This window comes from Hoeflea sp. 108 (genome assembly GCF_000372965.1).
In the GTDB taxonomy this organism is placed as follows: Bacteria; Pseudomonadota; Alphaproteobacteria; order Rhizobiales; family Rhizobiaceae; genus Aminobacter.
Genome location: NZ_KB890025.1, coordinates 57,672 through 173,014, shown reverse-complemented (window position 1 = coordinate 173,014; position 115,343 = coordinate 57,672). Strand labels below are relative to the sequence as shown.

General features: G+C 63.0%; 92 protein-coding genes (2 of these 92 cut by a window edge). 49 read left to right on the top strand and 43 right to left on the bottom strand.

What is annotated here, in order from left to right:
- Positions 1 to 60 carry the 5' portion of a MurR/RpiR family transcriptional regulator gene (locus tag B015_RS0126775; RefSeq protein ID WP_018430840.1) on the bottom strand. The gene continues 783 nt to the left of window position 1, outside the view, so only the first 60 of its 843 coding nucleotides appear in the window; it begins with the start codon at positions 58 to 60; its stop codon lies beyond the left edge, outside the window.
- 253 nt (positions 61 to 313) lie between these two features.
- On the opposite strand from B015_RS0126775, the gene B015_RS0126770 reads away from it, so the two are divergent.
- Both B015_RS0126770 and B015_RS0126765 read left to right on the top strand, forming a co-directional pair.
- Positions 314 to 1,765, top strand: a complete 1,452-nt coding sequence (locus B015_RS0126770; protein WP_018430839.1) for an MFS transporter — start codon at positions 314 to 316, stop codon at positions 1,763 to 1,765.
- A 2-nt stretch (positions 1,766 to 1,767) separates the two neighbouring features.
- Positions 1,768 to 2,421 (top strand): aspartate/glutamate racemase family protein, encoded by a 654-nt coding sequence (locus B015_RS0126765; RefSeq protein WP_026227772.1) that lies wholly within the window; start codon positions 1,768 to 1,770, stop codon positions 2,419 to 2,421.
- 154 nt (positions 2,422 to 2,575) lie between these two features.
- Here B015_RS0126765 and B015_RS0126760 read toward each other — a convergent pair whose 3' ends face one another.
- Together B015_RS0126760 and rocF are read right to left on the bottom strand one after the other, a co-directional pair.
- Entirely contained in the window at positions 2,576 to 3,634 is a 1,059-nt protein-coding gene (locus B015_RS0126760) for an ornithine cyclodeaminase (RefSeq protein WP_018430837.1), read from the bottom strand.
- Positions 3,634 to 4,554: an arginase gene (gene rocF, locus B015_RS0126755; RefSeq protein WP_026227771.1), complete on the bottom strand. Its 921-nt coding sequence runs from the start codon at positions 4,552 to 4,554 to the stop codon at positions 3,634 to 3,636. Before rocF ends, B015_RS0126760 begins: the two co-directional genes overlap by 1 nt.
- 345 nt (positions 4,555 to 4,899) lie before the next feature.
- Between rocF and B015_RS0126750 the strand changes: the two genes are divergently transcribed.
- Together B015_RS0126750 and B015_RS0126745 are read left to right on the top strand one after the other, a co-directional pair.
- Positions 4,900 to 5,337, top strand: a complete 438-nt coding sequence (locus B015_RS0126750; protein WP_018430835.1) for an Lrp/AsnC family transcriptional regulator — start codon at positions 4,900 to 4,902, stop codon at positions 5,335 to 5,337.
- 421 nt (positions 5,338 to 5,758) lie between these two features.
- The gene (locus B015_RS0126745) at positions 5,759 to 7,018 is read left to right on the top strand and encodes a glycosyltransferase (RefSeq protein WP_018430834.1); all 1,260 of its coding nucleotides are present in this window, start codon (positions 5,759 to 5,761) and stop codon (positions 7,016 to 7,018) included.
- A 67-nt stretch (positions 7,019 to 7,085) separates the two neighbouring features.
- Here B015_RS0126745 and B015_RS31665 read toward each other — a convergent pair whose 3' ends face one another.
- A complete protein-coding gene (locus B015_RS31665; protein ID WP_245262423.1) occupies positions 7,086 to 7,886 on the bottom strand; it encodes a WecB/TagA/CpsF family glycosyltransferase in 801 nt (266 codons plus the stop codon).
- 318 nt (positions 7,887 to 8,204) lie between these two features.
- On the opposite strand from B015_RS31665, the gene rfbA reads away from it, so the two are divergent.
- Both rfbA and B015_RS31660 read left to right on the top strand, forming a co-directional pair.
- Entirely contained in the window at positions 8,205 to 9,080 is an 876-nt protein-coding gene (gene rfbA / locus B015_RS0126735) for a glucose-1-phosphate thymidylyltransferase RfbA (RefSeq protein ID WP_018430832.1), read from the top strand.
- Between the two features lie 466 nt (positions 9,081 to 9,546).
- Entirely contained in the window at positions 9,547 to 10,971 is a 1,425-nt protein-coding gene (locus B015_RS31660; RefSeq protein WP_018430831.1) for an undecaprenyl-phosphate glucose phosphotransferase, read from the top strand.
- Between the two features lie 22 nt (positions 10,972 to 10,993).
- On the opposite strand, the gene B015_RS0126725 is transcribed toward B015_RS31660, so the two are convergent.
- Positions 10,994 to 11,590: a 4'-phosphopantetheinyl transferase superfamily protein gene (locus B015_RS0126725; protein WP_157632929.1), complete on the bottom strand. Its 597-nt coding sequence runs from the start codon at positions 11,588 to 11,590 to the stop codon at positions 10,994 to 10,996.
- Positions 11,591 to 11,649: 59 nt separating this feature from the next.
- Positions 11,650 to 16,230: a MupA/Atu3671 family FMN-dependent luciferase-like monooxygenase gene (locus B015_RS0126720; RefSeq protein ID WP_018430829.1), complete on the bottom strand. Its 4,581-nt coding sequence runs from the start codon at positions 16,228 to 16,230 to the stop codon at positions 11,650 to 11,652.
- Positions 16,231 to 16,616: 386 nt separating this feature from the next.
- Between B015_RS0126720 and B015_RS0126715 the strand changes: the two genes are divergently transcribed.
- A complete protein-coding gene (locus B015_RS0126715) occupies positions 16,617 to 23,108 on the top strand; it encodes a type I polyketide synthase (protein ID WP_026227767.1) in 6,492 nt (2,163 codons plus the stop codon).
- Positions 23,109 to 23,272: 164 nt separating this feature from the next.
- On the top strand, positions 23,273 to 23,500 hold the full coding sequence (locus B015_RS0126710) for a hypothetical protein (RefSeq protein WP_018430827.1): 228 nt from the start codon (positions 23,273 to 23,275) through the stop codon (positions 23,498 to 23,500).
- Between the two features lie 459 nt (positions 23,501 to 23,959).
- Here the strand turns inward: B015_RS0126710 and B015_RS0126705 are convergent, their stop codons facing one another.
- From B015_RS0126705 to B015_RS0126675, 6 genes are all read right to left on the bottom strand, one after another.
- Positions 23,960 to 25,162 (bottom strand): glycosyltransferase, encoded by a 1,203-nt coding sequence (locus tag B015_RS0126705; RefSeq protein ID WP_026227766.1) that lies wholly within the window; start codon positions 25,160 to 25,162, stop codon positions 23,960 to 23,962.
- Entirely contained in the window at positions 25,159 to 26,145 is a 987-nt protein-coding gene (locus B015_RS0126700; RefSeq protein ID WP_018430825.1) for a polysaccharide deacetylase family protein, read from the bottom strand. The genes B015_RS0126705 and B015_RS0126700 overlap by 4 nt, the downstream gene beginning before the upstream one ends.
- 16 nt (positions 26,146 to 26,161) lie before the next feature.
- Complete coding sequence (locus B015_RS33455) at positions 26,162 to 26,623, bottom strand: hypothetical protein (RefSeq protein WP_157632928.1); 462 nt, start codon at positions 26,621 to 26,623, stop codon at positions 26,162 to 26,164.
- Between the two features lie 179 nt (positions 26,624 to 26,802).
- A complete protein-coding gene (locus B015_RS0126690) occupies positions 26,803 to 27,804 on the bottom strand; it encodes a glycosyltransferase (protein ID WP_198292917.1) in 1,002 nt (333 codons plus the stop codon).
- Positions 27,805 to 28,228: 424 nt separating this feature from the next.
- On the bottom strand, positions 28,229 to 29,755 hold the full coding sequence (locus B015_RS0126680; protein ID WP_157632927.1) for a hypothetical protein: 1,527 nt from the start codon (positions 29,753 to 29,755) through the stop codon (positions 28,229 to 28,231).
- Positions 29,756 to 30,039: 284 nt separating this feature from the next.
- Positions 30,040 to 30,996, bottom strand: a complete 957-nt coding sequence (locus B015_RS0126675) for a glycosyltransferase family 2 protein (protein WP_018430820.1) — start codon at positions 30,994 to 30,996, stop codon at positions 30,040 to 30,042.
- 581 nt (positions 30,997 to 31,577) lie between these two features.
- On the opposite strand from B015_RS0126675, the gene B015_RS0126670 reads away from it, so the two are divergent.
- The 4 genes from B015_RS0126670 (at position 31,578) to B015_RS0126655 (ending at position 37,420) form a co-directional block, all read left to right on the top strand.
- Complete coding sequence (locus B015_RS0126670; RefSeq protein ID WP_018430819.1) at positions 31,578 to 33,143, top strand: GMC family oxidoreductase; 1,566 nt, start codon at positions 31,578 to 31,580, stop codon at positions 33,141 to 33,143.
- A gap of 16 nt (positions 33,144 to 33,159) precedes the next feature.
- Positions 33,160 to 34,023, top strand: a complete 864-nt coding sequence (locus tag B015_RS0126665) for an SDR family NAD(P)-dependent oxidoreductase (RefSeq protein ID WP_081623578.1) — start codon at positions 33,160 to 33,162, stop codon at positions 34,021 to 34,023.
- A 344-nt stretch (positions 34,024 to 34,367) separates the two neighbouring features.
- Positions 34,368 to 35,654, top strand: coding sequence for a glycosyltransferase family 2 protein (locus B015_RS0126660; RefSeq protein WP_245262422.1), 1,287 nt, complete (start codon positions 34,368 to 34,370; stop codon positions 35,652 to 35,654).
- A 422-nt stretch (positions 35,655 to 36,076) separates the two neighbouring features.
- Positions 36,077 to 37,420 (top strand): oligosaccharide flippase family protein, encoded by a 1,344-nt coding sequence (locus B015_RS0126655; RefSeq protein WP_018430816.1) that lies wholly within the window; start codon positions 36,077 to 36,079, stop codon positions 37,418 to 37,420.
- 115 nt (positions 37,421 to 37,535) lie between these two features.
- Here the strand turns inward: B015_RS0126655 and B015_RS31650 are convergent, their stop codons facing one another.
- From B015_RS31650 to B015_RS0126625, 5 genes are all read right to left on the bottom strand, one after another.
- Positions 37,536 to 39,056, bottom strand: a complete 1,521-nt coding sequence (locus tag B015_RS31650) for an O-antigen ligase family protein (RefSeq protein WP_018430815.1) — start codon at positions 39,054 to 39,056, stop codon at positions 37,536 to 37,538.
- Positions 39,057 to 39,173: 117 nt separating this feature from the next.
- A complete protein-coding gene (locus B015_RS0126645; RefSeq protein WP_018430814.1) occupies positions 39,174 to 40,010 on the bottom strand; it encodes an AAA family ATPase in 837 nt (278 codons plus the stop codon).
- 122 nt (positions 40,011 to 40,132) lie between these two features.
- The gene (locus tag B015_RS32300) at positions 40,133 to 40,795 is read right to left on the bottom strand and encodes a hypothetical protein (RefSeq protein WP_157632925.1); all 663 of its coding nucleotides are present in this window, start codon (positions 40,793 to 40,795) and stop codon (positions 40,133 to 40,135) included.
- 174 nt (positions 40,796 to 40,969) lie between these two features.
- Entirely contained in the window at positions 40,970 to 42,559 is a 1,590-nt protein-coding gene (locus B015_RS0126635) for a hypothetical protein (protein ID WP_018430812.1), read from the bottom strand.
- An 82-nt stretch (positions 42,560 to 42,641) separates the two neighbouring features.
- On the bottom strand, positions 42,642 to 43,892 hold the full coding sequence (locus B015_RS0126625; protein ID WP_018430811.1) for a polysaccharide biosynthesis/export family protein: 1,251 nt from the start codon (positions 43,890 to 43,892) through the stop codon (positions 42,642 to 42,644).
- Between the two features lie 185 nt (positions 43,893 to 44,077).
- Here B015_RS0126625 and B015_RS31635 point away from each other — a divergent pair, with 185 nt between their 5' ends.
- The 4 genes from B015_RS31635 (at position 44,078) to rfbD (ending at position 47,871) form a co-directional block, all read left to right on the top strand.
- Complete coding sequence (locus B015_RS31635; RefSeq protein WP_157632924.1) at positions 44,078 to 45,259, top strand: glycosyltransferase; 1,182 nt, start codon at positions 44,078 to 44,080, stop codon at positions 45,257 to 45,259.
- Between the two features lie 91 nt (positions 45,260 to 45,350).
- Positions 45,351 to 45,914 carry a dTDP-4-dehydrorhamnose 3,5-epimerase gene (gene rfbC, locus B015_RS33120; protein ID WP_026227763.1) on the top strand — a complete coding sequence of 188 codons (564 nt, stop codon included), beginning with the start codon at positions 45,351 to 45,353 and terminating at the stop codon, positions 45,912 to 45,914.
- Positions 45,911 to 46,990 carry a dTDP-glucose 4,6-dehydratase gene (rfbB, locus tag B015_RS0126610; protein WP_157632923.1) on the top strand — a complete coding sequence of 360 codons (1,080 nt, stop codon included), beginning with the start codon at positions 45,911 to 45,913 and terminating at the stop codon, positions 46,988 to 46,990. Before rfbC ends, rfbB begins: the two co-directional genes overlap by 4 nt.
- On the top strand, positions 46,924 to 47,871 hold the full coding sequence (gene rfbD / locus B015_RS0126605; protein WP_245262421.1) for a dTDP-4-dehydrorhamnose reductase: 948 nt from the start codon (positions 46,924 to 46,926) through the stop codon (positions 47,869 to 47,871). The genes rfbB and rfbD overlap by 67 nt, the downstream gene beginning before the upstream one ends.
- 37 nt (positions 47,872 to 47,908) lie before the next feature.
- On the opposite strand, the gene B015_RS0126600 is transcribed toward rfbD, so the two are convergent.
- From B015_RS0126600 to pdxA, 4 genes are all read right to left on the bottom strand, one after another.
- A complete protein-coding gene (locus B015_RS0126600; RefSeq protein ID WP_018430806.1) occupies positions 47,909 to 49,039 on the bottom strand; it encodes an iron-containing alcohol dehydrogenase in 1,131 nt (376 codons plus the stop codon).
- Positions 49,040 to 49,079: 40 nt separating this feature from the next.
- Positions 49,080 to 50,216 (bottom strand): exo-alpha-sialidase, encoded by a 1,137-nt coding sequence (locus B015_RS0126595; RefSeq protein ID WP_018430805.1) that lies wholly within the window; start codon positions 50,214 to 50,216, stop codon positions 49,080 to 49,082.
- A 71-nt stretch (positions 50,217 to 50,287) separates the two neighbouring features.
- Positions 50,288 to 51,193 carry a dihydrodipicolinate synthase family protein gene (locus tag B015_RS0126590; protein WP_018430804.1) on the bottom strand — a complete coding sequence of 302 codons (906 nt, stop codon included), beginning with the start codon at positions 51,191 to 51,193 and terminating at the stop codon, positions 50,288 to 50,290.
- Positions 51,190 to 52,179 carry a 4-hydroxythreonine-4-phosphate dehydrogenase PdxA gene (pdxA, locus tag B015_RS0126585; protein WP_040457322.1) on the bottom strand — a complete coding sequence of 330 codons (990 nt, stop codon included), beginning with the start codon at positions 52,177 to 52,179 and terminating at the stop codon, positions 51,190 to 51,192. Before pdxA ends, B015_RS0126590 begins: the two co-directional genes overlap by 4 nt.
- A 380-nt stretch (positions 52,180 to 52,559) precedes the next feature.
- Here pdxA and B015_RS0126580 point away from each other — a divergent pair, with 380 nt between their 5' ends.
- From B015_RS0126580 to B015_RS0126490, 18 genes are all read left to right on the top strand, one after another.
- Positions 52,560 to 54,209 (top strand): ABC transporter substrate-binding protein, encoded by a 1,650-nt coding sequence (locus B015_RS0126580; protein WP_018430802.1) that lies wholly within the window; start codon positions 52,560 to 52,562, stop codon positions 54,207 to 54,209.
- 80 nt (positions 54,210 to 54,289) lie between these two features.
- Complete coding sequence (locus B015_RS0126575; protein ID WP_018430801.1) at positions 54,290 to 55,246, top strand: ABC transporter permease; 957 nt, start codon at positions 54,290 to 54,292, stop codon at positions 55,244 to 55,246.
- A gap of 7 nt (positions 55,247 to 55,253) precedes the next feature.
- Positions 55,254 to 56,213, top strand: a complete 960-nt coding sequence (locus B015_RS0126570; protein ID WP_026227761.1) for an ABC transporter permease — start codon at positions 55,254 to 55,256, stop codon at positions 56,211 to 56,213.
- On the top strand, positions 56,210 to 57,220 hold the full coding sequence (locus B015_RS0126565) for an ABC transporter ATP-binding protein (protein ID WP_018430799.1): 1,011 nt from the start codon (positions 56,210 to 56,212) through the stop codon (positions 57,218 to 57,220). Before B015_RS0126570 ends, B015_RS0126565 begins: the two co-directional genes overlap by 4 nt.
- Positions 57,220 to 58,212 (top strand): ABC transporter ATP-binding protein, encoded by a 993-nt coding sequence (locus tag B015_RS0126560; protein ID WP_018430798.1) that lies wholly within the window; start codon positions 57,220 to 57,222, stop codon positions 58,210 to 58,212. The genes B015_RS0126565 and B015_RS0126560 overlap by 1 nt, the downstream gene beginning before the upstream one ends.
- Positions 58,209 to 59,288 (top strand): four-carbon acid sugar kinase family protein, encoded by a 1,080-nt coding sequence (locus tag B015_RS0126555; RefSeq protein WP_018430797.1) that lies wholly within the window; start codon positions 58,209 to 58,211, stop codon positions 59,286 to 59,288. Before B015_RS0126560 ends, B015_RS0126555 begins: the two co-directional genes overlap by 4 nt.
- Positions 59,285 to 60,070, top strand: a complete 786-nt coding sequence (locus tag B015_RS0126550; RefSeq protein WP_018430796.1) for a FadR/GntR family transcriptional regulator — start codon at positions 59,285 to 59,287, stop codon at positions 60,068 to 60,070. The genes B015_RS0126555 and B015_RS0126550 overlap by 4 nt, the downstream gene beginning before the upstream one ends.
- A 52-nt stretch (positions 60,071 to 60,122) precedes the next feature.
- A complete protein-coding gene (locus tag B015_RS34165; protein ID WP_018430795.1) occupies positions 60,123 to 62,144 on the top strand; it encodes an Ldh family oxidoreductase in 2,022 nt (673 codons plus the stop codon).
- Positions 62,145 to 62,412: 268 nt separating this feature from the next.
- Positions 62,413 to 64,395: an NAD(P)-binding protein gene (locus tag B015_RS0126535; protein ID WP_018430794.1), complete on the top strand. Its 1,983-nt coding sequence runs from the start codon at positions 62,413 to 62,415 to the stop codon at positions 64,393 to 64,395.
- 269 nt (positions 64,396 to 64,664) lie between these two features.
- Entirely contained in the window at positions 64,665 to 65,708 is a 1,044-nt protein-coding gene (locus B015_RS0126530) for a LacI family DNA-binding transcriptional regulator (protein ID WP_018430793.1), read from the top strand.
- Positions 65,709 to 65,714: 6 nt separating this feature from the next.
- The gene (locus B015_RS0126525; protein ID WP_018430792.1) at positions 65,715 to 66,689 is read left to right on the top strand and encodes an ABC transporter permease subunit; all 975 of its coding nucleotides are present in this window, start codon (positions 65,715 to 65,717) and stop codon (positions 66,687 to 66,689) included.
- Positions 66,689 to 67,585, top strand: coding sequence for a carbohydrate ABC transporter permease (locus B015_RS0126520; RefSeq protein WP_018430791.1), 897 nt, complete (start codon positions 66,689 to 66,691; stop codon positions 67,583 to 67,585). Before B015_RS0126525 ends, B015_RS0126520 begins: the two co-directional genes overlap by 1 nt.
- 46 nt (positions 67,586 to 67,631) lie before the next feature.
- A complete protein-coding gene (locus tag B015_RS0126515) occupies positions 67,632 to 69,056 on the top strand; it encodes an extracellular solute-binding protein (protein ID WP_157632921.1) in 1,425 nt (474 codons plus the stop codon).
- Positions 69,043 to 70,227, top strand: a complete 1,185-nt coding sequence (locus B015_RS0126510; protein ID WP_018430789.1) for an ADP-ribosylglycohydrolase family protein — start codon at positions 69,043 to 69,045, stop codon at positions 70,225 to 70,227. Before B015_RS0126515 ends, B015_RS0126510 begins: the two co-directional genes overlap by 14 nt.
- Positions 70,228 to 70,248: 21 nt before the next feature.
- Positions 70,249 to 72,354, top strand: coding sequence for an ADP-ribosylglycohydrolase family protein (locus B015_RS0126505; RefSeq protein WP_018430788.1), 2,106 nt, complete (start codon positions 70,249 to 70,251; stop codon positions 72,352 to 72,354).
- Positions 72,355 to 72,424: 70 nt separating this feature from the next.
- Positions 72,425 to 73,480, top strand: coding sequence for a sn-glycerol-3-phosphate ABC transporter ATP-binding protein UgpC (ugpC, locus tag B015_RS0126500; protein WP_018430787.1), 1,056 nt, complete (start codon positions 72,425 to 72,427; stop codon positions 73,478 to 73,480).
- Positions 73,477 to 74,694: a CoA transferase gene (locus B015_RS0126495; RefSeq protein WP_018430786.1), complete on the top strand. Its 1,218-nt coding sequence runs from the start codon at positions 73,477 to 73,479 to the stop codon at positions 74,692 to 74,694. Before ugpC ends, B015_RS0126495 begins: the two co-directional genes overlap by 4 nt.
- Positions 74,691 to 75,518, top strand: a complete 828-nt coding sequence (locus B015_RS0126490; protein ID WP_018430785.1) for a CoA ester lyase — start codon at positions 74,691 to 74,693, stop codon at positions 75,516 to 75,518. Before B015_RS0126495 ends, B015_RS0126490 begins: the two co-directional genes overlap by 4 nt.
- Before the next feature lie 39 nt (positions 75,519 to 75,557).
- Here the strand turns inward: B015_RS0126490 and B015_RS0126485 are convergent, their stop codons facing one another.
- The 9 genes from B015_RS0126485 to B015_RS0126445 all read right to left on the bottom strand — a co-directional run bounded on the left by B015_RS0126485 (position 75,558) and on the right by B015_RS0126445 (position 87,015).
- Positions 75,558 to 77,168, bottom strand: coding sequence for a GMC family oxidoreductase (locus B015_RS0126485; protein WP_018430784.1), 1,611 nt, complete (start codon positions 77,166 to 77,168; stop codon positions 75,558 to 75,560).
- Positions 77,165 to 78,679, bottom strand: coding sequence for an FGGY-family carbohydrate kinase (locus B015_RS0126480; protein WP_018430783.1), 1,515 nt, complete (start codon positions 78,677 to 78,679; stop codon positions 77,165 to 77,167). The genes B015_RS0126485 and B015_RS0126480 overlap by 4 nt, the downstream gene beginning before the upstream one ends.
- A gap of 127 nt (positions 78,680 to 78,806) precedes the next feature.
- The gene (locus tag B015_RS0126475) at positions 78,807 to 79,652 is read right to left on the bottom strand and encodes a class I fructose-bisphosphate aldolase (RefSeq protein WP_040457352.1); all 846 of its coding nucleotides are present in this window, start codon (positions 79,650 to 79,652) and stop codon (positions 78,807 to 78,809) included.
- Positions 79,625 to 81,352: a glycerol-3-phosphate dehydrogenase/oxidase gene (locus B015_RS0126470; protein WP_018430781.1), complete on the bottom strand. Its 1,728-nt coding sequence runs from the start codon at positions 81,350 to 81,352 to the stop codon at positions 79,625 to 79,627. The genes B015_RS0126475 and B015_RS0126470 overlap by 28 nt, the downstream gene beginning before the upstream one ends.
- A 21-nt stretch (positions 81,353 to 81,373) precedes the next feature.
- Positions 81,374 to 82,363 (bottom strand): aldo/keto reductase, encoded by a 990-nt coding sequence (locus tag B015_RS0126465; RefSeq protein WP_018430780.1) that lies wholly within the window; start codon positions 82,361 to 82,363, stop codon positions 81,374 to 81,376.
- A complete protein-coding gene (locus tag B015_RS0126460) occupies positions 82,360 to 83,358 on the bottom strand; it encodes a sugar-binding transcriptional regulator (RefSeq protein ID WP_040457321.1) in 999 nt (332 codons plus the stop codon). The genes B015_RS0126465 and B015_RS0126460 overlap by 4 nt, the downstream gene beginning before the upstream one ends.
- Positions 83,355 to 84,341, bottom strand: a complete 987-nt coding sequence (locus tag B015_RS0126455; protein WP_018430778.1) for an ABC transporter permease — start codon at positions 84,339 to 84,341, stop codon at positions 83,355 to 83,357. The genes B015_RS0126460 and B015_RS0126455 overlap by 4 nt, the downstream gene beginning before the upstream one ends.
- Positions 84,342 to 84,360: 19 nt before the next feature.
- Positions 84,361 to 85,896, bottom strand: coding sequence for a sugar ABC transporter ATP-binding protein (locus tag B015_RS0126450; RefSeq protein ID WP_018430777.1), 1,536 nt, complete (start codon positions 85,894 to 85,896; stop codon positions 84,361 to 84,363).
- Positions 85,897 to 85,986: 90 nt separating this feature from the next.
- Positions 85,987 to 87,015, bottom strand: a complete 1,029-nt coding sequence (locus B015_RS0126445) for a substrate-binding domain-containing protein (RefSeq protein ID WP_026227758.1) — start codon at positions 87,013 to 87,015, stop codon at positions 85,987 to 85,989.
- A 331-nt stretch (positions 87,016 to 87,346) separates the two neighbouring features.
- Between B015_RS0126445 and B015_RS0126440 the strand changes: the two genes are divergently transcribed.
- From B015_RS0126440 to B015_RS0126365, 15 genes are all read left to right on the top strand, one after another.
- Positions 87,347 to 87,631, top strand: coding sequence for a DUF2218 domain-containing protein (locus tag B015_RS0126440; RefSeq protein ID WP_018430775.1), 285 nt, complete (start codon positions 87,347 to 87,349; stop codon positions 87,629 to 87,631).
- A 160-nt stretch (positions 87,632 to 87,791) separates the two neighbouring features.
- Positions 87,792 to 88,697, top strand: coding sequence for a siderophore ABC transporter substrate-binding protein (locus B015_RS0126435; protein ID WP_018430774.1), 906 nt, complete (start codon positions 87,792 to 87,794; stop codon positions 88,695 to 88,697).
- A 20-nt stretch (positions 88,698 to 88,717) separates the two neighbouring features.
- The gene (locus B015_RS0126430) at positions 88,718 to 89,683 is read left to right on the top strand and encodes an iron chelate uptake ABC transporter family permease subunit (RefSeq protein ID WP_051092010.1); all 966 of its coding nucleotides are present in this window, start codon (positions 88,718 to 88,720) and stop codon (positions 89,681 to 89,683) included.
- Entirely contained in the window at positions 89,676 to 90,617 is a 942-nt protein-coding gene (locus B015_RS0126425) for an iron chelate uptake ABC transporter family permease subunit (protein ID WP_018430772.1), read from the top strand. The genes B015_RS0126430 and B015_RS0126425 overlap by 8 nt, the downstream gene beginning before the upstream one ends.
- Complete coding sequence (locus B015_RS0126420) at positions 90,614 to 91,372, top strand: ATP-binding cassette domain-containing protein (RefSeq protein ID WP_018430771.1); 759 nt, start codon at positions 90,614 to 90,616, stop codon at positions 91,370 to 91,372. The genes B015_RS0126425 and B015_RS0126420 overlap by 4 nt, the downstream gene beginning before the upstream one ends.
- Positions 91,373 to 91,606: 234 nt before the next feature.
- Complete coding sequence (gene bioB, locus B015_RS0126415; RefSeq protein ID WP_018430770.1) at positions 91,607 to 92,605, top strand: biotin synthase BioB; 999 nt, start codon at positions 91,607 to 91,609, stop codon at positions 92,603 to 92,605.
- The gene (locus B015_RS0126410) at positions 92,602 to 93,738 is read left to right on the top strand and encodes an 8-amino-7-oxononanoate synthase (protein WP_018430769.1); all 1,137 of its coding nucleotides are present in this window, start codon (positions 92,602 to 92,604) and stop codon (positions 93,736 to 93,738) included. Before bioB ends, B015_RS0126410 begins: the two co-directional genes overlap by 4 nt.
- The gene (gene bioD, locus B015_RS0126405) at positions 93,735 to 94,373 is read left to right on the top strand and encodes a dethiobiotin synthase (RefSeq protein ID WP_018430768.1); all 639 of its coding nucleotides are present in this window, start codon (positions 93,735 to 93,737) and stop codon (positions 94,371 to 94,373) included. Before B015_RS0126410 ends, bioD begins: the two co-directional genes overlap by 4 nt.
- Positions 94,370 to 95,632 carry an adenosylmethionine--8-amino-7-oxononanoate transaminase gene (locus B015_RS0126400; RefSeq protein ID WP_018430767.1) on the top strand — a complete coding sequence of 421 codons (1,263 nt, stop codon included), beginning with the start codon at positions 94,370 to 94,372 and terminating at the stop codon, positions 95,630 to 95,632. The genes bioD and B015_RS0126400 overlap by 4 nt, the downstream gene beginning before the upstream one ends.
- Positions 95,629 to 96,612 (top strand): beta-ketoacyl-ACP synthase III, encoded by a 984-nt coding sequence (locus tag B015_RS0126395; RefSeq protein ID WP_018430766.1) that lies wholly within the window; start codon positions 95,629 to 95,631, stop codon positions 96,610 to 96,612. Before B015_RS0126400 ends, B015_RS0126395 begins: the two co-directional genes overlap by 4 nt.
- 537 nt (positions 96,613 to 97,149) lie before the next feature.
- The gene (locus tag B015_RS0126385) at positions 97,150 to 98,421 is read left to right on the top strand and encodes an ABC transporter substrate-binding protein (protein WP_018430764.1); all 1,272 of its coding nucleotides are present in this window, start codon (positions 97,150 to 97,152) and stop codon (positions 98,419 to 98,421) included.
- 29 nt (positions 98,422 to 98,450) lie between these two features.
- The gene (locus B015_RS0126380) at positions 98,451 to 100,748 is read left to right on the top strand and encodes a molybdopterin guanine dinucleotide-containing S/N-oxide reductase (RefSeq protein WP_018430763.1); all 2,298 of its coding nucleotides are present in this window, start codon (positions 98,451 to 98,453) and stop codon (positions 100,746 to 100,748) included.
- Positions 100,745 to 102,055 carry an FAD-binding oxidoreductase gene (locus B015_RS0126375; RefSeq protein WP_018430762.1) on the top strand — a complete coding sequence of 437 codons (1,311 nt, stop codon included), beginning with the start codon at positions 100,745 to 100,747 and terminating at the stop codon, positions 102,053 to 102,055. Before B015_RS0126380 ends, B015_RS0126375 begins: the two co-directional genes overlap by 4 nt.
- Before the next feature lie 92 nt (positions 102,056 to 102,147).
- Positions 102,148 to 103,113: an ornithine cyclodeaminase family protein gene (locus tag B015_RS0126370; RefSeq protein ID WP_018430761.1), complete on the top strand. Its 966-nt coding sequence runs from the start codon at positions 102,148 to 102,150 to the stop codon at positions 103,111 to 103,113.
- A 100-nt stretch (positions 103,114 to 103,213) separates the two neighbouring features.
- On the top strand, positions 103,214 to 103,912 hold the full coding sequence (locus tag B015_RS0126365; protein WP_018430760.1) for a GntR family transcriptional regulator: 699 nt from the start codon (positions 103,214 to 103,216) through the stop codon (positions 103,910 to 103,912).
- Positions 103,913 to 104,024: 112 nt separating this feature from the next.
- Here the strand turns inward: B015_RS0126365 and B015_RS31625 are convergent, their stop codons facing one another.
- From B015_RS31625 to B015_RS31615, 13 genes are all read right to left on the bottom strand, one after another.
- On the bottom strand, positions 104,025 to 104,969 hold the full coding sequence (locus tag B015_RS31625; RefSeq protein WP_018430759.1) for a branched-chain amino acid ABC transporter permease: 945 nt from the start codon (positions 104,967 to 104,969) through the stop codon (positions 104,025 to 104,027).
- Between the two features lie 7 nt (positions 104,970 to 104,976).
- Positions 104,977 to 105,879 (bottom strand): branched-chain amino acid ABC transporter permease, encoded by a 903-nt coding sequence (locus B015_RS0126355; protein ID WP_018430758.1) that lies wholly within the window; start codon positions 105,877 to 105,879, stop codon positions 104,977 to 104,979.
- Entirely contained in the window at positions 105,876 to 106,604 is a 729-nt protein-coding gene (locus B015_RS0126350; protein ID WP_018430757.1) for an ABC transporter ATP-binding protein, read from the bottom strand. Before B015_RS0126350 ends, B015_RS0126355 begins: the two co-directional genes overlap by 4 nt.
- Entirely contained in the window at positions 106,601 to 107,392 is a 792-nt protein-coding gene (locus B015_RS0126345) for an ABC transporter ATP-binding protein (protein ID WP_018430756.1), read from the bottom strand. Before B015_RS0126345 ends, B015_RS0126350 begins: the two co-directional genes overlap by 4 nt.
- A complete protein-coding gene (locus tag B015_RS31620) occupies positions 107,389 to 108,615 on the bottom strand; it encodes a pyridoxal phosphate-dependent aminotransferase (RefSeq protein ID WP_018430755.1) in 1,227 nt (408 codons plus the stop codon). The genes B015_RS0126345 and B015_RS31620 overlap by 4 nt, the downstream gene beginning before the upstream one ends.
- Positions 108,615 to 109,028 (bottom strand): RidA family protein, encoded by a 414-nt coding sequence (locus tag B015_RS0126335; RefSeq protein ID WP_026227756.1) that lies wholly within the window; start codon positions 109,026 to 109,028, stop codon positions 108,615 to 108,617. Before B015_RS0126335 ends, B015_RS31620 begins: the two co-directional genes overlap by 1 nt.
- A gap of 195 nt (positions 109,029 to 109,223) precedes the next feature.
- On the bottom strand, positions 109,224 to 110,048 hold the full coding sequence (locus B015_RS0126330) for an aspartate dehydrogenase (RefSeq protein WP_018430753.1): 825 nt from the start codon (positions 110,046 to 110,048) through the stop codon (positions 109,224 to 109,226).
- Complete coding sequence (locus tag B015_RS0126325; RefSeq protein ID WP_018430752.1) at positions 110,035 to 110,736, bottom strand: ABC transporter ATP-binding protein; 702 nt, start codon at positions 110,734 to 110,736, stop codon at positions 110,035 to 110,037. The genes B015_RS0126330 and B015_RS0126325 overlap by 14 nt, the downstream gene beginning before the upstream one ends.
- Positions 110,730 to 111,488, bottom strand: a complete 759-nt coding sequence (locus B015_RS0126320; protein ID WP_018430751.1) for an ABC transporter ATP-binding protein — start codon at positions 111,486 to 111,488, stop codon at positions 110,730 to 110,732. The genes B015_RS0126325 and B015_RS0126320 overlap by 7 nt, the downstream gene beginning before the upstream one ends.
- Positions 111,485 to 112,468: a branched-chain amino acid ABC transporter permease gene (locus B015_RS0126315; RefSeq protein ID WP_018430750.1), complete on the bottom strand. Its 984-nt coding sequence runs from the start codon at positions 112,466 to 112,468 to the stop codon at positions 111,485 to 111,487. Before B015_RS0126315 ends, B015_RS0126320 begins: the two co-directional genes overlap by 4 nt.
- Before the next feature lie 19 nt (positions 112,469 to 112,487).
- Positions 112,488 to 113,402, bottom strand: a complete 915-nt coding sequence (locus tag B015_RS0126310; protein WP_018430749.1) for a branched-chain amino acid ABC transporter permease — start codon at positions 113,400 to 113,402, stop codon at positions 112,488 to 112,490.
- 76 nt (positions 113,403 to 113,478) lie between these two features.
- Entirely contained in the window at positions 113,479 to 114,636 is a 1,158-nt protein-coding gene (locus B015_RS0126305; protein WP_018430748.1) for an ABC transporter substrate-binding protein, read from the bottom strand.
- A gap of 27 nt (positions 114,637 to 114,663) precedes the next feature.
- On the bottom strand, positions 114,664 to 115,343 hold the 3' portion of the coding sequence (locus B015_RS31615; RefSeq protein ID WP_051092002.1) for an MBL fold metallo-hydrolase. It continues 283 nt past the right edge of the window; only the last 680 of its 963 coding nucleotides appear in the window; its start codon lies off the right edge, out of view; it ends in the stop codon at positions 114,664 to 114,666.

Below are 115,343 nucleotides of genomic sequence, written 5' to 3'. Positions count from 1 at the left end.
GTGAAGATCCTCGAGCGCCTCCCTGACGCGGAAGAGGAACGACCTTTCCTTCGATGCCATAGCGCCTTCCGCCATTCGCCCAGTCCGCCACACTGTCGCGCCTATCCGGCGCCGCCGCAAGGCATCACAGCGCCCGATCACGCGCGCTCCCGCGCCAAACGCACAGGAATCACAAAGACATAACCACTTTCGGCGGTAACGCAATTCACACAGCCGGCAAGCTTCGCAAGATCGGGTTGTAAAATCTCAATTTCATGTGATACCTTTGTGAAAATCAGTTTTCACATCTGGTTGAGCCAAGGGAGGAGAGACCATGGCAGCGGAAGGGATGATGTCATCCGGCAAATCATCGCCGGTGATCAAGCAAATGGAAACGGCGCTGAGCCGCATCGGCGTGACGGGGGCACACAAGCAGATCATCGCGCTTGTGCTCATCGGCTGCCTGTTCGACAGCTTCGAGCAGAACACCATCGGCGTGGCCGGACCGATGCTGAAGGAGCATTGGGGCCTGACCGGCGCCGATATCGGCTTCCTCAATACGATCACCTTCGGAAGCGCGGCCATTGGCCGCCTTCTGTCGGGCATCCTCGGCGACCGCTACGGCCGGCGCGTGATGCTGACCATCAATCTGCTGCTGTTCACCATCGGCTCGGCGGCCTGCGCCCTGGCGCCCAGTTTCGCCACGCTGTGCTTTGCCCGTGCCATCGTCGGCTTCGGCGTCGGCGGCGAAATCTCGACTGCCGTCACCATGCTGTCGGAGTTCTGCTCGCCCAAATTCCGCGGCACCGCAGCCGGCCTGGTCAATGTCGGCGCCGGCGGCTTCGGCAACTTCCTGGCACCCGCTTTCGGCCTGATGATCTTCACTTTGTTCCCGGGCGAAAACGCCTGGCGCTGGCTGTTCGCCGCATTGGCTCTGCCGGCACTGTTGGTGGTGTTCTATCGTCGTTTCGTACCCGAAACGCCGCGCTTCCTGGCCTCGCAGGGCAAGATCGCCGAGGCCAACAAGGTGCTGTCCATCCTGGAGTCCGGCACGCTTCGGCCCAAGAACCTGGTGGTGCGCGAGCATCTGAGCGCTGATCTGGCAAAGGACGCCAAGCCGACCAGGAGCGACTGGAAAGAGTTGTTCCGCGCACCCTTCATCGGCCGCACCATCCCGGTCGCCATCGCCATCCTGATGAGCTACGGTGCCCAGCTTTCGGTGCTGACCTTGATGCCCATCATCTTCGTTTCGATGGGCTACACGCTCCAGGGCAGCCTACTCTATTCGATGATCATCCAGAGCGGCAGCGTGCTCGGCGCCATCGCCGCGTCCATGTTCGGCTACTACTTCCCGCGCAAGAAGGTGCTGACCCTGGGCGCCATCTGCGCCTGCCTGGCCGCCGTGTCGATCGTCTATCTCGGCACCAACATCTACCTGGTGCTGATGTTCGGCGCGATCTTCCAGTTCTTCGTGCTGTTGCTCAACACCTCGATCTGGATCTATGCGCCGGAGCTGTTCCCGACCCGCATCCGCGCCTTCGGCGTGGCCTTCATCCTGGCCACCGGCTCGGCGGCCGGTTCGTTCATTCCCACAGTCGCCGGTGCGCTGTTCGACAGCTACGGCATGATCGGCGTGTTCGGCCTGGCAGCCGGCATGTATGCGGTCTTTGCCTTCTGCATCCAGCTCGGGCCGGAGACCTACGGCATGTCGATGGAAGACCTGACCCAGCGCGCCGAGCCCGAGGAAACCGAAATCTCGCCCGCCCGCGTTGAAGCAAGAGCATGACGATGACTGCACATATCCTGTTGATCAACCCGAACAGCTCGCATGCGACAAGCGACATGATGCACGCGATCGCCAGCAAGGCGGCGACAGGACGGACGGCCGTGGCAATCGCCACGGCCACCCGGAACCCGAAGATGATCGTCAACAGCGAGCAGCTTGCCGCTGCCGCCGAACAGGTGATCGAGATCGGAGCCGGGCATGACCAGAATTGCCGGGGCATCGTGGTAAGCGCCTTCGGCGATCCAGGCCTGGCGGCCCTGCGTGAGCGTGTCGGCGTACCGGTCGTCGGCATCTGCGAGGCCTCGATGATCGAGGCCTCGCAGGGCGGCCGCAGGTTCGGCGTGGCCACCTCGACGCCTGAGCTTACCGAAGCGATCGCCGGTCGGGCCCGTGATCTCGGCCTCACCCATCTTTACACCGGCATACGCTGCACACCTGGCGACCCGGTGGCGGTGGCAAGCGACCCCGTATTACTGCAGCAGTCGCTGGCGGAAGCCGTGCGCCAGTGCATCGAGCTCGACGGTGCCGAGGCCGTCATCATCGGCGGTGGCCCGCTGGGTCAGGCGGCGGAGCAGCTTCAGCCGCTGTTCGGCACACCCGTCATCGCCCCGATCCCGAGTGCGATCGAACGGCTTCTCGGTCTCGTCTCGACCTAGGCAACTCCAGAAAAAGCGTGCAGCGATTTTCCGTCGGGAATTGCGCAAAAACAAAGAGATAGAGGGTTTCCGCGATTAGAAGAAAGGCGGAAACGCTCTAGGGGGTGGCCTGACGCTCATCGTTGCGAGCCGCGCTCGCTCAAGACACCAGTCCTCAGGCCTGGCCTATCTTCTTCCGGTGGCGCAGAAGCATGCCGAACAGATCGCGTGGTTCGTCCGGATCGGCGAGCAGGTCGAGCTCCTCATAGTGCCTGGTCTGGCGCAGCACGTCGCGGACATAGCGCAGTGCCGAAAAGTCCTCGATGGCGAAGCCGACAGAGTCGAACAGCGTCACCTGGCGGTCGCTGGCGCGGCCGGTGGCCTTGCCTGCAATCACCTGCCACAGTTCGGTGACAGGATAGTCGGCTTCGAGTTGCTGGATCTCGCCCTCGATGCGCGTCTGCGGCGGATACTCGACGATGATTTCCGAGCGCAGCAGGATGTCGCGGTGCAGCTCGGTCTTGCCAGGGCAGTCGCCACCGACGGCGTTGATGTGCACCCCTGAACCGACCATATTGTCGGTGAGAATGGTGGCGCACTGCTTGTCGGCGGTGACGGTTGTGATGATGTGTGCGCCCTCGACCGCCTCCTGGCCAGACTTGCAGACGACGATGTCGAAGCCCTGCCCCTCGAGGTTGCGGGCGCATTTGCGGCTCGCCTCGATGTCGATATCGTAGAGACGCAGCTTGTCGATGCCGAGCAGCTTCTTGAAGGCCAGCGCCTGGAACTCCGACTGGGCGCCATTGCCGATAATCGCCATGGTGTCCGAGCCCTTGGGCGCCAGATACTTGGCTGCGACCGCCGAAGTGGCTGCCGTGCGCAGTGCCGTCAGGATGGTCATCTCGGTAAGCAGCATCGGATAGCCCGAGCCGACATCGGCCAGCACGCCGAAGGCGGTGACCGTCTGCAGGCCCTCGCGCGTGTTCTTGGGGTGGCCGTTGACATATTTGAAGCCGTACATCTGGCCGTCGCTGGTCGGCATCAACTCGATGACGCCGTCATGGCTGTGCGAGGCGACGCGCGGCGTCTTGTCGAACAGCTCCCAGCGGCGGAAATCCTCCTCGATGTAGCCGGCGAGCTCGCCGAGGAAGCGGTCGACGCCGATTTCGAGAACCAGCGTCATCATGTTGTCGACGCTGACGAAAGGCACGATGTTGAGACTGGCGGCGGTCATCAAAAGCTCCTGGTCGGACGGTCCATGATGCGGCGGCCCATCAGGCTGGCGACGAGATCCACCATCAGGATTGCTGTGCGGCCGCGTTCATCGAGGAAGGGGTTGAGTTCGACGAGATCGAGGCTGGTGACCAGCCCGCTGTCATGCAGCATTTCCATTGCAAGATGCGCCTCGCGGAAAGTGGCGCCGCCGGGAACGGTGGTGCCGACCGCTGGTGCGATCGCTGGGTCGAGGAAATCGACGTCGAGGCTGACATGCAACAGGCCGTTCTCGGCCGAGACGCGCTCGAGGAAGGCGCGCAGAAGCGGGGCCAGTCCGTGCTCGTCGATGGTGCGCATGTCGTGAACGGTGACGCCCGCCTGGGTCAACGCCCGGCGCTCGGCCGGATCGACGCTGCGCAGGCCGAGCGTGCAGACGCGCCTCGGGTCGACTGGTGCCGCAAGCTTGGGGAAGTAACCCTCGAAGCCATCGAGGCCGCTGGCATAGGCCAGAGGCACGCCATGCAGATTGCCGCTGGCGGTGGTGTCGAGCGTGTGGAAATCGGGATGAGCATCGAGCCAGAGCACAAACAGCGGCCGGCCCGTCTCGGCGGCGCGGCGGGCGATGCCCGAAACCGAGCCAGCCGACAGCGCATGGTCGCCGCCCATGAAGATCGGCATGCCGTCGGCGCTTGCAGCATAAGCCGCCTCGGAAATAGCCGCAGTCCAGCCAGCGATCTCCGGTAGTGCCTTCAGCGCGGGATTGGGATGGATATCTACCCGCACAGGCCTGGGCGCGATGTTGCAGAGGTCGGTGACCTCGTGGCCAAGCTCGGCAAGGGCTGGCGCGATGCCCGCCGTGCGCAGCGCGCTCGGCCCCATCTCGCAGCCCATGCGGCCAGCGCCGTCCTGAAGCGGAACTCCGATGATTTTGCAGTGCATTGGTCAAACCCGTGTCAATCAGGTCACGATTGAACCGATGGCGGCTGGCAATATGAAGCCACTGAATTGGCACTTTCGATATGCTTTCTGCTCAAAACGGCAGCAATATTTCTCAAAATGCACAAATCTCCCGCCAAATTTGATAAGAGTCGTCGCCCTGTCGCCGCCCGCGTCGGACCGAGCAGCATCTCTTATGTTGCGACCAGCCCTCGCCTGCCGCGCACCACCGTCCGCGCCCGCATCGGATGGTTGGTGAGGTCAGGCGACGTGAGGCCATTGTATTAGCGATTCCGATATGCAAGCCTTGCGAAACGGCGGCTAATTTGTGCGAAGTGGAAAACCACAATGGACGAACTCGACAAGCGGCTCGTAACTCTCCTGCGCCACCACGGGCGGCGCAGCATCTCCGACATCGGGATCGACCTGGGCGTCTCACGCGCCACCGTCCGCTCGCGTATGGAACGGCTGGAGAAATCGGGCGACATCATTGGCTACACGGTGATCCTGCGTGCTGACGCCGTCGACCAGCCGGTGCGCGGCATCATGCTGATCGAGATCGAGGGGCATGTCTCGGACAGGGTTGTGCGCGCGCTCGGCGGCTTTTCAGAAGTATCGCAGATCCATACGACCAATGGCCGCTGGGACCTCGTCGTCGAACTAGGCACGCAGACATTATCCGATTTCGACGCGGTGCTGCGGCGCATCCGCCTGATTCCAGGCATCACCGGCAGCGAGACCAGCCTGCTCCTTGCCACGCCACGCAGCACGCGGGCGAAATTATAGGCGCTAGGCAGGCGTCACAATTCGGACGCGCTCAATCGGCATTATCTCCCATCAACCGGGCCATCGTTGGCGCCATTTGCGGGTAGCGTCCATACGGACTGGCAATTAGCCCTTGCCGGACAAGTGTATTGCCGTAAATGAGCCAAACCGCTACAAATATACGCGTGGGTGCGGATCTTCAGCCGATTTTCGGCTCAGCGATGGTTGGACTTTCGTTGATAGGATTCGACTGCAAATCAGTAGACGTGCGAGAGTTGTTGCCCGTTGCAGGCGAAGAATGTGCATTGCGAGGCAGCAACTTGGAAGTCATCTGTACTCACGATGGTGCCAGGCATGAAGTGCGAGCTGCGCCTCCTCCAGACGAACCATGGGTACGGTATGTGACCCTCCTGCCAAGGCGTGCAAGTGCAAGGCATCCGCTATGAAGATGACACCGCGCTTTACAGCGGCCCATCCGGCCATGAATGTCGCCTACATCATCAATACTTACCCAATGCCATCGCACAGCTTCATCCGCCGCGAAATCCAGGCACTGGAGCGGCAGGGACTGAAGGTGCAGCGCTTTGCAATGAGGGGCGCAACAAGCCAACTCGTTGATCCGGCCGACATTGCCGAAGACAGCCGCACCGAGCATGTGCTTGCGCTTGGTGGTGCGAAGCTCCTTCTTGAAACGGCGCGGCAAGCGTTCGTCTCCCCCGGCCGTGCGCTCGCAGCGTTGAAGCTGGCCATCAAGATGTCGAGGCGCTCAGAGGCAGGGCTTCTGCGCCACATCGCCTATTTCGTCGAAGCTTGCCACATCGCCCGTCGCTGCAAGTCGCTCGACATCAAGCATCTTCACGCACATTTCGGCACGAACTCCGCCACCGTGGCGATGCTGACGCACATTCTGAGCGGCCTGCCCTATAGCTTCACTGTCCACGGACCGGAAGAATTCGACAAACCGTTGGCCATCGGGCTCGCCGAGAAAATCAAGAGAGCTGCATTTACGGTCGCAGTCAGCTCATATGGTCGCAGCCAGCTGTACCGCTGGTCCAAACATGAGGAATGGGACCGCATTCATGTCGTGCACTGTGGCGTCGAGCCGCAACATTTTTCGCAACCAGAGCCGTTTCCGGATTCCGGGGTTCGCCTCGTCTCGGTCGGCCGTCTCGTAGAACAAAAGGGACAGCTCCTGCTTCTGGAAGCCATCGCGCAACTTCGGGACGAATTGCCGAATCTTCATCTGACCCTTGTCGGGGATGGGGACCTGCGCCAGGAGGTTGAGGCGACAATCAAGGCGAACGGCCTTGAGGGGCACGTTACCGTCACCGGATGGGTGGACGAGCGTCGCGTCCGTGCCGAACTCGCTGCCGCACATGCCCTTGTCCTACCCAGCTTTGCTGAGGGCCTGCCTGTGGTCGCGATGGAGGCGATGGCCGCTGGCCGCCCTGTCATCGCCACCTACATAGCCGGGCTGCCGGAGCTGGTCGAGCCGGGCAAGACCGGCTGGCTCGTTCCGGCCGGCAATGTGTCGGCCCTGGCCGCAACGATCCGCCAGTTGGCCAAGGTACCCGCTGCGCAACTTGCAACGATGGGCCTGGCCGGCCGGGCCAGGGTTCTGCTTGCCCATAACTCGGACACCGAGGCGGTGCGGCTCGCAACGCTGGTTGCCGCCGTGCTGACTTCACTGCCGATCGTGTAAGGCGGCGGATCCAGTCAGCTATTGGACATGCCGCGACCAAGTCGCCATGCCCGGAGCTTACGATCCATCATTGAGAGCGCGCGCGCAGGCGGCGCGTCCAGCATTCGTTGGCAAACAGCCGCATCAACGGCACCACCGAGTAGACATAGCGCCGCCACAGACGGCGCGGCTCGCTGGAAAGCCGGTGCAGCCATTCCAACCCGGCATTCCGCATCCACGACGGCGCGCGCTTTTTGGCACCGACAATGAACTCCAGCGACGCGCCGACGCAAAGCGCCACGCCGTGGGACTTGGGATGTCGCGACAACTCAAAGGCAATTCGCTCCGATTGCGGCGAACCGACCGCAATGAAAATGAACTGCTCATCGCCCTGCGCCGCGAATTCGACGCAGCGCCTCATTCCATCCTTGTCGCCCAGGAGGCCTATAGGTGGTACGAAGGTACGCAACGACATCCGTGGAAAGGTGCGCTTGAGATCATCCACGAGCGTGTCGTTGGCAGCGATGATCGCGACCTTGTCCGTATCGCCGATGACTTTGTCGAACAGGGCCACTGTCAGGTCGGACCCCGTCACCTGGGGAATTTCCAGCGACAGGACCTTCGCCATCATAGAGATCGGCTTGCTGTCGCAAAGCGAAAGCCACGCCGCATCATAGCACTCGGCGAGTTGCCGAGTTTTCTCCAGCCTGACTACGTGATCGACGTTGGGCGTGACGACATAGCGGAAAGTGGCGTCTGCTTTTGTCGCCTCGAGCAGGTCTATCGCCTGCTGGAAACCGACTGAATCAAACGGCGTCCCGAGAAAACGGTCTCTTCCACCAGCGCATCCATGTTCGCGGCGAACTATCACTTCCTCCCGGACAAGCACAATGTCCCCCTATGAACTCAACACGCTACACACTCAGGTCGATTTTGATGCATGTTGTGATTGTAGCGTTGCCGCTAAAGTAAACAAGTTCTTAACTTAGCTAGCGTTAACGTGGGTGCCGAGGGTGGGTCGTCCCAAGCGCCATCGACGATCGACCGGGTTCGGCCGGATGTCTATTGGGAAGTCGCAAGCCGCTCAGCGTCTGCATTCGGTGCCTGCCCTGTTAACCTACAGGCAACTATATCCTTGGATCCTTATATTGGATCGACTAGCCTCCTCTATGTCGATCCAAGACTTGTGACCGCAGAGATTGAGCTGATGAAGGGTATCATTCTTTCAGGAGGAAGCGGGACACGTCTTTATCCGCTGACTCTGGCCGTATCCAAGCAGATGCTGCCGATCTACGACAAGCCCATGATCTATTATCCGCTCAGCGTGCTCATGCTCGCAGGGATAAATGACATTCTTGTGATCTCGACACCGCGAGACCTGCCCGGCTTCCGCGCACTGCTCGGCGACGGCGGCGATTTCGGAATCCGTCTCTCTTATGCGGAACAGGCCGAACCGCGCGGCCTGGCGGAAGCCTTCATCATCGGACGCGACTTCATCGGCGACGGCAGCGTCGCAATGATCCTCGGCGACAACATCTTCTTTGGCGGCGGCTTGTCGGACATCTGCCGCCAGGCCGCTGCAAACACGAGTGGCGCGTCGGTGTTCGCCTATCAGGTCGACGACCCCCAGCGTTACGGCGTCGTCAGCTTCGACAAGGCCACCGGACGAGCGTTTACGATCGAGGAAAAGCCGGTCGAGCCCAAATCCAACTGGGCGGTCACCGGCCTGTATTTCTACGACAATAACGTGGTCGACATAGCCCGCTCGATCCGCCCGTCGGCACGCGGCGAACTGGAAATCACCGACGTCAACAACGCCTATCTCGAGCGTGGCGACCTGCAGGTCTACCAGCTGGGGCGCGGCTATGCCTGGCTCGACACAGGCACCGTAGACAGCCTCGACGAGGCCTCATCTTTCGTGCGCACGATCGAGAGGCGCCAAGGCATCAAGATCGCATGCCCGGAAGAGATCGGGGCAGAGATGGGATGGGTCGATCCGCATCGCGTACTGGAACGTGCCGAGCGGCTCGGCAAGAACGAGTATGCGCAGTACCTGCGCAAGCGGATGGCCGAACTCTTGTAGCGATTGGCCCTGCCGAGAGACGAGCATCGTCGCGCTGTGTCTCCGCGCCCCGCTTCGGCGCAGCCCATTTTCGCTGGCAATAGAATTTCACCCCGGCTGCGCAACTCTTGGCCACAAATGCGCGTTATGGGTGCATGGAATTACCGCAGATGGCTTGCAGCTTTCAGTAAACGAGAAGTTGTATGCAAAGTGTAGTGACACAGAAGGGAAAGTAGATACGGAAACCGACTCGACATCGCCATCTTCGATCCCGCCAACCGCGACTGCCGCTTCCGTTCGAATATTCATCACGCGAAAAGTGATCACCTGTGAGGGCGGGGGAGTGTAAATTTTGTCGGCTACGAAAATAAATCAGTTAAACATCGCGATGTACCGCCGGCCATGACATCGTTTCGCGATGTTGCTTCGACGCTTGCTCATGTCTTTAACGACATGTTAATCAATATATCCAGGCGACGAGGCTAGGATGTCGATACCCGAGAAGCCGACTAGCGTGGATATCCGCGCAAGGCTCCCCTTCCGGCTCAACTACGAGGCGATAGCCTTTGTCGCGGCCGCCATCGATATTTGCCTCATCGTGGGTTCCAGCCTTGTGGCAGGTTTCGTCTATCATCAGATCGCATTCGGCGCGTTTTACGCGCCATCCGAGTATCTTGGCGTAGGGCTGGTCTATGCCGTCATCTTTGCCTTGGTGGTGACCGCAGGTGGGAAATACAAGCCGTCGGAGCTGGTCTCTCTCGGCAGGCAATTGCCTTTTCTCGTGATAGTCAGCATCAGCATCTTCGCCTTCCTGGCGGCCGTGATCTTTTTCTTGAAGATCGGCGAGTTGCTGTCACGCGGTTCGATGATTGTCTTTGCCGGGTTCTCCCTGTTTTCGCTGGTGACGAGCCGCATCATCTGGCGCAATGAGCTGCGAATCGCACTGGATCACGGCCTGTTCCAGATAAGGCGAGCGCTGGTCGTCTGCAGCAAGACCTATGCGATCGAACCGCTGCAAGGTCAGATCGCCCGGTACGGGCTGTCGATATCCCACGTCGTACGCTTCTGCGACGAAGGTTCGGCCACGCGCCTGATCGGCGATGCGCTGGATGGCGCCCGATCCTTCGACATCGATGAAGTCCTGGTGATAGGTCACGGAACCAACCTCGCCACGCTGAAGCCGGTCTTGATGGAACTGCGCGCGCTCCCCCTGCCGGCGAAGCTTATCCTGGATGATTTCGCGGCGGACATTGTTTCCAAGCCTGTACGCCAGATGGGCGACAAGGCAGCCATCCAGGTGCAGCGGCGTCCACTGACGATATTCGAACGCGCCTTGAAACGCAGCTTCGACATCGCCTTTGCCGCAACCGCACTGATCATGCTGTCGCCGATGCTCATCCTGGTGTCGATTGCCATCAAGCTGGACACCCGTGGCCCGATATTCTTCACGCAACGACGCAAGGGCTATGGCGACAATGCCTTCCGCATCCTGAAATTCAGGACCATGACCGTAATGGAGGACGGGGAAGAGATCCGGCAAGCCAGCCGCGGCGACCAGCGCGTAACCAGGGTTGGCGCTCTGCTGCGGTCGACAAGCATCGACGAACTGCCCCAGTTCCTGAACGTGCTTAGGGGCGACATGTCTGTCGTCGGCCCCCGACCCCATGCGGTCGCCCATGACAACCAGTATGACAAGCTGATTGCCAAATATGCCTATCGCCGCCACGTGCGCCCCGGCCTGACCGGCTGGGCACAGATCAACGGTCATCGCGGTGAAACGCCAACAGTGCTCAGCATGGAAGAACGGGTGAACCACGACCTGTGGTACATCCACAACTGGTCCTTCTGGCTCGATATCCAGATTGTGCTGCGGACCTTCCCGGAAATGCTCAGTTCGAAGACCGGATACTGATCGCAGCGCGGGCCACGTCAGTTCAGGTGTCCTTAAGAACCATTCCGCAGACGATCATCCCATCCGAGATACGGAAGCGCCCGTGCATGCGGTGGCCAGCGGCAAACGGCGCGACGGCATGCTCGAACACGATGTCGAAGCTGCCCTCATCCAGGTCGAGTGCGATACCCAGCGTCTCGAAGCCGAAGAGCGACCGCGAGATGGGGAATTGTGCCTTGTAGGCACATTCCTTGGCACTGAAGATCGTCTTGGCCAGCACGCCTCTGGACTGTGGGTCCTGCCTCAGCAGCCATTGCAGTTCGCGTCTGCTGCAGATTTCGGACCAAAGCTCGGGCGGCAATGGCTCCGCCAGTTCGATATCGAGCCCGATGGCGCGATAGCCTTGCGCAACCAGTGCGACCGCAGCCACGCACTTCGTTCCGCTGTGGCTTATGCTGCCGACCACCCCGTCGGGCCAGATCGGCGCCCGGTCCTCGCCGTGGAGAACAGGCAGTGACGGCAGGCCCAGCCTCCGCATCGCCGCGCGGGCGCACATCCGCCCCGCAGCGAATTCGATACGGCGCGACGCGACCATACGCGTGAGATGAACAGCCTCCTCCGGCAGGAGGTCGGCTGCCATGTCTCCAAGATTGCCCTCGGATGTTGCGACATCAGGCCCGAATATGCCTTCAAGCAGGCTCATCCCGTGTCGCGAGAGCGCACCAATCCGGCCCGGCGATCGCCAAGCGCATTGCGTCGCATGGCGGCCCGATCGGCGACGCGGCTCAGCCGTTCATCTGCCTTACCCCGGTCGGCGATGTGGGCTGCCAGGCCCGACACCGTCGGGAACCTGAACAGGTCCGTGATCGTAAGCTCGGGCGCGACCTTGCTCCTGAGCTCTCGATGCACCTGCACCGCGAGAAGCGAGTGCCCCCCGAGCGCGAAGAAGCTGTCATGCAGCCCGACGCGCTCGAGCCCCAAGGCACGCCGGAATGCTTCGGCGATCTCGATCTGGGTGTTGTCGCTCGGCGCCACATATTCATGTGCAGCCGGCACGCTGCGGACTTCCTCCGGCTTGGGCAGGCGATTGCGGTCGACCTTGGCGTTGGGCGTGAGCGGAAATGCCTCGAGCGTCACAAAATGCGCCGGCACCATGTAATCGGGCAGCACCTCGGCTATGTGGGCACGCAAGCCCCTCTCATCGATCGTCACCCCAGGCGCGCGGATGTAAGCGACGATACGGACGTCGTTGGCCCGATCCTCGCGTGCCACGACAACGGCCTCGCGCACACCTGGATAAGAACCGATGCGGGCTTCGATCTCACCGAGCTCGATGCGATAGCCGCGGACCTTGACCTGGAAATCCGCCCGGCCGAGGAAGTGCAGTGTACCGTCGGCACCGAGACGAACCAGATCGCCGGTGCGATAGATACGCCCGGCCATGAAGGGGTTCGGCAGGAAACGCTCCGCCGTCAATTCGTCCCGGTGCAGGTAGCCGCGGGTCACGCCGTCGCCGCCGATATAAAGCTCGCCGGGCAGCCCCGGCGGCACCGGGCGTCGAGCCCGGTCCAGAACGTAAAGCTGCGTATTGGCGATCGGACGTCCCAGTGGCACGACGCCCTCGGTCTTCTGCGCGGTCAGCGTCGATGACCAGATGGTCGTCTCGGTCGGACCGTACATATTCTCGACTGTGGCCTCGGATACCTTGGCCAGTTCAGCCAGAAGGGCACCCTGCAGCGCTTCGCCCCCGATGTAGAGATGCTGAACGCCGCCAAGGGCGCGCCTGTCCTCATCGCCCATGAGGAACATGCTGGCCATAGAGGGGGTGCACTGCAGATGTGTCACGCCATGTCGGCGGATCTCTGTCGCGAAACCACCATCCCATTCCGTAGCCGGCTCCAGATCGGCTGAACCGCGCACCTGCGCCACGACCTGCGCCAACGGCACCAGGCGCTCCATGACCAGTTCGCTCGGCACACCAAAATCGATGAGGCAAGCAATGTCGTCGACGCCTGCGGCGGCGACCTGCTCGATGCGCTGGCGCGCGTCGTCTACCGTGCCGAACAGCCCGCTATCCTCGAAGTAGCGCAGGAAGGCGAATTCGAGGATGGCATCGAGTTCCTCCGCATCGAGCGACTGGAGGTCGATGTCCATTGGCTGGGTGACGCCTTGCGGCTTCTTGAACGCGGGAAACGCCCAGGCATACTGCTTGATCAGCGCGGCAGCGCTGCGCAGATAGTCCTTCATCGGACCGCGCGCCTGCCGCCTCACCTCTTCACGGTCCTCGCCCAGCAAAGTGTGCAGCATGAGGGTGACCGTATAGTCGGCAGGATTGCGCCCGACCTCAACCAGCGTCTCGCGGTAGATCTTGATCTTTTCGGCAACCTCGTCGATCGACTGGCCCAGCAGATGGGTCAGCACGTTGGCGCCCAGGCGTGCGGCCTCGCGATATGTCTCGGGGTTGCCGGCCGTCGTCAGCCAGATCGGCAGCTCCTTCTGGACCGGTCGCGGCTGGGTGACCACACTGACCTTGCCCTTGCCGAATTCGAAGTCGACGCTTTCGCCGCGCCACAGCCGGCGAACCGTCTCGATGTCGCGGATCATGCTCGCCTTGTTGTTTGGCGGGGCGTTCTCCGGCCGCAAGATGAAATCTTCCGGCATCCAGCCCGACGCAAAGGCGAGCGCGGCGCGGCCGTTGCTGAGATTGTCGATCACAGCCCATTCTTCGACGACGCGGGCAGGATGGTGCAGCGGCAACACGCAGCTGCCTGCCCTGATCGACAGTTGCTTGGTAACCGCTGCAACCGCAGCGCCTGTTACCGCCGGATTGGGATAAGGGCCGCCAAAGGCGTGGAAATGCCGTTCCGGCGTCCACACGGATTGGAAGCCATGTTCGTCGGCAAACTTGGCGCCCTCGAGCAGCAACCGGTACTTGGCCGGACCGGCACCGTCGTCATTGCCCCAGTAGAACAGCCCGAAATCGATGGCACCCTGCCCTGCAGTGCGCAGGATCGGAGCTTCCCTGCCCCGCTGTGCTTCACCGGAATAGACCACAACCTTGAAGCCGCGCGTCAGCGTCCAGAAAAGCTCGAGAACCGAGATGTCGAAAGACAGGCTGGTAACGGCGAGCCATACGGGCTGCCCTTGGCTGCCGACCTCGACGCGCTCATCCATTCCCGCGAAGAAGTTCACCACGTTCCGATGCTCGACCATCACGCCTTTCGGGCGGCCGGTGGACCCTGACGTGTAGATCACATAGGCAAGATTGGCCGAGGTCGCGCCACCCTTCACCCGGGACGTCGACTGCCGGCGCGCCAGGACATCCTCGACACAGAGAACCTTGGCGCCGGCCAATGACGGCGAGGACGCATGGGCCCGATCGGCCAGCACAACCTTGATGCCACTGTCTTCGACCATGAACGACAGGCGATCGGCGGGGAAATCGGGATCGAGCGGCAAGTAGGCGCCGCCCGCTTTCTGGATTGCCAACGCACCCACCACCAGGTCTATCGAGCGGCCGACGCAGAGGCCTACCGGCATATCGGGCCCGACGCCCATCTCGACGAGAGCCCGCGCGATGCTGTTCGCACGCTCGTCCATCTGCCTGTAGGTCAGCGACTGGTCGCGATAGGCAAGTGCGACAGCATCCGGCGTAAGATCGACCTGGCGCTCGATGAGTTCATGGACGCAGGCGCTACGTTCATAATCACGTTCGGACTGGTTCAGATCGTAAAGAACGCGCTGCTCCTCTTCCTTGGACAGAAGCGGCAGGTCGGCAATGTGTTCTGTGCCAGCGGCAAATGCGGCCGCCAGGATATTGAGACGCTTCACATAATCGCCGACCTGCAGGTCTGCGACGCGATTGCGGTCGTAGAGCGCGAATGCCTGGCCATCATGGCCTTCCAACACAAACGTCAGTGCACAGCCTTCGATGGATGCGGCCTGTTCGGCACCGGCAGTTTCCAAAATGCCAAACGAACTGCTCAATTCGGCTATGACTGGTGACCGATCTGCAAGATCCCGAAGATGGGTGCGGCGCTTCCGCAGCTGCTGCAGGGACTGGTGCACGGCATCCGCGAAATGCGTGAGATCTATGCCGTCGCCGGCCTCGATGCGCAGCGGCACGGCTGCTGCGAAATAGCCGGCATATTTCGCCTGAAGCGCTGCGAGGTCATCATTGGCATATGCCAGCGTAAAGGTCTGCTGTCCCGACAAGCGGTGCAGGAACGCACCGATCAGGACGATCCTGTCGTCCCCGGTGACATTGCGCGGCATATCAAGCGCGATCTTTTGCAGATCCGGCTCGTTCTCCTGACCGGACTTCACGTCAGGCAAGTCGATGTCGCCGGCCGCAGCCAGGGCCCGGCTGAAGAAGCCTTCGTGCGGAACGATCTCGGCCACGATGGCCGACAGGTCACGCGCATCCGCTTCATCGATAATGGGCAGACTTGCGCCAATCTTCAACAGCGACGCCAGTCCGGTCTTGCCCGTTCTGTGCCGCAGTTCGCCATCGATCCACACCTGGTTGTCGGCAGTGGCCACCAGTGCGCCGCGTTCGCCCAGGGCGAGCACGCTGCCAGGTCTCGCGCCACCGGGCTCGTCGGTCACTTCCAGCCTTGTCACCGAAAAAACCTTGCCTTCGGCGCGGACTTTCGACGTCACCAGCGGATTGGCATAGCCGTCGCCGAAACTGAGACCCCGGACCAGGCGCGAAAGTTCAGCGGCGGGCCGTTCGAAACGCAACGTCGCAGCCGCATCCGGCCGCAAGTACCGGCCGAAATAGCGCCTCGTGCTGAAATCCTGATGTTGCGGCGCAAGCGTGCCGCGCTCGATCTGATCGAGCAGATCGCCGAAGGTTGCGATGCCGGCTTCGAAACACTTGGAATTGAGCGTCAGGACGGTTTCGTCTTCGCTGACATCGAAACTAGCGCGCGCATAGACGTCGCCCTCATCGATGCCCGCGGTAATGGCATGCCAGGTCACCCCGTGCGTTGCGGCGCCTTCGATGATCGCCCACGAGGGCGTATTCAGTCCGGCGAATTCCGGGAGCGGGCCATCGTGGAAATTGATCGCGCCCTGCTTGGCCCGTTGCCAGACAGCATCCGGAATCATGCGAAGGTTGGCGACAGAGAACAACCAGTCGTAGTCTACCGCCGCCAGTTGTGCCGACAGGTCAGCACTCCATTCGACCACGGCGATGCCTTGGGCCTCGGCCCAGTCGCGGACGCTCGCCCGGCCGGTCACGATCGCTGTGATCGCATGGTCCCGCGCGCGCAACATCTCAGCGCACTGCACTAGCAGCGACTCGTCGCCAATCAACACACAGTTTAGCTTAGCCATGGATCGTCGGTCCCAGCCCCTACTGTTTTTGGAAGCTCACATTAGCCTCCCAATATTAAACAAAGATCAAGCCAAGTTTTGCTGGTATGGTTTCCACGGGAGGCTCCGGGCGATGACGCCTCGCCGATCGCCGACGGAGAAGCCGCCGGTGGCCACGGATGTGCCGACATAGGTTCGTAACCAAGTTTGCATATGTCATAAATGAATTCGTGACAGCTTAAGTTCGAAGAACTAGAAACAACTTGGGATAGAAGCGGCTGCTCGCGAGCTGCTGGTGCCGCTGGTGGAAGGGTGGGGCAGCCGAACTGCCCGGCAGCAGAGCGGATATGGTCGACGACACGGATCAGAATTCTCCAAACGATATTGCGATAGTTGGGATGGCCCTGCGTGTGCCGGGCGCCCGCAACGTGCACGAGTTCTGGCAGAACCTGCGCGGCGGGGTGGAGTCGATCCGCAATCTGTCCGAGGATGAATTGCTCAAGGCTGGCGAAGCGGCCGACCGCATGCATCATCCCAATTACGTGCGCCGCACCGCCGAACTGCCCGACATGGAAATGTTCGATGCCGATTTCTTCGGGCTGAGCCCCAAGGAAGCGGCCATCATGGACCCGCAGCACCGCCATTTCCTCGAATGCGCCTGGGAAGCCATGGAGGATGCAGGCCACACGCCCGACTCCAATTCCGCCCCCGTTGGCGTCTTCGCAGGCTGCGGCATGGGCAGCTATTTCTACTTCAACGTCTGCAGCAACCGCCAACTCGTCGACCAGGTCGGCATGTTCCTGTTGCGGCACACGGGCAATGACAAGGACTTCCTGGCCACGCGCGCCTCGTTCAGCTTCGATCTTCGCGGTCCGAGCGTGAACGTGCAGACGGCGTGCTCAACCTCGCTCGTTGCCGTCCACTATGCCTGCCAAAGCCTGCTCAGCGGCGAATGTGACATGGCTCTGGCCGGCGGCGTGACGATCGAGCTGCCGCATCGGCGCGGCTACATGTTCCAGGAAGGAGAAATCCTCTCGCCCGACGGGCACTGCCGCGCCTTCGATCACCGCGCAGCCGGTACCGTATTCGGCAGCGGCGCCGGCGTTGTCGTCCTGCGGCGGCTGTCGGATGCACTTGCCGACAACGACATCATTCACGGTGTCATCAAGGGCACTGCCATCAACAATGACGGCGGCTCCAAGGCGGGTTATCTGGCTCCCAGCGTCACTGGACAGGCCGAGGCTATCATCGAGGCACAGGGACTGGCCGGCGTTTCGGCCGAAACTGTCCAGTACATCGAATGCCATGGCACGGGCACCTATCTCGGCGATCCGATCGAGATCGAAGCACTGACCCAGGCATTCCGCCAGAGCACCGCCAAGACCGGTTTCTGCCGCGTAGGTTCGGTGAAGTCGAATATCGGCCATCTCGACACTGCCGCTGGCGTCGTCAGCCTCATCAAAGCGACCCTTGCGGTCAAGAACGCCGAAATTCCGCCGACGCTGGGCTTCGAGAAGCCCAATCCGGCAATCGACTTCGCCAAGAGCCCGTTCATCGTCAACGACAGGCTGACCGAGTGGCCAAGCACCGGCGGCGGATTGCGCCGTGCCGGCGTGAACTCACTCGGCGTCGGCGGCACCAACGCCCACGCCATCGTCGAACAGGCTCCCAGGGCAGCCAATGCCGGCGGGCGCCCGAAACCGGCTGACGATGAGCCGACCGTGCTCATTCTGGCCGCCAAGCAACGCAAGGCGCTCGACGATGCCGCCCAGCGGCTTGGGGACGCGCTCGCCAGCGATGCCGAACTGGCGCTCGACGACACCGCCTACACACTTCATGCCGGGCGCAAACATTTCGAACACCGGCGGATCGTGGCCGTCCGCGGCAGGGCGGACGCGGTGGCGGCCCTCACCCAGCCAGATCTCAAGCGCGCTTTCACCCACTCAGCCCTGGAATCACCCTCAGGCGCGGTTTTCCTGCTTCCCGGAGGCGGCGCCCAGCATGCCGGCATGGCGCGGCAACTGTATGAACGGGACACCTTCTTCAGGGCCACGGTCGACGAGGGCCTCGGCTATCTCGAGGCAACCGCGGCGGCGGAAATCCGGGCTGTATGGCTGGGCGACGCAGCCGAATCGCGAAGCGGCGCTGAAACATTCCTGCGCCCCTCGGTTCAACTGCCGGCAATCCTGATCGTCGAGATCGCCTTGGCGCGGCTCTGGATGAAATGGGGCGTCAAGCCCGTTGCCCTCATCGGCCATTCGATGGGTGAGAATGCGGCCGCATGCCTGTCTGGGGTGATGAGTTACCGCGACGTCGTCAGGCTGGTCAGGCTGCGCGGCGAGCTCTTCGATACGGTCGAACCCGGCGGCATGCTGAGCGTCCCGCTGAGCCCTGATGCATTGAAGGAACGACTGCCGGCCGAGCTCGACATTGCGTCGATCAATGCGCCGGAACTTTGCGTCGTTTCCGGCCGAGACGAGGACCTCGACCATTTCAAGCAGGCGCTGGAAGCAGACGGCATCGATGCGACGCGCATAACGATCAACATTGCCGCGCATTCGCGCATGCTCGACCCGATCCTCGGGCGCTTCGAGGCCTTCCTGCGCAGCATCGACCTGCGTGCCCCGACCATTCCGATCATCTCCAACGGCAACGGCGAGATACTCGCCGACCGGGATGCAACCGATCCGGCCTATTGGGTCAGGCATTTGCGTTCGACGGTGCAGTTCGCCAAAGGCTTGGCAACGCTCGCGGCTGACCGCAACCGCGTCTACGTCGAGGTCGGTCCTAGCCGCGCGCTTTCTTCTCTTACCAAGGCGCAAGGAAGCATCGACGCGAACCAGGTCATCAACAGCCTGCCCCACCCTGAGGAGGCATGGGACGAGCAGCTGCATTTCCTGGCTGCGGTCGGGCGCGCCTGGGCGACAGGGCTTAAGGTCGACCTCGACAAGCTGTGGGCACAGCGCGAGCCCCGCCGCGTCACGCTCCCGACCTATCCGTTCCAGCACAAGCACTATTTCCTCGATCCCGTCGTCTCATCCGGGGCCACGGGCGTGGATGCCGCGCCGATCATCAAGCTGCCCGACATGGCGGATTGGGGCTACGTGCCGATCTGGAAACGGTCGCTGCCGGACTATGCAGCCGGCGCGGAAAAGGACGTGAGGTCCTGGCTGTTCTTCCTCGACGACGCGGGCGTCGGCGCGGAGATCGCCGCAAGACTGCGGCACCGCGGGCACCGGGTCGTAACTGTCCTGGCTGGCGACACTTTCGCCAAGCGCAGTGCCGATGAATACGTGATCTGCCCCGAGGATGGGCGCCCCGGCTACGACGCGCTGCTGAGCGGCCTGCAGGCTGATGGCGCAGTGCCCTCGCGGATCGTGCATCTTTGGCTGCTCACTCAGAAAGAGACGTTCCGGCCGGGCTCGAGCTTCTTCCACCGCAACCAGGAATGCGGCTTCTACAGTCTGCTTTATCTTGCCCAGGCGCTCGGCGATGCCGCCATGACAGGCGATATGCAGTTCACCCTGGTCACGAACGGCATGCAGCGGGTCGGTGAGGAAGCAGTTCCATATCCCGAGAAGGCCACGATCCTGGGGCCGGGCCTGACGATCCCCAAGGAAATGGCAGGCGCCAGCGTCAAGTTGATCGATATCGACCTGCGCGACGCCGCAACTGCAAAGCCGGCGGCCTCGGGCGTGCTCTCGACCTTGTTCGGCGGCAAGCCGGTCGACATGCCGCGACCGGCGATAGACCAACTTTGGGAAGACATCCTTTCCGAGCCGGCGACGGAAGTGGTCGCCTATCGCAATGGCCAGCGCTGGCTCCGCGGTTATGACAAGTTGTCGCTTGCGCCTGCGGACGGAAACTCGGGCCTACGACAGCACGGGGTCTATCTCTTCACCGGCGGCCTCGGCGATCTTGCCCTGGCGATCGCCGGCAACCTTGCAGAGCACTATCAGGCTCGGCTGGTGCTGATCGGGCGCGCGGCGCTGCCGCCACGAAGCCGATGGGATGCCTACCGCAAGATGCTGCCATCGAGCGACCGCCGGCGGCGGGCCCTGGAGGCCATCGAGGCCTTTGAAGCCAAGGGCGCGCAAGTCCTGTATCTAAGCGCTGACGTCAGCAATCCCGACGAGATGGCCGCGGCGCTGACAGCCGCGCGAGCGGAATTCGGCGAGATCAACGGTGTTTTCCACGCCGCCGGCGTGGTGAACGACGAACTGATCCAGATGAAAACGCTGGAGAGCGCCGAGATAGTGCTTGGCCCGAAACTGCACGGCACGGCAGTTCTGGACGAGCTGTTGGCCGATACGAAGCTTGACCTCTTCGTCCTGTTTTCATCGACCAGTACCGATACGGCTCCCGCTGGCCAGGTCGACTACGTCGCTGCCAACGCCTATCTCAACGCTTACGCTGAAAGTGCCGCATCGCGGCAGGACCGGAAGACGGTCGCCCTGCATTGGGGCGTATGGAACGAGGTCGGACTGGCCGCGCGGGCCATGGGTCTTGTCGAAAACAAGGCCGAGACGACCTCCCCGCAGTCAAAAACCATTGGGTCATTCTTCCAGCGCTGGGTCGAGGACGCTTCCGGCATCACCTGGCTCGAAGCCGAGCTCGGCCCGAAAGATCACTGGATGCTCGATGAGCATCGCCTGATCTCCGGCCAGTCCATCCTGCCCGGCACCGGCTACATCGAGCTGATCGCGCAGGCGATCAACGAATACGGACTGGCATTCGAAAGCCAGATCGAAGACCTGGCATTCCTGCGTCCGCTCGATGTCGACGACGGCAAGACGAAGAAGATTCGCGTCCGGCTGGAACCCGTCGACGACGGCTATCGCGTTGTCGTCGTTGCCAGCGTCTCCGGCGACGCCGACGCCGGCTTCCAGAAGCACGCCGAAGCGATCCTCAGATATCGCGCCCGCGCGGTTCCCAAGCCGCTGGATGCCGAGGCCATTGCCCGGCGCTGCGCCGAAAAGCGTGTCGCACCTGCGGGCGAAGCCATGCGCACCGCGCAGGAACAACATTTGCGGTTTGGCCCCCGTTGGCGGGTGCTCCAGTCGCTGGCCCTTGGGGACGCCGAGGCTCTGGCCGAGCTCGAGCTTCCGGCTATGTACCACAACGACCTGGAAGCTGGTGTGCTGCTGCATCCGGCCCTGCTGGACATTGCCACCGGATTTGCGATGGAGCTGATTGAGGGCTACGACCCGGCAGACGTGCTCTGGGCGCCGGCCTCGTATGGACGCATCAAGCTGTTCCGCCACCTGCCCGACCACGTGATGAGCTGGGCTCGGCTGGTCGACAGCACCGAATTCGGCGACGGCTATGCTGCTTTCGACATCACCATCGCCACACCGGATGGCGACGTGGTCGCCGAGATCGAACGCTTTCTGATCAAGCGGCTGGATGACGATGTGAGTTTCGCATCGGTGCGCCCTGCCCACGAAACCGGGGCCAATGCCTCGGGACGGGATCAGGCACAGCCATCACCGGCGATGCTGCAGCTGGCCGCGCAGGTCAGGCAAGGCATTCTGCCGTCCGAAGGCTTCGAGGCGCTGACGCGGGTGCTGTCAGCCGGCAGGCCACAGGCCATCGTCAGTTCGATGGACCTCAAACTGCTGCGCGAGCAAGCCTCGCGCGTCGCCGCCGGTCCCACGGCCGGCGCATTGTTCGAACGCCCGGCCCTCGACAGCGACTATGTCGCTCCGCGCAACGAGGTCGAACAGACGCTCGTCGGCTTCTGGCGTGAATTGCTCGGCGTCGAGCAAATCGGCATTCACGACAACTTTTTCGATATCGGTGGCCACTCCCTGATCGCCGTCCGGCTGTTCAGGATGATCAAGAAGGAATACGGGCTGGACTTCCCGATTTCGGTGTTGTTCGAAGCGCCGACGATCGCGCAGTGCGCCGAGCTGATTGCCGCGCAGCGCCCAGATGCAGCCGAGGCCAAGAGCACCGGTGCCGTCGCGGACCAGAAGGTGAAGGCTGCGACCACCCATCTCGTGGCAATGCATCCCGGACAGAACCCTGGCGCGACGCCGTTCTTCATCTGCGCCGGTATGTTCGGCAACATTCTCAACCTGCGCCACCTCGCTCTGCATATCGGCGCAGACCGGCCGGTCTACGGACTGCAGGCCCGTGGCCTCTACGGCGACCAGGAGCCGCATGAGACCTTCGAGGAGATGGCGAGCGCCTGCCTCGCGGAAATCCGCACGATCCAGCCACAGGGCCCCTACCTTCTGGGTGGATTTTCGGGCGGTGGCCTGACCGCTTACGAAATCGCGCGCCAGCTGACCGCCGACGGCGAAGAAGTCGCGCAACTGGTGATGCTCGATACGCCCTTGCCCACGCAGCCGCCGCTTTCGGCTTTGGACAAGGCCAGCATGAAGCTGCAGGACCTGCAGCGCGAACGTGGCGCGTTCTTCACCAACTGGATCCGCAACCGCATCCGGTGGGAACAGGAAAAGGCTCAGCGCCGCGATGCTGCCCAGCAGCACGTCTCGGCGGAGAACTTCCACAATCAGAAGATCGAAACGGCATTCCGCCAGGCTTTGGAGCTCTACGACGTCCAACCTTACGCTGGTCCGGTCACATTGTTCCGGCCCAAGGGTGTCGTGCTGTATCGCCTGAGCGGCGGACGCAGGCTTCAGGAAGGACGAACGATCTTGCTCGACGACAATGGCTGGACGCCGTTGATCGCCGACCTTACAGTCATTGAAGTTCCAGGCGACCACGACAGCATGGTGCTCGAGCCCTTCGTGCGCGTGCTTTCCAATCGCCTACGTACGAGCATCCGCACTCCCAGGCAGGATGCTCCCAGCCGACTTGCCGCAGAATAGTCCCCCCCTTCTGCCGCGGTCGAATTAGGACTGTGTTTAGGAATTGGTAACGCTAGCCAGCGACATTGGCAGACGCTATTGAAGTTGCGGAAGCGTTATCGAATCAGTCTGTACAGATTTTCGCCTGTTACTTCCGTATTTGATCGCTCCCCAGGGGACACAGCGTGCTTATCGCCTTGGCGCTTTTTGTCGTAGGATTTTTCATAGGCCGCAGGACCACTGTGGTGTGGGTGATCCCTGTTGCGGTCGCCTGTACGGCTCTGGTCTTCGCGATCTGGGTCGCTCAGGACGAACTAAGCTGGTTCAAGCTGGCGATTTGGTTTGGCTACATGGCAGCGCTCAACACCGGATACCTTTTCGGTGCATCCGTTGTGCAGGCAACAAGGCGCTGACACTAAGCAAATTTCCTTGACGCTCGCGGCCGCCAGTTCACCAGAACCAGATCGGCTTGCCAGCCACATATATCAAAGCCACCCACCAAACATAAGTGAAGACAAACGATGCTATGGCTGCCGGCAGCAATTTTGCTGCGGGCGCGGACGCTCTCGTCAACATTCGGTTTACCCTGTACCCAAAAAACCCCGATAACCTATTATTAACCAATATATTTTCCGGAGTGAACCCGCGTAAGCATATTTGATCATGCTCTACATATAACGTAATATGTCTAATGCCGAATATTTGAAGAGCCAAGCATGAGCGAGGCACACATCTTGCGCTAGGCACCCCGAAAGACTCTGCCTGGATTCAGATTCCGAGATGCCGCGAAGTCACCCATACCGGCTTCTTCGATGTACACTTCAGCGCCAGGATCGACCGGTGCGTAGTACTTTCGAGCTAGCCCCGACGGATCATTCGGCACCAGCCGAAGCCGCGAAGAGATCCCGCATGCGCCTTGCCGCAAGCTTGGGATCATGGTTGGCAAGCACCACCCCTCGCCCGGTATTTCCCATCACCTGCAAGGCATCGTAATCGGCAAGCATGGCGTCGATCGCATCGGCAAGCGCGACAGGATCGCCTGAAGGTACGAGACGGCCATTTTCGCCGTCGCGGACGAGTTCAGGAATACCGCCCACCGACGTCGCGACGACCGGACGGCGCATCGACAGCGCTTCGATAAGCGCCATGGGAATGCCCTCGCCAAAACTTGCCAGCACCGCCATGTCCGCCCGCTGCACGAAGCCCGAGACTTCGCTGGGCGCGCGCGCACCTGCCATGGTCACCACATCGTTGAGCTGGGACTGCTCGATCTGCGCTGCAATCTCCGCCGCCAACGGGCCTCCGCCAACAAGCGTGCAATGAAATGCCCGCCCTCTCATGCGCAGCATCTGAAGCGCTTCGAGCAGGATACGATGGCCCTTTTCCTCCGAAAGACGTGCAACGCACACCATCCGGTTCGCATGCGGCAGCGGTGCCAGATCATCTTCATCGGGCACAAGGTAGCCGCAGCGGACGACATGCACCTTGTCGTCAAAGGCTTCAGCGCTGCTGCGCAAGAGCTGGGCCTTGCCGAAGTCGCTGATACAGACAGCAAAGGCACAGTCGCGCAGCTTGTCGGCATGACGAAAGATTTCCGGCTCGTCGAGATCGATGCCGTGGAAGGTGATGCTGAATGGAATGCCGGCAAGCCTGGCCGCTATCGCTGCCGTATTGGATCCAGAATTGCCGAAGTGGCAATGCAGGTGGTGGGCACCGTCGCGCACCATCCACCATGCCAACAGAACCGCTTCGCCCGCATAGGCCAGCCATTTGAGCTTCTGCTTGGTGCCGGGCGGCGTAACAACGGCATCGAACAGCGCCGAAAACAGCCGCAATGGCCGCGTCAGCAGAGCCCACAGAAAGGCTTTGACTATGGCAAGGATCGGAGGTGGAACGAGCCAGCGCGTCTTGGCGGCCTCGGCCGCGGCGACATCGCCAAGAATATCGCCAGGCTTGGCCTGCCGAACCGAAAAGCGCAGCACCTTCACGCCGAGGGCTTCCACGCCAAGGATTTCGTTGGTGATGAATGTGTGGCTCAAGGCCGGATAGCGGCTGGCGAGGTAGGCTACTCTCATGCTGCCCTTTTCCTTGCAAACAGCCGTTGCGACACGCCGCTCAATTCCATGCGAAGAAGGGCGTCCGATGCGCTCCCGTCGCGGGCGGCAAGCCGATCCTGGTTTATGAACCAGCGCCTTACTCGCAATTTATCGAATGTCGGCGGTTCGTTCGTCCCGGGCTGCAGCGACGTCGCGTAGCCGTAGCCCGCCACCACCACTTCGCGGTGAACGCGATCGTCGCTGTCCCCGTTCGGATAGCAGAGGCCGACAATCTCTCGGCCGCAAAGATCGGCCAGAATTCTTCGAGACCTGTCGATCTCGATCGCCAGGGTGGCGTCATCGCATTGAGGCAGCAACGGGTGGGTCATCGTGTGCGAGCCAATCTCGTGACCCGCATCGGCAAGAGCCCTGACCTGGGCCGACGTCATGATGTGGTCGTCATCGACGATGGGGAGTTCACCGGCGCGGCTGCGCAGACGTTCAACCCAGGCTGCCCTCTCCTGCGGGGAAAGCCCCTTGGCCTCGGCAAGCACCTGCTTGGCTGTCGGCTCATCCGCCGTCGCCAACATGCGCCAGGCAGCCCCCATCGTATCGTACCAGGGCAGCTCCTCGCTATCGACGAGGCCGGCAATGACATAGAAGGTCCCCCGCAGGCCAAATTCATTGAGGATCGGCGCTGCATAGCGAAAGTTGTCACGGTAGCCGTCGTCGAAGGTGATCGCCGCAAGCGGCCGCGCCGGCCTGTCGCCGCTCTGCCACTTCGAAAGTGCAACATCCAGCCGCTCGACCGTGTAGCGCTCCGCAAGCAGTCGACAGTGGGCGCGAAACACCTCCGGCGTCACCACGAGATCCGGATCGTGATATGCCTTGCGCTGCTCCTCCGGCAGAACCCGGTGATAGCACAACACAGTCAGCGTGTTACGCAAAGAGCGCTCGGCATAGCGCAACACTCCAGCCGTCGCCGCAAGCTCCGCCAGAGCGCTCCTGATCAATGCCTTCATCAAGCGATGCCACCCATCAGCGCGAATTACCTGGGCCGAATTGGCCGTCGCGGCCAAGGCCTGCCTGGCCCGCCGACGCATCGTCCACGGCCTGCGGTTTCGGCGCGGTGAAGTTCGCGACGACGACGCGCAGTTCATCGACCAGAGCTTGCTGGCGCCTCAGTTCCTCGACGCGACGGTGATAGCCGGAAATCGTTGCGGCGAGGCCATCCATCCGGCTCGACGATCCGCCTCCCGCCTCATCGTTTTCCATGGCTTCGGCAAGGAACGCAGCATCGACGGTCGCCGCTTCGTAACGGCGATGCAAGCCGCTCCTCTCCGCCTCTATTGCCGCCGACACGTGATCGAACGAGGTTTGAAGTTCAGCAAAACGCCGCGCATCGGTTTGACGATCGCGATCCGGTCCCCGCAACTTCAGGCCGACTAGAAACGCCACTGCCGTCCCCCGCTGTTCGGAAACGATAAGCTTGGCGTCCAACCAAGTCTGGAACGCCGGTTTCGAAGATTATCGGACCGCTCATGCCGCCTGATGCCATCCGACTATAGTGCAGCCATGACGATAAAAACAACTTTGGATCAGGCAAATTTGAGGGTGTTGCCAATTGCATGACCGGCCGCCGCCAATCCGAGCGCCCCGCCAGTGTCCGCTTCAGACGGTTACTTGTATTCTATGATGAGCTGGCGGCGCCTGAGATACCGGTTGAGGTGGAACTGGACGACGCCCTGCAATTCCGGAAACTTGCCAAGCATGCCGAAAGCTGCAGCCACCCATTTGGTCGTCGCATCGTCACCATCGGCCCTGCGGGCAATGCGTGCGATCTGAAGCGGATATAGCCCCAACAGGGCAAGCGCTATCGGCGAAACCAAACTGCCAACCAGGGCAATTCCAGGCAACGCGCCTCCCCAGAACATGGCCCTTGCCACGCTTCGCTGCCAGATGCCGAAGGATGAACCGCGATGAAGCTGCGAAACCTCGGCAAAGGCATGCCCGGCCCGGACGTTGCGTCGCCACCACTGACCGATGCGTGTGATGTTGGCATCGTGCCAGGTCATCTCTTCTCCGACACGCCAGATCTTCCAGCCCTTTTCCCTCAGTCGAACGCACAGTTCCGGCTCTTCGCCGGCAATCAGCGCCGGGGAAAAGCCGCCAACCTGCCGGAAAGCATCGGCTCGGATGAGAAAATCGCCGCCGCTCTCGAGTATTTCGCCGACCGGCGCGTCCCACTCCCGGTCGCAGAGCGCATTGTAGACGGATCGCTCGGGAAATCGCTCGCGCCTGCGCCCGCAGACAAGCGCCACATCCGCGCGCTCTTGCAGGAAGAGGCTGGCCTTTCCGATCCAGTCGGGCCGCAACTGGCAGTCGCCATCGATAAACTGGACGAAGCTCAGGTTGGGATCGAGGGCCGACAGCCGCTCGAAGCCGGCGTTGCGGGCGCGCGCGGCGGTAAACGGAACGGACATGTCCAGTGAGAGCACTGTCGCCCCCATGCGCTCGGCGGCAGCGACGCTGCCGTCGCTCGATCCGGAGTCGACATAGACCGTGAGAGCAAGCGCCGAGCCGATCGAATTCAGGCAGTCGACCAGCCGTTGGCCTTCATTGCGGCCAATGACCACGACGCCGATGCGCCCCGATTCTGCTGGTTGTCCGCTCGTGGTCACTCGTCCCCCATCCCTGCCCGTCCAGCACGACGCGCTCAAATTGCCGGCACCTTTTTAAGCTCTGGCTACAATGCGAAAATTAATGTATTTTAACATTAATGAATTGTTAAAGACTGCTTGCCTGCTTCCGTTGCGTGCGTTGAACGAGATGTAGCCGGTTCGATCATGAGTTACTTGTTCGCAGTTGTGTTCATATCAGCGTATATGATTCCAGCCATATATGCTGCTGTGCTGACTTTTATGGAAGGCGAGGAGAGTTCGCCTAGCTGGGATTTCGCCAGGCTGATCGGGCTTCTGCTCTGCCTTGTCTGGCCCATCGTCGCTGCGGCAGCGATCTCATATTCGATCTACGCATATTTCGCGCGGCAGGCGGATTGCGCCGCGCAAAGCTCGGCCGTTCCAAGCAGCAAGGCGCCGGTTGCGCCTATTCTCCGCTAGGCTTTCCCGCATTGGCCAGCAGACTCTGAACAGCATCCCATTTCGCGTTGGGCACGCCTTCCGTCTCAAGAAGGCCCCAACTGCCCCATTTCGTGTACTCTCCCATCGAATTGAAGAGCACATACAGGCCACCGCCGGACGCCTGCCAATGTGCGAGGTGCCGCAGATATAGCTCGCCCATTCTGGGGTCGCGATTGGCGGCCTGGAACAGGCCTGTCAGCTTGTCATTGTTCTCGGCCCCCGCATGGCCAACCAGGTGCTGCCCGCCCTCGTAGGCGATCAGCTTGACACCATGGCGCTTGGCAAGCGCGGCCTGCTTTTCGACAAATGTCCGATTTTCGCCGTCGATTTCACTGCCGAGAGCTTCAAACAGCCGGTCCAGCGACCACCCGGAGATCTCACTCGCCTGCTCCGGAGATCCAAGCGAAACGCCAAAATAGGGGGCGATCGCAAGAGCATAGGCGCCTGCCGCGGCGTCTTTCCAGGACAGGATGGTCTCGCTGGTCCAGTCGTTTGCGTATTGCGCGGCCAGCACGCCCCGCACCCGCTCGGCCTGGTCCGCAAACACCTTTTTCCAGATGGCGATCACCTCGGACGACCGTTGCGCATAGAAGCGCAACTGGGCTTCAAAGTCGTTGCCCGACAGCCCAAGGGCAAGCCCGCGCTGGCGCGCGTACTCGGCCTGCTTGAACTGCCCGTTCCAAACCTCGTTCGAATACTCGACATAAACAGGCAGCTCCGGAGCGAGCGTCTCCTTGACCAGCGTTGCGCAGCGGGTGACGTAGTCGTCGTCGGCAAGGTGGGGAATGGTGAACCACGGCGCCGCCTTGGCGGTGCTGGCCAGCTCGATCATGTATTCGAGCGCCACTCCTCCATCAGCCTGCGTGAAGCGGGCCTTTTTCGGCCGCTCGTCCCAATTGCTCACGGCCGAATTGTTGGTCTCCATCCAATCCATGAAGCGCAGCGCCTGCATCCCGCCAAGACGCTGGAGGAATTCCGGCCGGAAGGTACCCTCGGGCTGCTTGTCGCGCGGATAGAGACGAATGTTGCGCACCGGATCCTTCGGATCGGTTTCCAGAAGACGCACAGAGAACGGACCGCCGTTGCGCAGATTTCTGACCTCGTCGCGACCCGGCGACCGGGTTTCGAGCTCCGCGCCGCTGAGGTAGCCGATGCGACCCTTGCCGTCATATAGCAGCGACATCTGCACTGGCAGATGCGAACGCCGCGGCGTGAAAATCAGAAAGCTCTCGATGGTCGTCCCCTTGGGAACGATCGTCGGGTAACCATCGTCGGTCATGGGTGGCAGGGGATCGTCCCAGGTGAACGACGCGCCATCCTTCTGCAATCGCCAGTTCGCCGCGCCAAGGGCCAAGTTGGAAAAGGGATGTTCCGTCGACCAATATGCAAAGCCGGCCAGATTGAGACCGAGCGGCAATGGCTCGCCGCCTCCCGCCTGCGCCCAGGCTGGCAAGGCCGCCGGCCACAGGGCAACGGAGGACAACAGTTGCAAGAGTGTGCGCCTATTCAAGAGCGATCCTTTCCCATGAACTGCCACCAGGGCACCGTGCCGATCATCGCACACGCCTAGACAAGAGGCGTGACCCAAGCCGTACGAAATAGATCGTCGATCCACATCCACGGCTCAACAGCAACGAAATTTACAGTAACGATAGCTGCCTTATCTTCAAGCGAATATTAGGTCGCACTGAAAGCCGATATTGTGTCCTGCATGCTCTCGGCACTCACACGTCTCTTGACGCGCAGCGCCCGATATCTTCGATTGCTGCAAAAGTCCTAGAGACCCCGCAGGAACGCACTGTGTCGAACGAAATCTCGAACGATATATTGCGGATCGCTACGCTGGCGCCGCTCGAGGACTTCCCGCAAGCGCCACAGGCCTTGCCCGGCCAGCCACGCAACGTCAGCCAGCATCATGTATCCGCGCCCATGGTTCTTGATGAAATAGCGCCGGCGGGAGTCGAACCAGTAGGCCGGCCGCCGCGCTGGCGCAGCCCCTCGTCTGGTTACACCGGTCGACTGCCCAACCAGATGCACGACACGGCTCTCTGGCACATGCCAGCATTCCCAGCCGGCACGCTCCGCGCGCAGCGTAAAATCGACTTCCTCGTAATAGAGAAAGTAGTCCTCATCCATGAATCCGATGTCGTCGATGACTTGTGCCCGGACCATCATGCTGGCCCCGGACACCCAGCCCATCCGGGTCGCGACCTTGGGCCGCTCCGGCGCAACGCGCCATCGCGAGAGCAGCCGGGTTACCGGTCCGAAGCGCATCTGACCCTCGAACTCGCTGAACACGGAGGGAAAGCGGAAGGCACAGGCCTGCGGCGTGCCATCAGGATCCTCGAGCAGGCTACCGGCAATGCCCACCTTGGGATTTGCCTGCATGAAGGCGAGCAACGGCAAGATGCCGCCAGGCCGAACAACAGTGTCCGGATTGAGCAGCAGAAAAAAATCCGGCTTGCCGAAATCGGCCAGCACGCGTTCGATACCGCGATTGTTGCCATAGGCAAACCCGCCATTGACCGCCAGCGGCAGCAGGGTGACGTGACCGGACCAACCATGCTCGTCGATCGCTGCGGCGATGCGCTCCGCCGAGCCGTCGCCCGAACATCCGTCAACAACGACTATTTGCGATCCCGCAGGCATGGCGTCGGGGCCATCGAGCGAGGCAAGGCAATCGATCACCAGATCGGCTGTCCGGTAGTTTACAATGACAATAGCAAGCTGCATCGTTCAAGCAGTCTCCTGTCAGAGGCCGATCGCCAGGGACACCGATCCTAGGCGACAAGATGTAAAGCATCCGTCTATCCGGAATAAGACGATTGTCCGGTGCTCGATACTCCCGATCCCTTTTGCATCATCAAGCCGGACGCGATCAAAGCCGGCTACATCCACTTGCGGTTTTGTCTTCAGTCGAACCAAAGCCGGCAAAAAACGTACAGAATTTTTCGCGCAAAGGCCTTGCTTTGGTCAATTCGTTCAAAAGTTCAGGCCGGACATTGTTCGGATAGGATACTCAATTGACTAGCTAAAATGGGACATCTTATAAAGCCAAGGGGTTTCCTAGCAGATTGGTCAAGATGCCGTCGTTCAGGCAGCGTTTGATGCGTTCACGCAGGTGTTTGGGCAGCGTTCACAAGGACGGTCTACCTGGACCGTCGGACCGCATTCCTTGGCTCATGCAACATTCGGTTGCGGTTGGATCTCGTGGACGCTGAGTGCATGCTGGATCACACGCCCACCTGCGGCCTGATTCCCCCTCCTCGGCCCGCAGGCAGGGTTGACGACCTCAGCGAGAGCAGGGTCCACTCATGATCGCTGACATCGTCGAAAAGCAATGGGACGTGATCGTTATCGGCGCCGGTTTGGGCGGCGGCGTTGTCGGTCGGCGCCTCGCTGAACAAGGCCTGTCAGTCCTGTTCGTTGAACGAGGACCTTTTGGGCCCCGGACAGAACAACAGCAATTGCGAACCGATATCGAGGACCCCAACGCACGGCGGATCAGGGGGTTCTGGCCAACCCCGCTCAACGCCAAGATCGACGGTCGGCAGACCTTGTTCTTTGGCCCGGTCGGCTCCGGTGTGGGCGGTTCCTCGGCCTTCTACGCAGCGACCCTCGAGCGCCCCGAAAGACACGACCTCGACGACAGCGCAGCACGGCCTCATCCGACCGGCGGGTGGCCAGAAAAATACGATGCCTACCGGCCGTATTTCGAGGCGGCGGAACGGATGTTCGAAGTTTGCGGCGAAAACGACCCGCTGTCGCCCGACACCGCCACGACCTTGATTCCGCCTCCCGCCCTGACAGAGGGCGACCATGCGATGATCGATGGCTTCAAGCGCAAGGGCCTGAACCCCTACCGACTGCACATGGGCGTGCGCTTCCTTCCGGGCTGCAACATGTGCTTCGGCTACAAATGCCCGCGCACGTGCAAAATGGACGGACGCTCAGCCGGGGTGGAGCCGGCTGTGGCTACTGGCAGAGCAACGGTGCTCGACATGTGCGACGTGCTCGCCTTGCGCGGGTCCAACGGCAGGATCAGCCATATCGAAGCAGAAAAGGGCGGTGAACGGCTGAAACTCCGCGCCAAGCGCTACATTCTTGCCGGCGGCGGCCTCGGCTCCCCGCGGCTGCTGCTCGCATCCCGCAGCGAAGAATGGCCGCACGGATGCGCCAACGGCTCAGGGCTGGTCGGCCGCAACCTGATGTTCCACCTGGCGGAAATGATAGCGATCTGGCCAGAATCTGGAATCAGCTTCAATGGCCCGACAAAAGCCATCGCCCTGCGCGACCTCTATTTCATCGACGGCAATCGTTACGGAGCGGTCCAGGCCATTGGCATCGACGCGTCTTATGGAGAGATCGCCCACTACCTCAAGAACATCTTCGACCGGTCAGCACTTCACAAGCTGAAGCCGCTGCGCCAACTGACCCGCATTCCTGCTTTTATTGCAGCACGGGTTTTCGGTGACGCCAAGGTATTCAGGGCAATCATCGAGGACTTGCCATACCAGGACAACAGGGTCCTGCTCGACGAAACCGACCCCGGTCGCCTGCGTTTCGAATATGCGGTACAGCCGGAGCTGCAGCGCCGACGGCGCGAGTTCCGTCGCCTGCTGAAGCGCAGACTGGGTGGCCAGAGATCGGTGTTCCTCACATTCCAGCCTGAGCTCGACTTCGCCCACGCCTGCGGAACCCTACGTTTCGGCGAAGATCCTGCCACCAGTGTGCTTAATCGCGACTGCCGCGCGCACGAGGTCGAAAATCTCTATGTCACCGACGCCTCGTTCATGCCAACCTCGACTGGTATCAACCCGAGCCTTACCATCGCCGCGAATGCCCTCCGAGTGGCGGACCGCATCTTAGCCCGGATATAGCGACGCATTTGCAGACATGCCCAAACGATCCAGGCCACTACTCAGAAGACTGACCGATGCCAATGACGGCATCCGCACAGGCGTGGCCGTGGTAACTGGGTGCGGTTCCGGGCTGGGGCATGCACTCGCGATCGAGATGGCCAGCCGAGGCATACAGGTCGTCGGCTTTTCCCGCAGTGCGGCCAATTTCCAATCGGCAGGCGACCTCGTTGCGAGCGGTCGACTGGTACCGATGGTCGTGGATGTCGCCGACGACGATGCGGTGAAGTCTGCCTTCGCAAGGATCCGCGCAGAGATCGGCGACGTCACCATCCTGGTGAACAACGCGTCGGTTCACTCCCAGCTCGACTTCCTGCAGGAAACACCGACAAGCTTCATGAAATCCGTCGAGACCAACCTTGGAGGCGCGGTGGCCTGCACCTATTCGGCGCTCCAATGCATGGTCGAAACGGGTATCGGGCGCATCCTCAACGTCGGCACGCTTGTCGACACGACACCCCGTCCTGGTGCGAGCGCCTTTTCCGTCTCGACAGGGGCCACACGAATGCTGACCCTGGCCCTCGTGGCAGATTTGGCCGACCGTTTTCCCAACATCGTGATTTCGCACTGGGTACCGGGCTTGCTTGCCACGGCCATGGGACACTCCGTCGGCCTCGATCCGGCCGTGGCGGCATGCTGGGGAGCAAATCTGGCGCTCTGGCACGACCGCAGCCTGAACGGGGCAACATTCGACCGCGATGCCGAAATTCTTCCAATCCAGCGCTGGAAGAGCCGCGTCTGGGATCGCCTGCGGCTGCGTGGCGCGCCGACGCCACGTCGCCTCGATGCCGATCACGGAGCACGATTGGCGTACGCCTCCGAGACACCCGGCGCCGTTTGAAAGCGCGGCCGTCCATCGCCGCGGACACGTAGCGCCAATACGGCCCAGCCAACGGGCCAAGGCTCAGCCGAGATTCTGCAGCCGACAAAGTGGCACGAGCCCTGCAACGGAGAGTCCGACAACTCTCTGAGAGGGTAAGTATCATGGTAAATTCGTCAAATACTGTGTCAGAATGGGAAATGCGGCGTCTCCGGAAGGCCGCCTACGTATCAATGTGTGTCACAATCGCGTGGTGGATCATCATCTGCGCCATGTCACACAGGCTGATCTGGTACTGGTAGAAGCAAGCCGGACTGCCTGCTCAGCAGGATCGAAGATTTCGGCCTTGGAGCAATGGAAGTCTGGTGGACTTCTTTCCCAAGTCAAAGGACTATGCCCGCAGCGGCACCATAGGCAGGATTGTCGCGAACAATTGTCGACGGAGCATATGGCGCATGGTGGTGCTTTCATCGATCATGACTGCGGTCGCGCTCGTGCTTGCGCTTCCGACCTTGATCTATGGCGCCGAGGTGCTCGCCGGCCTTGCAATGCGCAAGCGCAGCGAGCAACTGCCCAGCCAACGACCTGACGTGACGGTGCTCGTACCCGCGCACAATGAAGAAGGCGGCATATCGGCCACGCTTCGCAGCATAGGGAACCAGCTTCGGCCCAGCGACCGCCTTCTGGTGATTGCCGACAACTGCAGCGACAACACCGCTTCACTTGCTCGCGCAGGCGGCGCGGAGGTGATTGTCCGCCATGACGACAATCGACGCGGAAAGGGGTATGCCCTCGACGCCGGCATTCGCCATCTCGCCGAAGCTCCGACCCCGATCGTCATCTTCGTGGACGCAGATTGCCAGCTTGAAGATGGCGCGGTGGCGCTGCTTGCTGCGACCGCGGCCATGAACCAACGACCGGTACAGGCCTGCTATCTGATCAAGGCGCCGGCGGGGGCAGCGCTGCAGCTTCGCGTCGCCGAGTTCGCGTTCATCGTCAAAAACAAGTTGCGGCCGCTCGGCTTGAGCGCCCTTGGCCTGCCCTGCCAACTGACAGGCAGCGGCATGGCTTTCCCGTGGTCGGTCATTCGACAGGTCGATCTTGCGACAGGTCATCTCGTCGAGGACATGAAGCTTGGATTGGACCTGGCTCGCGCCGGGCACCCACCGATGTTCTGCGCTGCGGCTGGCATCGCCAGCGAATTCCCCCAGTCGAGCAGTGGTACTGCGTCTCAGCGTCGGCGATGGGAGGAAGGTCATCTCAAGATGATCAAGGTTGCCCTTCAGACACTGTCCAGCCCGGCGGTCCTAAGGACGCCCGCATTGGCGGCATTGGCACTCGATCTGCTCGTCCCGCCATTGACGCTGCTGCTGCTGCTGCTGGTTGGCGCGTTCATCCTCGCCGCCGGTTTGTCCGCACTGACAGGGTCATCGACGGCGCTCTTTTTCTCCGGCCTGAATCTCGCCCTGTTTGCGCTGGCCTCGCTGGCGGCCTGGGCAGCCGTGGGCCGAACCGTGCTGCCGGCACGCGATTTCGGACAGATTCCACTCTATGTCCTGCGCAAGCTAAGCCTTTATCCGAAGGTATTGTTCGCGCGAACGTCGAGTGCCTGGATCCGGACAGATCGCAGCAGGCAGGATGACAAGCCTTGAACTGCCATGAACCATGTATGCTTGGACAACAAACTGCATCAGCGAACCGCTTCGGGCGATTTTCACGACAGTCTGCATACAATCGCTATTGCCAATAGCGTCCCGCTGCGCAACTTTTTGTGTCGTTTTGGCAATAGATCTCGACCGTCTTCCATCGGAGATGATTAAGCCGTTAGCACTTCAATAGTGAGTCCATCTTATACAGGATATGGCGCGACTATTTGTCGAGATGCGTTTTCGGCTGAAACTGCGGTACGGCTCGCAACGTGTCACGAAAGGAACGTGGACTTGCGACGCATGACCAACTGCCCTGTCCTACGGTTGTCGCGAACACAAAAAGTGGTCGCCGTCGCGGCGTGGCTGAGGCCGTCGAAGGATGGAGCGCCAGCGCAGTGAACAAGGGCGAGCGCTCCTTGAAATCGATGATACTGCGCGCCGCCGGCTGGACCGTTGGCGGGATGGCGGCGGGCTATGTCCTGCGCATCGCCAGCAATCTGATCATGACGCGTATTCTGGTGCCGGAAATGTTCGGTATCATGGCGGTTTCGACGGTGATCCTGATCATCGTCAACCTCCTGTCCGACGTCGGCCTAAGGCAATCGATCATACAAAGCCCGAAGGGCGACCTGCCGGTGTTTCTGAACACGGCATGGACGCTGCAGGTGATACGCGGCGTGGTCATCTGGCTCGCTTGCCTGTTGGTGGCTCTCGCCCTCTACGCTGCCAACAACCGGGGCATGATCCCCGCCGACCTGGTCTATGCTACCCCGGAATTGCCGCTTGTGCTGGCGGCATCGTCGTTCTCGTCGGTCATCACCGGCCTTCAGTCGACAAAGGCCATCTCCCGTGACCGCCATCTCGACCTCCGCCAGATAACCTATATCGAACTCATCTCGCAGGCAGTTGGCCTCGCGATCACCATCACATTGGGTTTGATGACGCGTTCGATCTGGTCTTTCGTAATCGGAAGCCTCGCGTCTTGCGTCGTTTCCACCGCGCTCAGCCATTTCTGGCTCTCCGGCGCCCCAAACCGCCTCCTCATCGATCGGGAGTCGGCCAGGGAATTGATCCAGTTCGGGCGCTGGATTCTAATTTCTTCGCTTTTTTCAGTCCTCGCCCAGAACGGCGACAGGGTGCTGCTCGGAGCATGGATCAGCCCGGTCCTGCTCGGGATCTATGTGCTGGCCTACAATCTGATCTCGATGATCGAAGGCGCTGGCGGCCGCCTGTTCTGGTCGGTCTCGACCCCTGCCTTCAGCCACGTGGTGCGCGACGACCCCAGCAGGCTCAAGGACGTCTACTTCAAGTTCCGGCTGCCGATGGACCTCGCATTCGTGGCCAGTGCCGGGCTGCTCTACGGGGCTGGACAATCCATCATCGACATCATGTATGACTCGCGATACGCGCAGGCTGGTGCGATCGTCCAGGTGCTGTCGTTTAGCCTTCTCATCAGCAGGTTCACGGTCGCTTACACGGTCTACATCGCCCTTGGCGTGCCAAGGAATCTGACGGTACTGAACATTTGCAAGGCGATTTCGATGTTCGTCGTCACCCCGCTGGCGCAATTGTTCTTCGGCTTCGAAGGCACCTTGTGGGCGATTGCGCTGCACGGCCTGCCGACCATCCCGATCATCTTCTTCATGAACCGGCAATTCGGCCTGAACGACTTTATCTACGAAGCCAAGGTCCTGCTGATATGGCCGGTCGGCCTGGCCTTGGGCATGGGCTTCGCCTACGCAGCAAACAGCCTTCTGTCGCTGTCGTAGAGTGCCGTAGTCCGAACCAGCGACGCTCGAAGTGCTCGACCCCTGCGCATTGAGCATCCTGCTTTGCGGAAATACGAATCCGGCTTTCCTGGCCGACGCGGCAGGCTGCCTCTCGTCAGGACGAGCGCCCGACCACCCTCATCCTGGCGACAGGCTCCGGCTGTTCGACATGGCTTTCGGCCGTAGCGCCAACCCTGAGAAGGGCGACGCAGAGGCCTGCAAAGGTCCAGTAGAGATAAGGGATGATCGATACGCTGCTGACGGTTGCGATCGTCACCAAGATGGCAGCCAGGCACCCAAGCAGTCCGCTTATCCTGATGTCTTGTCGCGGCGCCGTGAAGCTGAGCCAGGCGAGCTTGAACCCGATGGTTGCAAATACGAGCACGAAAAGTGCAAGCGCTATCAAGCCGAATTCGATCGCAACGCCGATGTATGTGTTGACCACGTCGACAATCCCTTGACCTTGAACCATCGCCTGCATCTCCGGCTCATGCAGAAAGTTGGGCGAGCCGAAAAGCGGATTGCGGCCAATCACGATCATGGCGTTGTGGAAGAGATCCACCCGATAGTCTTCGTTGCCGGTTTCGACGGTCCCGATGAATGGCAGGTATTTGGTGAAGCGCGCGCCGTAAGGGCTCATCAGGAACGGAACGATGAATATGCCCAAGGCCAGCGAGCCGCGCAGCACATTGGTAATACCCTTGGGATGGGCGGCCAGCAAAACCAACACGAGCAAGGCAAAGCCCAGCCAAGGGCCGCGCGAAACGCTGGCAAGGAGACCGCCGAGAAGAATGGCCAGCGAAGCATAGCCGATCAGACCGAAGGGCCGGTTGACCCTTATTGTGAGCAGGCATCCGGCAGCCACCATGCAAACAAACCCGAAGGCGATCGGCTCGGCCGACGTAACCGCAGCCCGCAGGATACCATCGCGGATAAGATAGGGGGCAATGAGGTTAATGCCCCAGGCGTCCGCGATGGTATTGTAGAGCCTCCAGCCCTTCGCGAGCTCGAACATGCCAGCGGCGGCCAATGGCATGGCCGCCACGACAAGGGCCATCAACGCTTTTCTGATATCGCTGACAGATCCAAGCACGCGGCTGAACACGAAATAGGGCAGCAGAATATCCAGCCCGTAGATGAAGGCCATTCGGGAGATGTCCGTCACCTTGCCCAGGCGCAGCGACAGCAGCATCAACAGCACACAATAAGCGACCACGAGCTTGTCGGTGATGCTGAATTTCGTACTGCCGGAACTTCCCCGCGCCAGCTGGATGGCACGCGGCAACAGAATGACAAGGGCAAGAAGCCGGCTCGGATTGAAGTCGATGATCTTGTTGATGACACCGAACAGGCCGACGATCACGGGCAAGGCCGGCGCCGCGAACATCAGGACGATGTAGAGATATGCCGGCTCGTTGCTCTTGCGAAAGGCATAGATGCTGATGATACCCAAAAAGGCGGCAAAAATGAAAAAATTGCCCGACAAGAACAACACGCACGTCGTCACGAACCAGGCATTGCGCCACAGCGTGAATTCAGCCGCGTCGATTGTGGGTTCCGCGAGCCGGCGCGCAAGGAACCAGACCGGGGTCGAAATGATCAGGACATAGGCGAGCGCTCTTACATATTCAGGCATGTCTGCCCCCTGGCCCCGGATCGCAGCTCACCAGAGCCGGTCAGGCCGTTGCCATCGCCGCCGATGCCTCCGCCTGCTTTGTTCACCTGCCAGACATCCCCGCTCAATCCGTCGACCTCAGGCCAGAATCCCGGCCTCGTCCATCCTGAAGACGCCGTGCCGTCTCTTGTCGGCCAGCACCTTGGTCACGATCTTCGCCGTCACGACGCTAGTCGATTCAGCGAAGGCATAGACCAGGCAACGATCGGCGAGGATGTTGATCTGCCGGGGAACGCCGTCCGAAGCATCGTGGATCAGACGCTTGGCCGTCGACGTAAACAGCTCGGGATCGCCGCCGGCAACCTGAAGCCGGTGTTCGATATAGGCCTTGGCTTCGACACGGTCCAACGCCGGCAAATGGAAATCGGACGAAACGCGTTGGGCGAACTGAGTCAATTCCGGCGCCTGAAGGATCGATCGCAGCTCGGGCTGTCCGACCAGTATCAGTTGCAGAAGCATCGTGTCCGTATTGATGTTTGACAGCATCCGGAGCTCTTCGAGCCTTTCAGCCTCCAGATTCTGGGCTTCATCGATGACCAGCACAGCCCGTCCCCGCCGCTCGCCCTCGTGCTCCAGAAAGTCGCGCAGCCGCTTGTAGAGACGTGGATAGGTGCCTTCCTCAAACGGCTGGTCGAATGCCATCAGAATCCACTCAAGCAAATTGCCGCCGAACTTCGAGGTGTGGCTTATGAGGCCGACCTTGATCTCGCCGGTGACGTTGCCGAGCAACTGGCGAATGAGCGTGGTCTTTCCAGAGCCGATGGTGCCGGTGATGACAGTGAACCCGGCCTGGTTGACGATGCCATATTCAAGCATCGAAAATGCCATCCGGTGCGCGTTGCTGAAATAGAGAAATTTCGGATCCGGAAGGATCGAAAACGGCTTCTCGCGCAATCCGAAGTATGTCTCGTACATTCATCTACTCCAAAGCGGGCGTCGAACCCCACGGGGCCGGCTACCGCCTTTGCCGCATTTCGATGAGCAGCCCGCCAAAAAGCATCTGCACGACCGGTCGGCCGATAATGGCGCGCACTTCGTTAAAGGTCGTGCCACCTCGTCTTGTTTAGCACCACCTGCACACCGGCTTTCGAACCCAAGAACGTCTTGCATGCCTCGAGATCAGCGACAGTCGATTCACCAACGGCAAGCACCAGCACAAGGCGGTCAGCATCGAGCGCCGATGGGATAGTCTCGTCATTGGCCAGCATCGGCGGCAGGTCCAGAACGACCAAAGCCGGCCTGACCGCCTTGCGTGCGCTTTCGACAAGTTCCGACAAGCGATGATGATCAACCACTTCGCCTGCGGTCCCAGGAGCCGTCACGATGTATACGCACACCTCGCCGGCTTCGGCCCGGATGATGCCGTCGGGGGCATCGCTTGTCGTCAATCCGTCCCACAACCTCAACTTCGCAGCCACGCCCGCATCCGACGGATTGGCGTCGACCAGCAACACATTCGTCGTCCGCATCCGGGCAAGGCTGAAGGCAAGATTGATCGCCGTGACCGTTACACCGCATCCGGCGGTGGGCGAGGTGACCGCAATGGTGCCGACCATGCCCTCCTTGTTGCTCAGCAGTTGGTTGCGCAGCATGTCGTAATAACGCGTCAGCGGGCTGCTGCTGTCGTTTGCAACGACCCGATTCTGCTCCAGCGCCGCTTCGTCAAGCCTGACGAGTGGAAAGCGCGGATCCGCCGCCAACGGCGATCCCGCCGCGTCGCGGCGGAAATGACCGGCGACACCGCCATCCTGCCTCGATCGGCTGTCGGGTCCGGCGTCGCGCAGTGGCGTGACAGGTCTGAGCGGTGCGCTCTCGCCTGCCAGTTCGGCCCTTGCCCGCTGCAATGCTTCGGTTACGCGTTCCATCGTGTCGACCTAGATATGAACCGGTTGCGCCGAGAGTTCGCCAGCTCTCGTGAGAGACAAGCCAGACTGCAGGAATTGTTGGGATTGGTCGAGGGGCTGAAGACCGTATATCCCCGCCCCCAGCAGCATCAGTCCGAGCGACGCGCCAAAAAACCTCCTGACCCTGCCGGAGAAGCTGTCCGAGGAAGACCATTGGGGGATCACGACGAGTACCTGTCCCTGCAGCGCACCCGCCAGATCGGAAGTGCGCCTGATGGTTCTGTCGAACAAGTCGGATACGTAGACACAGGCGAGCCCGGCGAGCCCGGCCAGCGCCAGCACCCCGAACATCAGCGTGGTGCGCCCAGCCCCTGTTGAGTATCTCGGCGTCTCCGGCTGTTCGAGGACACGGATCTGGGCCGAATACTGGTCCTGTTCCAGGCGCTGCCCGAGGCGGGCGGTCTCCAGCTTGGCCTTCATGTCGTCGAGGCTGCGCTGGATGCTTTCCTTCTCACGGAGACGTGTCGCCAGTTCCGCCTCCACTTCCGGCGCCCGCGCAATCGTTTCACGCAGCCATGCAACCCGTTCGCGCAATTGGTCGCGCTGGCGTATAAGCGCCTCTCGCTTGGGCTTTGCCAATGCGATCCTTTCCGCCACGAGCGCCATTTCCGGGCTCAGTCCGCTGTAGTTCGTGTCGGCGGTCGGCGGGGGCGTCGTGCCCGCCTGCGCGATCTGGTTCTCAAGGAACTGGATCTGGGATTTCAATGCCACGATGTCAGGGTGGGTGTCCGAATAGATCGACGACTTCTGACTGAGTTCAGCCTTGAGATTGGTAAGCTGAGTGCGCTGATTGGCTGCCGACGAGTTCGCCAGCGGCGCGTTGAGCTGGAACTGGACCTCCAGGAGCCGCAGCTCTTCCTCGAGGTCCGGCAACGCCTTTTCTGCCGCAGTCAGGTCACGCTCCTTGTCCTGCAGCTCGGTCAGATAACCCGCCACACGACCCGGCAGGATTTCCTTGTTCTGTTCCATGTACTGCGCCCAGCTCGTTTCGCTCGTTTTCACCTGGGTTGCCAGGTCAGATACTTCGCGTTCGAGGAATTGGGTGGCTTCCGAGGCGCGCGAGGTGCGCGTCCGCCTGTTCTCTTCGATGATCATCGAAACAAGCTCGCTCGTGGCCGCTGCAGCAAGCTGCGGGTCGCTGTACTCGAAGCCGATATAAAAGGTCGAACTGGTGGGATTCTGATCGGGTGTCCCGGTGTTGACGGATCTGATCTTGATGTGGCTGCGCACGAGCTCGGCCAGCTTCGTGTTGGACAGGCCCGAGCGGAGGCCTGGAAACAGATCGAGCTTGTTGACCAGGGTAAGCAAGTTTTCGCGGACCAGCACGCGCTGCTCGATGAATTGGGTCCGCTCGTTGGCAACGGTGGATTCCACCAGGGACGACGGAATCTGCTGGGATTCAACGACCATAAGAGCTTCGGTGTAGTAGGTCCTCGGCTTGGAAAAGACGAACATGGCGCCCAAGGCGAACACAATGGCTGCCGGCACGAGCCAGTAGAGCGGCTTCCTCAACAGGAGGTCGAGATAATAATAGGCAATCCGGGTCAGTTCATTGTCCATGCCGTCGCTCCGCTGACGCATCGTTTCGAGCGTCCATGCCTGCGTATCTTATTCCTGCTCTCAACCCAGAATAGTCTGCCCGCTATTGCCCGGTGGCGCCAGTGGCAGCGCCACCCGTCAGCTGCGCTTCCGACTGGCCTGACGTATCGACAAAGACGACGCGCACCAGGTCGCCGGGCCGAAGCTTGGTCATTTCGTTGGCCTCGATCTCGCTTGTCTGCCCGTTCTCCGACCTGACGATGCGGTATTCGACCGTGCGGGTCGCATTGCGGCCGCGGGTGTTTGCGGCATCGTTCGAATAGATCGAGAGAACGTTTTCGCTGTCAGCCATGCTGGCAGCCAATTCGTCGGCCTCGCGCCGAGTATCCTGGAGGTCGAGCAGGTCGCGTGTCCGACGCTCTTCCAACAGCCCTTGCAGCCGGTTGGCCTCGGCTGCGACCGAGCCTTCGGCTGTGGCCATGGCGGACTGGAGCGAGTTTCGCATGCCTTCCAGCTCGGCAATGCTACCTTCGATCTCAAGGCGTACCGAAACATTCGCCAGGCCCTTGTCGACAAGTATCGAGGTGCTTGCCAGCCGCTGCTTTGCAAGCTCGATGCGCTGCGTCACGGTCTGCATCTGCTCCTGTGCTGCTTCGGCGCTGCGCTGCGTGATTTCGTCGATATGCTTCTTGGCATCGAGCTGCATCTGAACTTCATCGCGGCGGCGTTCGAGGATCTTCTGTTCCTCCGCCAGAAGATCGTCCAGCACGCCCTTGGAGATAGACGAGTTCACCTGCGCCGGCACTTCTATCTTGTCCCGGTCGTCCAGTTCGGCCTGAAGGCGCGCCATCTTCAGCTGAAGCTCGACGAGACGCTTGCGCTGCCGCTCGATCTCACCTTCAACGACCAGGGCGCGATCGCGATCGGCCGCAAGCAGAGCCGACCTGAACAGGCCGCCGGAGACGCTGACCGCATGCAGCACGGTCATGTCCTGCCTGAAGGGGAAGGCTCCGGGAGTGTTCACATCGCCGACCACAAAGACGGTTGGCATGTGCTGCGGGTTCGGCAGCAACATGACAGTCAGGTTGAGCTTGTCCTTGAAAAAGCTGCTCAGGCGCTCCACCAGTGCCGCCTCAAGCTCCTCCACCGTCAGCCCTTCCGCCTGCAGGTGACCGGCAAGCGGCAACGACAGGCGACCATCCGGCGCAATCACCGCCTGGCGATTCAGGTTCGTCTGTTGGGCGACTGAAATCTCAACCGTGTCACCCGGCTGTAGCCTGTACTCGGCAAGCGCCGGCGATACCACCAGCGAAAACAGCCAGACAAGGCAAAATGTGCACCAGGTTGAACGCATAAGCTCTCCTGAAGAACATCGTTACGGCAGCATGCACGCTCGCCGCGAGGTCCACTTCTGTCTTATTGGCAAACGGTCGCCTTGAAAATAAGCGATCGCCAATGAACTGCATGGTAGTATTCAAATAAGATGATGAGGTTAATGAGACTGCGCTCCATTAGCTCGAGGCCTGACATATGAGCCGTGTGTTTGCCGAGTTGACCAGCCTTCCCGTCGTGGCCCACGACGACGGCAGCTTCACGCTCACCAAGAAGTTCATCGAAGGCATGAACCACTACGTGGCCCATTGGGATGGCCCGGTCGTCGCGGTCATGGATCCGGCCCACGCTGCAACCGACAATCTCGACAACGTCCGGGTCGACCCAAAGGACATAGACTTCGAGATCAAGGCAATCCAGTTCGAGTCCGAAGAGCTTCGAAACCTGGCGAGCCAATCCGGCTTCGTTCACTGGGGCCCTCACTACAAAACGCACGACCTTGCCGACATCGTCGGCCCAAGGCAGATCGCCAACGTCTACAACACCGAGTACTCGCTTAAGACCCGGCTCCAGATCGTCGATGAAACGGCCCCGAACCTTCTGAAACGCTGGCGTCGCCGGTGGTGGGAAAGAGGCCAGGAACGGCAGATACGCAGGAGCATCGCGGCAGCTGCCGGCTTTGAAGCGAACGGCACCCCGACCTATGATGCGTATGCCGCCCTCAACGACAGGAACCTGCTGTATTTCGCTTCCTGGGTAAAACAATCCGCGCTCATTGCAGAGCACGAACTGGAGCAGCGCCTGACCGCATCCAGCGACAGCACGGCTGCCTTGCGCCTCGTCTTTTCCGGTCGTCTCAACGAAATGAAGGGTGCCATGGACCTTATCGTCGTTGCAAACATGCTGCGCCGCCGGGGACTGAACTTCAAACTGTCGATCTGTGGCGGAGGCGTGCTCGAAGACGCCATGAGGCAACGTATCGCCCGCGACGATCTTGGCAACCACGTGACCATGATGGGCGTGCTGCCATTCCAGGAGAAGCTCGTGCCCTTCGTCAAGCAGCAGGCGGACCTGTTCCTCTGCTGCCACAAGCAGGGCGACCCCTCGTCGACCTATCTGGAGACTTTTGCCCTTGGCGTGCCGATCGCCGGCTACGGCAACGAGGCATTGGCAGGCCTGATAAAGCGCGTCGATGCCGGCTGGTGCGTAGGCGAAAACGACGCTGCGGGATTGGCAGACACAGTCGTCAAGATAGCCGGCAATAGAGCGGAAATTGCTCGAAAATCCCGCACCGCCCTGGCCTTTGCCCGACAGCATACTTTCGAACAGACCTTCGCCAGACGAATGGACTTCTTCAAGCAGGTCGCGGCCCGAAAACGCACTGGATAGTTCCGTTAGGCTCATCGAAGCACGCGACACGTATTGCACTGGCTTATAGTGACTGCTCTTATTGCGTCGAAAATGGGTCAAGGGATAACCCATGGTTGAAATAATTAGTCTGGGCCTGGACGGGGTGTTCGAGATCAGGCCGCCGAAATTCGCGGACGAGCGCGGCTTCTTCTCCGAAACCTGGAATGCGGCAAAGCTGGCGCAGGCCGGCATCACGGTCGATTTCGTGCAGGACAACCACTCCTGTTCGCGCGGTCGTGGAGTGATGCGCGGATTGCATTTCCAAACGCCGCCCTTTGCCCAGGACAAACTGGTGCGGGTGCTGCGCGGCTCGGTCTTCGATGTCGCGGTCGACATCCGCAAGGGCTCGCCGACCTATGGCAGATGGGTGGGCATCGAGCTTTCGGCCGAAGCCTGGAACCAGATCCTCGTGCCCAAGGGATTTGCCCATGGGTTTGTCACGCTCGAGCTGGACACGGAGGTCGTCTACAAGGTCTCCGCCCCTTATTCGCAGCCGCACGACCGCTCGGTTCGCTTCGACGATCCCGCCATCGCGATCGATTGGCCGGTGCAGGCAGCCGAAATGACCTTGTCGGCAAAGGACAGTGCAGCACCATTGCTCGCCGAAATCGAAACAGGATTCGTCTACCCGTGAAGCAAGCTACGCAAACCGTATTGGTCACCGGCGGCGCCGGGTTCATCGGGTCGGCAGTGTGCCGCCACCTGGTGGGCACAGGCAGCTACCGGGTCATCAATCTCGACAAGCTGACCTATGCCGGCAACCTGACATCGCTGCGCGATCTCGAGGGCCATCCGAACTATGCCTTTCATCGGGCAGACATCTGCGACACGGACGCGGTGAGGCGGATACTAGCGGACGAAAACGTCGACCGGATCATGCATCTGGCAGCGGAGAGCCATGTCGATCGGTCGATCGATGGCCCGATGGCCTTCGTCACCACCAATGTCGTCGGCACTGCGAGCCTGCTGTCTGCAGCCCTCGACCATTGGCGCAGCCTGGACGCGAGCCGGCGGGAAACCTTCAGGTTCCACCATGTCTCGACCGACGAGGTGTTCGGCGACCTGCCCTTCGATGCCGGCGTGTTCACGGAAGACTCGCCCTACAAGCCTTCGTCTCCTTACTCGGCATCCAAGGCCGCATCGGACCACTTCGTCCGTGCCTGGCACGAGACATATGGGCTGCCTGTGGTGCTGTCCAACTGCTCGAACAATTATGGACCCTACCACTTCCCCGAAAAACTGATCCCGCTGGTGATTGCCAATGCGCTCGATGAGCGGCCCTTGCCGGTCTACGGCAAGGGCGCCAATGTGCGCGACTGGCTGTTCGTCGAGGATCATGCACGCGCGCTGGAGACTGTGCTGACCAAGGGACGCGCAGGCCAGAGCTACAACATCGGCGGCCGCGCCGAGCGCACCAATCTCCAGGTCGTCGAGGCAATCTGTGAACTCCTCGACAATCGTCGGCCGCGTCAGGGCGGACGCTCGCATCTCGAGTTGATCGAATTCGTGACCGACCGTCCCGGACATGACCGGCGTTATGCCATCGACCCGGCCAAGAGCGAGCGCGAGCTTGGCTGGGTCCCGTTGGAGACCTTCGAAAGCGGACTGGCACGAACGGTAGACTGGTATCTTGCAAACGGCTGGTGGTGGCGACCGATCCGCGAACAGCGCTTCGATGGCAACCGGCTCGGACTGGTCGAGGCGAAGTGAAGATCCTCGTCACCGGAACGGAAGGCCAGCTGGCGCGCGCCCTTGCGGCGCGAGCGCAGTTCCATAGGGGGATTGAACTCGTCTGCATCGGACGGCCGAATCTGGATCTGGAGGCGCCAGCCACCTTTGCCCCGGTTCTCAAGCTGATCGCCCCGGACCTGGTCGTCAATGCAGCGGCGCATACCGGTGTCGACCAGCAGGAAGACGAGGCTGAGCGTGCCTTCACGATGAATGCCGAGGCACCGTCGGCGTTGGCCCGCCTGACCAGGCTGTCGGGTATCCCGATCATCCAGGTATCCACCGACTATGTGTTCGACGGACGGTCGGCTCGCTCCTATGTCGAGGCCGATTTGCCCAATCCGCAGACGGTCTACGGGCGCAGCAAGCTCGCAGGCGAAGATGCCGTGCGCGACGGCAATCCGGATCACCTGATCGTACGCACAGCATGGGTCGTCAGCCGCTATGGCCGCAATTTCGTCAAGACGATGCTCACGGCCGCGCAAAGCCGGGACAGATTGACCGTTGTCGCCGACCAGTTCGGCAATCCAACGGAAGCAGACGATCTTGCCGACGGCATTCTTGCCGCCGCCAACACAAGGCGCTCCACCGGCAGCTTTCCGGGCCGGCTCTATCATCTCGCCGGGCAAGGTCGAGCCAGCTGGTATGAGCTTGCACGGCATGTCCTTGAGGTCAGCGCTCCTCTGGGCGGCCCGAGCGCCGTTGTAGAACCGATCAGCAGCTCCATGTGGCCGGCAAAAGCCGCGCGCCCGGCCAATTCAGAGCTGAATTCGGACGCATTCCAACGCGACTTCGGTTATCGGGCGGGCGATTGGAGAGCGCGGACCGCCACCCTCGTCGAAACGCTGCTTCAAGACCGCTGACCCGGATTGCCGGCGCATTCCATCGGCAGCGTCGCGCTCAATAGGCCGTCTGGTAGATCGACAGAATATCTGAACGCGCCAGGTCGCGCGGGTTGTTGTCGAGCAAGCGACGAATGGCGAAGGCGTCGTCGGCCATCGTCTCCAGGTCGTTCTCCGGCACGCCGAGCTTCGACAGCCGCATCTCGATGCCAAGCGAAGCGCAATAGTCGTGCGTCGAGCCGAACACATCCTGCACGGCATGGGCCTCCGGCAAGCCGAGGGCCGAGAGGATGTGGCCGGTCTTCTCCCCTGCCGACGGCAGGTTGAAGGCGAGCACATGTGGAAAGATCAGCGCATTGGCAGCGCCATGGGCAATGTGCCAGCGCGTGCCCAGCGGATAGGCGAGCGCGTGGCCGCCGGCAGTGTTGACCGGGCCGAGGCAGAAGCCGCCATAGAGCGAGGCGAGTGCCAGCCCGGCGCGGGCCTCGACGTCGCTACCGTCCTTGACCGCACGGGCGAGGTAGCGACCGACCAGCTTCACGCCTTCCAGCGCGTAGAGGTCGATCATCGGATGCGCCTTCTTGTTGGTGTAGGCCTCGACGCAATGAGCCATCGCATCGACGCCGGTCGCTGCGGTGACGGCAGCGGGCACGGTCATGGTCAGCGCGGGATCGACGACGGCGATGTCGGCCAGCATCTCGATGCTTTCGACGGCAAGCTTGGCTTGCGTCGTCGGATCGGTGACCAAGGCGCGGATGCCGGCCTCGCTGCCGGTGCCCGAGGTCGTTGGCACCTGCGCCAGAGCGACGCGCCGCCTTGTGGCCTTGCCGACGCCGACGATGTCCTGCAGGCGCTGGCCGGTGCCCGCCATGACCGAAACGAGCTTGGCGAGGTCCATGGCGCTGCCGCCACCGAAACCGACGATCAGGTCGGCCTCCGAACGGGCCGCGAGCTCAAGCACCTTTTCGAGATTGGGCAGGTCCGGCTCCGGGCGTACCTCGCCGAAGACGACCGTCTCGACGCCGAGATCGAGCGTGTCCACACGCGCCGCATTAAACGCGTCGGCGACGACAAGGGCCTTTGTGATGTTGCGCGACTTCACCCAGCCGGCGAGCCGGGACACCACACCGGGACCGAACTCGATGACCGGCGGCCGAACGATCGTGATGGGCGTGTTGAGACCGTTCATCGTCTTTGCTCCTGCTGGATATGGTCGCCGCTGATACGCATCAGATGTCTGCCGGTGTCAGGCGGACGTATTTGATGGCGCGGCGGAAATAGGTGAAGGCGACATGGATCGCCCCATCGGGCGCAGCCACGATCGACGGGTAGGAGAACTCGCGGTTCAGCCCGTCCTTGGAGTTGTTGGTGAGGCAGAAGCCGTCCCCCGTCTCCAGGTCGATGCGGCCGCCGAAGCTCTCGCCGCCATCGGACGAGAATGCGAGGCTGAGCGGCGCACGCGGCACGCCCCAGACGGCCTTGCGCCCCTCCGGCTCTGCAGCCGGCTCGGTCGCCAAAGGCTCGTCGCCCTCGATCTCGTCATAGAGCGACAGCCGCCGGTCATCCGACATCGACGCATTGGCATGGTTGTAGACGATGGCGATGCGGCCATCGCCCATGCGCACGGCCTGCACAGACGAGTTGTTGTTGGGCAGGTCGGTCGGTTCAGGCGCACTCCAGCCGCGGCCGCCGTCACGCGAGCGGCTGCGCAGAACCTGTTCGGAAAAACGGTTGCGGAAGACGGCCACCATCTCGTCGCCGCCGAGCGGCACAATGTTCATGTGTACGGCGCCGATGCTGTCGGCTACGTCACGCATGGCCCAGCTGGTGCCGGCGTCGGTCGACACCAGCACGGCGGCCGTGTCAACGTCGCCGCTCCAGCGGGTTCCCGGCCGGCCGATGCAGCGGAACACCGGCAAAAGCCACTCGCCGCGACCGTTGACGATGATCGGCTGGCGCACGAAGGTGCCCGGCACGTCGCAGAGCGTGGTCACGGCGCCGAAGCTCTTGCCGCCATCCTCGGAGATGCGGCGCTTGACCACCGCGCCGTCCTGATGACCCGAGGTCTGCGAGGTGTAGAGCAGCCAGACCTTGCCGTCGGGCGCGTTGAACAGCATCGGGTTCTGTTCTGATTTCGTGGGGTCGTCGGACATCTTCTCCGGCGCCGACCAGACATCCGAACCGGGCAACAGTCGCGACATGTAGATCGAGATGTCGCCCATGCCTTCCATCGTGCCGCCGAACCAGACGCAAGCCAGCGTGCCATCGGGCAACAGCGACAGGTTTGCGGCGTGGTTCTGCACTGTCGGTGACGGCAGGAAGGCGTCCCACCGTCCCGGTGCGGCAGCCCTCATCTTGCCGTCCATGCGAGCTGCCACCTCCGCGTGGGTCATGACGGATGCTTCCGCTTGTGCCGCGCCCATGGCCGTCCCCGTGCTCACGGCAGCTGCTCCAGTTGCGGCCTGAGCGCGGCGACATCGCCGTCGCTCAGCGACACAAGCGGTGGGCGCAGCCGCTGCCAGGCCGGCTTGCCGTGCTTGAGGCCGACCATCGCCTTGATGGTCGGGATCTGTGCGTAGCTGTTGGAAAGGTTGCGCCAGGCGTTGATGCGCGCCTGCGCCGCCTCGACCTTCGCCTCTTCGCCAGCGGTCGCATGGTTGTCGAAGACAGTGCGCAGCGAATCCGCGATCAGGTTGGAGGTCGCGGTGATGCAGCCGGCGCCGCCTTCGCGCAACAGCGGCAACATCAGCGGGTCAGCGCCCGGGAACACGGCAAAGCCCGGATAGGCCTGCACCAGCGCCTGCATGTTGGCGAAATCGCCCTTGGATTCCTTGATGCCGACGACGGTTTTCGGGAAGGCTTTGATCAACCGGCCGACGAGCTCGACGGACAGCGAAATGCCAGACACCTGGGGGATATGATAGAGCACGACCTTGAGCCGGTCGTCGGCGATGCCTTCGAGGATGCGGGAGTAGGCATCGAACAGGCCGTCGTCGGACACGCCCTTGTAATAGAAGGGCGGCAGCATCACGACCTTGTCGACGCCGATCGAGAGCGCGTGGCGCGTCAGTTCGATGGTCTCGGGGATGGCGGCGACACCCGTGCCGGGCATGAGCTTGTCGGCTGAGACGCCCGCCTTGACGACGCTTTCCAGCATCGCCTTGCGCTCGGTCAGCGAGAACGAATTGGCTTCGCCGGTGGTGCCGAGCAGGGCCACGCCATGGCAGCCCTCGTCGAGCAGCCGCTTGCAATGCGCGGCCAGCAGGCCATGGTCGGGCGTAAGGTCGGCGTTGATGGGCGTAGCGGCAGCCGAGAAGACGCCCGAGATTGCAAAACTGGTCATGCGGTCACCCGAGGCGTTCCGGCGAGCTTGCGCGCATAGGCGATCGCCGAGTTCATGTTGACGTGGTTGGCCTTGCCGGTTCCGGCGATGTCGAAGGCGGTGCCGTGGTCGACAGAGGTGCGGTCGATGGGCAGGCCGAGCGAGATGTTGACGCCGGTCTCGAAGGCCACCAGCTTCATCGGGATGTGGCCTTGGTCGTGATATTGCGCGACCACAAGGTCGAAGGCACCAGTATAGGCACGGTGGAAGACTGTATCTGGCGGCACCGGGCCGTAGGCATCGATGCCCTCGGCCTTGGCCGCGGCGACTGCAGGGGCAATGAACTCGTCGTCCTCGGTGCCGAACAGGCCGTTTTCGCCGCAATGCGGGTTGAGGCCGGCGACCGCAATGCGCGGGTTTTCGATGCCGATGCGGCGCAGATGGCTATGGCCCGTACGGATGGTCTCCAGAATGCGCTCGGGCCTGACCCTCGATATAGCGTCTTTGAGCGACACATGGGTCGAGACGTGGATGACCGACATGCGTTCGGCGGCAAGCAGCATCCAGGACGAGCGCGAGCCGGTGAGATGCGCCAGCATGCCGGTGTGGCCGTCATAGTGGTGGCCGGCGAGGTTCAACGCTTCCTTGTTGATGGGGGCGGTGACGATGCAGCCGATCTCACCTGCGGTCGCCGCTTCCACCGCACGCGCAATGAAGCGGAATGAGGCGTCACCGGCGCGAATGTCGATCTTGCCGAAGGCGATCGGGCCGCCCTCGATGGCGACATGCTCGACGGCAACCGTGTCGGCGCCATCCGAGACGGAAGCGAACTTCAGCGGCGCGCCGACGATGCTGGCTGCCGCTTCAAGACTGTCGCGGTTGCCGAAGACCCGCATGGTGGCGCGGTCGGCGGCACCCATCTCGGCCAGCGACTTGCAAATGATCTCGGGGCCGACGCCCGCCGGGTCCCCCATGGTGATGCCAATCGTGCGGCTAGAACTCGCCATCGCTCCCTGTCCGTCTTGTCGCAGGTAATGCCGGCTACCCGGTCCCCGCGTGCTGGAATCCTCCCGAGCGCATGCACCTCGAGGCGCGAACTGCACTTGGCTTTATGGCCGAAAACTGACCACAAGCAGATAAGTTGTCAAGTTGCTTTTTCACCACCCCACTGACGCCCTTTGTGCGAATCTGTCCATCATATTGATTTTTAACAAGAAAATTTCATTCAGTTCACCAAACGCTAATTTTATCGACTTCTGGCAGCAAAAAATGAATTGACATGTTTACAATATGGCGGCATTTGTTCGGCCACGGTCGCCGCTCCCGTGTCTGTTGCCTTTCGATGGACCAGAGCATCGCCGTTCATGGATTTCACGGGAGGAATGTCATGTCGAAACGGAACACCGAGACTCCGTCGCGCGCCGGGATGACCCGCCGCGACGCGCTCAGGCTCGGCCTGGGCAGTGCTGTGGGCTTCACGCTGCTCGGCCTCAATGCCAAGATCGCCTTTGCACAGGAAGGCCAGGTGCTGAAAGTCGCCAATCCGGCCTTCAATCAGGACTGGTCGCCGCTGCGCGGCGGCGGCGTGCCTTATCGCTGGAACTCGGCCTGGTGGGCATCGCCGATGTATTTCGACAGCGAAGGCAAGATCCACCCTTACGTCTTCACCAGCTGGGAAGGCTCGGCCGACTCCAAGACCTGGACCTTCAAGCTCGACCCCAAGGCAACCTTCTCCGACGGCAGCAAGATCACCTCGGCAGATGTCGCCGGGTCGTGGAACGTGGCGGCGATGCCCGGCACCAAGAGCCAGCGTGCCGACCAGGTTCTCGGCAAGGTCGCAGGCTTCGCTGAAGTGACCGGCGGCAGCGCCAACACCATTTCCGGCGTCGCCACCCCCGACGAAGGCACCGTCGTCGTGACGCTGATCGAGGCCGACCCGATCTATTTCATGCGCGTCGCCAACCACATCGTGCCGATCACCAAGGCCTCGCAGTCGCGCGGCGAGGACGGCAACGAGATCCAGGATTGGTTCACGCCCGACGCGGGTGCTGTCTATTCCGGCCCGTTCAAGCTGACCAGCATCGACATCGACGCCGGCAAGCTGGTGTTCGAGCCGAACGAGAACTTCTTCGGCCCTAAGCCCAAGCTCGCCCGCATCGAGATCACCTCGATCGAGGACAATGTCACGGCGACCTCGCTGCTCAAATCGGGCGAGTTCAACGCCCATACCGAGCTGGTCACCTCGACCATCGTGCAGGATCTCGGCAGCGAATTTGCCTCCGGTCCGCTGATCCCCACCAGCCAGCACTTCTGGTTCAACTCCAAGCGCGCGCCGATGGACGACCCCAAGGTTCGCCAGGCGCTGATCATGGCGGTCGACCGCGATGGCCTGATGAAGGCCTCGTTCCCCGACGGCCCGCACAAGAAGACCGACCAGGTCATCAACTCCGTACCCGGCGCCGACAATTCCGGCTTCGAGCCCTACGCATACGATCCGGAAGGCGCCAAGAAGCTGCTCGCCGAGTCGACCTATGGCGGTCCGGAGCGCTTGCCCAAGATCCTGTTCGTCGGCATTTCCTCGCCGGCCAACGAGGCAGCCGCACAGTTCATCGCCGAGCAGTGGCGCCAGAATCTCGGCATCACCGCCGTCGACATGAAGCCGCAGCAGGACGCCTATGCCGGTCCCGACCAGAACTCGGTGCAGATCTTCCGCGACGACGTCGGCACGCGCGTGCCGGATGCCGTAAGCTATCTCGCCGGCTCCATCGCCTCGACCTCGTCCAACGCCCAGAACAAGCTCGGCGGATACAAGAACGACAAGGTCGATCAGTTGCTCTCAGAAGCCGCGACCAAGGCGGCCGACGATCCGCAGCGCGTCGCACTTGCCCAGGAGGCACAGAAGGTCTTCCGCGACGACTGGACCTTCATTCCCTGGTACGCTCAGGCGATGTCGCGCTGGGCCAACGCCAATGTAAAGGGCATCGACAAGAACCTCGACTGGCAGGTTGTCGCTCCTTGGGAAATCACCGTCGGCTGATGTCCCGGTAACGCGCACGGGGGCTCGTCCCCCGTGCTACTCTTTTCGAACTGATACCGTGCGGTGGGAGGCCGCCCGCCATGCTGCGCTATATTGCAACACGGCTGCTGCTGTGGATTCCGTCCGTCCTGCTGGTCATGCTGGCCGTCTACGCCATGGCATATTACGGCGCCGGCGACCCGATCAAGCTGATCTTCTTGCGCGCCCCGGGCGACGTTGCCTACAATCCCGAGAAGATCGAGGCGATCCGCGATGCCGCCGGCCTGAACCGACCGTTCCTCGTCCAGTTCGGCAGCTACATCCTGAACCTTCTGCAGGGAAATTTCGGCAACTCGCTGACCTCGGGCCGATCGGTCTGGGCGATGGTGTCGGCCGCCGCACCCGTGTCGTTCAAGCTCGGCCTCTGCGCCGTGGTGCTGACGGCGATCGTCGCCGTTCCCCTCGGCATGATCGCGGCGATGAACCAGAACACCAAGATCGACTACACGATCCTCGGTTCGGCGCTGTTCCTCTGGGCCATCCCAGCCTATGTCGCCGGCCCGCTGCTCATGGTGGCGCTGATCTTCGTCCTGCCCGGCGGCAAGGTTCCTTATGGCTGGGGCGGCATCTTCGATTTGCGTATCCTGTTGCCACTGCTCGTGCTCTCGTTCCAGCCGATCGCCCTGATCGTGCGCCAGACGCGCGCCGCGGTGATCGAGGTGCTGTCGGAGGATTTCGTCCGCACGGCCCGCGCCAAGGGCGTGCCCGAGATGGTGGTGGCGCTGCGCCATATCCTGAGGCCGGTGCTGACACCAGTCGTCACCCAGCTCGGCCTGATCATGATCACCATCGTCAACGGCGCCATCTTCGTCGAACTGGTATTCGGCCTGCCGGGTCTCGGCCGCCTGACGGTCTCGGCGCTTACCAATTCCGACTATCCCGTCATCTTGGCCATCACGCTGATCGGCTCGTTTCTGGTGATGCTGTCGAACCTTCTGGTCGACGTGCTCTACCCGCTGCTCGATCCGCGCGCCAACGACACGATGAGGAGCCGCTGACATGACCATGACACCCGTCACACTCCCCTCCTCCGTGGCCGACGACGAGCCCCCCGTCAGCTTGTGGCGCGATGCCTGGCATCGCCTGTTGCGCAACAAGCTGGCGGTCGCCGGTCTCGCCGTGGTCATCCTGCTCGCCTTCGTCGCTGTCTTCGGCCCGTGGCTGACGCCCTACGACTTCCTGACCCAGGACCTCAACGCCCGCAACCAGGCGCCATCGCTTGCCCATCTGTTCGGCACCGACGATCTCGGCCGGGATGTCTTCTCCCGCGTCGTCTACGGCACCCGCACCGCCTTCGTCGTGGCGATCGTGGTGACCACGATCGCTGTTGTCATCGGCGTCGCGCTCGGCGCCATGGCCGGCTTCTTCGGCGGGTTGTTCGACCGCACCGTCATGTGGTTCACCGACATGACCATGTCAGTGCCCAACCTTTTGCTCGTCGTGGTCATCAACGCCTCGCTGAAGACGCCGATCACCGCCTGGATGGAGGCCCGCTACCAGGCGACGCTGAACCCGTTCTACCGCGAGACAATCTGGGTCGACTTCCTTTTGGTGTTCGGCTCGATGGCGCTGATCAGCTGGCCGCCCTACGCCCGCCTCGTCCGCGCCCAGGTGCTGTCTATCCGTGGCAGGCCCTATGTTACCGCTGCCCGCGCGCTCGGCCTGACCAACCGGCTGATCCTGATGCGCTACATCGTGCCCAACGCCATCGGCCCGCTGATCGTCTCGGTCAGCGCCGGCCTCGGCACCGCGATGGTACTGGAAAGCGCTTTCTCCTTCCTCGGCGTCGGCGTCAATCCGCCCACGCCCAGTTGGGGCAACATGATCTCCGACGGCCTGCGTGTCTGGCAGCATTATCCGCATCTGCTCGCCGCACCCGCCGCCGTGCTCGGCCTCGCCACCGTCGCCTTCTCTTTCCTGGGCGACGGCCTCAATGACGCTCTCAACCCGAGGGGCAGCAAATGACCGCTCCCGCAGACAACAAACCGCTGCTCGATATCAAGGGCCTGACCATCGAGATCGACACCCGCCGTGGCCCCGCCGTGATCGTCGACGGCATAGATCTCACCGTCGGCAAGGGCGAGACGGTCGGCGTCGTCGGCGAATCCGGCTGCGGCAAGAGCCTGACCATGCTCAGCCTTGTCAGGCTCCTGCCCAACAAGATCAGGGTCAAGGGTGGCTCGGCCGAATTCGCCGGCCGCGATCTGCTCAAGATGACGAAATCGGAGCTGCGCCAGGTGCGCGGCGGCAAGATCGGTTTCGTCTTCCAGGATCCGATGACCTCGCTCAACCCGGTCATGCGCATCGGCGACCAGCTGTGCGAGCCGCTGATCTACCATGGCGGCATGACCAAGGCCGAGGCGCGTGCCCGCGCCATCGAACTTTTGCGCCTCGTCGGCATCCCCGGTCCGGAACAGCGCATCGAGGCCTATCCGCACGAACTGTCGGGCGGCATGCGCCAGCGCGTCATGATCGCCATCGGCCTTGCCTGCGACCCGGAGCTTTTGATCGCTGACGAGCCGACGACCGCGCTCGACGTCACCATCCAGGCGCAGATCGTCGACCTGGTGAAGGATCTGCGCAAGAAGCTCAACATGTCGGTGGTGTGGATCACCCACGATCTCGCGCTGATCGCCGGCCTCGTCGACCGGGTCGCCGTGCTTTATGCTGGCACGGTTGTCGAGGACGCGCCTGTCGGTGAGCTGTTCGCCCACCCGACGCATCCCTACACGCGCGGCCTGCTGGCCTCGATCCCCAAGCTGTCGGACGAACGCGCCAGCCGACTGTCCTCCATCGGCGGTACGCCGCCCGAACCGGGTCGTCGCCCCAAGGGCTGCCCGTTTGCGCCACGCTGCGCGCTGGCCGAAGGCATCTGCCATGAGCGCGTGCCTGTTCTCGAGCCGGTCGCCGGTTCGGGCGGCCATCGCGTCGCCTGCTTCGTCGCCCAGCGCCAGATGATGGAGGCCGCGTGATGGCTGCCGAACCGCTGATCAAGGTCGAGAACCTCGTCAAGCATTTCGTCGTCCGCCTCGGTGCCTTCGGCGAGCGCGGCGCCACCGTCTATGCCGTCGACGACGTCAACTTCGATATCTTCGCCGGCGAGACGCTGTCGCTGGTCGGCGAATCCGGCTGCGGCAAGTCGACCACCGGCTTCACTCTGCTCAACCTGCAGAAGGCGACCTCGGGCAAGGTCATCTTCCAGGGCGAGAACATCGTCTCGCTTGATGAAAAGCGCATGCGGCCCTATCGCCGCGAACTGCAGATCGTCTTCCAGGACCCCTATTCGACGCTCAACCCGCGTATGACCATCGGCGAGGTGGTCGGCGAGCCGATCCTGTTCCACAAGCTTGCCACCAAGGCCGAGCTGCCCGAGCGGGTGTCGCGCCTGCTCGCCGATGTCGGCCTGCCGGCTCGCTTCGCCCAGCGTTATCCGCACGAACTCTCCGGCGGCCAGCGCCAGCGCGTCGCCATCGCCCGGGCGCTCGCCTGCCAGCCGAAATTCATCGTCTGTGACGAAGCGATCTCGGCGCTCGACGTTTCGGTACAGGCGCAGATCATCAATCTGCTGCTCGACCTGCAGGAGAAGTACGGTCTCACTTACCTGTTCATCGCGCACGACCTTGCCGTGGTCCGCCACATCAGCACCCGCGTCGGCGTGATGTATCTCGGCCGCATGGCGGAACTGGCGACGCGCGAGCAGCTGTTTTCCAACCCGCTGCATCCCTACACCAAGGCGCTGCTTTCGGCCGTGCCCGAGGCGGATCCGGAACTCGAGAAGACGCGCCAGCGCCAGATATTGACGGGCGACGTGCCGAGCCCGTTGGCGCCGCCCGCCGGCTGCCGCTTCCACACGCGCTGCCCGATCGCCATGGATAAGTGCAAGGCTGTCGTGCCCGAGTGGCGCGAGGTGGCAGCAGGCCATCATGTTGCCTGCCATGCCGTGACCGACGGACTGCCGGAATGACCTTGATGCTCGCCATCGTCGCCGACGACCTGACCGGAGCGCTCGACACCTCGGCGCCCTTCGTCACCTCGGGTCTCAAGGTGGCGGTGGCGACGACCCCTGAAGCGACCGGCAAGGCGCTTGCCATCAAGCCGGATGTCTTTGCGGTCAGCACGGCGTCGCGGGCACTGACGGCCGACGTCGCATCGGCCAGGGTCAGGGATGTCGCGATCCGGCTGATGCCCCATGACCCCGGCATCGTGATGAAGAAGATCGACTCGCGCCTGAAGGGCAATGTCGGCGCCGAAGCACAAGCTCTCGCCGAAACATCGGGGCGCGGCCTGCTTGTCGTCGCTCCAGCCGTACCCGATCAGGGTCGCTTCACGCGCGACGGCGTGGTGCTCGGCCGCGGCGTCGACACTCCCTTGCCTGTTCGCGAGGCGCTGGCCGGCCTCGGCTTGCCAACAGAAGTACTCGATGCGGACGACGATGCGGATCTCGACGCCATCATCTCCGCACACAACTGGTCGGATGCGGTCGCCATCGGCGCCCGCGGACTGGGCCTCGCCTTCGCCCGTCATCTCGGCGGCAATGCCCTAGGGAAAGAACAGCCATTCCCGGCCGATGACGAGGCGCTGTATGCCTTCGGCTCGCGTGACCCGATCACCGACGGACAGGTGGCGCGGCTTCAATACGATCATCCCGGCATCGGCATGCTCGATGCACCTGCCGGACATTTCGAGCTTTCACCAGATGCCAGCCTGCCGCTGGTCGTCCGCTGTACCGGCGACCAGGTTGACGACCCCGGCCGGGTCGCCACCGACTTCGCTGTCGGCGTGGCCGAAGCCGTCGAGCGCCTTCGTCCCTCCACGCTTGTCATGGGTGGCGGCGACACGGCACTTGCCATACTTGGCGCGCTTGGCGTCGACGTGCTATTTCCGCGGGGCGAGGTGGCGCCGGGCCTGCCCTGGTTCACCATTGCGACACGCCATGGCGAGGGGCTGCGCTGTGTCGTAAAATCCGGCGGATTCGGGACGGTCGCGGTTCTTTCCGATCTCTTGCGGCCGCCGACCGGGGAACAGGCGGAACACACATGACGACCGAATTGCAGCAGGACGGAACCGAGCCTGACACCACCGAAACGGGCGAAAAGTCGGGCAACGGCCATAAGGCCGCTTCCAAGGCGCCGAAGCTGGTCGACAAGGTGTTCGACCAGTTGCAGGAGCGTATTGTCTCGGGCGAATTCCCTTCGGGATCCAAGCTGCCGGGCGAGCACGACCTGGCAACGCTGCTCGGTGTCTCCCGGCCGGTCGTGCGCGATGCACTCGGTCGGCTGCGCGATGTCGGCCTGGTCTATTCCCGCCAAGGCTCCGGCACCTATGTCCGCGTGTTCGACACCCAGAAGACAAGCCTCGGCTTTTCGCCGGTCAAGACCATCGCCGACATCCAGCGCTGCTACGAGTTCCGCCTGACCATCGAGCCGGAAGCCGCCTATTTCGCCGCCCTTCGCCACGACGACGCCTCAATGCAGAAGATGCGCGCGGCACTGGCGGAACTACGAGATGCGACGCGCGACCAGACCCACCGCTCCGACGTCGACTTCCTGTTCCACCGCTCGGTGGCAGAGGCCGCCAACAACCACTATTACACCGCCTGCCTCGATGCGCTGCGCCAGCACATCGCCGTCGGCATGAACCTACACGGCCTGTCCCTGATGGGTCCGCTGACCAAGCTGGAACAGGTCTATGACGAGCATCGCGGCATCTGTGACGCCATCGCCGCAGGCGAATCCGAGCTGGCGCGCGACCGCATGCGCGAGCACCTCGAAGGCTCGCGCAACCGGCTGTTCGAAAACAAGGTGCTCGACCTCTCGCGCTGACCTCAAGGTCGGCTGAACCGACGCCGCTGTTGCGGCACGACAGGAAAGAACGATGACAACGACGATCGTTACGATCGGCGGCCGCATGGCTGCCGAGGGCCTTGCCATGCTCGAAATCGCCGGCATCGAGTGTATCTCGACCGAAGCCTATCCGACGAAATCCGAGGTCATGGCGCTGATCGAACGGCACCAGCCGGCGGCCCTTGTGGTGCGGCTGGTGGAGTTGGTCGACCGCGACATGCTGGCTGCCTCGAGCAAGCTGAAGATCGTCGCCAAGCATGGCGTCGGCACCAACGACATCGATGTCGCTGCCGCAAAGGCGATGAACATCCCTGTCATCATGGCCACGGGCGCCAACGCCCACTCGGTTGCCGAACACGCGCTCGGGCTGATCCTCGCCCTGACCAAGGATTTCCTGCGCCAGGACGGGCATATCCGCAACGGCCGGTGGGACAAGAAGCTTTATGCCGGGCGCGAGTTGCGCGGCCAGAAGCTCGGCCTCGTCGGCTTCGGCCTCATCGGCCAGATCCTTGCCCGGATGGTTACGCCCATCGGCATGCAGGTCTCGGCTTACGATCCGTTCGCGCCTGATGCAGCCTTTGCCGGCGGCGTTGTCCGCGCCCCGTCGCTCGATGTCCTGTTGGCTGAGAGCGACGTCGTCAGCCTGCATTGTCCGCTGACCGAGGGCACCCGCGGTTTGATCGGCGCGCGCGAGATCGCCCTGATGAAGCCGACTGCATTCCTCATCAACACGGCGCGCGGCGAAGTCGTCGATGAGCCGGCGCTAATCGCGGCGCTTCAGGCCGGGCGCATTGCCGGCGCCGGGCTCGACAGCTTTGCCGAAGAGCCGCCGGTCGCCAGCCCGCTGTGGCAACTGTCCAATGTGCTTCTGACCCCGCATGTCGCCGGCGTAACCGAGGACGCGCGCCGCGCCGTCTCGATCATGACCGCCGAAAACGTGCTCGCCTTCCTCCGCGGCGAGCCGCTCGCCCAGAAACCTCTACGCAAGGGTTTGACAATGGCTCCCGAACTCCACGACGCCGACACGCTGACCGATCTGGCTTTCGCCATCTTCAAGGCGGCTGGCCTCGAGCCTGACAAGGCTCATGCGGTGGCCGAGATCCTTGTCGAGGCAGACCTGATGGGCCACACCACCCACGGTTTGGCACTCGCCCCCTGGTATCTCGAAAGCATCCGCAACGGCGTCATGACCAAATCAGGCGCACCTAGGGTGATCTCGGATCGCGGCGCCTGCGTTGCCTGGGACGGCTTGCGCCTGCCCGGCGCCTGGCTGACAGCGACCGCCATGGACCTCGCGGTCGAGCGCGCCGCCACCTACGGCACGGTTACCGTCACCATCGGCAACAGCCACCACATCGGCTGCCTCGCAGCCTATCTCACCCGCGCCACCGATCGCGGCTACGTGGCGCTGCTGGCAAGTTCCAGCCCCTCGGGCGCCTCGGTCGCTCCCTTCGGCGGCACGCGCGGCATCTTCACGCCCAACCCGATCGCCGCCGGCATTCCGACCGACGGCGATCCGATCCTGATCGACGTCAGCGCCTCGATCACCACCAACAATATGAGTTCGCGGCTGATCGCCGAGGGAAAAACATTCGAGCACCAGTGGCTGCTCGACCGCGACGGCAATCCGACCAACGACCCGCGCGTGCTCAACAACGGCGGCACCATCCTGCCCGCCGGCGGCCTCGATCACGGTCAGAAGGGCTATGCGCTGGCGATCCTCGTCGAAGCGCTGACGCAAGGCCTCGCAGGCTTCGGTCGCGCCGACAAGCCTGAGGGAACCAACGCCTCGGTGTTCCTTCAAGTCATCGACCCTACCGCGTTCGCCGGAGAAGCAGCCTTCACCCGCCAGACCGGCTGGCTGGCAGAAGCATGCCGCACAAACCCGCCGCGCCCCGGCGTCGAACGCGTCCGGCTGCCCGGCGAAAGCGCCGCCAGACGCAAGCGCAAGGCACTGGTCGAAGGCCTCGCCTTGCACGATGGTGTATTCGACAAACTGTGCGCCGAGGCAGTGCGCCTGGGCATTGACGTCAACGCAACGTCGCGTCGGTGAAGTTCAAAAGCGACACGACAGGTTCTCGTCGACAGCATGTCGGATCGACCACGAACTCAACTAAAGGGTGCAATTTTCTATCATTGCACCTATACTCTGTATCATCTTTCGGCTTCGCAGCAATAACTGACTCTTAAGAGCATACGCTAATCCAAAAATGACGGCCTCCAGTTTTCCGTGTTGAATTTCAGGAAAACAACTTGCCCCTGCATTGACATCAACTTGCCCCAACGTCAGCAATAGAGGGGCAAGCAGGGAGGCCAGCAGAATGAACTGGAATGAAGACGACAAGCGGCTCGGTATGGACCGGCCGATCAGCCGGCGCGATTTCCTCGATGGGATCGCCTTTGCCGCTGGCGGCATGATGGCGATGCGGGCGCTGGGCCCAAGCGCCGCGAGGGCGCAAACCGCAGGGGCACCCGCCGCCTACCCGCCGAGCGTGGCCGGCCTGCGCGGCCAGACCGACGCCGCCCAGAACGTCATGCATGCCGTGCGCGACGGCTCCTACTGGCAGAAGGCCGGCGCGGTGACTGCGACCGGCGAGCATTATGACCTTGTCGTCGTCGGCTCCGGCCTGTCGGGCCTGGCCGCTGCCTACGTCTACCGCCAGCAGGCCGGGCAGGACAAACGCGTGCTGCTGATCGACCCGCTCGACGATTTCGGCGGCCATGCCAAGCGCAACGAATATGTCACGGCCAGCGGCCGCAAGATCATCGGCTATGGCGGCTCGCAGTCGATCGACACGCCGAGCTTCTTCAGCCCCGCCGTGCACAAGCTGCTCTTCGATGTCGGCATCGACCTCAAGCGTTTCGAAACCTGGTTCAACAACAAATGGCGCGACGATCGCGGCCTTTCTAGCCGGGCTCTGTTCTTCTGCAAGGAGCAGTGGGGCGAAGACAAGCTGGTGATCCGCGGCAAGGATGCGAAAGCCTGGATTGCCGAAACCCCGCTCAACGACAAGGCCAAGGCCGACCTCGTCACGCTGATCGAAGGCCCAGCCGATTACCTGCCCGGCCTCGACCGAGAAGCGAAGCTGCAAAAGCTGAGCGACATCACCTACAAGCAGTTCCTGCTCGACCATGCCAAGGTCGACCCGCAGATCGTTGCCCTCTACCAGATCACCACCATGGGCTATTTCGGTGTCGGCATCGACGCCACCAGCGCGCTCGACGCCTGGACCAACGGCAGCCCGGGCTTCGACGCGATGGATCTCGGCGAGGCGGTTCACAAGAACATGGCGCCAAGCGGTCGACTGGGTTTCGCCGGACCAGACGACTACATCTACCACTTCCCCGAGGGCAATGCCGGCATCGCCCGCGCGCTGGTGCGCGGCCTCATTCCGGCAGCCCTCCCCGGCACGACAATGGAAGAGATCACCACCGGCACGCTTGATTATGGGCAGCTCGACGTGGCTGCGAACCCGGTGCGTATCCGCTTGAACTCGACGGTTGTGAAGGTCGCACATGACGGTGCGCCTGGCAGCGCCGAGCGAGTGGTCGTCACCTATGCCGGCCAAGGCGGCAAGCCGTTCTCGGTCACCGGCAGCCATGTCGTGCTCGCCTGCTGGAACCGTGTCATCCCCTACCTCACCGAGGAACTCCCGAAGGAGCAGGTGACCGCTCTCAACGACCAGCAGAAGGTGCCGCTGATCTACACCAACGTGGTGATCCGCAATTGGGAGGCCTTCGACAAGCTCAAGATCGACCGTTTTGCCGCGCGCGGCAATTTCTGGAGCGGCGCCTCGATCGACTTCCCGGTGTCGGTGGGCGACTACAAGTTCGTCGACAAGCCGTCGGAGCCGGTGGCGCTGCACCTCACCAAGGTGTTTGCCGCCCCTGCCGACACGGCGCGCGAACAGTTCCAGGCCGGGCGTTGGGAGCTTTACAGCCTCACCTTCGAAGAGATGGAGCGCTCGATCCGCGACATGCTCAACCGCGCCCTCGGGCCGGGCGGCTTCGACGCCGCACGTGACATCGAGGCAATCACCTGCAACCGCTGGGCTCATGGCTACGCCTATGAGTATATGAGGCCATGGGACGCCTACTGGCCGGATGGCCCGCTGCCCATCGAGACGGCACGCAAGCCATGGGGACGCATCGCCATCGCCAATGCCGACAGCGGCGCTTATGCCTATGCGCATTCGGCGATCGACCAGGGCATCCGCGCCGTGCGCGAGCTGATCGGTACGCCCGAAGGCGCAGCCGATTTCAGCCGCTTCCCCGGCCCGCCGCTCGACAAGATCGGGCTCTGAGACATCGGCTCAAGGCGGCGCGGCCAAAACGACCCCGCGCCGCCATGCCGAACCACTTCATTACTTCATGCGCGCGCCGACTGCGGGCTGCATGTTCGTTGGCGCAATGGTCGCGGCATCGGGCCGGGCTTGCGTGAACAATCCTTGAGAACAGATACCGGGGCGCAAGCATTGTGCTCCAACCGCACTGCCAAATTGGCGGCGGTGGCTTGCCGCCGGCAAATGATCATGGTAACGTTCCCACAAGTCGCTCGGGAGGAGCATAGGGAATGCAGCGGAAGCGCCCGACGATCATTGACGTCGCGGAGAAGGCGGGGGTGTCGAAGAGCACCGCCGGTCGTGCGCTTTCCGGAGCCTCCAACGTCACCGACGAGGCCCGCGAGCGGGTGCTCGCTGCAGCCCAGGCCGTGGGTTACGAGCGCAACGATCTCGCTGTCGGCATGCGCTCCGGGCGCACGGGGCTGCTCGGCCTGGTCATTCCCGATATCACCAATCCGTTCTGGGCGGAGGTGGCGCGCGGCGCCCAGGATCGCGCCGCTGAAAACGGCGCGTCGCTCCTGGTATTCTCCTCGGACTGGAACCATCAGCGCGAGGCCGGCCATTTGCGCGCGCTGCGCCAGGCGCGGGTCGATGGCGCGATCATCAATCCCGTGGCCGACAATTTCGACGATCTCGACCGCTTCGGCCTGCCTTTCGTGCTGATCGGCTCCAGCGCCGAGCGCTTTCCCGAGACATCGAGTGTCGGCTCCGACATCGCCCAGGCGGTACGGCTGGGCATGGACCACCTGGTTTCAAAGGGTCATCACGCCCCTGCCCTGATCCTCGGCCCGAAGTCGCGTATCGCCCGCGCGCGCTTCCTGCGGACCTTTCACGAGCACTGCGTCGAGCGCGACGTCGATCCGGCGGCATTGCCGATGGAAGACGGGGAATACACGGTCGAAGGGGGGCGTGAGGCGATGAAACGCCTGCTGCAGCGCCATCGCGGCGGCCATTTTGCCGTCTTCGCCGCCAACGACCTGATGGCGCTGGGCGCGATGATGGCGGCGCGCGAAGCCGGCATGCGCTGCCCCGAGGACGTTTCGATCCTTGGTTTCGACGGCGTGCCGGCCGGCGCCTTCTCATGGCCCGGCCTGACAACCGTGGCCAAGCCCGGGCGCGAGATGGGCGTGCGCTCACTCGATTGCCTGCTCGACGAAATTGCCGGCCGTTCGGAACACGGCCGGGTGTTCCTGCCATGCCGGCTGATCGAGCGTGGGTCGCTTGCCGACCTGTCGCTGGTCCAGCCCAGGCGCGCGGTCGGGAACGGGAGGTAGCCTGATATGACCGACCACAACAGGGCCATGGTCGCGCCCGAAATTGGGAACGTTCCCAAATCAAGTGTCCGCCGGAAGCCGACGCAGGCCTCGCTGGCGCATGGCTGGCGCCGCTGGTGGCCGTATTACGTGATGATGGCGCCGGGCCTCGCCTTCTTTTTGGTGCTGCATTACCTGCCGATCTGGGAGGCGCGCATCGCCTTCGAGCAGGTCCGGATTGTGCCGCCCAATGTCTGGGTCGGGCTCAAGCATTTCTACGTGCTGTTTGCCTCGCCGGTGTTCTGGCAGGTGCTTGCCAACACACTGATCATCTCGGCGATGAAGATGGCGTTCTTCCTGCCGGTGCCGATCCTGGTGGCGCTCCTGATCAACGAGGTGCGCGGCGGCCGCCTGCGCAAGTTCATCCAATCTGCGATCTATCTGCCGCACTTCCTGTCCTGGGTCGTGATCGCCGGCATCTTCATCGCCGCGCTGTCGCCGACCGACGGCGCCGTCAACAACCTGATGGGCATGGCCGGCATCGCGCCGCGCTCGTTCATGACCGACACCGGCGCCATCCGCTGGGTTCTGGTCTTCACCGAAATCTGGCGCTCCGCCGGCTGGGACAGCCTGCTCTACCTCGCCGCCATCATCGCCATCGACCAGCAACTCTATGACGCCGCCGAGATCGACGGCGCCAACCGCTGGCAAAAGATCTGGCACGTCACGCTGCCGGGCATCGTGCCGACGATTGCGACGCTGTTCATCCTCAATGCCGGCATGTTCCTCAACGCCGATCTCAACCAGGTCATCAACTTCTCCAACGACGTGGTGCGCTCCAAGATCGATATCGTCGACACCTACGTCTACCGCATCGGTCTGCAGACAGGCGAGTATTCGCTGGCGACAGCGGCCGGCCTGTTCAAGGCGGTGCTGGGCACGATCATGATCGTTGTGGCCCACTTCGTGTCCAAGCGCCTGACCGGCAAGGGAGTTTGGTGATGGCCCTGTCGCGCAAGACCCCGCTCGAACGCATCGAATATGCCATCATCGTGTCGACGCTTCTGCTGCTCGTCGTGGTGACCGTGCAGCCGATCCTCAACCTTCTGGCGGTGTCGCTGTCCGAGCCCGCCAGGGTGCCCGGCATGAGCGGCCTGACCATCCTGCCCAGCGGATTCTCGCTCGAGGTGTGGAGCGTGCTGCTCCAGCATCCAAACGTGCAGCGCGGCATCTTCAATTCGATCTTCATCACCGCCGCCTCGACTGCTATCGGCGTCGTCGGCACCGCACTGATGGCCTGGGGCCTGTCTCGGCCGGGCCTGCCGGGACGCAAGGCGCTGTTCATCCTGGTGCTCGTCACCATCGTCTTCGAACCGGGCATCATTCCGGAATATTTCGTCAACAAGCGGCTCGGGCTGCTCAACAGCTACTGGTCGGTGATCCTCTACAAGGCGGTCAACGCCTGGTATCTCATCATCCTGATCCGCTTCTTCGAAGAAATCCCCAAGGAACTGCTCGAGGCCTCCGAGCTCGACGGCGCCAATCCCTTCCAGGTGTTCTGGTATGTGGTGCTGCCGCTGGCAAAGCCAGCGCTGGCAACGATCTCGCTGTTTTACCTCGTCTTCCACTGGAACGAGTTCTTCCATGCGATGATCTACCTGAACGACCAGAACAAATGGCCGCTGCAGGTGGTGCTTCGCCAGTTCGTCATCGATGGCGACAAGCTTGCCATCGTCGGCATCGACAACGCCAACAACAACACCGGCGCAAGCCAGATCGACCTCAGGTCACTCAAGGCCGGCATGATCCTGCTGACCATCGCGCCGATCCTCGCGATCTACCCGCTGATCCTGAAATTCTTCACCAAGGGCACCATGAGCGGCGCGCTCAAGGGCTGATGGCGAAGAGTACCAACCAAAAAGCCTATCCAAAGGAGGAGATGAAATGTTGAGACGAGTTTTCCTGATGGCATCGACAGCGCTCGCGCTGAGCCTTGCCGTGGCTGTCCCCACCATGGCCGAGCCGGTCAAGATCCGCATCGTGTCGAAGGATTTCGGGCCGAACAACCCCGACGACGTCAAGCACCTCAAGCGCATCGAGGATGCGCTGCGGGCACAGGGCACCGACCTTGATATCGAGCTGGTCGATCTGCCTTCGTCGGGTTACGCCGACAAGCTGTCGGTGATGCTGCTGTCGGGCGACATTCCGGACCTGATCTATTTCCAGGGCGGCGACGCCAAGATGGTCGAACAGGGCGTGCTGGAGGACCTCACGCCCATGATCGCCGAGTCCAAGAACGTCAAGGACGGGCTGTGGCCGCACAATGTCGAGCGCCTGAAGAACTATCCCTACCTGCTCTATGTCTATCCGGTGCGTGGCCCGCAGCCGGTGATCCGCAAGGACTGGCTGGAGAAGACCGGGCTCAAGGCGCCTGAAACGGTCGAAGACTATGTGAACCTGTTCAAGGCGATCAAGGACGGCGACCTCGACGGCAACGGCAAGGCCGACACTTATGGCGTCACCACTGCCGACAACACCAACGAGCTCGACTCGATCTTCAACCAGGCATTCGGTGTCACCGGTTCGTGGATGAAGAATGCCGCCGGCGAGTGGGTGCATGCCCGTATCACCAGCCAGGAGAAGGACAAGATCGCCTTCTACGCCTCGCTGCGCGAGCACGGCCTGTACGATCCCGAATACATCACCACCAAGTTCGACGTGAAGGAAGACAAGTTCTACACCGGCAAGGCCGGCGTGATCTTCGGCTCGTCGGGCGAAGTCATCGACATCTATGGCGGCAAGATGCGCCAGGTCCATCCGGGCACCGAGCTTGTGCTGCTGTCGCCGCCGAAGGGCCCGGTCGGCCAGGGCCTGTCGGCCGTTGACGTGTCCAAGGAGTCGCGCGGCTTTGCCATCTCGACCACCTCCAAGCACAAAGCCGAGGTGATGAAGCTGCTCGACTTCATGGCGAGCCCCGAGGGCCAGATGATGGACCGCCTCGGCTTCGAGGGCCAGGAATACACCAAGGACGGCGACACCTATAAGGTCACCGACAAGATGGCGACCTGGTATGCCCGCTTCATGGTGACGGCAAACTGGAAGCCGCCTGTTGTCTGGCAGTCGGAAGCCGCCCAGCAGTCGCTGGCGACGATCCAGAAATACTTCAAGCCGGACAATTCCTTCGTCTGGCCGGCCGAATATGCCGCCGATCTCGACGCCACCGAAAACGTCTACCGCTCCTGGGTCTACAAGTTCATCTCCGGCGAAGCCAAGATGGACCAGTGGGACCAGTATGTCGCCGAATGGGAAGCCGCCGGTGGCAAGCGTCTCAACGAATATGCAAGGACCGTACTTGATGCAGCCAAGTGATGCACAGGGGCTCTCCCTCCGGGGACGAGTCCGTGCGCTCATCCATGGCGTCGCCCTCGGCGACGCCATCGGAGCGCCGATCGAAAAGCTTTCCGCCGCCGAGATCGCCAAGCGCTACGGGCGGGTGAGCTCGCTCGACACCGAGTGGCACAAGATGTCGCTCGATGCGACGGCGCGCAACGGCAGAATCCGCGGCAACGGCATCGTCACCGACGACACGCTGATGACCCTGTGCCTGATGGATATCTATGCCGAGACCGGCAGGCATCTCGACGCCTGGGACATGGCCGACGGCATGGTGCGCCAGATCGCCTGGGTCCCGCGCTGGGTACCCGAATTGCAGCGCGAGGCGATGCTGATCGAGCGGCTGTTCTACCCGGAAAAGTGGATTTTCCAGCGCCACCAGCTGGCCTCCTGCGATCCACGCCAGGGCGGTATCGGCAACATGGTCAATTGCGGAGCTGCGATGTATGTGGCCCCCATCGGCGTGGTCAACGCCTGCGATCCCAGGGCCGCCTATGACGAAGCGATCGCCTTCGCCTCCGGCCACCAGGAGAGCTATGGCCTCGAAGCCGCCGGCGTCTTCGCAGCAGCAGTGGCCGCTGCCTTCATTCCTGGCACCACCATCGACGAGGTCGTCGAAACGGCGCTGGCGCTCGCCAAGGACGGTACCCGCAACGCCATTGCCGACATAGCCGACGCCGCGAAACGGCTGCGCACGACAGGCGCGGACCATGCAACGGTCGTTGCCGAGTTCCACAGGGTCATCGCGCCTTATTCGCCGATGGGCGACGACGTCAATCACACGCCCGCCAAGGCCGGTCGGCTGACCAACGCCTACCAGCCGAGCCGCCTGGGCGCGATCGAGGAGCTGCCGCTGGCGCTGGGCTTCTGCCTGCTCAATGCGGGCGACTTCCGCAAGTCGATCGAGGACGGCGCCAACTCCGGCCGCGACACAGACTCTATCGGCGTCATGGCCGGCGCGATCCTCGGCGCCATGCATGGCGAAAGCGTCATTGCCGAAGCCGACCGGGCGCTGCTCGACACCGCCAACCGGCTCGATCTCAACGCCTCCGCCGACGCCTTCACGGCGACGGTCAAGACCATCCTTGCCGCCGACCAGGCCGCCGCTGACGCGCGTGCTGCCCGCCGCGCGGCCCTTACGCTCTAGTTTCGCAACGAAAGACCGACGATGCCCAAGCTCACCAAAGAGACGATTTACGAAAAGATCTATGCCGGCTTCATCGGCAAGGCCATTGGCGTTCGCCTTGGCGCACCGGTCGAACCGACGATCTGGAGCTATGAGCGCGTCCAGAAGACTTATGGCGAGGTCACCCAGTACCTGCGCGATTTCAAGAATTTCGCCGCCGACGACGACACCAACGGGCCGGTCTATTTCATCCGCGCGCTGCGCGACTACGGTCTGGGCGCCACCGCCGAGCATGTCGGCAAGACCTGGGTCAACTATGCCGCAGAAGAGCACGGCATGTACTGGTGGGGCGGCTTCGGCGTCTCCACCGAACACACCGCTTATCGCAACCTGCGCGCCGGCATTCCTGCCCCGCAGTCGGGCTCCATCGCCCAGAACGGCAGCACCATCGCCGAGCAGATCGGCGGCCAGATCTTCATCGACAGCTGGGGCTGGGTGCATCCGGGCGAGCCACAGAAGGCCGCCGACGCCTCGGCGCGCGCGGCATCCGTCGCCCATGACGGCGATGGCCTGAATGGCGCGCGCTTCTGCGCCGCAGCCATCGCCAAGGCCTTCGAGGCAACCTCCATCGACGAGATCGTTGCGGCGGCCCTTGCAACCATCGATCCGCGCTCGACCTATGCCCGCGTGGCCAACGCGGTGATCGCTTTCCACAAGGCCAATCCTGATAACTGGCGTGCCTGCCGCGACATGCTGACTGCCGAGTGGGGCTACGACCGCTATCCCGGCGTCTGCCACATCATCCCCAATGCGGGCGTGACCGTGATGGCGATCCTCTATGGCGAGGGCGACCTGCCGCGTACCGCCGAGATCGCCACCATGGCCGGCTGGGATACCGACTGCAACGCCGGCAATGCGGGCGCCATCGTCGGCACCTTCCAGGGCGTGCAGCCCGGCTGGGACAAGTACCGCAAGCCGATCAACGATTTCGTCATCGCCTCGGGCGTCGTCGGCTCGCTCAACATCGTCGACATTCCGTCCTTTGCCCGCGAACTGACAGTGCTTGCGCTGCAACTGCGCGGCGACGAGGTGCCGGCTCTGTGGCTCGAGGACTTCACCCGCCGCGGCGTGCGCTTCGACTTCGACCTTCCCGGCGCCACCCACGCCTTCCGCACCGCCGGCTTCAATCAGGTCAGCGCCAAGGCCTCGACCGAAAGGCACGTCGAGGGCTCACGCGGCTCGCTCGAAATCCAGCTCGACCGGCTGGAGCGCGGCCAGGGCGGCCGCATCTTCTGGAAGCCGTTCTACCGTCGCGAAGATTTCGACGACGAACGCTATCGGCCGATGTTCACTCCGCTGGTCGATGCCGGTCAGAAGGTGTCGTTCAAGCTCTGGCTCGATCCGTGGAACGGCGACGGCAACCTGCGCGTCGCGCCTTATGTCCGCCGCGCCATGTCGGGCACCATCGAAGAGATCGGCGGCTGGCACGTGCCCAATCACGAAGCCTGGCAGGACTATGAGTTCACCGTGCCGGAAGGGCTCGAAGCCATCGACGAGATCGGCATCCAGGTCGAGTATTTCGGCCGGGTGAAGTTCCTGGGCCGCCTGTTCCTTGCCGACTTCAAGGTCGAAGGTGCCGGCCACTCCGTCATCGATCCGCGCACCGAGGTGCAGGAATGGGGTGCGATCTCTCGCTTCACCTGGAACCGCGGTCACTGGACGCTGCAGAACGGCCGCATCCATGCCCATACGCCAAACGACGCCGACATGTGGGCGGGCCATTATTATGCCCGCGACGTCAAGGTCGTGGCCGACATCCAGCCTTTGGCCGGTGGCTCGCAGCTGGTCACGGCACGTGTCCAGGGCACCAGCCGGTTCTATGCCGCCGGCTTCGACGGCAGCGACGTGGTGATCCTCAAGGAGGACTTCGGCACGACCGTTCTCGCCCGCGCGCCGTTCAACCGCGAGCTCGGCAAGAACTATGCCTTCGCGTTTTCGGCGACCGGCGACACGCTGTCCTTTGCTATCGACGGCAAGACGCTCATCGAGGCGAAGGACGACGAGTACACCTACGGCATGGCCGGCCTGCGCCTGGGCGCGCTCGGCCGCATGAGCGTGGGAACGGTCGAGATCATCGAGACGGCCTGACGGTGTGGTCCCCGCTCCTGGTCTGGCGACGGGAGCGGGGACCGGCAAGGGCCTATCGAAAGGGAGGAATATGTCTGAAATCGAACTCAGGAACGTCGGCAAGAGCTATGGCAGCGTGCCGGTGCTCGACGACATTTCGCTCGACATGGGCAGCGGCGAGTTCGTTGTTCTGGTCGGCCCGTCGGGTTGCGGAAAATCGACGCTGCTCAGGATGATCGCCGGGCTTGAGGATATCAGCTCCGGCGAAATCACCATCGGCGGCAGGATCGTCAACGACATGCCGGCCAAGGAACGCGACCTGGCCATGGTGTTCCAGAACTATGCGCTCTACCCGCATATGAAGGTCGCCGACAATATGAGCTTCGCGCTCAAACTCGGCGGCGTGTCCAAGGTCGAGATCCGACAGCGCGTTGCCGAGGCAGCCGAAATCCTCGGGCTCGAAAACCTGCTCGACCGGCTGCCGCGCGAGCTGTCGGGCGGCCAGCGCCAGCGCGTCGCGATGGGTCGCGCCATCGTGCGCGATCCCAGAGCCTTCCTGTTCGACGAGCCCTTGTCCAATCTCGACGCCAAGCTGCGCGTCAAAATGCGTGGCGAGATCAAGAAGCTGCATCAGCGTCTCGGCAAAACCACCATCTACGTCACCCACGACCAGACCGAGGCCATGACCATGGCCGACAAGATCGTGGTGCTGAACGGCGGCAGGATCGAGCAGATGGGCCCGCCGCTCGAGCTCTATCGCAACCCGCACAACCTCTTTGTTGCCGGCTTCATCGGCTCGCCCGAGATCAATCTGCTGTCCGGCGAAGTCGACGGCCAAGACCTGCGGCTTGCCGACGGCGCCACGCTGCCCCTGCCCGCCGGTGTCGGCCTCGCGCGGGGTCGCAAGGTCGTCTACGGCATTCGCCCCCAGCATATCGGCCTCGCCGATGACGGTGTTGCCGCCGAGGTCGTCCTGGTCGAACCGACGGGCGACGCACAGGAAGTGCTGCTGCGCATCGGCGCCAACGACATCTCCATGGTGCTGAGCGATGCAACACCCTTGCAGGCCGGCCAGCCTGTCGGGCTCGGCTTCGACCCGGCCAAGGTGCTGTTGTTCGACAAGCAGACCGGCGGACGCCTTCAATGACCGGCTTTGCCCGCATGCATTGGGACCCGGCCGCCGAGGGACCGCTTGAAGGCATCAAGGTGCTTGACCTGTCGCGACTGGTCGCCGGCAACATGCTGTCGCTGCAGCTTGCCGATTTTGGCGCCGACGTCATCAAGATCGAACCGCCGGCCGGCGATCCACTGCGCGAATGGAAAGAAGACGGCCTGTCGATCTTCTGGAAGACCTATGGCCGCAACAAGCGCTCGGTGGTGCTCAACCTGCGCGAGGACGCCGACCGCGAGGCGCTGTGGACGTTGATCGACAGTGCTGACGTGCTGATCGAAAACTACCGCCCGGGAACGCTGGAGCAGATGGGTCTTGGCCCGGACCTGCTGCTTGAGCGCAATCCCGATCTTGTGGTCGTGCGCATTTCCGGCTTCGGCCAGACTGGGCCCTATGCCGAACTCCCCGGCTTCGGCACCATCGTCGAAGGTATGAGCGGCTACGCCTATCGAACCGGATTCCCTGATCGTGAACCGGTGCTGCCACCCCTGGCGCTCGCCGACATGATTGCCGGCATCTATGGCATGTCGGCGACGGCAACCGCGCTCTTTGCCCGCCAAAAGGGCAAGTCGCGCGGCCAGGTCGTCGACCTGTCGCTGCTCGAGCCTATCTTTTCGGTGCTCGGCCCCGAGGCCGGCATCCATGCGCTGACCGGCAAGGTCAAGGAGCGTGTCGGCAGTGCCTCGAACACGGCCAGCCCGCGCAACGTCTATCGCTGCGCCGACGGCAAATATGTCGCCCTGTCCGGCTCGACGCCGGCAGTGGCGCGCCGCATCTTCGAGATCATCGGCCGGGCCGACATGAACACGGATCCGCGCTTTGTCACCAACAGCGAGCGCCTCAGGCATCGCGAACTGGTCGACGACGCCATCGGCGCCTGGTTCGCGACCCGTTCGCATGACGAAGCGCTCGCCATCATGCGTGACAGCGGCGCCACCGTCGGGCCGATCTACAGTATCGCCGACGCTGCCGGCGACCCGCATTTCGCCGAGCGCGAGGTGATCGTTTCGCTCGACGACGCCGACCATGGCGCGCTGCCGATGCATAACATCGTGCCGCGTCTGTCGGCGACACCGGGAACCTTCCGTCGCCCGGCGCCGGGGCTCGGCGAGCACACGTCTGAAGTGCTCGAGGAGGTCGGCGTCTCGCCCGAGGCAGTTGCGAAAATCGTCGCGGGAGCCGGCAGATGAGGCTGCGCTCCCTGCTCTATGTGCCGGCTCATGCCGAGCGGTTCGTCGCCAAGGCGCATGAGCGGGGCGCCGACGCCATCATCCTCGATCTCGAGGACTCGGTGCCGCAAGACGCCAAGATTTCGGCGCGCGAAAACCTTGCCGCCTCAGTCAGGCAGGTCGGACAAGCAGGCGCCGCGGTTTTCGTGCGCATCAACGCGCCCGCCGAACTGCGGTTCGACGATGCCGCTGCCGCCTGCCGGGCCGGCGTGACCGGCCTGATGATTCCAAAGCTGTCGGCACCTGAGGAACTCGACCAGTTGGCGACGCTGCTCGCCTCGATCGAACGCGAGCCGACGCTGTTCATCGGCCTTGTGGAGGACCCAGGCGCGGCGCTCGATGCCCGTTCGCTTGGCGCACATCCGCGTGTCATGGGGCTGGCGCTCGGCGGCGAGGACTATGCCACCGCAATGGGCGCCGAGCCCACGCCCGAGGTGCTGCGCCTGCCCAAGCAACTTCTGCACATGGCCGCAAAGGCATGCGGCAAGCAGTCGTTCGGGCTCTTGCGCAGCGTTGCCGACTACACCGACCTCGACGGAATCAGGTCAGCCACAGCTGAGGCAAAGGCCTTCGGCTTCGACGGCGCAACCTGTGTGCATCCGTCCGCGGTGCCGCTGCTGAACGCCGGCTTTTCCCCGACCGAAACCGAGCTCGACTGGGCCCAGCGGCTCGCGACTGCCGCCGAGGCCGCAAAAAGCGAAGGCCGCGGTGCTTTCGCACTCGACGGCAAGATGGTCGATGCACCCGTCATTGCCCGCGCCCGGACGATCCTGGACAGGGCTTAGAGCAGCGCGCCCAGGGGTTGTCAGACCCGTCGCGCAGTTTCATGCAGCATCCGCCAAAATCATCTCGGACGCCTTCTCCGCGATCATGATGACAGGCGAATTGGTGTTGCCCGAGACGATCGACGGCATGATCGAGGCATCGACGACGCGCAGGCCGGTCAGTCCGTGAACCCTGAGCCGCGCATCGACCACCGACATGGGATCCGAGCCCATCTTGCAGGTGCCGACCGGATGGAAGATCGTGGTGGCGATGTCGCCGACCTTGCGCAGCACATCGGCGTCGCTCGCGACTGCCGGCCCGGGCAATATCTCTTCCGGCAAAAAGCGCTTGATGGCCGCAGTCGACATCAGCTTGCGCACATGGCGGATGGAAGCGATGGCGACATCGCGGTCGCCTTCCGTTGAAAGGTAATTGGGCCTGATGGCGGCCGCCACGCGCGGATTGGCCGACACGGCATGCACCGTGCCCCGGCTTTCCGGCCTCAAATTACAAACCGAAACGGTAACCGCCGGGAAGCGGTGCAGCGGCTCGCCGAGCTTGTCGGTGCTGAGCGGCTGGACGTGGTATTCGAGGTCGGGCGTCTCGAGGCGCGGATCGCTGCGGGCGAAGATGCCGAGCTGGCTGGGCGCCATCGACAGCGGGCCGGAGCGCCTGAGCGCATATTCGATGCCCATTGCCGCGCGGCTGAACAGATTGTGGTAGCGCTGGTTGAGCGTCGCGGCATTGCTCACCTTGAAGACGGTGCGGATCTGCAGATGATCCTGCAGCCCCTCGCCTACGCCGTCGAGCCGGTGCGCCACATCGATGCCGAGCGCGGAGACCACATCGGGCCGACCGATGCCCGACAGCTCCATGATTTTCGGCGAATTGATCGCGCCTGCGGCAAGGATCGTCTCCCCGGCCTTCGCCTCAAACAGCTTGCCATCGAAGCGGAAGACCACACCGCGCACCTGCCGCCCATCGAGCACCAGCCGTTCTGTCTCGGCGCCGGTGACGACGCGCAGATTGGGCCGGTTGAGGATCGGCCTGAGGAACGCCTTGGAGGTGTTCCAGCGCACGCCCTTCTTCTGGTTCACTTCGAAATAGCCGGAACCTTCATTGGTGCCCTGGTTGAAGTCATCGGTACGCGGAACGCCGATCTCCTCGGCGGCATCGCGGAAGGCATCGAGGATCGGCCAGGACAGGCGCTGGCGTTCGACCCGCCACTCGCCGCCTTTGCCGTGTCCGGATGGCGCCGCACCATGATAGTCCTCCGACTTGAGGAAATAGGGCAGAACGTCGTCCCAGCCCCAGCCGACATTGCCGGCCTGGCGCCAGCCATCATAGTCGGCGGCCTGGCCGCGCATGTAGATCATGCCGTTGATTGACGAGCAGCCGCCCAGAACCTTACCCCTGGGATAGTTGAGCGCCCGACCGTTGAGGCCCGCCTCGGCCTCGGTCTTCATCAGCCAGTCGGTGCGCGGATTGCCCATGCAGTAGAGATAGCCGATGGGAATATCGATCCAGTGATAGCGGTCGCTGCCGCCGGCTTCGAGCAAAAGCACGCGATTTCCAGGATCAGCGGACAGGCGGTTGGCCAGCACGCAGCCGGCCGAGCCGGCGCCGACCACGACGAAGTCATAGGTGCCGAAATCGCTTGTATCGGTCATGCCCCGACCTGTTCGCTCGCCATGCTCTGCCACAATGGGCCCATCGCCTTATTGATTTCGCCATAAAGCCGGTAGCGCCGTCCATAGGCCTGCGCCAGCTCGCAATTGGGCTCATAGTGGCGCGCCGCCGCCGTCATTGCAGATGCACCGTCGGCGAAGTCCTTGAAGACACCGACGCCGGTGGCGGCGGCAATGGCAGCACCCAGTGCGCCTGTCTCGCGGCTGCGCGCCACCGTTACCGGCAGGCCCAGCACGTCGGCGAAGATCTGCGGCCAAATGGCGCTGCGCGAGCCGCCCCCCGACAGCACCGCCTCGTCGAGCGTAGCACCCGCTGCCCGCAACGTCTCGACATGACGTCGGTGTTCGAACGCCACGCCCTCGAACAGCGCTCTAAGCAGATGGGCACGGCTGTGCCAGCCGGCGATGCCGTAGAAGCCGGCACGCGCCTGGCCGTTGGTCTGGGCGCCATAGAGATAAGGATGGTAGATCGGCACATCACTCGTCGGATCGATCGAAGCGACCAGCTCGCCGCAGACCTCGAAGGGCGAACGGCCGGTTTCGTGTTCGTGCTCGAAGAACTCCCGCACGATCCATTCGAGATTGGCGGCGGAGGTGGCGCTGGATTCGATCGCCAGATAGCGCTCGGGATCGTAGGTCGAAAGCATGAAGATGCTGGGGTCGCGGATCGGCTCGTTGGTGATGACCTGGTTGATGCTCCAGGTACCGGCGATGATCGAGGCAGCGCCGGTGCGGGTGACGCCGGAGCCTACGGCGCTGGCAACCACGTCGAAGAGCCCGGCAATGACAGATGTTCCCTCGGCAAGCCCGGTCAGGCGCGCAACTTCAGGTGAAATGCGCCCGGCGATCTCGGCCGATTCCAGCACCGGCGGCAACAGCGGCGCGCAGTCCTCGAGCCCGTAGGCGGCAAGCAACTCACCTTCATAGCGGCGGCCCGGCATCGATAGCAGTCCGCATCCCGACATGTCGGTGGTGTCGGACGAGCGCGCGCCGGTCAGCCGGTTGACGACGAAATCCTTGCACAGGAACACAGTACCGATGCGCCCATAAAGCGCCGGATCGTGGCGTTTCAGCCAGGCGAGCAGCGTCGGCGTCTGCGCCGCCCACGGCTTTTGAAGGCAATGCGGATAGGTGCGTTCGCCGACGCCCTGCTTCTGCCATTCCGACACAAGTGCTGCGCCGCGTGTGTCGAGCGACTGGATGCCGACAAGCGGCTCGCCGTCACGGTCGAGCGCATAGAGCCCGTTTCCATGGCCGGCGCAACCGACGGCGAGGATGTCTGCGGCATCGACACCCGACCGTTCGATGCACTGTCCGATGACCTCGACGGCATTGCGCCACAGCTCGCCCAGGTCGCGCTCGACATGACCTGCTTTCGGCATGCACGACCGGCCGTCCTTGGCGGCAAGTGCCAGCTCACGCCCTTCAAGGTCGAACAGCACGGCCTTGATGACGGTGTTGCCGGCATCGAGGCCGAGAATATATCCTCCCATAAGCCCCTCCCAAGGCCTTGGAGCCTATCCCATTCGCATCGAATGGGAATTAGGCTCTGTCTTGTTTGATCGCATGTGCCCGCACGACCGGTTCGCAGCTTGCGGGACGCTGCGTCGAGCAAATGCCCTAGTTCGACCGGCTGTACCGGTCCCAGGCTGTTGCACCGTCGGCTCCCTCGTGGATGATCGCCATCAGGCCCGCCACGACCGCGCGCGGATTGGCATGCTGGTAAACGTTGCGGCCATAGACCATGCCATGCGCGCCCTGCGCCATCAGTGCCGCCGACTTGTCGAATACGGTCCGCAGGTCCTCCTTGCCGCCGCCCCGCACCAGCACCGGGCAGCGCGCCGCTTCGACCACCCGGTAGAAATCGCCAGCCTCCGTGGTCGGGTCGGCCTTGACGATGTCGGCGCCCATCTCGCGAGCCAGCCGCGTCAGCGTCACGATCTTCTCGGCATCGCCGTCGACCATGTAGCCGCCGCGCTCCGAATTTGGCAGCATCGCCAGCGGTTCGATCATCAACGGCATGCCGTATTTGTCACAGTCGGCGCGGACACGCGCGATGTTCTGCACACACTGTCGAAACAGGTCGGGCTCGTCGGGAAGCATGAACAGGTTGACCACAACGCAGGCAGCATCCATCGCCAGCGCGCCAATCAGAGGTTCGTGCTCGTTCTGCAGCACCGACCACATGTCGCGGTGGCGGGTCTTGTTGTAGGGGTTGCCCATGTCGATGCGCATGACCAGCGCCGGCTTGTCCTTGCCCGCGCGCTCCTGCAGCAGATCGGCCTGGCCGAAATTCATCTGGATGGCATCGGGACGCGCCGCGACCAGTTGGTCGACCACACCAGCCACGTCTTCCAGCCCGTCAAGGAAGGATGGCTCGTTGCAGACGCCATGGTCGATGGCAACGTCGAGACAGCGACCGTTGGCGAACAGACGGTTCATGCGGACTTTAGGGCTGATGCGCATTGAGCGCTCCTTTCGGATCTTGCTGAGAGTTTGGTGGCGTCGAGCCCGTGCCGGCTTTCCAGCAGGGCGAGAAATTCCTGGCGCTCGCGGGCGCTACGCTGTTCATCCCACCCCTTGGCCCCAGCCAAGATGTCGAGCGCCTGCTCGATGAGCCCGGACGAGAGCTTGCCGGTCACGCCGATTGTCGTGCGCCGCAGCAGCAGATCGTCGAGCTTCTCGACATGTTCATGCGCGATCAGATGGGCGAGCTCGGCAATGGAGTAGCGGCAGCCTAGCAACATCGTGTCATCGCCGAGCGCTTCGGCAATCGTTGCCGCGTCCGTGCCATAACGCTCGAACAACTCGCGGATGCGGGCACGGGGCAGTCCTGAAATGGCTGCCTGTTCGATCAGCCAGCGTTCGACATCAGCAGGGAAATCCCTGCCGCCGCCGATGGCAAGTTCCTCGGTATCCCTGGCCCGTTTCATGCCGAGCCTCTCCAGCGCCATGTCGGCGGCCAGCGCGCCGAAGGAGCGGAACGTGGTCCACTTGCCGCCGATCATGCACAGCATCTCCGGCACGGCGCCGCTCGCTGGAACCGCTTCACAGAAATGATCGCGCGGGATTCGGCCGGTGAAGCTATCGTCGCTGACCGGCAGCGGGCGTACACCGGCGAACTGGAAGACGATCTCTTCAGGTGCGATGCGCAGATGGGGGAAAACGAAGGCGAGCGACTGAAGAATGTAATCGCGCTCGTCGGCCTCGCAGCGCACCTCGTCCGGATCGTCGACACGGATATCCGTCGAGCCAACAAGCACATTGCCGAGATAGGGGAACAGGATGCAGATGCGACCGTCCTCGTTCTCGTAATAGATCATGTGGCCCGAGAGCGCGTCGTGCAGCTCGCGATTGGCGACGATCAGGTGCGAGCCCTTGGTGCCGCCCATCATTCTGGGTACGGAGGTGCCAAGGCCAGCGTTTGTCAGGTCGATCCAGCCGCCGGTGGCGTTGACGATCAGCTGCGGCTTCAGCCGCATCGTCTCGCCGGTCAGCGTGTCGGTGAGCATCACCCCGTCGGCGTCACCGCTGACCTGCGCATGGTTCAACGCAGCTGCAGAAGGATTGGCGACGAGCGCGTCGTTCAGCATTTCAACGCCCAGCCGCTCGGGCCGGCTGACCCAGGCGTCATAGTAGGTCGCGGAGTTGCGGATATCGGGATTGATCGCCGGCCAGGTCTTCAGTGTTTCGGCCCGGCTGCGGAAGATGTGCTTCGGCATCAGCTGGCGGCTGGCAGTCAGGACGTCATAGACGGCGAGCCCCGCCTTAATGACGACAGCACCGCGACGGCTTGGCCTTCGGGTCAGGCCGAGAAAGCGGAAGGCACCGTTGGTGATGCCCGAGAAGAGATCGAAGATCGGCACCGTCGTCGGCAGCGGGGCGACGAAATGCGGGGCGTTCTTGAGCAGCCTGTCGCGCTCCAGCAGCGACTCCCGCACCAGCTTGAACTCGCCGTTCTCTAGATAACGCAAGCCGCCATGCACCATGCGCGACAGAGCGGCACTCGCCCCCGAGCAATAGTCGCCCTTGTCGGCCAGGAGCACGTCGACACCCTGCAGCGCCAGCTCGCGGAACAAGCTGATGCCGTTGATGCCGCCCCCGATCACGAGCACGGCAGGGCCGTTCCGGCCCTTGAGGCCGGCTATGGTTTCGCTGCGGTTCATGGTGCGGAGCGCTTCCTTCGGTCAGGCGTCCATCGCGACGAGATGCCTGGAAATGGCGGTGTCGAGGGCTGTCAGATCGTCGGCATCGAGCCTGATCTGGCCGGCCCGCGCGTTATCAAGGGCTTGCGCCGGATTGCGAGCGCCACAGAGCGCAAATGTGATTCCGGGCTGGGCCAGCGTCCAGGCGATCACCACCTGCGCCATGCTCGCCCGGTGCCGGTCGATGACGGGCGCAATGGCCGCCTTGAGCGCGGCAACCTTCTGCCGGTTGACCTCGGAGAAGCGCGGATTGTCCTTGCGCTGGTCGTCGCCTTCGAACTTTCTCGACGGGTCGATGGCGCCCGAGAGCAGGCCGAGCGCCAGCGACGAGTAGCTGAGCGTGGCGACATCATTGGCCCGCGTGATCGGTAGCAGCGTGTCCTCGATCTCGCGGTCGAGCATCGAGTAGCGCTCCTGGATGGCGTCGAGCTGGCCCGCTTCGACATAGGCATTCAGCTCGTCGGCATTGACATTGCTTGCGCCGATGGCGCCGATTTTGCCTTGCCGCTTGAGCCGCAACAGAGTGTCCATCGTCTCGGCAACAGGCGTCGTCGGGTCCTGCCAGTGGGTGATGTAGAGATCGATATGGTCGGTGCCGAGGCGTCGCAGGCTCTGCTCGATCTCATGGGCGATGCCGTCGGCGCCGAGATAACGATGAACGGGCAGTCCGTCCTGGTCGAAGAAGTGCTTGCCTTTGCCGGAATGCCAGTTGAGCCCGCATTTGGTGGCGATGACGACCTTGTCGCGGCGCCCACGAATCGCCTTGCCGACAATCTCCTCGCTGCGGCCGAGGCCGTAGGCAGGTGCCGTGTCGATCAGCGACACGCCGGCATCGATGGACGCCTGGATCGCGGCAATCGAGGCATCCTCGTCGGTGCCGCCCCACATCCAGCCGCCGATGGCCCAGGTGCCGAGGCCGACGCCGGATGCGGCGATGCCCGATCGACCGATGTTGCGAACAAGCTGGCTCATGGTCTCTTTCCTTCGGCGAGTTCCAGGACCTGAAGGGCCGTGGCTTCGTCGGTGACGATGGTTTCAAGGTGGTTGCCACGCATGGCGCTCAGGATCGGCGCGACCTTGCTTGTGCCGCTGGCAACACCGATGGTGCGCGGGATGGTGGCGAATTCTTCCAGGGTCAGCGACACCAGGCAGCGGTTGAGGCTGTAGTCGCAGACCTTGCCCTGAGCATCGACGAGATGGGCGAGAAGCTCGCCCGCCGCACCCGAATGCTCGATGGCCTGGCGGTCGGTGCTCGACGAGGGATGCAGGTCGTAATAGCTGGAGTCGTCGGTCAGGATCGAGCCGATGCCAACCACCGCGACATTGGCCTCGCGCGCCTTGCGGAACACGTCGGAAACGGAGCTGACCCCCATCAGCATGTTGCGCTGCTCGGGGCTGTCGGCAAACAGCGGCGCATGCACCTGGAAGGCGCGGCCGCCGAGCTTGTCGGCCATCAGCGACGCCACATGGTTGACGTCGGTGTAGTGCTTGCCCTGCACGAGCCCGGTCGCCGGAATGACCTCGACCTTGACCTGCCGCCCGCCATTGAGGCCCGCGACCACGGCCGAGACGCCCTTGCCACCGGTGATGGAGATGGTGTCGCCATCCTTGATCGTGTCTTGCAGCAGCGTTGCTGCGGCTTCGCCGACGCGCTGAAGTGCTGTCTGCGGATTGTCGCCGAGCGACGGCACGACCACCGCGCGCTTGAGGCCGCCAAGCGCCACCAGCCGCGCCTCGATGGCGACGAGGTGTTCGATCGGCGACTTGATCCTGATTTCGACCAGCCCCATCTGGTGGCCGCGTTTGATCAGGCGGTTGACCGTCGCATGCGAGATGCCCAGCTCGTGGGCGATCTCAGCCTGGGTCTTGCCTTCCATGTAGTGGAGCACGAGCGCCTGGTGCATCTGGCGAGCACTGGCGATTTCGTCGCGTGAGTTTCCATTTGCCATCATGCGCCTCCCGCTCATGCCTTCCTGCGGTGAAGCAGGTGATCGATGGAGACGGCAGCGAGCAGGATGCAGCCCTTGATCATGTCCTGCCAGTAGACCGAGATGTCGAGCAGGATCAGCGAGCTGGTGACCACAGACAGCAGCGCCATGCCGAGGATCGCGCCGAAGATGGTGCCCGAGCCGCCATTGAGCGAGGCTCCGCCGATGACGGCTGCGGCAATGATGTTGAGCTCCATGCCGGCACCGAAGGTGGGCGTGGCCGCCCCGAAGCGGGACATGTAGATGACACCTGCGAAACCTGCGAGCGTCGAGCTCAGCACCGTGACCCAGAACTTCACCTGCTTGGTGCGGATGCCGGAATACTGCGCCGCCTTCTCGTTGGAGCCGGTGTAGAAAACCTTGCGGAAAGCGGTCGCCCGGCGCAGCAAAAAGTCGAAGATCGCAACCACCACCACGAAGATGATGATGACATAGGGAACGCCCTGAAAGCTGCCTTGGCCAATCGCCTTGAAAGCCGGCGGCAAGGTGAACAGCGACAGCGGCGTGCCCTTGGTGACGATCAGGCACAGGCCGCGCACGATCACCATTGCCGCGAGCGAAGTGATGAAGTGGTTGAGCCCAACCACGGTGACGAAGAAGCCCATGACCGCGCCGATCAGTGCGCTGACCGCGATGCCGATCAGGCTGGCGGTCCACGGATCGAGCCCTGCGAGAAATAGCGCACCCGACACCACCATCGAAAAGGCGACGACCGAGCCGACTGACAGGTCGATGCCGCCGACGATGAGCAGGATGGTCATGCCGACGACGACAATGCCCTCGATGGAGAAGCTCATCAGCATGGCGCGGAAGTTGCCCCATGTCAGGAAGTGCGGCGAGGCGAACGACATGGCAATGCACAGCGCCAGGATGATGACGATCAGCCCTGCCTCGCGCATCGAGCCGAGCCGCGCAAGGTTCCAGCGCGCGCCCTGGCTTTCGGTCTTGATCTGAGCCGTCATGATCGGTGCTTCCGCTTCCCTAGGCGACATTTTGAGCCCTGGCATTCTGTGAGTTTGGCTGCACGCCGGAGGCGAGCATGATGATGGCTTCCTCGCCGAGTTCGTCGGCAGCGAGTTCGCCTGCTATCCGTCCTTCGCACACCACCAGAACGCGGTCGCACAGGCCAATGAGTTCTGGCATCTCGGAGGAGATGACGATGACGCCGACGCCGCGCCTGGCAAGCTCGCGCAGCAGGCGATGGATCTCGGCCTTGGCGCCGACATCGATGCCGCGCGTCGGCTCGTCCATGATCATGACCCTGGGGCCGACCGACAGCTGCTTGGCAATCGCCACCTTCTGCTGGTTGCCGCCGCTGAGCGTCGAGACGGCAGCGCCGACGCCCGCCATGCGCACGCCGAGCCGCTTCGCCAGCTCTGTTGCCTGCGCGGTTTCGGCCCGACGGTCGAGCAGGCCGAGTTTGCCTGTGAGCTTGCCGAGGTCGAGCGCCGAGACATTGGCGGCAATCGACATGTCGAGAAATACGCCAGAGCCCTTGCGGTCCTCGGAGAGATAGACAAGGCCAGCCTTCACCGCATCGGCATAGGAAGAAATCTTGCTTGGCTGGCCGTCGATTTCGATCGCGCCCGAAACCGATCTCCGCAGGCCGCACATGGTCTGTGCCATTTCGCTGCGGCCCGATCCGATCAGGCCGCCTATGCCGAGAATTTCGCCGGCGCGAAGCTCCAGCCCGACGCCGAAGCAGCGCGCACCGTCCGACAGGTCGGACACCTTGAGCAAGGTGCCGCCAGGCATTTCATCTGGGTCGAGCTTGTCGGGGTAGAGCTGGGCGATCTCGCGGCCGACCATCCTGCGCACCACCTCGTCGGGCGAGGTCGCGGCGATCTCGTCGGTGGCGACATAGCGGCCGTCGCGGAACACCGTCACCCGGTCGCACAGCGAGAAGATCTCGGCCATGCGGTGGCTGATATAGATGATGGAGATGCCGCGCGACCTGAGTTCGCGGACAATCGCGAACAGCCGCTGCGCTTCCGGCTCGGTCAGGGCTGCCGTCGGTTCGTCGAGGATCAGCACGCGGCAGTCGAGCGTCAGCGCCTTGGCGATCTCGACCAGCTGCTGATTGGAAATGGAGAGATCGCCGACTTTGGTGCGCACCGGGATGGGCGCAAGCAGGTCCATCACCTTCTGCGCCTCGCCATTGAGGCGCTGGAAATTCATCAGCGGCGCGCGGCGGGCATTGATCGCCGACATGAAGATGTTCTCGGCAACCGTCGCATCGGGGCAGAGCGCGATCTCCTGATGCACGAGCGCAATGCCGAGCTTCTGGGCAGCGGCTGGGTTGGCGATCTCGGTGCGCTCGCCGGCGAGGCGGATCACGCCTTCGTCAGGCTGCAGCACGCCGGCGATGATGTTCATCAGTGTCGACTTGCCCGCACCGTTCTCGCCGCACAGCGCATGCACTTCGCCTGGCGTCAGCGAGAAGTCGATGCCGGTCAGCGCTTTGATGGCGCCGAACGACTTCGAAACTCCTGATATCTCGAGAATGGGCGTCGACATCTGTCAACTTTCGCTGTGGTTTGGGTTCTGAGAGCACCGGGGCGCAGGCGCCCCGGCTGTCTTCAGCAAGGCATGAAAGGGCGGGGAAATCTATTCCTCGATGCCCTTGGTGCCGCGACGCTTGAGGTACTTGTCCCAGTAGAAGTCGTCGGCGTTGTCGGCGGTCACGATCGAGAAGCCGTTGTCGACGAAAGGCACGCTCATCGGATTGAAGCCCGAGCGCTTGGCGTCGTTCATCGGGTCGATCAGCTCAGGATGCTTGGCCATCCACAAGAGCATGAAGCCCATGTAGCCCTGCATGCCCTGGTTCGGGTTGACCGAACCGAAGATCTCGCCGGCCTTGATCATGTCGAGGATCTTGGCGTTGACGTCGGCCAGCATCACCTTGATCTTGCCGCCGCCTTCCTTGGCCGCCTGAGCAGCACCGATCGCCGAATTGGCTTCCGGCATGAACACGGCGCCGAGGTCGGGGTGGGCCTGAGCGAGGCTGAGCACAGCCTGGTAGGCCTTGGTCGGATCCTGGTTCGAGGCAGCGCGGCCGACCAGCTTCATGTCCGGCCACTTGGCCTCCATGCGGGCGACGAAGGCGTTGACGCGCTTGTCATGGTTGTCCTGGCCGGGATTCTCAAGCACGGCGTATTCGCCCTTGCCGTTCATCGACTTGGCTACAGCATCGGCAGCATAGGTGCCTTCGGCGACGTTGTCGGAGGTGATGTAGGAGACGCGCTTGGAATTGGGCGAGTCGGCGGCGAAGGTGACGACTGCGGTGCCCTGCTCGATGGCGCGATTGATCGGCTCGATGAAAGGATCGGAGTTCATCGGATGCACCAGGATGCCGGCCGGCTTCTGGGCCAGCGCTTGGTCGAAGGTCGCGATCTGCTTGTTGACGTCATATTCCGGCGTGCCGGTGTAGGCGGTCTCGCAGCCAAACTGCTGTCCGGCCTGCTTGAACATCTCGTAGACCGGGAACCAGTATTCGACGCCCGACACCATGACGTTCATGACGTATTTTTCGCCGGGCGCGCATTTGAACGGGTTCTCGGCCGACTGGGCATGGCCCATCCCGAGAATGGTCGAGACCGCAGCCGCGGCCGCGAAAGTGCTCAGAAATTTACGCAAGTTCCCTCCCTTGGCCGAAGCCAGATCAATAACCTTCGCCAGCACCGGAGATGCTGCGCCGTATGGATTGATTGCCCGAACTTCCTCCCGAAGTCCGGTGAAATGAGAATTGCAGCCTTGCGTCCAGCTGTCAATAAAATTCACAATATGAAATATATTTCAGACTGACAAGCGGTCGGATCGTTCATTCGGTGAAATTTATTGCAGCGGATCGCTGAGCAATAGGCAAGTGCCGTATACGCCTGCCACGGGCCAACGGCACTGAACCATTGCCAAATGAACCCCGGCGAGTACCTATGTGCGATAAGTTGAGTTTTAGAGGAAAGATTCTATGCACAAGACAACCGGTCGGTTCGAGAGCGAGCACGGGCAGAAGTACATGACCCAGCTCTGCAAGCATTTTGCCCACAAGATCGAGGTCACCTTTTCCGAGCGCCATGCCGAATGCCTGTTTCCGTTCGCCAAGGCGGTGATGGATGCCGATGACAGCGGCCTGACGATCCATCTGGTCGCGCCCGACGGCGAACAACTGGCCCGCGCCAAATCCGTGATCGACGACCATCTCGTCCGTTTTGCCTTTCGCGAAGCCGACAAGTCCACCGAATGGAGCGCCTGACCCAGCAGAGGCGAGGCGTGGCCGTGTCTTTTCCGGCGCAATCACAAAAACTCTAACAAGTGCCATGAGGGCTTGTTGCCGCCGCAAAAATCCTGATAAGCGAAAACTGGAGATAAACAGGAAGGTTTATTCAGCCTTCGATAAGATACGGAGCCAAGTCATGAAGTTCGCTCGGAAGCTGGCCACTATGGCCGCAGCGCTGGCCATGGTCGCGACCCCCGCCCTGGCGGTGGAGGTATCGACGGCCGCCGGACCGAAAACCATCGACAAGGTGCCGCAAAAGGTTGCCGTCTATGACATGGCCGCCATCGACACGCTGGCCAGCATCGGCATCAAGCCTTCAGGCGTTCCCGAAAAGCTGTTTGTTCCAGAGTTGACCGAGGCCAACAAGGATGCCGCAAAGATCGGTACGCTGTTTGAGCCTGATCTTGAGGCACTGAACGAACTGGCCCCAGACCTCGTGGTGGTCGGCGGCCGCTCGTCGGCAAAGGCTGAGGCCACGGCCAAGGTGGCGCCCACCATCGACATGACCATGGATGGCGACGACCTGCTCGGCCAGGCCAAGGAACGACTCGCCGCCTATGGCGAGATCTTCGGCAAGGCCGATGAGGCGGCTGCCGCCGCCGGGAAGCTGGACGCGGCGGTCGAGGCCGCGCGCCAGGCCGTGAAGGGCAAGGGCAAGGCCCTGATCATCATGACCAACGGCCCCAAGATCACCGCCTATGGCGCCGGCTCGCGCTTCGGCTGGGTGCACAAGGCGCTCGACCTTGAGCCCGCTGTCGCCAACATCGAGGCTTCCGGCCATGGCGAGGCGGTCTCGTTCGAGTTCATCAGCAAGGCCAATCCGGACTGGCTGCTGGTTCTCGACCGCGCTGCTGCCATCGGCTCCAGCGACCAGGGTGCCAAGGCGACCCTGGACAACGAGCTGGTCGCCGGCACCGCCGCCTGGGAAAAGGGGCAGGTCATCTACCTGCCGGCCGCCGACTTCTACATCGCCGCCGGCGGCGTGAACTCGACGCAGCGCGTGCTCTCGGTCATCGAGCAGGCCTTCGCCAAGGCCCAGTGATCAGTGACCGAGGCGCGGTGATGCCGAAGACCCTGCCGGCCGCACGTGTTGCGGTCGGCGCCAGCCTCGTCCTGCTGTTCCTGCTCAGTCTTGGCATCGGCGTCGACGACCTGTCGATCCGAAGCGCTGCAGTCGATTCTGCAGCACTTCAGCTGTTGCTGGTGAGCCGCCTGCCGCGAACGCTCGCGGCGATCCTCGTCGGCGCCGGGCTCGCCATCGCCGGACTGGTCATGCAGATCCTGGTGCGCAACCGTTTCGTCGAGCCGACGACGACAGGAACCGACCAGAGCGCGGCGCTCGGCGTGCTTGCCGTCACCATCCTTTTTCCGGCCGCCTCCATCGCGACGAAGACTGTCGTGGCCGCCAGCGCGGCACTTGCCGGCACATCGGCCTTTCTCGCCATGGCGCATCGCCTTCCGCCGACCCAGCCCTTCCTCATCCCACTGTTCGGGTTGATCTTCGGCGGTGTCGTCGGCGCCGCCGTCACCTTCATCGCCTGGCAGTTCGATCTGCTGCAATTCGTCGATGTGTGGACCAAAGGCGAATTTTCGGGAGTGCTGCGCGGCCGCTATGAAATGTTGTGGCTCGTCGCCGCTGCCGTCGTCTTCGCCTGGTGGATCGCCGACAGGCTGACCATTGCTTCAATGGGACGGGACATCAGCACCGGCCTCGGATTGAACTACCAGCGCATCGTCCAGCTCGGACTGGTGATGATCGCCATCATCTCGGCGCTCGGCGTGGTCGTGGTCGGCATGATCCCCTTCGTCGGCCTGGTCGTACCCAATCTCGTATCGCGGCTGATGGGCGACAATCTGCGCGCCGCCCTGCCGTGGGTCGCCGCCACCGGCTCGACCCTGGTGCTCGGCTGCGACATCCTCGGCCGCATCATCCGCTACCCTTACGAAATCCCCGTCGGCACCGTGCTCGGCGTCGTCGGGGCCGGGCTGTTCCTCTGGATTCTTTTTCGGCGGACCGACCATGGCTGAGCGGCGGCTGTGGTTTCTTGCCGGCGCGGCACTGCTGGCAGCTTGCGCCTATATGGGCGTCGGCCTGCGCGGCAGCATCTGGTTCGCGCTCGAACTGCGTGCCGTCAGGCTACTGGCGCTTGCGCAAGTCGGCGTGGCGATCGCGGTTTCGACCGTCGTCTTCCAAACCGTCACCGCCAACCGCATCCTCACGCCCTCGATCATGGGGCTCGATGCGCTCTACATGTTCGGCCAGATCGCCATGGTCGCAGCGCTCGGCGTCACCGGGTTCGTGGCGCTTGAACCGCGGCTAAAATTCGCCGTTGAAACCGCTGTCATGATGGCCTTGGCGCTCGCAATCTTCGTACCGATGCTACGCCGCCGCTACGACATGGGACTGCTGCTGCTGGCAGGCGTCGTCATGGGCGTGTTGTTCCGCAGCCTCGCCAGCCTGTTGGCACGCGTCATCGACCCCAACGCCTTCGCGGTTGCGCAAGGCGCAAGCTATGTCGACTTCAACACCGTACGCACCGACCTCGTGCTGATCGGTCTGGTGGTGACGCTCGCAGCAAGTGCCATCGTCTGGCACAAGCGCCACCTGCTCGACATCGTAGCCTTGGGCGCCGACAGCGCCATCGGACTCGGCGTCGACTGGACGAGGACGCTGGCCGGCCTGCTGCTTCTGGTGGCAGCGCTCGTCGCGGTGTCGACAGCGCTTGTCGGCCCCGTCGCCTTCCTTGGCCTGTTGGTGGTGGCGCTGGCCGAGCGCATCGTCGGCAGCCGCAGGCACCGCCTGCTTCTACCAGCAGCAACGCTGACTTCTGTTGTCGTGCTGCTCGGCGGCCAGACAATCCTGCAGCACGGGCTCGGCGGTGCTTCGACGCTCGGCGTCGTCATCGAGTTCGTCGGCGGCATCGTTTTCCTGTGCATGCTTTGGTCAGTGAGCCGGCGATGATCGAGATCAACAACGTTTCCTTGAACCACGGCACCTCAAGGGTGCTGCACGATATCTCGCTGACGCTGCCCAAGGGCGGGCTGACGGCACTGGTCGGCCCCAATGGCGCCGGCAAATCGAGCCTGCTGTCGCTGGTCGCACGGCTGCAGCCGCTGGAGACCGGCTCGATCTCGGTCGACGGGCTGCCCGTCGACACCACTCCGGGAAGGCTGATGGCGCAGAAGCTCGCCATCCTTCGCCAGGACCCAACGGTGGCAAGCCGCCTCAAGGTGCGCGAGCTGGTCGGCTTCGGCCGCTTCCCGCACAATCGCGGCCGCGCCGACGAGCGCGACCGCGCGCTGATCGAGGCGGCACTGGAACAGTTCGACCTGGTGCCCCTGGCCGACCGCTTTCTCGATCATCTCTCCGGTGGCCAGCGCCAGCGCGCGCTCGTCGCCATGGCCTTCTGCCAGGGCACCGACTACATGCTTCTGGACGAGCCGCTCAACAATCTCGACATGCAGTTCGCCCGCCAGCTGATGCGCGACCTGCGTTCCGCCACCGACCGCGAAAGACGCACCGTGATCGTCGTCCTGCACGACATCAATCACGCCGCCATCCATGCCGACCGCATCGTTGCCATGAAAGGCGGGCGCGTGATTGCTGACGGCGCGCCAAGCGAAGTGCTGCAGCCTGACATCCTCGAAGAGGTGTTCGGCTACCGCATGGAGGTCATCAAGATAGGCCCGACGCCGCTGTTGCTGCATCACCGATAAAGACGGCCCAGATCTTCGTCAGGGAGACCGGCAACTGCGACAAGGCCGTGCGCGCCACCTCTCCCGACGGCGCAGCACTGGTTTTTCCAGCGCCGGCATCGCCCTCCTCTCTGGCGGTCGGCTGCCTCACAGCACCCCCATCCTCGATATTGGACTGGACACGGTCCCCTGACCAAGGCAAAGGTCCCGCCTCGGGTAGGGATGGCAAGGACACATCTTGGCAGTGGAGAGCGTATGAACGCCGAATTGCACCTGAATGCAGCCGCGGAGCCGCTCAATGGGGCACTTCCCCAGTGGAGCCGCGAAGACGCCCAGGCGATCTACGACCTGCCGTTCAACGATCTCATCTTCCGGGCGCAGACGATTCATCGCCAAAACTTCGACCCCAACCGGGTCCAGCTGTCGCGCTTGCTATCGATCAAGACCGGCGGCTGCCCCGAGGATTGCGGCTATTGCAGCCAGTCGTCGCGCCATGAATCCGGGCTCAAGGCCTCCAAGCTGATGGAAGTGCAGCGCGTTCTGGCCGAAGCGAAAAAGGCAAAGGATGCCGGCGCCACGCGCTATTGCATGGGGGCTGCCTGGCGCAGCCCCAAGGAGCGCGACATGGATGCCGTTGTCGCCATGGTCGAAGGCGTCAAGGAACTCGGCATGGAGACCTGCATGACCCTTGGCATGCTCGATCTCGGCCAGGCACAGCGCCTGAAGCAGGCCGGCCTCGACTATTACAACCACAACATCGACACCTCGGAACGCTACTACAGCGAAGTCATCTCCACCCGCACCTTCGCAGACCGGCTCGACACGCTGGCCAATGTGCGCGACAGCGGCATCAAGGTGTGCTGCGGCGGCATCGTCGGCATGGGTGAGGAAAAGACCGACCGCGTCGACATGCTGGTGACGCTGGCGAACCTGCCCGAACATCCCGATTCGGTGCCGATCAACATGCTGATCCCGATCGAAGGTACGCCGCTCGGCGAGGCCGAACCGATCGAGCCGATCGAATTCGTGCGCACCATCGCACTGGCCCGCATCATGATGCCGAAGTCGCATGTGCGCCTGTCGGCCGGCCGCACGGCGATGAGCGACGAGATGCAGGCGCTGTGCTTTTTTGCCGGCGCCAATTCGATCTTCGTCGGCGACACGCTTTTGACCGCCGAGAACCCGGGCGAGGACAAGGACACCATGCTGTTCCGCCGCCTCGGCATCCAGCCGATGGAGCGCGAGGCGGAGTGACCGGGCGAGCGTTGCTCGACCGCTACGAGGCCAGCCTGCGCGGGCTGGCCCGCAAGAGCCGGCTGCGCTCATTGAACGGTCGCGCCGGGCTCGATTTTGCTTCCAACGATTATCTCGGACTGGCGGGCAACAAGCGCATGGCCGATGCGGTCGCGACAGCGCTGGCCAATGGCACGCCGGTGGGCGCCACCGGCTCACGGTTGTTGCGCGGCAACGATCCGGAGCATGAGGCGCTGGAGGCCAAGGCAGCAAGCTTCTTCGGCGCTGAACGGGCACTGTTTTTCGGCGGTGGATATGTCGCCAACTTCGCCGTGCTCACCACCCTGCCGCAGAAGGGCGACCTGATCGTCCTCGACGAATTGGTCCATGCCAGCGCCCATGAGGGCGCGCGCGCCGGCCGAGCCGAGGTGGTGGAAGTCAGGCACAACGACGCCAATGCTGTGGAAGACGCCATAAGGGTCTGGCGCACGGGCGGCGGCACCGGACGGGCCTGGATCGTGGTCGAAAGCCTCTACAGCATGGATGGCGACGCCGCGCCGCTGAACGAATTGATGGCCGTCGCCGACCGGCACGAGGCTTTCCTGTTCATCGACGAGGCGCACGCAACAGGCATCTACGGCCCCGAAGGGCGTGGACTGGCGCACCATCTCGAAGGCCGTGACAATGTGGTTTCGCTGCACACATCCGGGAAGGCGCTGGGCGCTTCGGGCGCGCTGGTCACTGCACCTGCAGTACTGTGCGACTATCTCGTCAACCGCTGCCGGCCCTTCATCTACGCTACGGCCCCCTCGCCGCTGATGGCGGTGGCGTCGGCTACCGCGCTCGACATCATTGCCGACGAACCCGAACGCCGCCAGAGGCTGGCGAAGCTGGTGACGCTATCGGGCGAAAAGGCTCTAGCGCTGGGCTTCCCCCCGAGCGGATCGCAGATCCTGCCGATCATCGTCGGCGACAATGCTCGAGCCATGGCGCTGGCCGAGGTGCTGCAGGCACGAGGCTTCGATGTGCGTGGCATCCGCCCGCCGACCGTGCCGGAGGGCACAGCGCGATTGCGAATTTCGCTGACGCTCAATGTCGGCGAGGACGATGTTACGGCGCTGTTCGACGCGCTGGCCGAGGAATGGAAGCAATGAGCAACACAATTGTCGTCACCGGGACTGACACCGGCATTGGCAAGACCGTGTTTGCAGCGGGCCTCACCGTCCTGCTCGACGGCGTCTATTGGAAGCCGGTGCAGTCGGGCATCGAGGAGGAGACCGACAGCGAGATCGTCGCCCGTCTTGCTGGCCTGCCCGGCGAGCGGGTCCTGCCGGAGACGTGGCGGCTGAAAGAACCGCTGTCGCCGCACCGCGCTGCAGAACTGGACGGTGTCGAGATCGATGCCGACGCGCTGGCCCTGCCAGTCACTCAGCGGCCGCTGGTTGTCGAAGGCGCCGGCGGCCTGATGGTGCCGGTCAACAGGCGTACACTGTACATCGACGTCTTCGCGCGCTGGGCAGCACCGGTGGTGCTCTGTGCCCGCACCGGGCTCGGCACGATCAACCACACGCTTCTGTCGATCGAAGCGCTGCGCAGCCGTGCGGTCCCGCTTTTGGGCGTGGCCTTCATCGGCGACGAGATGGTCGACACCCAGCGCACCATCGCCGAGATGGGCAAGGTGCGCGTGCTTGGCCGCCTGCCGCGCCTCGAAGCGCTGACACCTGGGACACTCGCCCAGGCCATGCAGGCGAACTTCCGCGCCGCCGATTTCCTGGAGGCCAGGCCATGAGCCGGTCTGCTGTCTGGCACCCCTTCACCCAGCATGCCACCGAGCCTGTGCCGCCCATGATTGCGCGCACCGAGGGCGCCTATGTCGAAACTGTAGACGGCAAGCGCATCCTCGATGCGATCTCGTCCTGGTGGGTCATCACCCACGGCCACAGGCATCCAAAAATCGTCAGCGCCATCCGCAACGCCACCGAAACGCTCGACCAAGTCATCTTCGCCGGCCTGACCCACGAGCCGGCGGAAAAACTGGCCACCGCGCTGGTCGAGATGGCTCCATCAGGGCTCGACTGGGTGTTCTACTCCGACAGCGGCTCGACCAGCGTCGAGGTGGCGCTGAAGATGGCGCTTGGCTTCCACCGCAACAATGGCGACGCCCGCTCGCGTATCGTCGTCATGGAGCACAGCTACCATGGCGACACGATCGGCACGATGAGCGTCGGCGAACGCGGCGTGTTCAACGCCGCCTACGACCCGCTGCTGTTCGAGGTCGACACCATTCCTTTCCCGGCCGCCGGCCATGAGCAGGAAACGCTGGACCGTTTCGAGGCGCTGACGCGCGACGGCAAGGCGGCAGCACTGATCGTCGAGCCCTTGGTGCTCGGAGCGGGCGGCATGCTGATGTATCCAGCCCGGGTGCTGACCGAGCTCAAGCGTATCGCTGAGAAGTCGGGCACGTTGCTCATCGCCGACGAGGTGATGACCGGCTGGGGCCGCACCGGAACCATGTTCGCCTGCGAACAATCAGGCATTTCACCCGACATTTTGTGCACGTCGAAGGGCCTGACGGGCGGCTCTGTGCCGCTGGCGGCGACGCTGGCCACCGACGCGATCTTTCGCGCGCATTTCTCCACCGACCGCTCCAAGACCTTTTTCCATTCGAGTTCCTACACCGCAAACCCGATCGCCTGCGCCGCAGCGCTCGCCAATGTTGCGATCTGGCGCGACGAGCCGGTGGTCGAGCGGGTCATCGCGTTGTCGAAGATGCAGGCGGACAAGATCGCGCGCTTCAACGGTGACGCGCGCTTCGAGAACCTGCGCAGCACCGGCACCATCGCCGCCGTCGACCTGCATGTCGGCAAGGCAGGTTACCTCGCCGAGGTCGGGCCGAAGCTGCGCGCGTTCTTCCTCGATCGCGGGCTTCTGGTCCGGCCGCTTGGCAACGTCATCTACGTGCTGCCGCCCTATTGTGTGACCTCTGCCGAACTCGACCGGCTCTACGATACAGTCGACGAGGCGGCCGAGCTGGCCGCTACAGGATGAGCCGCACCGCGCGCATCGCTGGCTTCGGCCACCACGTTCCGGCCCGCAAGGTCGACAACGCCGAGATCGAGGCGAGCCTTGGCCTCGACGCCGGCTGGATCGAAACCCGCACCGGCATCCGCTCACGCTTTTGGGCAGAACCCGGGGACACGCTGTCGGGACTGGCCGCCAAGGCCGGCGAAATGGCGCTGAAACAGACCGGAATCGCGCGCGGCGACATTGGCCTGCTGCTGCTTGCCACCTCGACGCCAGATCATCTGTTGCCGCCGAGCGCCCCGCTGGTAGCCCACGGGCTCGGGCTCGCCAATGCCGGCGGCGTCGACCTCGCCGGCGCCTGCGCCGGCTTCATCTATGCACTTACCTTTGCCGACGGCTTCGTGCGGCTGCACAACAAACCGGCCATAGTCATCGCCGCCAACATGTTGAGCCGCCGCATCAACCCGGCCGAGCGCGCAAGTGCCGTGCTGTTCGCCGATGCCGCCGGTGCTGTCGTCCTGGCGCCTTCTGCGGAAGCCGGGCATGGCATCCTCGGCGCCTCGGTCGCCGCCGACGGCAGCGGCTACGGCCTGATCCAGATCCCGGCCGGCGGCAGCAGCCGGCCTTTCGCCGACGAGCTCGACATTGCCGACACGCGCATGACCATTGCCAACGGCCGCGAGGTCTTCGTCAAGGCGGTGGAGATGATGGGCCGCTGCTCGGCGGACGCGCTCGCTGCTGCAGGCCTCGCCGCCAGCGATGTCAGCCGCTTCGTACCGCACCAGGCCAACGCGCGCATCTTCAACGCCGTCGGCAAATCGCTCGGCATCGCCGACGACAGGATCGTCAAGACCATCGCCGACTACGGCAATTCGTCTGCCGCGACGATCCCGCTGTCGCTTTCATTGACACATTGCATCCGACCATTCCTGTCAGGCGAAAAGCTGCTGCTCGCGGCCGCCGGCGCGGGGTTGACCGGCGGAGCGCTGGTCCTCGGCCTCTAAGGGGAAAGAGCCTTTCGAACGATTGGCGATCCGCGTGGATCGAAATGGCCCACGGCTGCCAGCCGTGACAACAATCGTCAACCCACCATTGGTCATCGCTACCGTACATCCCGGTTCGATCATCCGTGCGAACCGGCCGTCCTTACAGGTGGCCGCCTGAGGGCAAGTCGGTATCCTGAGCCGAACGGTCGGACGCGGGTCCGACAGCTCGTTAAGGCGCGAAACTTGCAAAAAATGTGATCCGTTCAATGGCAATTTCGGGCCAGAACCAGTGCCGGAGATGGGTCGAAAGCATGGCATCGCGCAGTGCGACATTGCAATCAACATGTTGTTATCGCTACATTTTATCATAAAAATCCCTCTCCAGCCGGGATCTTCGAGCGCATTTCCGAGGTTGCTTTACAAGCGTAGTTTTTTGTGCGCTTATGATCAAATGATGGAGAAAGAGGAACGCTCCGCGGCGGCTTGACCAACGGGCAACAAAGGCCCGAGACGAAGCACGCGGATGCCATCATGCAAACAAGGGGAAGACTCGAGATGAACAAGACAAAGGGCCTCCTGCTGGCCAGCCTGCTCGCGGCAACCGCATTCTCCACCTCGGCCAAGGCCGAAGATGCAGCCTGCCCGGTCAAGATCGGCGGCGTGCTGTCGCTGACCGGCTCGATGGGCGCGGTGGGCAAGAACATCGCCAAAAGCGCGCAGCTCGCCATCGCCAACATCAACGAGGGCGGCGGCATCAAGGGTTGCCAGGTAGAGTTCGTGCTGCGCGACGACCAGGGCCAGCCCAATGTCGGCGTCGACGCGGCCAAGTTTCTGGTTGATGTCGAGGGCGTCAAGGCCTTGACCGCCAGCATCGGCAGCGGCGTCACCATCCCGATCCTGACTTCGGTTGCAGCTCCTTCGCAAATCCCCCAGATCGCCTGCTGCGCTTCGGCGCCGACGCTGACCACGCTCGCCCAGGAAGGCAAGACCGGCGGGTTCTTCTTCCGCACCCAGCCGACGGTCAAGAACCTTGCTTATCCGCCGGCCAAGATCGCCGCCGAGCGCGGCTTCAAGCGCATCGCGGTCATCTACGTCAACAACGACTACGGCGCGAGCCTGGTGAAGGATTTCTCCAAGGCGACAGAAAAACTCGGGGGCGAAGTGGTGAAGGCGGTCGCCTTCAACGAGAACCAGGCTTCCTATCGCGCCGAGGTTTCGGCAGCTCTCGCCGAAAAGCCGGATGCGATGTTCCTCGTCGCCTTCCCGCAGGACGGCGCCACGATCGCCCGCGAATGGATCTCGCTTGGCGGCACCCAGGACCTGATTCTCAACAACGCGCTGCGCAGCCCCGACTTCGTGAAGGCGGTTGGCGCCAAATATCTGACCAAGGCCTTCGGCACCGACAATGCATCAGTGGCCGGCCCCGAGATCGAGGCCTTCAAGCAGGCGTTCAACGCCGCATACGGGATCAGCTCCGACGGCCCCGGCATTTATAGCGAATACGACGCCGTCATGATCCTCGGCCTTGCCATGAACATCGCACCGGACCTGTCCGGTTCGTCTATCCGCGATGCGGTCCGCAAAACGCAGGCCGCGGATGGCGAAGTGATCGGCACGGGTCCGGCCGAGTTCAAGAAAGCGCTGGAGTTGATCAAGGCAGGCAAGCCGATCAAGTTCGTCGGCTCGCTCGGCACGATCGAGTTCGATGCCTATGGCGACATCAGCGGCCCAGCCCTGTCCTGGCACATCCAGGGCGAGGAACTGATCATCGACAAGACCTACTCGAACGAGGATATGAAGAAGCTCTTCGCCGAAATCGAGAGCTAAGACCTCGGGCGGGCAACGGACCACAGGGCATGACCAACTACACGCTTTCCCACTGGGGCACCTATGAGGTCGAACCCCGAGGAAACGAAATGCCCTCCCTCAAGGCGTTCGGGCGCGATCGGGATCCCAGCCCGATTGGCCTCTACCAGCTGGCCCCGGAGCTCAACAGGCTTCGGGTCCGGCGTCCTTCGATCCGCAAAAGCTGGCTCGACAACGGCCCGGGCTCTGCACCGCAGCGTCGCGGGCTCGATCCATTCGTCGAGGTCGACTGGGAACTGGCCCTTGAGCTGGTCGCAGCCGAGATCGACCGGGTGCGTACCACCTTCGGCAATTCGGCGATCTTCGGCGGCTCCTATGGCTGGTCGAGCGCCGGCCGCTTCCACCATGCCCAGAGCCAGGTCCATCGCTTCCTCAATGCCGCCGGCGGCTATGTCCGGCATGTCGACTCCTACAGCCTGGGTGCGGCCAACGTCATTCTGCCGCACATCGTCGCCAGCATGGATGAGCTGATGGCGAGTCACTCGTCATGGGATTTGCTGGCCGAGCATTGCGAACTGTTCGTCACCTTTGGCGGCGTGCCGGTCAAGAATTCACAGATCAACGCCGGCGGAGTGAACCTGCATGGCGTGCCTTCCGGCCTGGCGGCCATGCGCAAGGCGGGCGTCCGCTTCGTCAATATCGGCCCTGTGCGTGACAACATCGGCGCCAATGCCGACGTCACCAGCTGGATACCCTGCCGGCCCAACACCGACACGGCGGTGATGCTTGCGCTCGCCTGGGTTGTCTACACAGAAGGCATGCACGACCAGGCCTTCCTCGAGCGCTGCTGCACCGGCTTCGACAAGTTTGCGCCCTATCTCACCGGCGAGGCCGACGGCATCGCCAAGACGCCCCGCTGGGCGGAAGCGATCAGCGGCGTGCCCGCCACGACGATCGTCGACCTTGCACGCAGCATGGCGTCATCGCGCACCATGCTCAACGTGTCATGGTCGATGCAACGCGCCAGCCATGGCGAACAGCCATTCTGGATGGTGGTGACACTGGCGGCGATGCTTGGCCAGATAGGCACGCCCGGCGGTGGTTTCGGCGTGGGTTACGGTGCAGCCAATCTGGTCGGATCTGCGCATGCCAAGGTCAAGGGCCCGACCTTCTCGCAGCTCAAGCCAGGCGTGCCGGACTTCATTCCGGTCGCCCGCATCTCCGACATGCTGCTCAACCCCGGCGCTCCGTTTACCTACAATGGCAAGACCCGGAACTATCCCGACATCCGGCTCATCTATTGGGCCGGCGGCAATCCGTTCCATCACCATCAGGACCTTAATCGCTTCCTGACAGCCTGGCAGAAGCCGGCCACCGTCATCGTCAATGAACAATATTGGACGCCGACGGCCAAGCGCGCCGACATCGTGCTGCCTGCAACGATCTCGCTCGAGCGCAACGACATCGGCTCATCGACACTGGAGGCATACTTCGTTGCCATGAAACAGGCCGTCCCGCCTGCAGGCGAGGCACGCGACGATTATGCGATCTTTGCCGAACTCGCCGAGCGGCTGGGTTGCGGCTACATCTTCAGCGAAGGCCTGGACGCGGATGGCTGGCTGCCGCGTCTCTACGAGGAATGTCGGGACATCAACCGCCAGCGCGGTCTCGACCTGCCTGACTTCGATACATTCTGGCAAGACGGGCTTATCGACCTGACGCCGCTGGACAAACCCGTCAACATGCTGGGCGACTTCGTCGCCGATCCCGAAAAAAAGCCGCTCGGTACCCCGTCCGGCAAGATCGAGATCTTTTCAGAACGCATTGCCAGCTTCGGCCTCGACGACTGTCCGGGCCATGCCGTCTGGCTCGAGCCGCAGGAATGGCTCGGTGCCGACCTTGCCGGCACATTTCCATTGCATCTTCTGACGGATCAGCCGGCACGCCGGCTGCACAGCCAGCTCGACGCCAGCCCCTACAGCCAGGGCGGCAAATCGGACGGCCGCGAACGCGTCTATATGAACGCCTCCGATGCGGCACGGCGGGGCCTGAACGAAAACCAGGTCGTCGAACTGTTCAACGACCGCGGCCGTTGCCTGGCGGCAGTGGCGATCAGCGACGACATCATGCCCGGCGTTGCACGGCTCAACACCGGCGCGTGGTTCGATCCCGATCCAAAAACCGGGCTCGACAAGCACGGCAACCCCAATGTGCTGACGCTTGACGTGCCGGCATCGGGTTTGTCGCAGGGTTGCAGCGCACAGACCTGCCTGATCGAAATCACAGCCTTCACCGGCATCCCCCCTGTCGTTACCGCATTTTGCCTGCCTGAGTTCGTCAAGCCATGAAGTCCACCACACCGGCATATGCCTCTTCCCAGCATGAACGAACAGTCTGGTGGAAGACCGCCAATACGAACCCGATCGGCCGCCCTCTTACCGCGACGACGACAGCCGACATCGCCATCATCGGCGCCGGCTTCACCGGACTGACGGCTGCTCTGCACCTGGCCAGGCGCGGCGCGCGCGTCGCCGTGCTTGAGGCCGATGTGATCGGCAGTGGGGCCAGCGGGCTCAATGCCGGCTTCGTGGTCCCAAATTTCGCCAAGGCCGATCCTGCTGCCGTTGTGGCCAAGCTCGGCAGAGAACGTGGCGCAAGACTGCTGGACATGATCGCCGTCGGCGCAGATCGCGTCTTTGCCACGGCGCGCGAAAACGCCATCGATTGCGACGCCGAGCAGGTCGGCTGGATGCACGTCGCGCACTCGGAGAAGATGTTGCCGATGCTCGAGCGCCGCGCCAGAGCGTGGCAGGACCTGGGCAGGCCGGTAAGCATGCTCGACGCCACCGAAGCGCGCCGGCGCGCCGGCATGCGCCATTCCTACGGAGCATTGATCGACCGGAGCGGCGGCACGGTGCACCCGCTCAACTATGCCTATGGACTAGCGGACGCGGCCATCGCGGCAGGTGCCGTGCTGCATGAACATGCTGAAGTCGACGCTGTTACGCGGTCCGGCAATGGCTGGCAACTTGCGAGCGGCGAGCACCGGATAAGTGCACGCGCCGTGCTCTTGTGCAGCAATGCGGCGGAGACGGGTGTCGCACGCCGCCTCGGCCGCATCGTCGTGCCACTGAAAGTCTACCAGATCGCCACCGAACCGCTGGATGAGGTGACGGTTCGGCGCATCTCGCCCGGACGCAACCCTGTCGCCGATACCCGCGCCAATCTGTTTACCTTCCGGCTAGACCGCGACAATCGCCTGATCAGCGGCGGCATGTCCATGCTGCCGATGGGTGCTGCACCACGCATGGCCCGGATGATCGCGCAACGCTTGCAGGCAGAGCTTGGCCTCAAGCACGTACCTGCCGTCGACAGCATCTGGCGCGGTACAGCGGCCATGACCACGGACTTCCTGCCCCACATCTACGAATTCGCTCCCGGTTTCATCGGCGGCATCGGCTGCAACGGCCGCGGCATCGCTTTGACGGCAATGCTGGGCGAAGTGCTGGCGGATGCCGTGTCGGGCACGCGGCTTGCCGACCTGCCCATCCCTCAAGCCTCACCGCGCGGTCTGCCATTCCGCAGCCTTGCCGCGGCAGCGCCCGCGGTTGCCATTGCGCAAGCCAAGTGGCAGGACCGGCGGGAAGGACTTTAGGACGCCGCGCCTGCGACCGGACGCACCAGGCGCTCGAATCGGCGCATCGCGGCGGCAAGCCGACTGTTCTCGCTCAGGGAGTTCGTAGATCCATGCTGATCCTCAACCAGCAAGCCGTGGCCGAGGCCCTGCCGATGGCAGACTGCATCGTCGCCATGCGTGCAGCCCTAAGCGACTTCGCCAAAGGCGAATATCGCCTGTTCCCGCGCCACCAGCTGAACGCCGGCCCGGGTGAGGTTCTGATGGGCCTCATGCCTGTCTTCGCAAACTCTGGCGGGCAGAAGATGTGGTGCCTCAAGGACGTGCTCGTCGCCCGTGACAATGCGGCGCGAGGTCTCGACAATCATCAGGGTGCGGTACTGCTCAACGATGGCGAAACCGGTCAATTGCGCGCCGTGCTGGACGCCACCGAGATTACCGCACGACGCACCGCCGCCACATCGGCGGTCGCGACAGCCGCACTGGCAAGGGCCGACGCCAAAACAGTCGCAATCCTCGGCACCGGCACGCAGGCACAAACCCACATCGACGCGCTGCGCCTGGTCGTGCCGGATGCACGCTTCGTTGTGTGGGGCCGCACCCGCGCCAAGGCCGACGAGCTTGCCCGCACAAATGACATCGAGATCGCCGACAGTGCCAGAGAGGCTGTCGCCAACGCCGACGTGGTGTGCACCTTGACCGGCTCGAAGGAGCCGATCCTCGAGCTTGGCTGGCTGAAGGTCGGTTGCCATATCAACGCCGTCGGATCGAGCAGTCGCGGCGCGCGGGAACTGGGCGACGACATCGTGGCAGTGTCACGCTTCTTCGTGGATTCGCGCAGCCAAGCTGCAGTCGAATGCGGCGAGTTGCTCCAACCTTTCGAGCGGGGCGTAATCGGCGACGATCATATCAGCGCCGAACTCGGCGAAGTGCTGGCAGGCATGCAGCCCGGTCGAGCCTCGGCGTCTGACCTGACCGTGTTCAAATCGCTCGGCATCGCCGTGGAGGATGCCGCGGCCGCATTATGCGCCGTGAACAACGCTACAGCGCTCGGCATCGGCCAGCACGTCGAATGGTAGCGCCGAAAAGCGATGCATAAGCGCCGCCGCCGAATTGATACGGCACGGCACTTTTTCTATGTTATGTGACCATTCATCGTTTGATCAAAGAGGAAGACGAATGAACGTCGAATTCCTGGAACCGGTATCGTCGCGCTCGACAATTCAGGACGGCGTCTATCGCCAGCTGCGCAAGGCCTTGATGTCCGGCCACTTCGATCCGGGCCAGACCCTCACGATCGCGATGCTGTCCGACACGTTCAAGACCAGCCACATGCCGGTGCGTGAAGCCCTGCGCCGCCTCATCGCCGAGAACGCACTTGTGGTTCTGACCACCGGTTCGGCCCAGGTGCCGACGGTCAGCCTGGCCGCGCTGGACGATCTCTGCCTGACGCGCGTCGCGCTGGAGACGCTTGCTACCAAGCTTGCAACCGAGCGCTCCACGCCGGCCGACCGGCGCACCTTCCGCAACCTGGTGGAGGAACACGAGGCGGCAGCCAACGGCAGAAATCTCGAGGACATGCTTGCTCGAAACCAGGAACTGCATTTTGCCATTTACGAATGCTGCGGCTCGCCTGTCATCACGCAGTTCATCCAGAGCCTGTGGCTGCGCTTCGGCCCGTACATGCGCATGCTGTCGGGCCATATCGAACCGGTGTTGGTGTCGGGCAAATACAAGCCGAGTTCGCATCATCGCGACCTGATCGACGCCATGGACGCAGGAGACGGCCGCGCCGCGGCAAAAGCCGTCAAAGGCGATATCGAAACGACGCAGGCATTGCTGCGCCGTCTCTGCAAGGAAATGGTCGACAAGGCCTGAGCGGTCGGACTTCGACGTCCGACCCCGCTTCGGCGCATCGGCCCGAAAACCGGAAGCGGTTTTCGGGAATCACGAAACGCGGCTTCAACAGCCGGATGTCGGCTCGCCGCTTTCAGGCGGCGTGCCTCGAGGTGACCGGCTCCTCGCCGATCAGGCCGCGCGGCCGCAGAAGCAGGACCAGAACAAGCGCCAGGCCGATGACCATCGCCTGTGCCGCACCGCCGTAAATCTGGTATTGCTCGGGCACCATTTTGGAAGATGCCGCGCCGATGGCACTCCAGATACCCCAGACCACGATCGCCCCGAGGATCGCGCCGCGGTTGTTGCCGCTGCCGCCGATGATCAGCATCGTCCAGATCTGGAAGGTGATGATGGGCAGGAAATCGAACGGGCTGACGAAGCCGATGAAGCTGGCATAGAGAGCGCCGGCGAGCCCCATCAACGTCGATCCGATGATGAAGGCCTGCAGGCGGAAGGCACGGGTGTCCTTGCCCAGGGTCTCGGCAGCCACCTCGTCCTCGCGGATCGCCTTGAGCACGCGTCCCCAGGGCGAACGCGCGATACGTTCGAGGGCAATGTAGGCGACAGCCAGGATGGCGATGACGACGGCGAGATAGCCCAGATTGTTGGCGAGCGGCGTTTCAAACACGCCGCGGAACGGATTGGGGATCGAGGCGATACCCAGAGTGCCGCCAGTCAGCGCTTCGAAGTTGGTGGCAACCAGCTGAATGGTGACGGCGATGCCGAAAGTGGCGACCGCGAGATAGTCGCCCCTGAGCCGAACCGTCGCGAGCCCGGTGATCAGGGCGGCAAGTGCCGCCGCCGCCATTGCGCCCAGGATGCCGACGATCCAGGGCAGTTCGAAGTTGCCGAGCAGTTCCGGACGAGCCGGCGCGGTAAGAATGGCAAAGGTGTAGGCGCCGATCGCATAGAAGCCGACGATACCGGCGTTGAACAGCCCGGTGCCACCCCACTGAAGGTTAAGGCCGAGGGTTGCAATCCCCAGGATCAGGGCAACGGTCAGGAAAAATACGATGTAGGAAGCAAACCCGATCATCTGAACCTCACGCACGAGCCGATCTGGAAAACAGGCCCTGCGGCCGGAGGAAGAGAATGATAAGCAGGAGGCCGAATGGCACCGCCGCCTTGTAGCCGGTCGGGATGATCAGCGTCGAAAGGCTTTCGGTGAGGCCGACGATGAGACCGCCGGCAACCGCTCCAAACAGGCTGCCGGTACCGCCGAGGATCGCCGCCGTAAACAGGGCAAGCAGCATGCTGAAGCCCATCTCCGGGCGAATCTGCACGGTAAGACCCGCGAAAACGCCGGCGATCGCGGCAAGCGCGCCGCTCAGCATCCACGTCCAACGCACCACCTTGGCGATGTCGATGCCGCAGACCTGCGAAAGTGCGGGGTTCTCGGCCATCGAACGCATGGCGATGCCGATGCGGCTGTATTTCAGGAACAGGTGCAACCCCACCACCAGCGCCACCGTCAGCACCAGGACCAGGACCTGATCGGGCATCAGCCGGACATTGGGCAGGACTTCCAGCGATATCTGCAGTTCCTCGCTGTAGTAGTGCGCATCAGCACCCCAGATGAACAGCACCAGATTGCGCAGGATGAGCGCTATGCCGAAGCTGGCAAAAACCAGGGTCAGGCTGCCGGCCCGCCGCTTCCTGAGTCTGGAAAACACCAGGCTGTCGGCAGCGATGGCGATCAATCCGGTGCCGATGCATGAAACCACGATGGCGACAAGCAGCGTCCAACCGAAGGAAAAAGGACCGATCGCAGGTGCTGCCGGCAGCAGCGTCACGACCGCAAACGCCAGATAGGCACCCCAGGTCAGCATCTCGGCATGCGCGAAGTTGGCGAATTTGAGCATGTGGGAGCAAAGCGAATAGCCGATTGCCCCGAGCGCGAGGATGCCGCCGGTCAGTAGACCGTCGGCAATTGCTTGTCCGATCATGATTTCCTCCGGAAGCCCAGGAACGCTTCGGCAATGGCGTCGTTGTCGAGCAGGTCGGATGCCGTCCCCGTCATATGGTTTCGGCCCTCGACCAGCACATAGGCACGGTCGGAGACGCGAAGCGCTGCCTTGGCGTTCTGCTCGACCATCAGGACCGCGACGCCGCTTTGAGCGAGACGGCGCAGGTCATCGAGGACCTCGTGAACGATTTTCGGCGCGAGACCGGCGGTCGGTTCATCGAGCATGATGACACGCGGATCGGTCATCAGCGCGCGCGCCACGGCCAGCATCTGGCGCTGGCCGCCCGAAAGCACGTTGGCCGGAGCGCGGCGGCGCTCGGCCAAGGCGGGGAAGTGTTCGAAAGCGCGCTGGACGCGCTCGCGCATCAGCGGCCGCGACAGCGTATGGCCGCCGCTGATGAGGTTGTCCTCGATCGACAGGGACGAAAAGACATTGCTGGTCTGAGGCACGAAACCGACACCGGCAGCGATGATCTCATGCGTCGGCAGGCCGGAGATGCGCTCGCCACCAAGCCTGACCTCGCCGCCCTCGACCAGCACAAGCCCGGCCAACGCCTTGAGAAAGGTCGACTTTCCGGCGCCGTTGGGGCCGATCAGGGTGACAAGCTCGCCGGCATCGATGGCGACCGAGATGTCGAACACGATCGGCATGCCGGGAATGTAGCTGGCGCGCACGTTGCGCGCCTCGCAGACGGGCACGCTCATGCGAGTTCTCCCACTGTCACATCGCCAAGATAGGCATCGACGATGCGCTGATCCTTCATGACGCCTGCAGGCTCGCCATCGAAGATCACCTTGCCCTGCGCCATCACCACGATGTGGCGGCAGATGCGCATGACCATGTCCATGTTGTGCTCGACGATAAGGAAGGCCACACCGCGCTGGTTGAGCGCCACGATCTTGTCGATCAGCGTTTCAATGAGGGTCGGATTGACACCTGCCGTCGGCTCGTCGAGCAGGATCAGCGGCGGATCGACCATCATCACGCGGGCAAGCTCGAGAAGCTTCTGCTGTCCGCCCGAGAGCACGCCGGCGAGGTCGCGTGCCTTGTCGGCCAGGCCGGTGAAGGCAAGCACGTCCATCGCCCTTTCGCGCGCGCGGCGCTCTTCAGCGCCGACCAGCCCACTGCGAAACCAGTTGTTCCAGAATTTTTCGCCCGACTGGCCCGTCGCCGAGAGCATGACATTTTCCAGCACCGACATCTGCGGGAAAGGGCGAGGTATCTGGAAGGTGCGTGCCAGGCCGGCACGAAAGATCCGGTCGGGCCGAAGACCTGAAATGCCCTGCCCGGCGAAGATCACCTCGCCTGCACTTGGCTGGACTTCACCGGCAATGAGACCGAACAGCGTGCTCTTGCCGGCACCGTTGGGCCCGATCAGGCCGGTGATCTGCCCCGCCTTCACCGAGATGTTGACGCCGTCGACCGCCTTGAGGGCACCGAAGCTGCGCGACAGTCCGCGGGTCTCGAGGATGACTTCTCCCGTCCGGATCATGCACTGCCTCGCTTGGCTTCGACCGCCTGGCTTGCCGCGCCGTCCCGCCCGTCCCACAGATTGTTGAAGAAGCGCGACAAGCGATCCATGCCTTCGTCCAGACGCTCCAGGCTTTCGGAACCGAAACAGACGCGCAAGTGGCCCTCGCCCGATTGACCGTAGAAACTGCCCGCCTCGACCACCACATCCGCCTCGTTGAGGATCTTTTCCGCGAGCGTCTGCGAGGGAATACCGAACGCGGAGATGTCAGGGAAGGCGTAGATGGCGCCCTGGGGCGAAGGACATTTCACCCCAGGCATCTGGTTCAGCCGGCGCACGACCAGGTCGCGCTTCTGCCGGTCGTCGTCAACCAGGTCGGCAAGCACTTCAGAAGGGCCGGTGATCGCAGCGCGACCACCGGCCTGGATAAATGTATTGACGTGGGTGGCGTCGTTGGCGGTGATCTTGAGCAGACCCGGCATGGCCCACGCCGGCGCTGTCAGATAGCCTAGACGCCACCCATCCATGGCAAAGGATTTGGTGAATGCAAAGGCTGTGATGGTGCGCTCGGCCATGCCGGGAAGCGCTGCAATGCTGGTATGGGCATGGCCGTCATAGACCATGTCTTCATAGACCTCGTCGGAAAGCACGAGCAGGTCACGCGCGATCGCCAGATCGGCCAGGCCCTGCAGTTCGGCGCGGGAGTAGACGCGGCCGGTCGGATTGACCGGATTGACCAGCACGATCATCCGGGTGCGCGGCGTGATCTTGGCTTCGATCAGATCGATGTCGATGGTGAAGTCGTTGCCGGCATCGAGCTGGACGAATACCGGCTTTGCACCGGCGAGCTCGATCTTGCCGACATGCTGCGGATAGAACGGATCGAGCAGGATCGCCTCGTCACCCGGATCAAGCAGCGCGAGGAAAGCAGCGAAGGACGCATGAGTGAGGCCGTTGGTGACAAGGACATCGGCGGCGGTGACATCCATGCCATTCTGCCGGCGCAGCTTTTCGGCGAGCGCCTCGCGGAAGCTGGCAGTCCCCTTGAGGTCGCTGTAGTGGACGTCGCCAGCCAGCAACGCCGCGATCGTTGCCTGCTTGATGTGATCCGGCGTATCGGCAGAAGGGCGCCCCAGCTCCAGATGAATGAGATCGCGCCCGCTGCCGGCAAGGGCCGCAGCCTTCTGATACATGCCGAACGACTTTTGCGGCGTCTCCGAGATACGCCTGGCTACCCGCTTCATCAAATCACCTGACTGTCATTTTCCGCAGCGCCGGCCTTGCGGCGCGCGATCACTTCGATCTCGACCTTGATCTCTTCGACGGGGAAGCCGCAGATGATGGTCGTGTTGGTTGGCCGAGGATCGGCGAAGGTCTCGCCGAGCACCCTGGAAACAGCCATCACGTCGTCGCGGCTGGCGAGATACACGCGCACCGACACGATATCCGAAATGTGCGCATCCGCCTCAGCCAGGGCCCCGGCGATGATGGCGAGCGAGCGTCGCGCCTGCGCTTCTGCCTCGGGCGCGAACCCGCCAATCGCCGGATCATGTCCGGCGGTACCGGAAACGAAAACCCAGTTGCCGTCCACCAGCGCCCGGGAATAACCGGCCAGTTCCTCAAAGGGAGAGCCGGAATAGATAGCTTTTCTCGTCACCTAAAGCCTCTTGGCAAACGCTCATTTGATCAAATCATCATCTTGGATATAGCAAGTCGCGAGCGATTTCAACCGACGATCGCGTCCAGATAAAAGTGGTGGCAAGATAGGTGACGACAGGCGGCCAGCGTTCGACAAACGCCGCCGTTCATCCGGCTCTCCAGGGATCGGAGCGCGGCTCGCGATCTGCCGCAGTCAGCGTACCAGCGTCGCCGTACCGTTCTCGATGAGGCGTACGAGGCTGAGCGCGGTCATCTCGGAGGATTTGGGATTGATCTTCAGTGGCTCGTTTTCGAGCCTTAGGTCGAGCTTACCGAAGGCACCGGAAGCACTGATCTCGTGGACGTTGCGGCTGACATGGGGGTCGGCAACCAGCGCAACGCGCGTGCGCTCGAGGCCGATGCCCGACAGTGCTGTTATAACGGCGACATTGGCATTCTGTGGGAAGCTTGCTGCCGCCTCGCGCGCCGAGCCGACGAAGAATTCGGTTCGCTCGGTGAGACTGTCGAGGTGGACAAGTTCGGCAGCCTTGGTGCCGTGCCAGGCACGGGGCGGCTTGACGATCGAATGGCGGACATCGTCGAGCGGCAGCACGGAGGCTGCGGCCAGCGCGCCAAGGTCGCCGAGTGCGCCGGAGGGTACAAGGATGCGGCTTCCGGCCTCATCGGCGACCGACAGCAGCAGGCCGAGCAACGCCTCGTCGGTGAAGGCGCTGGTCGAGGAAACCACGAAGCTTCCGGCGTGGCGCAGCGCCGCCTCGCCCCAGGCGGACACGGCCGGCCGACCTGCCGCCTCGATCACCATGTCCAGATCGAGCCCGGCCAGCTCGTCAGGGCGGGAGATCAGGCGCGCGCCTTGCGGCAGGCCAGCACGCTCGCGCCCGGCATCACGCACAGCGACCGCGACGACCTCGATCGCATCGGGCTGGCGCTCGGCCAGCAGTGCGCCTACGCGGCTGGCAATTGCCCCCCAGCCGACGAAGCAGAGCCGCAGAGGGCGACGGGGTTTAGAGCCCGACATAGCGCTGCACCAGTTCGGCATTGCTGGTCAGGTCTACGCCGGTGCCCGACCAGACGGTACGGCCCTTCTCAAGAATGTAGTGGCGGTCGGCGAGGCGCTTCAGCACGTTGAGGTTCTTGTCGATCAGGAGGATAGACTGGCCTTCAGCCTTGAGCGCCTCGATGCATCCCCAGATCTCGGCGCGGATGACCGGCGCAAGACCTTCGGTCGCCTCGTCGAGGATGAGCAGCTTCGGGTTGGTCATCAGCGCCCGGCCGACGACCAGCATCTGCTGCTCGCCGCCGGAGAGAGTTCCCGCAGCTTGCCCGGCCCGCTCCTTCAGCCTAGGGAACAGCGCGTAGACGCGTTCCAGCGTCCACGGGTCCTTGCGGCCGAGACGATTGGCGGCGGTGGCGACGAGATTTTCGCGCACGGTCAGCGTGGCAAAGGTCTGGCGGCCCTCCGGCACCAGGCCGACGCCAAGGCGGGCGACCGTCTCTGGCGTCGCGCCGCGCACATCGCGGCCGGTAAAACGCACTTCGCCCGACATCGGCCGGACGAGGCCCATGATCGATTTGACGGTGGTTGTCTTGCCCATGCCGTTGCGGCCGAGCAGGGTGACGACCTCGCCCTCGCCGATCTCCAGTTCGACGTCGAAGAGAACCTGGCTCCGGCCGTAACCCGATTGCAGTTTGGCGACGCTCAGCACAGCTCGTCTCCTTCACCAAGATAGGCGGTGCGCACGTCCGGATTGTCCCGGATCTCGTCGACAGTGCCGGTGGCGATGACGCGCCCGTAGACCAGCACCGAGATGCGGTCGGCAAGAGCGAACACCGCCTCCATGTCGTGCTCGACAAGCAGCATCGAGACATGGCTCCTCAGACCGCGCAAAGTCTCGATCATCTGCTGGCTCTCGACATGGCCGAGGCCGGCCATCGGCTCGTCGAGCAACAGAAGTCGCGGCTTGGTCGCAAGGGCCACCGCCAGTTCCAGCTGCTTCTGCTCACCATGGGAGAGATTGGCGACCAGCTCGTCGGCGCGACACTCGAGCCCCACGGTCGCGAGGTGGTGCGCCGCCTCCTCGGCCAGCATCTTCTCGCGGCGCACATCACCCCAGAAGCGGAAACTGTGTCCCTGCCGAATCTGCACGGCGATGGCGACGTTGTCGCGTACCGTATAGTCGGGCAGCAAGCAGGTGATCTGGAAGGTACGAGCCAGACCGAGCAACACGCGCCTGGACGTCGGCACACCGTCGACCGACCTGCCGTCAATCTCGATCGTACCTTCATTGGGCCTGATCTCGCCCATCAACTGCGAGATCAGCGTCGTTTTGCCAGCACCGTTCGGGCCGATCAGGGCGTGGATCTCGCCCGGATTGACGGTGATGTCGACATGGTCGGTGGCAAGCAGCCCGCCGAAGCGCTTGACCAGGCCGCGGACATTGAGGATCGGCTGGCTCATGCGCGCCTCCCGAAAAGACGGGCGCCCAGCGCCTGCACGCCGCCTTGTGTGTAGAGCACCACGAACAGCAGGATCAGGCCGAGGCCGAGCTGCCAGTTCTCGGTCCACGAGGCGAGCAGCGTTTCCAGCACGATAAACACGGCGGCACCGATCAGCGGCCCGAACAGCGTGCCGACGCCGCCGAGGATGACCATCACCATCAGTTCGCCCGACTTGGTCCAATGCAGCATATCGGGGCTGGCAAAGCGCAGGAAGTTGGCCATCAGCGCCCCCGCAAGACCGCAGCCCATGCCCGAGATCACGAAAGCCATCAGCTTGTAGCGATACGCCGGCAGGCCGATCGCCGCCATGCGCCGCTCGCTCTGTCGCAGGCCGACGATGACGTTGCCGAAGCGCGAATTGACGATGCGCCAGAGCACGAAGAAAAACAGCACCGCGAAGGCGAGGCAGACATAGTAGACCGTCTGCTTATCGCGCATGTTGAGGCCCGGCAGCTCGTTGGCGCGGCGGATGATCAGGCCATCGTCGCCGCCATAGGTCTTGAGCGAGACAAACAGGAAGAACAGCATCTGGGCGAAGGCGAGCGTGATCATGATGAACTGGACGCCGCCGGTGCGCAGCGACAGCGCGCCGATGAGCGCCGCCATGATGCCTGAGACCACCAGCGCCACAGGGATGGTGATCAACAGCTGGTTGGTGCCTGGGATGAAGCCGAGCAGCGGCTCGCCCAGCGCATAGTGCTGGTAGAGGATGCCGACGACATATCCGCCGATGCCGAAGAAGGCCGCGTGGCCGAAGCTGACCATGCCGCCATAGCCGAGCACGAAATTGAGGCTGGCCGCTGCGATGCCGTAGATCAGCACGCGCGTCGCCAGCGACGTCAGCGCGGTGTAACCGGTGAGGTCCGCCACCGTCGGCAGCGCAATCAGCGCGATCAGCACACCGGCTAGCAAGGCAGGTCGCTTGAGTGAAGTTTCCATTGGCGCAGCAGTACCCAACTCAGGAATTCCGGATGAAGAGGCCTTTCGGCCGGATCAGAAGCACGATCGCCATCAGAAGGTAGATGCCCATCGACGAGATGCCGGCGCCCAGCGCATCGGCCTCGGGACCAACCATCACCTGACGCAGCAGGCCCGGCAGATAGGCGCGCAGGCTGGTGTCGACGATGCCGAGCACGAGGCTGGCGAAGAAAGCGCCGCGGATAGAGCCGACACCGCCGATGACGACAACGACGAAGGTGGTGATCAGGATCTGCTCGCCCATGCCGACCTGCACTGCGAGGATCGGCCCGGCCATGAAGCCGGCGAGACCGGCAAGCAACGCGCCGAGACCGAAGACCAGCGTGTAGAGCAGGCGGATGTCGACGCCGAGCGCGCGCACCATCTCGCGATTGGTCGAGCCGGCGCGAACCAACATGCCGATACGGGTCTTGTTGATCAGCAGATACAGGCCGACGGCAACCAGCAGGCCAACCAGAATGATGGTGAGGCGATAGATCGGGTAGAACAGCCCGGGCAGCAGCTCAACCGAGCCGTCCAGCAGCGCCGGCATCGACACGAACAGCGGCTGGCGGCCGAACAGGATGGTGATGGTCTGGTTGAAGATCAGGATCAGGCCGAAAGTCGCCAGCACCTGGTCGAGATGGTCACGCTGATAAAGCCTGCGCACGACCAGGAATTCGATGGCGACGCCAGCAATGGCTGCCGCCGCAAGGGCTGCTGGAATGCCGAGCCAGAACGATCCGGTCTCGGCCGCGACCCAGGTGCCGGCATAGGCGCCAATCATGTAGATCGACCCATGCGCCAGGTTGATGACGCCCATGATGCCGAAGATCAGCGTCAGGCCGGCAGCCAGCAAGAACAGCATCACGCCGAACTGCACGCCGTTGAGCAATTGTTCGAGGAAGAGCGTCATCTCGGATCACTTCACACAGGAGAACTCTTGGGGAGAGACGACGCGGACCGTCTCCCCCCAACCGGCAGGGCCGGGATTACATCTTGCATTCGGCCGAATAGGCGTCGCCGTGGTCCTTGAACACGTCGCCGACCGTCTTCAGCATCGGCTTGCCATCGGCGCCCTTCTCGACCTTCAGCGCGTACCAGTTCTGCACCGGGTGCTGGTTGGGGCCAAAGGCGAACTTGCCGCGCACGGATTCGAAGTCGGCCTTGCGCAGGGCGTCGCGGAAGGCATCGGCGTCGTCGAGGCTGCCGCCGGTCGCCTTCAACGCCGAGGCATAGGCAAGAGCCGCGTCATAACCCTGGCTGGCATAGTAGGTGACCGGGCGGTTGTAGGCCTTGGTCCAGGCTTCCATGAACTTCTTGTTGGCCGCGTTGTCGAAGTCGGAGTTCCAGTGGCTCGTAACGTTGAGGCCGAGGGCCGCGTCGCCGACGGCGGCGAGCGTCACGCCGTCCATCGACGGCTCGGCCACCACCATCGGGATTTCCTTCATCAGGCCTGCCTGCTCGTACTGGCGCAGGAAGGTGATGCCGAGGCCGCCCGGATGGAACTGGAAGACCACGTCGGGTTTGGCCGCGCGGACCTGAGCGAGTTCTGCAGCGAAATCGGTCTGGTCGAGACGGGTGTAGATTTCGCCTGCGATCTCGCCCTTGAAGTAGCGCTTGAAGCCGGCGATGGCGTCCTTGCCGGCCTGATAGTTCGGGGCCAGCACGAAAGCCTTCTTGTAGCCGAGATTGGTGGCGTTCTGGCCGGCACTCTCATGCAGGCTGTCGTTCTGCCAGGAGACGACGAAATAGTTCGGGTTGCACTCCTTGCCGGCCATGTTCGACGGCGCGGCATTGGGGCTGATGTAGAAGGCGTCGTTGTCGACGATATCGGGAACGGTGGCACCGGCGACGTTTGAGAACACGATGCCGGTGAACAGCTTGATGCCTTCCTCACCGAGGAAGCGTTCGGCGATCTGCTTGCCCTGGCCAGGCTTCAGGCCATCGTCCTCGACGACCAGCTCGACCGGCACGCCGCCCAGCTTGCCGTCTTCCATGGCAAGCTTGAAGCCGTCGCGAATGTCTTGGCCGAGATAGCCGGCCGGGCCCGATAGCGTGGTGATCATGCCGATCTTGACCGGGTCGGCAGCGAAAGCCGGAAACGCCGCAAGCGCTGCGATCGATGCGGCAAGAATGGTTTTCCTCACAGTCGGTTCTCCTCTGGTCGGCGCGTTCTAGCGCGCATTGTTGATTGCAGGCTGGCCGGGTGCGTCGATGTCTAGAGGCACGAACCGGAACGAAGCCGCCTCCGCCGTCAACCGGCCGAAGACAGGGGCGGGAAAATGGTAAGGCGCAAGTACGGTGCCCGCAGCAGCCGCCGCACCGAGCAGGCCGATCCGCGTCGCGCGCGCCTGGGCCGGGTCCTCGCAGAAATTGCAGACGATGCTGTCATCGCCGAGCTGCAGCGGATGGTGGACAGCATCGGCCAGAAACAGCACCTCGCCCTCGCCCGTGTCGAGCGAGACCACCACCATGCCGGGCGAATGTCCGGGCGCCGGCTTCAGTTGCAGCCCATTGGCCACCTCGGCGTCCGAAGCCACTGCCTCGAAGCCTACGGACCGGATGATGGGCAACACGCTATCGGCGAAGGCGCCATGCAGCGTGTTGCCGTCGACCGACGCCTCGTGGATACCAATCCAATGGGCAAGCTCGGTTTCGGCGACGACGTAGCGCGCATTGGGAAAGGTCGGCCGCCAGGTTTCGCCTTCCCGCCTTGTGTTCCAGCCGACATGGTCGGCGTGCAGATGCGTGTTGATGACGATGTCGACACGCTCGGGCGAAATGCCGAGCGCCAGCAGCGTCTGGAGGAATTGGGTTTCGCGGCGATGCCAGGCCGGCCGGTGCGGCCGCTCCT

Coding starts and splice junctions, on each gene's coding strand:
- B015_RS0126770 (WP_018430839.1), top strand. CDS start 314: ATGGCAGCGGAAGGGATGATGTCATCCGGCAAATCATCGCCGGTGATC.
- B015_RS0126765 (WP_026227772.1), top strand. CDS start 1,768: ATGACTGCACATATCCTGTTGATCAACCCGAACAGCTCGCATGCGACA.
- B015_RS0126760 (WP_018430837.1), bottom strand. CDS start 3,634: ATGACCGCCGCCAGTCTCAACATCGTGCCTTTCGTCAGCGTCGACAAC.
- rocF (WP_026227771.1), bottom strand. CDS start 4,554: ATGCACTGCAAAATCATCGGAGTTCCGCTTCAGGACGGCGCTGGCCGC.
- B015_RS0126750 (WP_018430835.1), top strand. CDS start 4,900: ATGGACGAACTCGACAAGCGGCTCGTAACTCTCCTGCGCCACCACGGG.
- B015_RS0126745 (WP_018430834.1), top strand. CDS start 5,759: ATGAAGATGACACCGCGCTTTACAGCGGCCCATCCGGCCATGAATGTC.
- rfbA (WP_018430832.1), top strand. CDS start 8,205: ATGAAGGGTATCATTCTTTCAGGAGGAAGCGGGACACGTCTTTATCCG.
- B015_RS31660 (WP_018430831.1), top strand. CDS start 9,547: ATGTCGATACCCGAGAAGCCGACTAGCGTGGATATCCGCGCAAGGCTC.
- B015_RS0126725 (WP_157632929.1), bottom strand. CDS start 11,590: ATGGCAGCCGACCTCCTGCCGGAGGAGGCTGTTCATCTCACGCGTATG.
- B015_RS0126720 (WP_018430829.1), bottom strand. CDS start 16,230: ATGTTGCGCGCGCGGGACCATGCGATCACAGCGATCGTGACCGGCCGG.
- B015_RS0126715 (WP_026227767.1), top strand. CDS start 16,617: ATGGTCGACGACACGGATCAGAATTCTCCAAACGATATTGCGATAGTT.
- B015_RS0126705 (WP_026227766.1), bottom strand. CDS start 25,162: ATGAGAGTAGCCTACCTCGCCAGCCGCTATCCGGCCTTGAGCCACACA.
- B015_RS0126700 (WP_018430825.1), bottom strand. CDS start 26,145: ATGAAGGCATTGATCAGGAGCGCTCTGGCGGAGCTTGCGGCGACGGCT.
- B015_RS0126675 (WP_018430820.1), bottom strand. CDS start 30,996: ATGCAGCTTGCTATTGTCATTGTAAACTACCGGACAGCCGATCTGGTG.
- B015_RS0126670 (WP_018430819.1), top strand. CDS start 31,578: ATGATCGCTGACATCGTCGAAAAGCAATGGGACGTGATCGTTATCGGC.
- B015_RS0126665 (WP_081623578.1), top strand. CDS start 33,160: ATGCCCAAACGATCCAGGCCACTACTCAGAAGACTGACCGATGCCAAT.
- B015_RS0126655 (WP_018430816.1), top strand. CDS start 36,077: ATGATACTGCGCGCCGCCGGCTGGACCGTTGGCGGGATGGCGGCGGGC.
- B015_RS31650 (WP_018430815.1), bottom strand. CDS start 39,056: ATGCCTGAATATGTAAGAGCGCTCGCCTATGTCCTGATCATTTCGACC.
- B015_RS0126645 (WP_018430814.1), bottom strand. CDS start 40,010: ATGTACGAGACATACTTCGGATTGCGCGAGAAGCCGTTTTCGATCCTT.
- B015_RS0126635 (WP_018430812.1), bottom strand. CDS start 42,559: ATGGACAATGAACTGACCCGGATTGCCTATTATTATCTCGACCTCCTG.
- B015_RS0126625 (WP_018430811.1), bottom strand. CDS start 43,892: ATGCGTTCAACCTGGTGCACATTTTGCCTTGTCTGGCTGTTTTCGCTG.
- rfbC (WP_026227763.1), top strand. CDS start 45,351: ATGGTTGAAATAATTAGTCTGGGCCTGGACGGGGTGTTCGAGATCAGG.
- B015_RS0126600 (WP_018430806.1), bottom strand. CDS start 49,039: ATGAACGGTCTCAACACGCCCATCACGATCGTTCGGCCGCCGGTCATC.
- B015_RS0126595 (WP_018430805.1), bottom strand. CDS start 50,216: ATGGACGGCAAGATGAGGGCTGCCGCACCGGGACGGTGGGACGCCTTC.
- B015_RS0126590 (WP_018430804.1), bottom strand. CDS start 51,193: ATGACCAGTTTTGCAATCTCGGGCGTCTTCTCGGCTGCCGCTACGCCC.
- pdxA (WP_040457322.1), bottom strand. CDS start 52,179: ATGGCGAGTTCTAGCCGCACGATTGGCATCACCATGGGGGACCCGGCG.
- B015_RS0126580 (WP_018430802.1), top strand. CDS start 52,560: ATGTCGAAACGGAACACCGAGACTCCGTCGCGCGCCGGGATGACCCGC.
- B015_RS0126575 (WP_018430801.1), top strand. CDS start 54,290: ATGCTGCGCTATATTGCAACACGGCTGCTGCTGTGGATTCCGTCCGTC.
- B015_RS0126570 (WP_026227761.1), top strand. CDS start 55,254: ATGACACCCGTCACACTCCCCTCCTCCGTGGCCGACGACGAGCCCCCC.
- B015_RS0126565 (WP_018430799.1), top strand. CDS start 56,210: ATGACCGCTCCCGCAGACAACAAACCGCTGCTCGATATCAAGGGCCTG.
- B015_RS0126560 (WP_018430798.1), top strand. CDS start 57,220: ATGGCTGCCGAACCGCTGATCAAGGTCGAGAACCTCGTCAAGCATTTC.
- B015_RS0126555 (WP_018430797.1), top strand. CDS start 58,209: ATGACCTTGATGCTCGCCATCGTCGCCGACGACCTGACCGGAGCGCTC.
- B015_RS0126550 (WP_018430796.1), top strand. CDS start 59,285: ATGACGACCGAATTGCAGCAGGACGGAACCGAGCCTGACACCACCGAA.
- B015_RS34165 (WP_018430795.1), top strand. CDS start 60,123: ATGACAACGACGATCGTTACGATCGGCGGCCGCATGGCTGCCGAGGGC.
- B015_RS0126535 (WP_018430794.1), top strand. CDS start 62,413: ATGAACTGGAATGAAGACGACAAGCGGCTCGGTATGGACCGGCCGATC.
- B015_RS0126530 (WP_018430793.1), top strand. CDS start 64,665: ATGCAGCGGAAGCGCCCGACGATCATTGACGTCGCGGAGAAGGCGGGG.
- B015_RS0126525 (WP_018430792.1), top strand. CDS start 65,715: ATGACCGACCACAACAGGGCCATGGTCGCGCCCGAAATTGGGAACGTT.
- B015_RS0126520 (WP_018430791.1), top strand. CDS start 66,689: ATGGCCCTGTCGCGCAAGACCCCGCTCGAACGCATCGAATATGCCATC.
- B015_RS0126515 (WP_157632921.1), top strand. CDS start 67,632: ATGTTGAGACGAGTTTTCCTGATGGCATCGACAGCGCTCGCGCTGAGC.
- B015_RS0126510 (WP_018430789.1), top strand. CDS start 69,043: ATGCAGCCAAGTGATGCACAGGGGCTCTCCCTCCGGGGACGAGTCCGT.
- B015_RS0126505 (WP_018430788.1), top strand. CDS start 70,249: ATGCCCAAGCTCACCAAAGAGACGATTTACGAAAAGATCTATGCCGGC.
- ugpC (WP_018430787.1), top strand. CDS start 72,425: ATGTCTGAAATCGAACTCAGGAACGTCGGCAAGAGCTATGGCAGCGTG.
- B015_RS0126495 (WP_018430786.1), top strand. CDS start 73,477: ATGACCGGCTTTGCCCGCATGCATTGGGACCCGGCCGCCGAGGGACCG.
- B015_RS0126490 (WP_018430785.1), top strand. CDS start 74,691: ATGAGGCTGCGCTCCCTGCTCTATGTGCCGGCTCATGCCGAGCGGTTC.
- B015_RS0126485 (WP_018430784.1), bottom strand. CDS start 77,168: ATGACCGATACAAGCGATTTCGGCACCTATGACTTCGTCGTGGTCGGC.
- B015_RS0126480 (WP_018430783.1), bottom strand. CDS start 78,679: ATGGGAGGATATATTCTCGGCCTCGATGCCGGCAACACCGTCATCAAG.
- B015_RS0126475 (WP_040457352.1), bottom strand. CDS start 79,652: ATGCGCATCAGCCCTAAAGTCCGCATGAACCGTCTGTTCGCCAACGGT.
- B015_RS0126470 (WP_018430781.1), bottom strand. CDS start 81,352: ATGAACCGCAGCGAAACCATAGCCGGCCTCAAGGGCCGGAACGGCCCT.
- B015_RS0126465 (WP_018430780.1), bottom strand. CDS start 82,363: ATGAGCCAGCTTGTTCGCAACATCGGTCGATCGGGCATCGCCGCATCC.
- B015_RS0126460 (WP_040457321.1), bottom strand. CDS start 83,358: ATGAGCGGGAGGCGCATGATGGCAAATGGAAACTCACGCGACGAAATC.
- B015_RS0126455 (WP_018430778.1), bottom strand. CDS start 84,341: ATGACGGCTCAGATCAAGACCGAAAGCCAGGGCGCGCGCTGGAACCTT.
- B015_RS0126450 (WP_018430777.1), bottom strand. CDS start 85,896: ATGTCGACGCCCATTCTCGAGATATCAGGAGTTTCGAAGTCGTTCGGC.
- B015_RS0126440 (WP_018430775.1), top strand. CDS start 87,347: ATGCACAAGACAACCGGTCGGTTCGAGAGCGAGCACGGGCAGAAGTAC.
- B015_RS0126435 (WP_018430774.1), top strand. CDS start 87,792: ATGAAGTTCGCTCGGAAGCTGGCCACTATGGCCGCAGCGCTGGCCATG.
- B015_RS0126430 (WP_051092010.1), top strand. CDS start 88,718: ATGCCGAAGACCCTGCCGGCCGCACGTGTTGCGGTCGGCGCCAGCCTC.
- B015_RS0126425 (WP_018430772.1), top strand. CDS start 89,676: ATGGCTGAGCGGCGGCTGTGGTTTCTTGCCGGCGCGGCACTGCTGGCA.
- B015_RS0126420 (WP_018430771.1), top strand. CDS start 90,614: ATGATCGAGATCAACAACGTTTCCTTGAACCACGGCACCTCAAGGGTG.
- bioB (WP_018430770.1), top strand. CDS start 91,607: ATGAACGCCGAATTGCACCTGAATGCAGCCGCGGAGCCGCTCAATGGG.
- bioD (WP_018430768.1), top strand. CDS start 93,735: ATGAGCAACACAATTGTCGTCACCGGGACTGACACCGGCATTGGCAAG.
- B015_RS0126400 (WP_018430767.1), top strand. CDS start 94,370: ATGAGCCGGTCTGCTGTCTGGCACCCCTTCACCCAGCATGCCACCGAG.
- B015_RS0126395 (WP_018430766.1), top strand. CDS start 95,629: ATGAGCCGCACCGCGCGCATCGCTGGCTTCGGCCACCACGTTCCGGCC.
- B015_RS0126385 (WP_018430764.1), top strand. CDS start 97,150: ATGAACAAGACAAAGGGCCTCCTGCTGGCCAGCCTGCTCGCGGCAACC.
- B015_RS0126380 (WP_018430763.1), top strand. CDS start 98,451: ATGACCAACTACACGCTTTCCCACTGGGGCACCTATGAGGTCGAACCC.
- B015_RS0126375 (WP_018430762.1), top strand. CDS start 100,745: ATGAAGTCCACCACACCGGCATATGCCTCTTCCCAGCATGAACGAACA.
- B015_RS0126370 (WP_018430761.1), top strand. CDS start 102,148: ATGCTGATCCTCAACCAGCAAGCCGTGGCCGAGGCCCTGCCGATGGCA.
- B015_RS0126365 (WP_018430760.1), top strand. CDS start 103,214: ATGAACGTCGAATTCCTGGAACCGGTATCGTCGCGCTCGACAATTCAG.
- B015_RS31625 (WP_018430759.1), bottom strand. CDS start 104,969: ATGATCGGGTTTGCTTCCTACATCGTATTTTTCCTGACCGTTGCCCTG.
- B015_RS0126355 (WP_018430758.1), bottom strand. CDS start 105,879: ATGATCGGACAAGCAATTGCCGACGGTCTACTGACCGGCGGCATCCTC.
- B015_RS0126350 (WP_018430757.1), bottom strand. CDS start 106,604: ATGAGCGTGCCCGTCTGCGAGGCGCGCAACGTGCGCGCCAGCTACATT.
- B015_RS0126345 (WP_018430756.1), bottom strand. CDS start 107,392: ATGATCCGGACGGGAGAAGTCATCCTCGAGACCCGCGGACTGTCGCGC.
- B015_RS31620 (WP_018430755.1), bottom strand. CDS start 108,615: ATGAAGCGGGTAGCCAGGCGTATCTCGGAGACGCCGCAAAAGTCGTTC.
- B015_RS0126330 (WP_018430753.1), bottom strand. CDS start 110,048: ATGTCGGGCTCTAAACCCCGTCGCCCTCTGCGGCTCTGCTTCGTCGGC.
- B015_RS0126320 (WP_018430751.1), bottom strand. CDS start 111,488: ATGAGCCAGCCGATCCTCAATGTCCGCGGCCTGGTCAAGCGCTTCGGC.
- B015_RS0126315 (WP_018430750.1), bottom strand. CDS start 112,468: ATGGAAACTTCACTCAAGCGACCTGCCTTGCTAGCCGGTGTGCTGATC.
- B015_RS0126310 (WP_018430749.1), bottom strand. CDS start 113,402: ATGACGCTCTTCCTCGAACAATTGCTCAACGGCGTGCAGTTCGGCGTG.